The organism is Actinoallomurus sp. NPDC052274, from assembly GCF_040679475.1.
GTDB classification, from domain to species: Bacteria; Actinomycetota; Actinomycetes; order Streptosporangiales; family Streptosporangiaceae; genus Actinoallomurus; species Actinoallomurus liliacearum.
This window is the reverse complement of the sequence record NZ_JBFAUT010000037.1, coordinates 1-85,338: the sequence shown is the minus strand read 5'-3', so window position 1 is coordinate 85,338 and position 85,338 is coordinate 1. Positions and strand designations below refer to the sequence as shown.

General features: G+C 71.2%; 87 protein-coding genes and 3 pseudogenes. 39 read left to right on the top strand and 51 right to left on the bottom strand.

Annotation, left to right across the window (positions count from 1 at the left end):
- On the bottom strand, positions 1–190 hold a 190-nt coding region (locus tag AB0K82_RS27975), incomplete at its 3' end, for a hypothetical protein (RefSeq protein WP_364402448.1).
- Here AB0K82_RS27975 and AB0K82_RS27970 point away from each other — a divergent pair.
- A complete protein-coding gene (locus tag AB0K82_RS27970; RefSeq protein ID WP_364402445.1) occupies positions 189–962 on the top strand; it encodes an ABC transporter ATP-binding protein in 774 nt (257 codons plus the stop codon). The two genes, AB0K82_RS27975 and AB0K82_RS27970, sit on opposite strands and share 2 nt — an antisense overlap.
- Positions 962–3,493: an ABC transporter permease gene (locus tag AB0K82_RS27965; RefSeq protein WP_364402442.1), complete on the top strand. Its 2,532-nt coding sequence runs from the start codon at positions 962–964 to the stop codon at positions 3,491–3,493. Before AB0K82_RS27970 ends, AB0K82_RS27965 begins: the two co-directional genes overlap by 1 nt.
- Before the next feature lie 29 nt (positions 3,494–3,522).
- On the opposite strand, the gene AB0K82_RS27960 is transcribed toward AB0K82_RS27965, so the two are convergent.
- From AB0K82_RS27960 to AB0K82_RS27930, 7 genes are all read right to left on the bottom strand, one after another.
- Positions 3,523–3,969, bottom strand: coding sequence for a hypothetical protein (locus tag AB0K82_RS27960; RefSeq protein WP_364402439.1), 447 nt, complete (start codon positions 3,967–3,969; stop codon positions 3,523–3,525).
- On the bottom strand, positions 3,954–4,385 hold the full coding sequence (locus AB0K82_RS27955; RefSeq protein WP_364402436.1) for an aldo/keto reductase: 432 nt from the start codon (positions 4,383–4,385) through the stop codon (positions 3,954–3,956). Before AB0K82_RS27955 ends, AB0K82_RS27960 begins: the two co-directional genes overlap by 16 nt.
- 117 nt (positions 4,386–4,502) lie before the next feature.
- The gene (locus tag AB0K82_RS27950; protein WP_364402433.1) at positions 4,503–6,281 is read right to left on the bottom strand and encodes a discoidin domain-containing protein; all 1,779 of its coding nucleotides are present in this window, start codon (positions 6,279–6,281) and stop codon (positions 4,503–4,505) included.
- A gap of 138 nt (positions 6,282–6,419) precedes the next feature.
- A complete protein-coding gene (locus AB0K82_RS27945) occupies positions 6,420–7,034 on the bottom strand; it encodes a glycosyltransferase family 2 protein (protein WP_364402431.1) in 615 nt (204 codons plus the stop codon).
- Entirely contained in the window at positions 7,031–7,621 is a 591-nt protein-coding gene (locus AB0K82_RS27940; protein ID WP_364402428.1) for an SAM-dependent methyltransferase, read from the bottom strand. Before AB0K82_RS27940 ends, AB0K82_RS27945 begins: the two co-directional genes overlap by 4 nt.
- Positions 7,618–8,310: a PIG-L family deacetylase gene (locus AB0K82_RS27935; RefSeq protein WP_364402425.1), complete on the bottom strand. Its 693-nt coding sequence runs from the start codon at positions 8,308–8,310 to the stop codon at positions 7,618–7,620. Before AB0K82_RS27935 ends, AB0K82_RS27940 begins: the two co-directional genes overlap by 4 nt.
- Positions 8,307–9,179 (bottom strand): acyl-CoA dehydrogenase, encoded by an 873-nt coding sequence (locus AB0K82_RS27930; protein ID WP_364402422.1) that lies wholly within the window; start codon positions 9,177–9,179, stop codon positions 8,307–8,309. The genes AB0K82_RS27935 and AB0K82_RS27930 overlap by 4 nt, the downstream gene beginning before the upstream one ends.
- A 132-nt stretch (positions 9,180–9,311) precedes the next feature.
- Between AB0K82_RS27930 and AB0K82_RS27925 the strand changes: the two genes are divergently transcribed.
- A complete protein-coding gene (locus tag AB0K82_RS27925; RefSeq protein ID WP_364402420.1) occupies positions 9,312–9,953 on the top strand; it encodes a class I SAM-dependent methyltransferase in 642 nt (213 codons plus the stop codon).
- Positions 9,954–10,016: 63 nt separating this feature from the next.
- Here the strand turns inward: AB0K82_RS27925 and AB0K82_RS27920 are convergent, their stop codons facing one another.
- The 3 genes from AB0K82_RS27920 to AB0K82_RS27910 form a co-directional block, all read right to left on the bottom strand.
- Positions 10,017–11,024: an acetamidase/formamidase family protein gene (locus AB0K82_RS27920; RefSeq protein ID WP_364402417.1), complete on the bottom strand. Its 1,008-nt coding sequence runs from the start codon at positions 11,022–11,024 to the stop codon at positions 10,017–10,019.
- Positions 11,021–12,412 (bottom strand): APC family permease, encoded by a 1,392-nt coding sequence (locus AB0K82_RS27915; RefSeq protein ID WP_364402415.1) that lies wholly within the window; start codon positions 12,410–12,412, stop codon positions 11,021–11,023. The genes AB0K82_RS27920 and AB0K82_RS27915 overlap by 4 nt, the downstream gene beginning before the upstream one ends.
- A 74-nt stretch (positions 12,413–12,486) precedes the next feature.
- Positions 12,487–13,593, bottom strand: coding sequence for an ABC transporter substrate-binding protein (locus AB0K82_RS27910; protein WP_364402412.1), 1,107 nt, complete (start codon positions 13,591–13,593; stop codon positions 12,487–12,489).
- A gap of 46 nt (positions 13,594–13,639) precedes the next feature.
- Between AB0K82_RS27910 and AB0K82_RS27905 the strand changes: the two genes are divergently transcribed.
- Positions 13,640–14,095, top strand: coding sequence for a MarR family winged helix-turn-helix transcriptional regulator (locus AB0K82_RS27905; protein ID WP_364402410.1), 456 nt, complete (start codon positions 13,640–13,642; stop codon positions 14,093–14,095).
- A 280-nt stretch (positions 14,096–14,375) separates the two neighbouring features.
- Positions 14,376–17,798 carry a glycoside hydrolase family 3 C-terminal domain-containing protein gene (locus AB0K82_RS27900; RefSeq protein ID WP_364402407.1) on the top strand — a complete coding sequence of 1,141 codons (3,423 nt, stop codon included), beginning with the start codon at positions 14,376–14,378 and terminating at the stop codon, positions 17,796–17,798.
- A gap of 254 nt (positions 17,799–18,052) precedes the next feature.
- Here the strand turns inward: AB0K82_RS27900 and AB0K82_RS27895 are convergent.
- A pseudogene (locus AB0K82_RS27895) lies at positions 18,053–18,370 on the bottom strand (CoA-transferase); the annotation flags it as partial.
- 289 nt (positions 18,371–18,659) lie between these two features.
- The gene (locus AB0K82_RS27890; RefSeq protein WP_364402404.1) at positions 18,660–19,871 is read right to left on the bottom strand and encodes an aminotransferase class I/II-fold pyridoxal phosphate-dependent enzyme; all 1,212 of its coding nucleotides are present in this window, start codon (positions 19,869–19,871) and stop codon (positions 18,660–18,662) included.
- 98 nt (positions 19,872–19,969) lie between these two features.
- Here AB0K82_RS27890 and AB0K82_RS27885 point away from each other — a divergent pair, with 98 nt between their 5' ends.
- The 3 genes from AB0K82_RS27885 (at position 19,970) to hemE (ending at position 24,067) form a co-directional block, all read left to right on the top strand.
- Positions 19,970–20,467, top strand: coding sequence for an Lrp/AsnC family transcriptional regulator (locus AB0K82_RS27885; RefSeq protein WP_364402401.1), 498 nt, complete (start codon positions 19,970–19,972; stop codon positions 20,465–20,467).
- Positions 20,468–20,561: 94 nt separating this feature from the next.
- Positions 20,562–22,622 (top strand): NAD-dependent DNA ligase LigA, encoded by a 2,061-nt coding sequence (ligA, locus tag AB0K82_RS27880; protein WP_364402398.1) that lies wholly within the window; start codon positions 20,562–20,564, stop codon positions 22,620–22,622.
- Positions 22,623–22,945: 323 nt separating this feature from the next.
- Positions 22,946–24,067 carry a uroporphyrinogen decarboxylase gene (hemE, locus tag AB0K82_RS27875; protein ID WP_364402396.1) on the top strand — a complete coding sequence of 374 codons (1,122 nt, stop codon included), beginning with the start codon at positions 22,946–22,948 and terminating at the stop codon, positions 24,065–24,067.
- 123 nt (positions 24,068–24,190) lie between these two features.
- On the opposite strand, the gene AB0K82_RS27870 is transcribed toward hemE, so the two are convergent.
- Complete coding sequence (locus AB0K82_RS27870; RefSeq protein WP_364402394.1) at positions 24,191–25,198, bottom strand: Rv2578c family radical SAM protein; 1,008 nt, start codon at positions 25,196–25,198, stop codon at positions 24,191–24,193.
- Positions 25,199–25,333: 135 nt separating this feature from the next.
- A complete protein-coding gene (locus AB0K82_RS27865) occupies positions 25,334–26,200 on the bottom strand; it encodes a LysR family transcriptional regulator (protein WP_364402391.1) in 867 nt (288 codons plus the stop codon).
- 105 nt (positions 26,201–26,305) lie between these two features.
- On the opposite strand from AB0K82_RS27865, the gene AB0K82_RS27860 reads away from it, so the two are divergent.
- Positions 26,306–27,265 (top strand): DMT family transporter, encoded by a 960-nt coding sequence (locus AB0K82_RS27860; RefSeq protein WP_364402388.1) that lies wholly within the window; start codon positions 26,306–26,308, stop codon positions 27,263–27,265.
- On the opposite strand, the gene AB0K82_RS27855 is transcribed toward AB0K82_RS27860, so the two are convergent.
- Positions 27,210–28,313, bottom strand: coding sequence for a site-2 protease family protein (locus tag AB0K82_RS27855; RefSeq protein WP_364402385.1), 1,104 nt, complete (start codon positions 28,311–28,313; stop codon positions 27,210–27,212). The genes AB0K82_RS27860 and AB0K82_RS27855 overlap by 56 nt on opposite strands.
- Before the next feature lie 301 nt (positions 28,314–28,614).
- Here AB0K82_RS27855 and AB0K82_RS27850 point away from each other — a divergent pair, with 301 nt between their 5' ends.
- Together AB0K82_RS27850 and AB0K82_RS27845 are read left to right on the top strand one after the other, a co-directional pair.
- Entirely contained in the window at positions 28,615–30,180 is a 1,566-nt protein-coding gene (locus AB0K82_RS27850) for a family 10 glycosylhydrolase (protein ID WP_364402384.1), read from the top strand.
- A gap of 128 nt (positions 30,181–30,308) precedes the next feature.
- A complete protein-coding gene (locus AB0K82_RS27845; protein ID WP_364402381.1) occupies positions 30,309–30,512 on the top strand; it encodes a DUF3040 domain-containing protein in 204 nt (67 codons plus the stop codon).
- Between the two features lie 317 nt (positions 30,513–30,829).
- On the opposite strand, the gene AB0K82_RS27840 is transcribed toward AB0K82_RS27845, so the two are convergent.
- Positions 30,830–31,285 (bottom strand): ester cyclase, encoded by a 456-nt coding sequence (locus tag AB0K82_RS27840; RefSeq protein WP_364402380.1) that lies wholly within the window; start codon positions 31,283–31,285, stop codon positions 30,830–30,832.
- A gap of 179 nt (positions 31,286–31,464) precedes the next feature.
- On the opposite strand from AB0K82_RS27840, the gene AB0K82_RS27835 reads away from it, so the two are divergent.
- From AB0K82_RS27835 to AB0K82_RS27825, 3 genes are all read left to right on the top strand, one after another.
- Complete coding sequence (locus AB0K82_RS27835) at positions 31,465–32,040, top strand: RNA polymerase sigma factor (RefSeq protein ID WP_364402377.1); 576 nt, start codon at positions 31,465–31,467, stop codon at positions 32,038–32,040.
- Positions 32,027–32,815 carry a methylated-DNA--[protein]-cysteine S-methyltransferase gene (locus AB0K82_RS27830; protein WP_364402375.1) on the top strand — a complete coding sequence of 263 codons (789 nt, stop codon included), beginning with the start codon at positions 32,027–32,029 and terminating at the stop codon, positions 32,813–32,815. Before AB0K82_RS27835 ends, AB0K82_RS27830 begins: the two co-directional genes overlap by 14 nt.
- A gap of 109 nt (positions 32,816–32,924) precedes the next feature.
- Positions 32,925–34,289, top strand: coding sequence for an acyltransferase family protein (locus AB0K82_RS27825; RefSeq protein WP_364402372.1), 1,365 nt, complete (start codon positions 32,925–32,927; stop codon positions 34,287–34,289).
- Positions 34,290–34,355: 66 nt separating this feature from the next.
- Here AB0K82_RS27825 and AB0K82_RS27820 read toward each other — a convergent pair whose 3' ends face one another.
- The 3 genes from AB0K82_RS27820 to AB0K82_RS27810 all read right to left on the bottom strand — a co-directional run bounded on the left by AB0K82_RS27820 (position 34,356) and on the right by AB0K82_RS27810 (position 36,776).
- A complete protein-coding gene (locus tag AB0K82_RS27820) occupies positions 34,356–35,111 on the bottom strand; it encodes a nuclease-related domain-containing protein (RefSeq protein WP_364402369.1) in 756 nt (251 codons plus the stop codon).
- 349 nt (positions 35,112–35,460) lie between these two features.
- Complete coding sequence (locus tag AB0K82_RS27815) at positions 35,461–36,075, bottom strand: MarC family protein (protein WP_364402368.1); 615 nt, start codon at positions 36,073–36,075, stop codon at positions 35,461–35,463.
- 74 nt (positions 36,076–36,149) lie between these two features.
- On the bottom strand, positions 36,150–36,776 hold the full coding sequence (locus AB0K82_RS27810) for a CGNR zinc finger domain-containing protein (protein WP_364402366.1): 627 nt from the start codon (positions 36,774–36,776) through the stop codon (positions 36,150–36,152).
- A 92-nt stretch (positions 36,777–36,868) separates the two neighbouring features.
- Between AB0K82_RS27810 and AB0K82_RS27805 the strand changes: the two genes are divergently transcribed.
- Together AB0K82_RS27805 and AB0K82_RS27800 are read left to right on the top strand one after the other, a co-directional pair.
- On the top strand, positions 36,869–37,297 hold the full coding sequence (locus tag AB0K82_RS27805) for a carboxymuconolactone decarboxylase family protein (protein ID WP_364402364.1): 429 nt from the start codon (positions 36,869–36,871) through the stop codon (positions 37,295–37,297).
- Positions 37,294–38,199, top strand: coding sequence for a hypothetical protein (locus tag AB0K82_RS27800; RefSeq protein WP_364402362.1), 906 nt, complete (start codon positions 37,294–37,296; stop codon positions 38,197–38,199). The genes AB0K82_RS27805 and AB0K82_RS27800 overlap by 4 nt, the downstream gene beginning before the upstream one ends.
- Positions 38,200–38,591: 392 nt before the next feature.
- Here the strand turns inward: AB0K82_RS27800 and AB0K82_RS27795 are convergent, their stop codons facing one another.
- Together AB0K82_RS27795 and AB0K82_RS27790 are read right to left on the bottom strand one after the other, a co-directional pair.
- A complete protein-coding gene (locus tag AB0K82_RS27795; RefSeq protein ID WP_364402359.1) occupies positions 38,592–39,371 on the bottom strand; it encodes an alpha/beta fold hydrolase in 780 nt (259 codons plus the stop codon).
- 74 nt (positions 39,372–39,445) lie between these two features.
- Positions 39,446–39,823: an ArsR family transcriptional regulator gene (locus AB0K82_RS27790; protein WP_364402357.1), complete on the bottom strand. Its 378-nt coding sequence runs from the start codon at positions 39,821–39,823 to the stop codon at positions 39,446–39,448.
- A gap of 122 nt (positions 39,824–39,945) precedes the next feature.
- Between AB0K82_RS27790 and AB0K82_RS27785 the strand changes: the two genes are divergently transcribed.
- On the top strand, positions 39,946–41,190 hold the full coding sequence (locus tag AB0K82_RS27785; RefSeq protein ID WP_364402354.1) for an MFS transporter: 1,245 nt from the start codon (positions 39,946–39,948) through the stop codon (positions 41,188–41,190).
- A 3-nt stretch (positions 41,191–41,193) separates the two neighbouring features.
- Positions 41,194–41,502 (top strand): hypothetical protein, encoded by a 309-nt coding sequence (locus AB0K82_RS27780; RefSeq protein WP_364402351.1) that lies wholly within the window; start codon positions 41,194–41,196, stop codon positions 41,500–41,502.
- A gap of 205 nt (positions 41,503–41,707) precedes the next feature.
- Here the strand turns inward: AB0K82_RS27780 and AB0K82_RS27775 are convergent, their stop codons facing one another.
- Positions 41,708–42,064, bottom strand: coding sequence for a tetratricopeptide repeat protein (locus AB0K82_RS27775; RefSeq protein ID WP_364402348.1), 357 nt, complete (start codon positions 42,062–42,064; stop codon positions 41,708–41,710).
- Between the two features lie 164 nt (positions 42,065–42,228).
- On the opposite strand from AB0K82_RS27775, the gene AB0K82_RS27770 reads away from it, so the two are divergent.
- Positions 42,229–43,263 carry a pirin family protein gene (locus AB0K82_RS27770; RefSeq protein WP_364402346.1) on the top strand — a complete coding sequence of 345 codons (1,035 nt, stop codon included), beginning with the start codon at positions 42,229–42,231 and terminating at the stop codon, positions 43,261–43,263.
- Here AB0K82_RS27770 and AB0K82_RS27765 read toward each other — a convergent pair.
- Positions 43,260–45,863, bottom strand: a complete 2,604-nt coding sequence (locus AB0K82_RS27765) for a hypothetical protein (protein WP_364402343.1) — start codon at positions 45,861–45,863, stop codon at positions 43,260–43,262. The two genes, AB0K82_RS27770 and AB0K82_RS27765, sit on opposite strands and share 4 nt — an antisense overlap.
- Positions 45,864–45,954: 91 nt before the next feature.
- Here AB0K82_RS27765 and AB0K82_RS27760 point away from each other — a divergent pair, with 91 nt between their 5' ends.
- The gene (locus AB0K82_RS27760) at positions 45,955–46,932 is read left to right on the top strand and encodes a DMT family transporter (protein ID WP_364402340.1); all 978 of its coding nucleotides are present in this window, start codon (positions 45,955–45,957) and stop codon (positions 46,930–46,932) included.
- Here the strand turns inward: AB0K82_RS27760 and AB0K82_RS27755 are convergent.
- The 7 genes and pseudogenes from AB0K82_RS27755 to AB0K82_RS27725 all read right to left on the bottom strand — a co-directional run bounded on the left by AB0K82_RS27755 (position 46,913) and on the right by AB0K82_RS27725 (position 51,032).
- Positions 46,913–47,650, bottom strand: coding sequence for an ABC transporter permease (locus AB0K82_RS27755; RefSeq protein ID WP_364402337.1), 738 nt, complete (start codon positions 47,648–47,650; stop codon positions 46,913–46,915). The two genes, AB0K82_RS27760 and AB0K82_RS27755, sit on opposite strands and share 20 nt — an antisense overlap.
- Positions 47,640–47,864, bottom strand: a complete 225-nt coding sequence (locus tag AB0K82_RS27750; RefSeq protein WP_364402335.1) for a hypothetical protein — start codon at positions 47,862–47,864, stop codon at positions 47,640–47,642. Before AB0K82_RS27750 ends, AB0K82_RS27755 begins: the two co-directional genes overlap by 11 nt.
- Positions 47,865–48,147: 283 nt before the next feature.
- The gene (locus AB0K82_RS27745) at positions 48,148–48,708 is read right to left on the bottom strand and encodes a hypothetical protein (RefSeq protein WP_364402333.1); all 561 of its coding nucleotides are present in this window, start codon (positions 48,706–48,708) and stop codon (positions 48,148–48,150) included.
- Between the two features lie 486 nt (positions 48,709–49,194).
- Positions 49,195–49,500 (bottom strand): hypothetical protein, encoded by a 306-nt coding sequence (locus tag AB0K82_RS27740; protein ID WP_364402330.1) that lies wholly within the window; start codon positions 49,498–49,500, stop codon positions 49,195–49,197.
- Positions 49,501–49,590: 90 nt separating this feature from the next.
- Positions 49,591–50,259, bottom strand: a complete 669-nt coding sequence (locus AB0K82_RS27735; protein ID WP_364402457.1) for a hypothetical protein — start codon at positions 50,257–50,259, stop codon at positions 49,591–49,593.
- A 315-nt stretch (positions 50,260–50,574) separates the two neighbouring features.
- Positions 50,575–50,802 (bottom strand): annotated as a pseudogene (locus tag AB0K82_RS27730) (helix-turn-helix transcriptional regulator); the annotation flags it as partial.
- A gap of 83 nt (positions 50,803–50,885) precedes the next feature.
- Positions 50,886–51,032: a hypothetical protein gene (locus AB0K82_RS27725; RefSeq protein WP_364402328.1), complete on the bottom strand. Its 147-nt coding sequence runs from the start codon at positions 51,030–51,032 to the stop codon at positions 50,886–50,888.
- Between the two features lie 54 nt (positions 51,033–51,086).
- Between AB0K82_RS27725 and AB0K82_RS27720 the strand changes: the two genes are divergently transcribed.
- Positions 51,087–51,740 (top strand): TetR/AcrR family transcriptional regulator, encoded by a 654-nt coding sequence (locus AB0K82_RS27720; protein ID WP_364402326.1) that lies wholly within the window; start codon positions 51,087–51,089, stop codon positions 51,738–51,740.
- On the opposite strand, the gene AB0K82_RS27715 is transcribed toward AB0K82_RS27720, so the two are convergent.
- Positions 51,741–52,340 (bottom strand): TetR/AcrR family transcriptional regulator, encoded by a 600-nt coding sequence (locus AB0K82_RS27715; RefSeq protein ID WP_364402323.1) that lies wholly within the window; start codon positions 52,338–52,340, stop codon positions 51,741–51,743.
- Between the two features lie 132 nt (positions 52,341–52,472).
- Here AB0K82_RS27715 and abc-f point away from each other — a divergent pair, with 132 nt between their 5' ends.
- Together abc-f and AB0K82_RS27705 are read left to right on the top strand one after the other, a co-directional pair.
- Positions 52,473–54,107: a ribosomal protection-like ABC-F family protein gene (gene abc-f, locus AB0K82_RS27710; RefSeq protein ID WP_364402320.1), complete on the top strand. Its 1,635-nt coding sequence runs from the start codon at positions 52,473–52,475 to the stop codon at positions 54,105–54,107.
- A gap of 202 nt (positions 54,108–54,309) precedes the next feature.
- Positions 54,310–54,561: an MFS transporter gene (locus AB0K82_RS27705; RefSeq protein WP_364402318.1), complete on the top strand. Its 252-nt coding sequence runs from the start codon at positions 54,310–54,312 to the stop codon at positions 54,559–54,561.
- A 10-nt stretch (positions 54,562–54,571) separates the two neighbouring features.
- On the opposite strand, the gene AB0K82_RS27700 is transcribed toward AB0K82_RS27705, so the two are convergent.
- Positions 54,572–55,225, bottom strand: coding sequence for a PadR family transcriptional regulator (locus tag AB0K82_RS27700; protein WP_364402315.1), 654 nt, complete (start codon positions 55,223–55,225; stop codon positions 54,572–54,574).
- Positions 55,226–55,435: 210 nt separating this feature from the next.
- Between AB0K82_RS27700 and AB0K82_RS27695 the strand changes: the two genes are divergently transcribed.
- The 5 genes from AB0K82_RS27695 to crcB all read left to right on the top strand — a co-directional run bounded on the left by AB0K82_RS27695 (position 55,436) and on the right by crcB (position 60,416).
- A complete protein-coding gene (locus tag AB0K82_RS27695) occupies positions 55,436–56,338 on the top strand; it encodes an arylamine N-acetyltransferase (protein ID WP_364402312.1) in 903 nt (300 codons plus the stop codon).
- A 112-nt stretch (positions 56,339–56,450) separates the two neighbouring features.
- The gene (locus tag AB0K82_RS27690) at positions 56,451–57,587 is read left to right on the top strand and encodes an epoxide hydrolase family protein (protein WP_364402309.1); all 1,137 of its coding nucleotides are present in this window, start codon (positions 56,451–56,453) and stop codon (positions 57,585–57,587) included.
- A 90-nt stretch (positions 57,588–57,677) separates the two neighbouring features.
- Positions 57,678–58,904, top strand: a complete 1,227-nt coding sequence (locus tag AB0K82_RS27685; protein ID WP_364402307.1) for an FAD-dependent monooxygenase — start codon at positions 57,678–57,680, stop codon at positions 58,902–58,904.
- 613 nt (positions 58,905–59,517) lie between these two features.
- On the top strand, positions 59,518–60,042 hold the full coding sequence (locus tag AB0K82_RS27680; RefSeq protein WP_364402305.1) for a CrcB family protein: 525 nt from the start codon (positions 59,518–59,520) through the stop codon (positions 60,040–60,042).
- Positions 60,039–60,416: a fluoride efflux transporter CrcB gene (gene crcB / locus AB0K82_RS27675; RefSeq protein ID WP_364402303.1), complete on the top strand. Its 378-nt coding sequence runs from the start codon at positions 60,039–60,041 to the stop codon at positions 60,414–60,416. Before AB0K82_RS27680 ends, crcB begins: the two co-directional genes overlap by 4 nt.
- A gap of 19 nt (positions 60,417–60,435) precedes the next feature.
- Here crcB and AB0K82_RS27670 read toward each other — a convergent pair whose 3' ends face one another.
- The 3 genes from AB0K82_RS27670 to AB0K82_RS27660 all read right to left on the bottom strand — a co-directional run bounded on the left by AB0K82_RS27670 (position 60,436) and on the right by AB0K82_RS27660 (position 61,762).
- Complete coding sequence (locus AB0K82_RS27670; protein ID WP_364402300.1) at positions 60,436–60,903, bottom strand: SRPBCC domain-containing protein; 468 nt, start codon at positions 60,901–60,903, stop codon at positions 60,436–60,438.
- On the bottom strand, positions 60,900–61,220 hold the full coding sequence (locus AB0K82_RS27665) for a metalloregulator ArsR/SmtB family transcription factor (RefSeq protein ID WP_364402297.1): 321 nt from the start codon (positions 61,218–61,220) through the stop codon (positions 60,900–60,902). The genes AB0K82_RS27670 and AB0K82_RS27665 overlap by 4 nt, the downstream gene beginning before the upstream one ends.
- Positions 61,221–61,285: 65 nt before the next feature.
- A complete protein-coding gene (locus AB0K82_RS27660; protein WP_364402294.1) occupies positions 61,286–61,762 on the bottom strand; it encodes a MarR family winged helix-turn-helix transcriptional regulator in 477 nt (158 codons plus the stop codon).
- Positions 61,763–61,821: 59 nt separating this feature from the next.
- On the opposite strand from AB0K82_RS27660, the gene AB0K82_RS27655 reads away from it, so the two are divergent.
- Positions 61,822–62,376: a hypothetical protein gene (locus AB0K82_RS27655; RefSeq protein ID WP_364402291.1), complete on the top strand. Its 555-nt coding sequence runs from the start codon at positions 61,822–61,824 to the stop codon at positions 62,374–62,376.
- A gap of 127 nt (positions 62,377–62,503) precedes the next feature.
- Here the strand turns inward: AB0K82_RS27655 and AB0K82_RS27650 are convergent, their stop codons facing one another.
- From AB0K82_RS27650 to AB0K82_RS27630, 5 genes are all read right to left on the bottom strand, one after another.
- A complete protein-coding gene (locus tag AB0K82_RS27650; protein WP_364402288.1) occupies positions 62,504–62,701 on the bottom strand; it encodes a hypothetical protein in 198 nt (65 codons plus the stop codon).
- Positions 62,702–62,808: 107 nt separating this feature from the next.
- Positions 62,809–63,573 carry a MerR family transcriptional regulator gene (locus AB0K82_RS27645; protein WP_364402287.1) on the bottom strand — a complete coding sequence of 255 codons (765 nt, stop codon included), beginning with the start codon at positions 63,571–63,573 and terminating at the stop codon, positions 62,809–62,811.
- A 23-nt stretch (positions 63,574–63,596) separates the two neighbouring features.
- Positions 63,597–64,475: an alpha/beta hydrolase gene (locus AB0K82_RS27640; protein WP_364402284.1), complete on the bottom strand. Its 879-nt coding sequence runs from the start codon at positions 64,473–64,475 to the stop codon at positions 63,597–63,599.
- Positions 64,472–64,915, bottom strand: a complete 444-nt coding sequence (locus AB0K82_RS27635; RefSeq protein ID WP_364402281.1) for a carboxymuconolactone decarboxylase family protein — start codon at positions 64,913–64,915, stop codon at positions 64,472–64,474. Before AB0K82_RS27635 ends, AB0K82_RS27640 begins: the two co-directional genes overlap by 4 nt.
- Before the next feature lie 121 nt (positions 64,916–65,036).
- Complete coding sequence (locus tag AB0K82_RS27630; RefSeq protein WP_364402278.1) at positions 65,037–65,384, bottom strand: STAS domain-containing protein; 348 nt, start codon at positions 65,382–65,384, stop codon at positions 65,037–65,039.
- A 414-nt stretch (positions 65,385–65,798) separates the two neighbouring features.
- Here AB0K82_RS27630 and AB0K82_RS27625 point away from each other — a divergent pair, with 414 nt between their 5' ends.
- On the top strand, positions 65,799–70,022 hold the full coding sequence (locus tag AB0K82_RS27625) for a SpoIIE family protein phosphatase (RefSeq protein WP_364402275.1): 4,224 nt from the start codon (positions 65,799–65,801) through the stop codon (positions 70,020–70,022).
- Positions 70,019–70,339, top strand: a complete 321-nt coding sequence (locus AB0K82_RS27620) for an STAS domain-containing protein (RefSeq protein ID WP_364402272.1) — start codon at positions 70,019–70,021, stop codon at positions 70,337–70,339. The genes AB0K82_RS27625 and AB0K82_RS27620 overlap by 4 nt, the downstream gene beginning before the upstream one ends.
- A 74-nt stretch (positions 70,340–70,413) precedes the next feature.
- On the opposite strand, the gene AB0K82_RS27615 is transcribed toward AB0K82_RS27620, so the two are convergent.
- The gene (locus tag AB0K82_RS27615; protein ID WP_364402270.1) at positions 70,414–71,562 is read right to left on the bottom strand and encodes an epoxide hydrolase family protein; all 1,149 of its coding nucleotides are present in this window, start codon (positions 71,560–71,562) and stop codon (positions 70,414–70,416) included.
- Positions 71,563–71,625: 63 nt separating this feature from the next.
- Here AB0K82_RS27615 and AB0K82_RS27610 point away from each other — a divergent pair, with 63 nt between their 5' ends.
- A complete protein-coding gene (locus tag AB0K82_RS27610; RefSeq protein WP_364402267.1) occupies positions 71,626–72,582 on the top strand; it encodes a YafY family protein in 957 nt (318 codons plus the stop codon).
- 66 nt (positions 72,583–72,648) lie between these two features.
- Here AB0K82_RS27610 and AB0K82_RS27605 read toward each other — a convergent pair whose 3' ends face one another.
- Positions 72,649–73,770 carry a class I SAM-dependent methyltransferase gene (locus AB0K82_RS27605; RefSeq protein ID WP_364402265.1) on the bottom strand — a complete coding sequence of 374 codons (1,122 nt, stop codon included), beginning with the start codon at positions 73,768–73,770 and terminating at the stop codon, positions 72,649–72,651.
- A gap of 339 nt (positions 73,771–74,109) precedes the next feature.
- Here AB0K82_RS27605 and AB0K82_RS27600 point away from each other — a divergent pair, with 339 nt between their 5' ends.
- Positions 74,110–74,709 carry a GNAT family protein gene (locus AB0K82_RS27600; RefSeq protein WP_364402262.1) on the top strand — a complete coding sequence of 200 codons (600 nt, stop codon included), beginning with the start codon at positions 74,110–74,112 and terminating at the stop codon, positions 74,707–74,709.
- 103 nt (positions 74,710–74,812) lie between these two features.
- On the opposite strand, the gene AB0K82_RS27595 is transcribed toward AB0K82_RS27600, so the two are convergent.
- Both AB0K82_RS27595 and AB0K82_RS27590 read right to left on the bottom strand, forming a co-directional pair.
- On the bottom strand, positions 74,813–75,343 hold the full coding sequence (locus AB0K82_RS27595) for a hypothetical protein (protein ID WP_364402454.1): 531 nt from the start codon (positions 75,341–75,343) through the stop codon (positions 74,813–74,815).
- Positions 75,344–75,404: 61 nt separating this feature from the next.
- A pseudogene (locus AB0K82_RS27590) lies at positions 75,405–75,518 on the bottom strand (helix-turn-helix transcriptional regulator); the annotation flags it as partial.
- A gap of 237 nt (positions 75,519–75,755) precedes the next feature.
- On the opposite strand from AB0K82_RS27590, the gene AB0K82_RS27585 reads away from it, so the two are divergent.
- Positions 75,756–76,202: a hypothetical protein gene (locus AB0K82_RS27585; RefSeq protein ID WP_345348339.1), complete on the top strand. Its 447-nt coding sequence runs from the start codon at positions 75,756–75,758 to the stop codon at positions 76,200–76,202.
- A 178-nt stretch (positions 76,203–76,380) separates the two neighbouring features.
- On the opposite strand, the gene AB0K82_RS27580 is transcribed toward AB0K82_RS27585, so the two are convergent.
- Both AB0K82_RS27580 and AB0K82_RS27575 read right to left on the bottom strand, forming a co-directional pair.
- Complete coding sequence (locus AB0K82_RS27580) at positions 76,381–76,551, bottom strand: DUF397 domain-containing protein (protein ID WP_364402451.1); 171 nt, start codon at positions 76,549–76,551, stop codon at positions 76,381–76,383.
- Positions 76,552–76,565: 14 nt separating this feature from the next.
- Positions 76,566–77,420: a Scr1 family TA system antitoxin-like transcriptional regulator gene (locus tag AB0K82_RS27575; protein ID WP_364402258.1), complete on the bottom strand. Its 855-nt coding sequence runs from the start codon at positions 77,418–77,420 to the stop codon at positions 76,566–76,568.
- Positions 77,421–77,574: 154 nt separating this feature from the next.
- On the opposite strand from AB0K82_RS27575, the gene AB0K82_RS27570 reads away from it, so the two are divergent.
- From AB0K82_RS27570 to AB0K82_RS27555, 4 genes are all read left to right on the top strand, one after another.
- Positions 77,575–77,832: a hypothetical protein gene (locus AB0K82_RS27570; RefSeq protein ID WP_364402255.1), complete on the top strand. Its 258-nt coding sequence runs from the start codon at positions 77,575–77,577 to the stop codon at positions 77,830–77,832.
- Positions 77,829–78,245 (top strand): ATP-binding protein, encoded by a 417-nt coding sequence (locus AB0K82_RS27565; RefSeq protein WP_364402252.1) that lies wholly within the window; start codon positions 77,829–77,831, stop codon positions 78,243–78,245. The genes AB0K82_RS27570 and AB0K82_RS27565 overlap by 4 nt, the downstream gene beginning before the upstream one ends.
- 127 nt (positions 78,246–78,372) lie before the next feature.
- Positions 78,373–79,566, top strand: a complete 1,194-nt coding sequence (locus AB0K82_RS27560; protein ID WP_364402249.1) for a YncE family protein — start codon at positions 78,373–78,375, stop codon at positions 79,564–79,566.
- A 65-nt stretch (positions 79,567–79,631) separates the two neighbouring features.
- Positions 79,632–80,789, top strand: a complete 1,158-nt coding sequence (locus tag AB0K82_RS27555) for a helix-turn-helix domain-containing protein (protein ID WP_364402246.1) — start codon at positions 79,632–79,634, stop codon at positions 80,787–80,789.
- 25 nt (positions 80,790–80,814) lie between these two features.
- On the opposite strand, the gene AB0K82_RS27550 is transcribed toward AB0K82_RS27555, so the two are convergent.
- The 3 genes from AB0K82_RS27550 to AB0K82_RS27540 form a co-directional block, all read right to left on the bottom strand.
- Positions 80,815–81,429 (bottom strand): TetR/AcrR family transcriptional regulator, encoded by a 615-nt coding sequence (locus tag AB0K82_RS27550; protein WP_364402243.1) that lies wholly within the window; start codon positions 81,427–81,429, stop codon positions 80,815–80,817.
- Positions 81,429–82,277 carry an oxidoreductase gene (locus AB0K82_RS27545; RefSeq protein WP_364402240.1) on the bottom strand — a complete coding sequence of 283 codons (849 nt, stop codon included), beginning with the start codon at positions 82,275–82,277 and terminating at the stop codon, positions 81,429–81,431. Before AB0K82_RS27545 ends, AB0K82_RS27550 begins: the two co-directional genes overlap by 1 nt.
- Before the next feature lie 217 nt (positions 82,278–82,494).
- Positions 82,495–83,373: an SDR family NAD(P)-dependent oxidoreductase gene (locus tag AB0K82_RS27540; RefSeq protein ID WP_364402237.1), complete on the bottom strand. Its 879-nt coding sequence runs from the start codon at positions 83,371–83,373 to the stop codon at positions 82,495–82,497.
- Between the two features lie 97 nt (positions 83,374–83,470).
- Here AB0K82_RS27540 and AB0K82_RS27535 point away from each other — a divergent pair, with 97 nt between their 5' ends.
- The gene (locus AB0K82_RS27535; protein ID WP_364402234.1) at positions 83,471–84,037 is read left to right on the top strand and encodes a TetR family transcriptional regulator; all 567 of its coding nucleotides are present in this window, start codon (positions 83,471–83,473) and stop codon (positions 84,035–84,037) included.
- A gap of 85 nt (positions 84,038–84,122) precedes the next feature.
- On the opposite strand, the gene AB0K82_RS27530 is transcribed toward AB0K82_RS27535, so the two are convergent.
- On the bottom strand, positions 84,123–85,019 hold the full coding sequence (locus AB0K82_RS27530) for an RNA polymerase sigma-70 factor (protein ID WP_364402231.1): 897 nt from the start codon (positions 85,017–85,019) through the stop codon (positions 84,123–84,125).
- Positions 85,020–85,338: the final 319 nt, after the last annotated feature.

The following is an 85,338-nucleotide window of genomic DNA, read 5'->3' as shown; positions in this document are numbered from 1 at the left end:
GATCGACGGCGCGCCGGCCCGCGTCCACGGCGACACGGAGCCGCTGCATTTGGGCACCATCCACAAACGGGTGCCACGTGGTCCCGAGCCGCTCGCCGGCCGGAACCTCACGACAACCTCGCCGGTCGGCGGGCCGGTCGCGCATCGACCGGTCCGCGGGCCGAGCCATGCCGAAACCCAGGAGAACCATGCCCGTCTCCACGTCCTCATCGACCGCCACGACCACCGCCGCCATCAGCGCGATCGGGCTGACCCGCCGCTACGGGGAGGGGCCGACCGGCGTCGACGCGCTCCGGGAGGTGGACCTGACGGTCCCGGCGGGCTCCTTCACAGCCGTCATGGGCCCGTCGGGCTCCGGGAAGTCGACGCTGCTGCACTGCCTGTCCGGGCTGGACACCGCGACCGGCGGGCAGGTCTTCCTCGGCGACGTCGAGATCACCCGCATGGGCGAGCGCGAGCTGACCCGGCTCCGCCGCGAACGGGTCGGGTTCGTGTTCCAGGCCTTCAACCTGCTGCCCTCCCTGACCGCCCGGGAGAACATCCAGCTGCCGCTCCAACTCGCCGGGCGGCGCGCCGACCCGAGCCTGCTGGACACCATCGTGGGCCTGCTCGGGCTGGCCGAACGCCTCGACCACCGTCCGGCCGAGCTGTCCGGTGGGCAGGTCCAGCGGGTCGCCGTCGCCCGCGCGCTGATCACCGAGCCGCGAGTCGTCTTCGCCGATGAGCCGACCGGCAATCTGGACCGGCGGTCGGGAACGGAACTGCTGCGCCTGCTGCGCCGGTGCGTGGCCGAGCTCGGCCAGACCGTCGTGATGGTCACGCACGACCCGGCGGCCGCCGCGCACGCCGATCGGGTGCAGTTCCTCGCCGACGGCCGCGTCGCCGGGGACCTGGCCGGGCCGACGCTGCCGGCGATCCTCGACCGGCTGGACGCCCTGGAAGAGGACGGAGCGGAGCGGTGATGGGCGTCCGCACCGTGCTGCGCCGGGGCATCGCCGCGCGCCGGGTCCGTACCGCCACGACGGCGACGGCGATCGCCGCCGCGGTGGCGTTCCTGTCCGGGACGTACGTGCTCACCGACACCATCGAGGTGGGGGTGCACCGCTCGGCCGCCCAGACCGCCGGGAACGTCTCCGCGATCGTCACCGACGCCGGCGGGCTCGGCGGGTCGGTCCTCGCGGGCACGCCGACCATCCGCCCCGACCTGGTCTCGAAGGTGCGTGGCGTGTCCGGGGTGAGCGCCGCGGAAGGCATCGCCGCCGGGTACGCCATGCCGCTCGATCGCCGCGGCCACGCCGTCTCCTCTTCCGCCGCCGCCGTCGGCGTCTCCGTGCCCGCCGACCCGAGGCTGCGTCAGTTCACCCTGCGCGACGGGCATTGGCCGCGCGACGCGGACGAGGTCGCCGTCGACGCCACCACCGCGGGCAGCCTCCACCTGGCCCCGGGCCGTACGCTGCGGGTCGCGCTGGCAGGCGGGGCCCGGATCTTCACCGTCAGCGGCGTCGTCGGATTCGGCGCCGCCGGAACCGTCGCCGGCCTCAGCGTCGTCGGGTTCGCGCCGGGGAGCGCGCCCGGGCTGCTCGGGACCGGCGGGCGCTACGCCGCCGTCGAGGCCGCGGGCCAGGCGGGAGTTCCGGCCGCAACCCTCGCGCACCGCATCAAGGCGGCGGTGGGCGCCGCCTACACCGTACGGACCGGTGCCCAGCAGGCCGACCGGCTGGCCGGCGACATCTCCCGAGCGGCCTCGTTGGTCGGCGCCATCCTGAGCGCCTTCGCCGTGATCGCGCTCATCGTCGCGACCCTGCTGATCGCCAACACGTTCACGATCACCGTCGCCCAACGCACGCGGGAACTCGCCCTGCTGCGCTGCGTCGGGGCGAGCCGAGGCCAGACGGCACGGCTCGTGCTCGCGGAGGCCGCCGTGATCGGGCTAGCCGGTGGCGTCGCCGGCCTGTTCGGCGGAATCGGGCTGGCCGCCGGCCTGCGCGCCGCCCTCGGCGCTCTGGGGCTGCCGCTGCCCGCCACGGCACCGGTCCTGCGGACGCACACCGTCGTGGCCTCGCTGGTCGTCGGCGTCGGCGTGACCGTGGTCGCGGCGGGCGCCGCCGCGCTGCGGGCGTCCCGTTCACGGCCGCTGGCCGCGCTGTCCGCCGATCTGACGGCCACCGGCACCCGTCCGCCCGGATGGACGCGCCGGATCGTCGCGACGTGCGTCCTCCTCGCGGGGGCCCTCCTGCTCGTCGCCACCTCGGGGAGAGGATCCGTCGCGATCGGCGCGCTGGTGCTCCTCCTGGGTGCGGGTCTGGCCGGACCCATGCTGGTGCGCCCGCTCACCGCTCCGGCACGTCGCCTGCTGTCGGCCGTCACAGGCGTCTGCGGACATCTGGCCGACCGGCAGATGCTGCGTAACCCGCGCCGGGTCGCCGGCACCGGCGGCACCCTGGTCGTCGCGGTCGCCACCGTCTCCCTCGTCGCCGCACTCGCGGCGACCACCACCTCCAGCCGGGCGCTCGACGCGCGGCGTTCGCTGCGCGCCGACTACGTCCTCAGCACCAAACCGGGGACGGGCGCCGGACTGGACCCGGCGCTGACCGATCGGATCGCGCGGTCGCCCGGTGTCGCCGCGGCCTCCGGGATCCCGTGTGGCATCTTCCAGACGCCCGGTATGTCCGACAAGCTGTGCGGCATCGACCCGGCGGCCTTTCCACGGCTCGTCGACCCGCACGCGCGGGCCGGCAGCATGGCCGACCTGAAACCAGGGACCATGGCGGTCAGCGCCACGGTGGCCACACGCGTCGGCTGGCACCTCGGCCAGACGATCCCCGTCACCTACCCGACGGGCGGCACCCAGCGGGTGCGCGTCGTCGCGCTGTACGACTACGAACAGGTCGCCGGCGCCTACCTCATCCCCCTCACCGACTACAGGAGTCACTATCCGCCCGCGCAGCAGGCCGACAAGACGATCCTCGTCCGGGCCACCGAGGGCGCCCGGCCACAGGTGCGCGCGGAACTCGTCGCGCTGCGCGGCGACTACCCGCAGGCGATCCTCGACGACAGGGCCGGCTACGGCCGCCGGGTCGGCGCCGGGATCGACCTGGTCGCCACGATGATGACCGGTCTGCTGGCCCTGAGCCTCCTCATCGGCCTGATCGCCGTGGCCACCGCCCTGGCGCTCGGTGTTCTGGAGCGCACCCGCGAGATCGGGCTGCTGCGCGCCGTCGGGGCCGAGGCCCGCCAGGTCCGCGCGATCGTCCGGGCTGAGGCGCTCACGACCGTGGTCACCGGGTCGCTCACCGGCGTCGTGCTCGGCCTTTTGATCGGCTGGCCGCTCGCCCGTGCCCTGGAGGGGAACGCCTTCGGCCCGCCGGGCGTCCCCGTCCCGCTCCTGGCCGTCGTCCTGCCCGCCGCGGTGGTCGCGGGGCTCCTCGCCGCCGCCGTCCCCGCGCGCCGCGCCGCACGCCTGAACGTTCTCACCGCCCTGCACGCCGAATAGCCCTCGACGGGACCGGCCGGGCCGCCGGGTCAGACGAACAGCGGCTCGGCTTGGGCCCGCTCGACCAGCGCGTCCATCGCGGCGTCGTCGGGCGCCTCACCGAAGCGGGCGGCGGCGTCGAGGACGCGGGGGAGCAGGTCCACGTCGCCGACGCTGTTGACGAAGACGCCGGGCCGGCCGAGCGCCCACCAGACGGCGAGATCGATGTCGTCCTGCCGTTCGAGCGGTTCGTACCAGGTGGACCGGGTGTGCGGGCGGCCCATCCACGGGCGCAGCGCGATCGACTTGATCGTCTGCATCGCCACCCGCCGCTCCTGGCAGGTCTGGTACAGGGCCTCGAAGTTGTCGGCGTAGTAGGGATTGCGCATCGTGACGTAGTTGTAGGGCAGCAGCACCGAGTCGAAGTCGAACCTCTCCAGGCTGCGCCGGTGGGTGGCCGCGATCTGCGTGCCGTGGCCGGTCACACGCCGATCCACCGCACGAGTCCCTCGTCCCGGGCCGCGAGGGCCGCCTCGATCGCCCCGCCGGGACTGAGCGCGACGTCCCACTCGATCGGGTCGGCCAGGGCGTGCAGTTGCCACAGGTCGACGTGGTCCACGCCGAGGCGGTCCAGTGACCGGTGCAGCTCTTCGCGCGCGCCGGCCGCCGTGCGCTCGCCGGTCTTGGTCGCCAGGAAGAACCGGTCCGGCTCCCGTCGCAGGAGCGGGCGGAGGCGCACCTCGGCCTCGCCGTAGGACGCGGCCACGTCGATGTGGTTCACGCCGTACTCGAGGAGGACGTCGAGGGTCCGGTCCGCGACGCTCTGGGACACCGCGGCCAGTGCCGCCGCTCCGAAGATCACACGCGTGCTGGTGTGGCCGGTGCGCCCGAATTCCGCCGTCTCGATCGGCAACTGCGACCTCCCAGGCCAGGCGGGCGTCCTGCGCCGACGCCTCATCGGGGGAACGGCCTGCGCGGTGCCGTCCACGCTACCGCGCGGGCCACGTCCGTCCCACCGGTCACATTCCTTCTAGGACCCGTAGACCTGGAGCTCCCAGAGCGAGTAGCCGTACTGGGTCGCCCGCTTCGTGCCGTACACGCGGACGTAGCGGCCCGATCCGGTGAGGTCGACGGTCTGCGTTCCTCCGGTCCCGGTGGTGGTGGAGTAGACGGTCGTCCAGGTGTTCGCGTCGGCCGAGACCTGGATCTGGAACGCGGTGGCGTAGGCGGTCTCCCAGTTCAGGGTCGCCCGGCAGATCGATCGGGTGGCGCCGAGGTCGACCTGGAGCCACTGGGGATCGCTGAAGGCCGACGACCACCGGGTGCCCAGGTTCCCGTCGACCGCGTTGGGCGCCGGGAAGGCCACGGACTCGGCCGACGACGCGGTCGCGGTCCTGCCCTGGGCCAGGTTCGTCGTGGAGCACCCGCCGCCGGAACCGCCAGACGGCGTCGTCCACTGCTGCTGCGCGGAACCGGTGCAGGTCTCGATGTCGAGCCGGGCGCCCGTGTTGCCGCCGGGATCGGTCAGGCACAGGCCGGAGTTGGGGTTGACCAGTTCGCCGTTCTGGCGCTTCCAGACCTGGGCGTTCGTGCTGTTGCAGGGATACCAGTCGACGTTGGTGCCGCTCGCCGTCCCGGCGCTGACCACGTCGAGGCAGCCGCCCTGCACCCGCAGGGTGTCGTCGCTGTAGGTCGACCAGACCTGGCCGGCACCGCCGTCGCACGCGCTGACGCCGATCGGGTTGCCCTCGGTGTTCAGCGCGTTCTGGTTCGCCAGGCACAGGCCGTTGATCCCCTTGATCGCGCCGGTCGCGGTGGCGGTGGCGGTGGGGGTCGAGTTGCCGCCCTGTTCGTACACGGCCACGTAGGCGACGCTCATCGAGGCGCCGGACGTGGTGGCGGAGGTCGGCGTGGTGCAGCCGCAGATCCCGTCGGGGTAGTTGCCGCCCATCGCCAGGTCCCAGATGATGAAGAACCCGTGGTCGATGGCCTGCTGCCAGGCGGTGGTGCCGACCGATGCCTCGGTGATGGTGCTCTCCACCGTGCCGTCCATCAGGAACTGCAGGGTCTCGGCGGCGGTGTTGGTGCGGTCGATGACCACCGAATAGGTGTGGTAGCCGGTCTGGCAGGTCGAGGTGGTGTCCGGGCAGGGGATCAGCGCGTGCCCGGGGCTGTTGGCCGAGTCGTGCAGGGTCTGGGACGCCTCGTTGAGGCCGTTGACGTCCTCCATCATGTCGATCTCACCGGAGGTGGGCCAGCCGCCGCCGGCCCGCATCGGCGAGCCCAGCGCCCAGAACGCGGGCCAGTACCCCAGACCGGCGGCCGGGTTGGGCTGCTGGATCGACGCCGTCATCTCCAGCCTGCCGCCCGGCGGCGCCTGGAAGTCCTCGCGCGTGCTCTCCAGCCGTGCCGAGGTCCAGGTGCTGCCGTTCTTGATGGCCTTGAGCACCAGATGACCGTTCCCGTCCAGGTAGGAGTTGGCGGTGGAACTGGTCGTCTGCTCGATCTCGCCGGTGCCGTAGCCGGTGCCGATGTCGTAGAACCAGTTCGCCGAGGAGGGCGGTGATCCGGCGGCCCCGGCGAAGTCGTCGCTGAACACGGTCGTCCAGCCGGACGGGGGCGGCGGCACCGTACCGGCGTGCGCGGCGGGGACACCGGTGGTGATCACTCCGCTCAGGCAGGCGCCGAGCAGCGCCAGGATGACCAGGACCGACCGGTGCCCGAGCGACCGCGGGGAACGCCCGGCACGCCGTTTCCACGGCCGTGTGGCCCGAGCCCGGACCGGGGACGAGGCTGATGCGGGGGACATGGGATCTCCTGAGAGCGAGGCGGGGGAGCTCCTCAGGGAGCGCTGTACGAGCCGTACACTCACCTCGTTCTGACCTTATGTCAAGTCTAAGTTTAAGCATCAGTCGCATCAATCGCGTGCTGGGACGGAGACACCGTCTCAGAGCGTCGTCAGCAGGTGTCCGAAGCCGGACGGCGCGCGGTAGTGCCGGCGCGCCGAGGTGACGACGGGGAGCCGTCGTGTGCGCAGCACCCGCCGCCCGGCCCGCTCCAGCGCCGTGACGAGCGCACGGTCCTCTCCCGTGGCGAGCGGCGGGAAGCCGCCGGCCGCGCGGTACGCCGCCGCGCTGAAGCCGAGATTGGCGCCGTGGATGGGGGAGTCGGCCGCGTAGTGGCGAGCGTAGGCGGCGGGACGATGCGGAGGATGACCGGTCCAATCGGCGACCGTGACGGTGCCGGCGACGGCCTCCCACCCGTCCACGGCGTACCGGAGCTGCGCCGTGAGCCAGTTCGGCGGGACCAGCGTGTCGGCGTCGGTGGTGGCCACCCACGACACGCCTCGCCGCAGCAGTTCCCGCACCCCGGCGGCCCGCGCGATCCCGACGTTGCGCGCCCCGATCTCGACCACCATGGCACCGTGCCCGCGCGCCACCTCGGCCGTACGGTCGGTGCACGCGTCGGCGACGACGACCACCGTCGCGTCGCCGAGCGCCTGCAGGCAGGCGGAGAGCAGGCGTTCCTCGTTGTGGGCGGGGACGACGACGCCCGCGGTCACGTGAGTCCCTCGGCGGCGGCCACCGACACGGGATCACCGTCGACGTACACCTCGGCGAGGAAGTCGGCCTCCCGGTGCTCGGCGAGGAGCGACAGCCCGGTCGCCCGCAGGGCGGCGTGCGCCTCGTCACCGGTCAGCGGGTAGTCGGACACGGGGTGACGCCAGTGCACGGCCAGCAGGGTGCCGCCGGGCTTCAGCGACCCGGCGCCCAGGTCCACGACCCGCCGCAGGTCGTCCCGGTCCAGGTAGTAGAGCAGCTCGGAGAACACGATCAGGTCGAACCGGCCGGACGGCCACTCCTCGGGGAGCATCCGCTGTTCCACCCTCGTCCCGGGCGATCGCAGCCGCGCCTGCCGTACGGCTTCGGGGGCGACGTCGCAGGACAGCAGCCGGTCGCACCGGGGCGCCAGCAGCGCGGTGAGGACGCCGATCGAGCAGCCGGGTTCGAACGCGTCGGCGTAGCGCCGGTGGGGGAGCATCGCCAGGGTGAGCGCGTACTTGCGCTCCTCGTACCAGCGGGTGGTGAAGCCCCACGGGTCGCTGGACGCGGCGTAGACGGATTCGAAGTAGTCCGGTCCGAGGGTCACCGGAAGAACACCTCCCGGTGCCGCGTGAAGTGCGCGACGATGCCCGGCGGCAGGATCGGGTCCGGGCCTTCGAGCTGGCTGGTGAAGCACTCGATCGCCGCCCGCTTGCGCTCGGCGATCTCGGCCGGCAACGGCACCTGGACCGCGCGGTCCCAGGGCAGACGGGGGTCGGCGGGTCGTGCCCAGTGCCAGGTCCAGATGGGGAACCGGAGCACCTCGGCGCCGCACGCGAGGGCGGCGCGTCCCGTGGCCTCGTGGTCGGAGTGGACGTCCTTCTCCCACGGGGCGAGGCAGACGTCGAAGCCGTCGAGGAGGCCGGGCAGCAGTCGGGCGAGCTCGGTGTCCCGTACGCCGGTGTCGGGCATCCCCAGGCGCACGACCTCGCAGTCGCCGAGGTGCTTGAGCGCGTCCGCGGTCTCGGCGACCCGCCGGGGCGCGACGTCCTCGCCCGGGTGGGACCCCTCGCCGTCCGTGACGGCGACCAGCCGGAGCCGTACGCCGGCGTCGGCGAGCAGCGCCATCAGGCCGCCCGCGCCCAGCACCTCGTCATCGGGGTGCGCGGCGAGGACGACCACGCTCCGCCACCGCGACACGTCGAGGATGGGCAGCGCGTCCAGGCCGTCCCAGGCCCGCCAGGTCTCCTCGGCCGTGCCCGGCGCGTCGATCGGGTTCGGCTCGTCGGCGCTCACCACTCCTCCCCGGTGACCAGTTCGCCGAGGGCGGCCAGATCGCGGTCGGCGTGATGCTGGCGGATGTAGACGGTCAGGTCGGCGACCCGCCGGGCGTGCGCCTCGTCATGGCACAGCGGTCCCGCCCCGAGCGCCCGGCCCGTACGGTCGAGCACGTCGGCCGCCACTTCGGCGACCAGGGAACGCACCCGCAGAGCGCGCGCCGCCCCTTGACCCTTGCGGTCGAGCGGGTCCGCGTCGATGTCGGCGGCCGCGCGTTCCAGCGCGTCACGCGCGGCGGTCAGCGCGATGTCCACCGTCCCGAGGTGGGCCAGCGCGTGCGGCCCCTTCGCGCCGAGCAGAGCGCGGGCGACGGCGCGGGCCCCGCCGTACCAGACGGCCGCCACGCCGATCCCGCCGTGGTGGAAGCCCGGCCGGTCGATGTAGCCTCCGGCCGGCCCGACCTCCTCGGCCGGCACGTCGTCGAAGCGGACGCTGAGGCTATCGCTGGCCGCCATCCCGGTCGCCGGCCAACTGCCCTCGATCGGCTCACCTGGAGACACGGCGAACAGCCGGTCGCCCGCGGTGACCAGCGCCCGGGTGCAGACGCGCGCCCCCGAGCAGTACGGCTTCACCCCGCGCACGCGGCCGTCCCTTACCTCCAGGCCGGCCGGCTTGGCCGCCCAGACCCCCCAGCGTTCGCCGGACCCGGGCTCCGGGCCGTTCAGCTCGGCCAGGATCGCCAGCGCGTCGAAGTGGCCCTCGCTCAGCCGGGCCAGTGACAGATCCTCCTCCGCGAGCCTGGCCAGCGCGGCCCACCTCTCGCGCGTCGCACCGCCGCCGGGCAGGGGAAGCCGCGACTGGGTGACCTCGGTGAAACGCCGTTCCACATACCGACCCCATGAAGACATGCGGCGCTTCTACCCGGATATGTCACTTCTAGTTCTCCGCTCATCGAGCGGCGGATGAGACTGGCAGAGTGACGTCGTCGCCTCGCCGGGGAAGAGGGAGGGGTATTGAGGATGCGCACGAGCGGTTCGCGGGGACATCCGCTGTTCGCCCGCTGTTATGCCCGCTTCTGCCCACTGCTGGACCGCGGGCTCGTCGCCTCCCGCAGGGCGCTGCTCGCGGGCCTGTCCGGCGAGGTCATCGAGATCGGCGCGGGCACCGGGTCCAGCTTCGCCCACTATCCCCGTGAGGTCCGCCGCCTCGTGGCCGTCGAGCCCGAGAGCCACCTGCGGCGGGTCGCCCGAGCGGCCGCCGCGCGGGCCCCCGTCCCCGTCGAGGTCGTTCCCGGCGTGGCCGACCGTCTTCCCGCCACCGACGGATCCTTCGACGCGGTGGTGGTCTCCCTGGTCCTGTGCACGGTCCCCGACCAGGCCGCCGCGCTGGCCGAGATCGCCCGCGTGCTGCGGCCCGGGGGCCGGCTGCGGTTCTTCGAGCACGTGCGAGCCGACACCCCGGTCCGGCGAGGGGCGCAGCGGGCCGTCGACGCCACCGTGTGGCCGCTGCTCGCCGGCGGCTGTCACACCGGCCGCGACACGGTCGCCGCCGTCCGGGCGGCCGGGTTCGAGCTCGAGCGTCTCGATCGGTTCGGCCGCGCCGAGACCGGCATGCCCTTCCCCATCGCTCCGCAGGTCCTGGGCAGCGCGATTCGTCCGTGAGGCCGTGGCGTGGTGGTGCGGTCGGTCTCAGTCGACCGCACCACCCCCGGCCGGAGCGGCCTGTCAGCGCTGGGCGAGGTACTCGGCGGCGACGGCGCGCAGGCGGGCGTGCGTGCCGTCGTAGACGGAGGCGCCGGTCAGGACGCTCTTCGGCAGCTTGGCGAGCATCGTGTAGTTGGTGTCCACCACGTTGCCGGTCGGCGCGAGCCCGGCCTGGCTGACCAACTGGTACGCGTCGAGCCGGTCGAGCCCGAGCAGGTCGGAGGTCCAGATGACCAGATCGTGCTGGCTGATCCGGAAGGCGTCCTCCAGCGGACGGGCCGAGCCGATCGACATGACGTGGCCGTCGCTCTCCAGGCGCGGCCACGCCGGAGCGCCGCCCTTGATGAGATCCACGACGACCACCGTGTTCATCGCGGTCTCCACGGCGGTGCCGCACACCTCGCCCTCGCCCTGCCGGCAGTGCCCGTCGCCGATCGAGACCAGGCCGCCGGGCACGTTGACGCCGAAGTAGGCGGTCGTGCCGGCGCGTAGTTCCGGCGTGTCCATGTTCCCGCCGTGCGCACCCGGGGTGATGGACATGATGACCTCGCCGGCGGCCGGCGCCACGCCGACCGTGCCGTGCATCGGGTCGAGCGGGAGCTCCACCTCCAGCTCGGCGGAGCGCGCCCGGAACCGGCAGATCCCGCGCGCCGGGTCGACGTCGTACAGCCACACCCGCTCTTCGAGCGCCGGATGCAGCATCGCCGTCGTGTGGGTCGTGGTCAGCGCGCCGAAGTGCGGGAACGTGGACGAGACGGCCCAGCTCCTGGCCGGCCGGATCGCCGCGAAGTGCACCGCGACCGTGTCGCCCGGCTCGGCGCCGGCCACGGCGATGGGACCGGTGACCGGGTTGAGGTAGGGGAACTCACAGACCTCGCTCGGCAGGTCATCGACCGTGCGGACCGCGCCGCCGAAGCAGTCCTCGGTGAACAGTTCGACCACGGTGCCCGGTTCGACGGTCAGCGCCGGTGGCCGGCCGCCGAAGGCGAAGGCGGGCTCGGCGTCCAACGTCACGACCTCGATGCTCACTGTCCGGCCTCCTCACCGGTGATGCCCGCCAGGGTGGGCCGGCGACGGGCGATGAGGAGCCCCACCAGCACGATCACCCCGATGGCCAGCCAAACGAAACCCATCTTCTGCGCCGCGACCCTGGCGTTGATGACGACGTAGCCGAGGATCAGGAAGCCGAGCGCGGGAGCGATCAGATGGCGCCACCAGTCCCGGCTGCCGGAGCGGACCACGTAGTGCACCACGACGGCGACGTGCAGCACCAGGAACGCGGTCATGGCCCCGAAGTTGACCAGCGAGCTGAGCAGGGTGATCCCGTCGCTGCGGCTGTCCATGTACAGGCCGAGGCCGAGCGAGACCGCCGCGACCAGCAGGGTGGCGTTGACGGGGACACGCCGCCTCGGGTGCACCTTGGCCAGGAAGCCGGGCAGCTGCCGGTCCCGTGCCATCGCGTACAGCAGCCGCGACGTGGCGGCCTGGGCGACGAGCGAGTTCGCGAAGCCCCAGGAGATCGCGGTCGCCAGGGCCGTCAGCTTGGCCAGCCAGGCGCCGCCCGCGGCCCGGGCGGCGTCGTAGAAGGCGGTGCCGTCCGGATCCCCATGGGCGATCAGCCCGGCCTGGTCGGGCACCAGGAGCGAGGCCACCCAGGTCTGCACGATGAACAGCACGCCGGTCAGTACGAGGGCGGCCACCATCGACCTGCCGATGGCCCGTGCCGACTCGCGGTTCTCCTCGGCCAGCGTCGAGATGCCGTCGAAACCGAGGAAGCTGAGGACGGCGATGGAGACCGCGCCGAAGACCAGGCCCCAGGAGAAGGTGGCGTGGTTGTACAGCGGAGACAACGCCGAGCCGTGCCCCTTGCCCTGCGTGAGCGCCACGACGCCCACGACGAGGAAGATCGCGAGGATGATCAGCTCGGCGACGAGCATGATCCGGTTGATCCGCGCGGTCATCTCGATGCCCAGGTAGTTGACCACGGTGTTGAGGACGACGAAGGCGATCAGCCACAGCCACACCGGGACCGCGGGCACGAGCGAGTTCATCGCCACGCTCGCGATCAGGTACAGCAGGCTGGGCACCAGCACGTAGTCCAGGAGGATCATCCAGCCGGACAGGAATCCGACGGGTGCGCCGATGCCCCGGCCGGCGTAGGTGTAGACCGAGCCCGCCATGGGGAAGGCCCGCGACATCTGCGCGTACGAGCCGGCGGTGAACATCATGGCCAGCATCCCGATGGCGTACGCGAGGGCGACCATGCCGCCCGAGCCCTGGAACACGCTGCCGAAGATGCCGAACGGCGCGATCGGCACCATGAAGATCAGCCCGTACACGACCAGGTCCCGGAAGCTGAGCGAACGCCGCAGCTCCTGGGCGTATCCGTAACGTTCGATCCCTTCGACGTCACTCATGGATCCTCCTCGATGGAGCGGTGAGCGCAGCCTAGGGAATCTACTTCCAGATGAAAAGGTTTTGACTGGGAAAATCAGTAGCGGCTGACCACCGTCAGATCGAGTCCATCCGCCCTGGCCAGGTACCCGCCGGCGCGCGGCGGGCCGAGCGGGGCGGCCGCCCACGCCCTTCGCGCGTCCGGTGCGCCGGTCAGCAGACGGCCGGCCGCCGCGGTCACGCGCTCCGGGGCGAGCGCGCCGTACGCCGCGAGCGCCGCCGCCAGGTGCACGCCGTCGTACAGCCCCTCCGCGTAGACGTCCAGCGCCGGGCCATGATCGCCGAACTCGGCCCGGTGCCGCTCGGCGAGGGCGATCCGGCGCTCACTGTCCTGACCGGCGAACGATCGCATCGTGGAGTACAGCTCTCCGGTGTCGTCGCCGCCGATGGCCAGCAGCCCGTTCGTCTCCAGCGACCCGGACAGCCGCAGTACGCGCGAGCCGAGACCGGACGACGCGAACAACCGGTTGAACCGGACGAGGTCACGGCCGACGAGGCTGAGCAGGACGGCGTCCGCGCGCACCCGGAGTAGAGCGTCCACCGCCTCCTCGGCGCCCGTTCCCACGACCGGCTCGAACGGCAGGAGCCGGTCCAGCACCACCTCGGCACCGATCGATCGGATCAGCGGGGCGGCCACCCGGTGCACCGAACGCGGCCAGATGTAGTCGCTGCCCACCAGCGCCCACCGCCGCGGCCGCCGGTGTTCGGCCAGCCAGCGCAGCGCGGGCGCCAACTGGTCTGCCGGGGAGCCGCCCAGCAGGACGACGCCCTGCTCCCGCGTGCCCCCTTCCTGCGGCGGCGTGAAGAAGTAGGCCGATCGGCGGGCGACCGCGGCCTCCACGGCCCGGTGCACGTCACTCGTGTGGTAGCCGACGAACGCCTGGACGAGCCCCGCCTCGGCGAGTGAACCGGCGTCCCGTGCCACCTCCTGCGGCCGCCGGCCGGCGTCGACCAGGACGAGTTCGACGGGCCGACCGGCCGAGGTCGCCTCGCTCGCGGCCAGTCGCGCCGCGGCGAGTCCGGAGGGGCCGGTCAGGCCGAGCGGCCCGGACAGCGGAAGCAGCAGGCCGAGGCGCAGCACCGAGGCATCCGGTCCCGCGACCATGAGCTCCATGGCGTCCCGTACGACCGCCGCGCCGTTCATCCCGACAAGTATGCTCTGCGCAACGGCCCACGGCGGAAGGCGCATCTTGTCGACCTCGGCGACGAACCAGAGTGAAACGGTCCTGCCCGCCGCCACGGCCGACCTCGTCGACCTGCTCACCCGCATCCAACGTGCCATCGCCCGGGACCTGGGCGCCGTGCTGGAGGAGGAGGGCACGTCCGTGGACCAGTGGCGGGTGCTGCGCGCGCTGGACGGCGCGGAGGGCCGCTCGATGGGCGAGCTCGCGGCGGAGGTGGAGATCCCCCATCCCACCCTCACCCGCATCGTCGACACCCTGGTCGACTCGGCCTACCTCTACCGGTCCCAGTCGAGCCGGGACCGCCGACGGGTGACCGTGCACGTGTCCGAACTCGGCCGGAACAAGCTGCGGCGACTGGACGCGCTGGCCGCCGCGCACGAGCAGGGGATCGCCGCCCGCCTGGGCCCGGACACGGTGACGACCATGTCCGCGCTGCTCAGATCCGTGCGCGAGAGGCTCTGAACGACCGAGCGGGCCCACGCCGCCCTGAGTCACGGGTAACGAAATCTGAACGCGGTGCCCGGCTTCGGGAGTCGCGGGGAGCGGTTCCCTTCTCCTATATCCGCAGTTGACGGCCGCTGATCGGCGCTGTGGCGCGTTGTCCACTTCCGGCCTCATGATCGGTACTTGTGTTCAGACTATTGACGCTATTCGCCTCATCAACGGACACTACGCCGGGATCTTGATCACTTTTTGAACGCACGAGGATTCCGTCAATCCGTACGTCGAGTGGAGTCTCGGTATGCGCATGGCTCGTCTCGCGGTCGCAGCGGCGGCGATCGCCGCCTTGGCCGCGCCGTTCACCGCGGCCACCGGAGTGGCCCAGGCCGCTTCCGGGGAAGGGGCCAGACCCTGGCTGAACACCTCACTGCCGCTGGAGAAAAGGGTCGATCTGCTGCTGAGGCAGCTGACCAACGACGAGAAGGCCACCTTGATGACCGCGGTGGGGCGGCCCAGCGGTTCGCACGCCACCGGTTACATCCCGGGAATCGAGCGTCTGGGCGTCCCCGGCATGCAGTTCAGCGACGGCCCGAGCGGCGTCCGTGACGGCCGGCCCGAGACCGCGCTGCCCTCCCCGGTGTCGCTGGCCGCCTCCTTCAACACCGAGACGGCCAAGGCGTACGGCACGGTCATGGGCACCGAGGCAAGGTACCGCGGCTACCAGGCGATCTACGGGCCGATGGTCAACATCGTCCGCACCCCGCTCGGCGGCCGTGACTTCGAGACCCTCGGCGAGGACCCGGAGCTGGCCGGCGACCTCGCCTCCTCCGAGATCCGGGCCATCCAGGCCCAGGGTGTCGCGGCCCAGGTCAAGCACTACGCGGGCAACAACCAGGAGAACGCCCGCACGACCTCCAGCTCGAACATCGACGAGCGGACGCTGCACGAGATCTACCTCCCGGCCTTCGAGAAGGCGGTCGCGGACGGCAAGGTCTGGTCGGTGATGTGCGCCTACAACAAGGTCAACGGCGTCTACGCGTGCGAGAACGCGCAGATCCTGCGCGACATCCTCATCGACACCTGGAAGTTCGACGGAGTCATCGACACCGACTACCCGGCCAACCACTCGACGGTCGCCTCCGCGCTCGCCGGTCTGGACCAGGAGTTCAGCGGCACCACCTACTTCAAGCAGCTGCCCGCGGCGGTCGCGGCCGGCCAGGTGCCGCAGTCCGTGCTCGACGACGCGGCCCGCCGCATCCTGCGGCTGGAGTTCCGCACCGGCCTGTTCGATCCGAGCAAGCCCGTGACCGCGGACTTCGACAAGGACAGCGCCGTCGCGAAACAGGCCGCCGAGGACGGCAGCGTGCTGCTGAAGAACAGCAAGAACACGCTGCCCCTGGACACGAGGAGACTGCACTCGATCGCCGTGATCGGCCCCAACGCCGACACCGCGGTCACCGGAGGCGGCGGCAGCTCGGCCGTCACCCCGTACAAGAAGGTCGACCCGGTCTCCGGCCTCAAGGCGAGACTCGGCGACTCGGTGACCGTCGACCACGTCAAGGCGGGCACGGCCTCGGGCCAGCCCGCGATTCCGGCGTCCGCGCTGACCGGCCTCAAGGGCGAGTACTTCACCAACAAGACCCTCACCGGAACCCCCGCGGTCACCCGCGACGACGCCAACGTCGACTTCAACTGGGGAAGCGGTTCTCCGGCCGCCGGCATCCCCGCCGACGGCTTCTCCGCGCGCTGGACGGGCACGCTCACCGCGCCGGCGACCGGCGCGTACACCTTCTCCGCCACCAGCGACGACGGCAGCCGCGTCTACCTGGACGACAAGCTGATCGCCGACAACTGGAGCGACCACTCGGTACGGACCGTCAAGAGCACCCCCGTGCAGCTCACCGCCGGTGAGCGGCACAGCATCCGGATCGAGTACTACGAGAACACCGGTGACGCGTCCGTCACCATCGGCTGGTCGTCCCCGACCCTTCCCGACCCGCAGATCCAGGCCGCCGTCGCCGCCGCCAAGAGCGCCGACGCCGCCGTGGTCGTGGTCGGCGACTCGTCCACCGAGGGCTCGGACCGCACCACTCTGGCCCTGCCCGGCAACAACGACGCCCTGATCGAGGCGGTCGCCGCCGCGAACCCCAGCACCGTCGTGGTGCTGCGGGCCGGCGCCCCGGTGCTGATGCCGTGGCTGGACAAGGTCCCCGCGGTGCTCGACACGTGGTACCCCGGTCAGGAGGACGGCAACGCCCTCGCCGAGCTGCTCACCGGCGACGCCGAGCCCGGCGGCCGGCTCCCGGTCAGCTTCCCGACGACCGACACCCAGACCGCCGTCGCCGCCGCGCCCGGCCGCTACCCCGCGGTCAACGGCGTGTACGACTACAGCGAGAAGCTGGACGTCGGATACCGCTGGTACCAGGACGAGAACAAGACCCCGCTCTTCCCCTTCGGCTACGGCCTGTCCTACACCACCTTCAAGCTGTCCCACCTGCGTAGCGGCCCGGCCCACGTCATCGCCGGCGCGGGCACCAACGGCAAGGTGCGGCTGACCGTCGACGTCACCAACACCGGCGACCGCACCGGATCCGACGTCGTCCAGGCCTACCTCGGCCACCCCAAGAGCGCCGGCGAGCCGCCGAAGGAGCTCAAGGCGTTCGCCAAGGTCCGGCTGAAGGCCGGTCAGACCAAGAAGGTGACGCTCACCCTGGACTCGGGCGACCTGCGGATCTGGGACGACAAGGCCCACGCGTGGACCGTCCTGGACGGCGAGTACCCCGTCTACGTGGGCGAGTCCTCCGCGGACACCCCGCTCACCACCGCGGTGACCGTCCGCCGTACCCTCGGCACGCAGTACACGTCGGTCACCGCCGCCAAGGTCACCCGGCCCGGCACCACGCAGACGGTCGAGCAGACCTTCACCAACACCGGTGACTCCGGCGTGCGCGACCTGAAGCTCTCGCTCTCCGCGCCCCAGGGCTGGACGGTGGAGCCCGCGACCACCCGCAGGTCCGTCCCGACCGACGTTCCCCCCAACGGCAAGGTCAGTACCACCTGGAAGGTGACCGCACCGGCCGACGCGGCGGGCGGCCCGGCCACCCTCACCGGGAACGCCTCCTTCATCCTGGACGGGAGGCAGACCCGCCACGCCGACACGACGACGGTCGTGCCGTACGCCGACGTGGCGCACGCGTTCGACAACGTGGGGATCACCGCCGACGGCGACCCGTCCCCCGGCAACCTCGACCCGAAGGGCTACAGCTTCTCCGCCACGCAGCTCGCCGCGGTCGGCTACACCCCGGGAGCGACGGTGACCGCGAACGGTCTCTCCTACGCCTGGCCCAACACCCGGCCCGGGCAGCCGGACAACGTCGCCGCGGCCGGACAGGTCATCCAGGTCCACGGCAAGGGCGGCAGGCTCGGCCTCCTGGGAACCGGCACCGGCTCCTCGCACTCGGGCACGGTGACCGTCACCTACACCGACGGCACGACCGCCGACGTCGCGATCACCTTCCCCGACTGGTACGGCAACGCCGCCAGCGGCAACAGCCAGCTGGCGGTCACCACCGCCAACTGGAACCGCCCGCCCACCGACACCCTCGGCAACCACAAGGTGAGCCTCTACACGACCGGAGGCGCGCTCGACCCGGCCAAGACCGTCGCGACGGTCACCCTGCCGGGCGACAACGGAATCCACGTGTTCGCCATCACCGTCGGCTGACCCGCGGCTCGGCCCACCGGCCGAACTCACGGCACTCTCCCACCCTCCGCCGGAGGGTGGGAGAGTGCCTGCCCCTTGCCGCGCGACCGCGATCGGAGCACCGGTCGAGCAACCCGCCTGAAAGCCAGCACGACGTTTTTCTCGAGAACCGCGGAAGCGGGTGGTGCCGCCGACGGACGGGACGGCCGGCGGGCGTCGATCACGAGCGGGACTTCCAACCGGGCGCGAAGCTCCTCGATGGAGGTGCCGAACGACTCGAGCACGCGGACGCCGTCGGGGGTGCTCTCGAATACGGCGTGGTCGGTGTAGACACGGCTGACACAGCCGACACCGGTGAGGGGGTACGTGCAGGTGGGCACGAGTTTCGGGCTGCCGTCCCGCGCGAAGAGCGTCATCATCACGTAGACCCGCTTGGCGCCGATCGCCAGATCCATCGCGCCGCCGACGGCGGGGATCGAGCCGGGCGCGCCGGTGTCCCAGTTGGCGAGGTCACCACTCGCCGAGACCTGGAACGCGCCCATGACGCACACGTCGAGGTGGCCGCCGCGCATCATGGCGAAGGAGTCCGCGTGACGCCCCCTGACGTCGCGAAGGCCACATCCGTCTCCGAGACCGATGACGGATGCGGATAGCGGTAGGCGACTTCCGATCGGTACACGCCGGGGAGGATAGGACCGCCCTGCGACATTCCAGCGACGGACCCGAGCCGTCATCCGTCCCTGCCCGGCCCGGGCCTGTGCCACCGCCGCCGGCCACGACCATCGACCTGCGGCAACAACGGCTCGATCTCCGCCCACGCCGTGATACGGACCCGAGCGGAGGGCGTTGAGGACGGAGCCGGCTCCTCTCGATATGGGAGGTCTACGGGTGCGATGCGCCCGCGTGGGCCGCAGCCGGACGGCGCGTGGTGAGGGCCTGGTCGAGGTCGGCCATCAGGTCCTCGTGGTCCTCCAGCCCGATGGAGAGCCGGACCAGTCCTGCGGACGGGCGGGCCTCAGGGGAGACGGGCCGGTGCGTCAGCGCCGCGGGATGCTGGATCAGTGAGTCGACGCCGCCCAGGGACACCGCGTGGGTGAACAGGCGAACCGCCGATGTGAGGTGCCTGGCCTGCTCCAGACCTCCGTGGAGGTCGATCGAGATCATCGCCCCTGGGCCCCTCATCTGCCGGTGGAGAAGTTCCCGCGCATCCCCCGCCATCCCGGGGTAGTGCACACGGGAGACGCTCGGGTGGGTGCTCAGCCACGCGGCGACGCGCTGGGCGTTCGCCTGCTGCGCCCGGACCCGGATCGGGAGCGTGGCCAGCCCCCGGTGCAGAAGGTAGGCGCCAAGCGGGTGAAGAAGGGCACCCGTGATGGCGCGGACCCGGCGCAGCGCGGCCGCCTGCTCCTGGTCGCACGCGATGACGCCGGCGATGACGTCGCCGTGCCCCCCGAGATACTTGGTCGCGCTGTGCAGCACCATCGAGGCGCCGAAATGGACGGGGTTCTGCAGGATCGGCGTCGCGAACGTGTTGTCCACGAGAACGGGAACGCCGCGGGCCGCCTCGACGACGGCACGGATGTCGACCAGGTCGAGTGTCGGGTTGGCGGGTGTCTCCAGCATGATCAGTGCCGTGTCCGGCCGGAGCGCCGCGGCGACGCCCTCCGCCGTGCAGAACGTCACCTCGGCACCGAGCACGCCGGAGGCCAAGAGGTGATCGGTCCCGCCGTAAAGAGGCCGGACCGCCACGATGTGGCGGTGGCCGCTCTCTCGCGTCGTCGCGAGGATCGCCGCGGTGGTCGCCGCCATCCCCGATGAGAACGCCACGGCCGCCTCGGTGTGCTCCATCCGCGCCAACGCCGACTCGAATCGGGCCACGGTCGGGTTCCACAGCCGTCCGTAGACGGCTCCGCCCTCCGCGTACGGCGTGCCCCCGCCGGCCATGGCCTCGTACGAGAGGCCGCCTGCCTCGATGTCCGGCAGCGGGTTGGTCGAGGACAGATCGATGGGAAGCGCGTGGACACCGAGTTCGGCGAGGTCCTCGCGGCCGGCGTGGACGGCGATGGAGTCGAGCTGCAGCCGAGGCGAGATCATGCCGCAAGGATGAGCAGATCCACAGAGAATCTCAATGCTCATTGCGGAAATTCTCACCCTTCGCCAGGATCGATGCAGATTCGACAAGAGGAGGCCTCATGCCCGACCTGTCGTCGAAGAAACCGCAACCCGCTCCGGCGTCTCTCGACGGTACCGACCTGGCCATCCTCGCCGCGCTCGTGGAGGACGGCCGCATGACCAACGCCGCACTCGCCGCCCGCGTGGGAGTCGCCGAGTCCACATGCGCGTACCGGGTGCGCGCGTTGCGGCAGTCGGGCGTCATCGCGAGCGTCAACGCCCGGCTCAACCTCGGCGCGCTGGGCCACCCGATCCACGCGATCGTCAAGGTCCGGCTGGGCAGCCACAACAGAGAGCACGTCCGCAACCTCTACGACAAGCTGGTCGCGGTGCCGGGGGCGCTCACGGTTCTCCACGTGGGCGGCGACGACGACTTCCTCCTGCACGTCGCCGTGGAGAGCCCGGAGAAACTCCGGGATCTCATCCTGGAACACGTGACCATCTACCCGGTGGTGCAGCGGACGGAGACTCAACTGGTGTTCGAGGTACGCGAAGGTCGCGGCGTGCTGAGTCCGTGAACGTCTCCGTCGGTCACCGGTTGCTCGTCCGACCGGCCTGGCAGGAACGGACGATTCAGTGAAGGGACGCACAGAGAACCCCAGGCCACCGCCGGTGGCCGAGCTGTCGGCGCCAACACGCCGGGCGGCGAACAATGTCGGTGCCATCGCCTTTAATCGAGGAGTGGACGTTGAAGAGCGCATCGCCGAGCTGACCGCCGAGGTCAAGCGGCTGAACGACCTGTACTACGGCACCGGCGACAGCCCGCTGCCGGACGCCGACTACGACGCGCTGAAAGACGAGCTGGCGGCGCTCGTCGCCGAGCATCCCGAGCTCGAGCCGGCTGACAGCCCGCTCGGCAGGGTCAACGCGCCGGCGGCGTTGACCGGCCCGACCGTGCGCCACGCGCGCCCGATGCTCTCGCTGGCGAAGGCGACGAGCGAGGAGCAGATCCGCACGTTCTGCGAGCGCTTCAGCGGTCAGGTCTTCCGCGTGTCGGAAAAGCTCGACGGGCTCTCGCTCAGCGTCGTCTACACCGACGGAAGGCTCGACCATGTCGCCACGCGCGGCACCGGCGCGGTCGGCGAGCTGGTGACCGAGAAGGTGCGTCACGTGATTCCGGGCCTGCCGACCCGGATCGAGGCTCCGGGGCGCGTAGAGGTCCGCGGTGAGGCCGTGATGCTGCGGTCGGTGTGGGCGGCCTATAACGAGGCGCACCCGGACCGGACGCTGACCAACCCGCGGTCGGGCGCCGCCGGGACGCTGGTGCTGAAGGATCCCGAGGCGGCCGCGAAGGCCGCGCGGCTGCTGCGGTTCTTCGCCTTCGGCGCCGATCGCGATGGCGCCGCCGTGGAGGTCCCGGCGGGTTTCGAGCCGGTCGCCCAGTACGTGTGCGCGAGCGCCGAGCAGGTGATGGACGCGATCAACGAGATCGGCGGCCGCCGCGACGGGCTGGACTACGACATCGACGGCGCGGTCGTGCGCCTGCACGAGCCGGCGGCGTTCGAGGCGGCGGGTTTCAACAGCGCGGAGCCGCGTGGCGCGATCGCGTTCAAGTATCCGCCGGAGGAGAAGCTGACGACGCTGCTGTCGGTCGAGTGGCCGGTCGGCAAGATCGGCCGTGTCCCGCCGCGCGCGAAGGTCGCGCCGGTGTTCGTCGGCGGTGTGACGGTGGAGAACATCACCCTGCACAACCCGCGGCTGATCCGCGAACGCGACCTGCGGATCGGTGACACGGTAGCGGTCGTGCGGCGCGGCGATGTGATCCCGTTCGCGGGCCGCTCGCTGCCGGAGAGGCGCGACGGCAGCGAGGTCGAGATCGTCCCGCCGGCGCACTGCCCGTCGTGCGGTTCGGAGCTGGAGGTCCGCGGCACCGGCGAGGAGCGCTGGTGTGTGAACCTGCAGTGCCCGGCGCAGGCGACGCGCCGGCTGATGCACTGGGCATCGCGCCACGCGGCCGACATGGAGGGCGTCGGTGACGTCTGGATCGAGAAGCTCGCCGAGGACGGCGTGCTCAAACGCCGCAGCGACCTGTACGACCTGACGGTCGAGCAGCTGCTCGGTTACGAGCGGATGGGCGAGATCAGCGCCCGGAAAATGGTCGACTCGATCGTGTCGTCCAAGGGCATGGGGCTGCGGCGCGCGCTGATCGGGCTGGCGATCCCGATGGCTTCTGAGGGCACGGCCAAGCGCCTGTGCCTGGCCGGCTACGAGCGCATCGAGGACATCGCGGCGGCGACGGTCGAGGACCTGGTGGGCATCCGCGACATCGGGCCGAAGGCCGCCGAGAGCATCGTGGCCTTCTTCGCCCGCGCGGACGTGCAAGAGGAGATCGCGGCGCTGCGCGAGCGCGGCGTGAATCTCGATGTGCTGGCCGAGGACCGGCCGGTCGACGCGGCGGCCGCGGGCGACTCACCGCTCAAGGGCAGGTCGGTCGTGATCACCGGCGCTTTCACCGACCCGCGCTCCGGCGCGAAGATCAGCCGACCGGACGTCACGCGCCTGGTGGAGCAGGCGGCTGCGACGACCGCCTCATCGGTCTCGGCCAACACCGACTACCTGCTCGCCGGCGACAACGTCGGCGCCTCGAAGACCGGCAAGGCCGAAAAGCTGGGAGTCACGGTCATCCACCAGGAAGAACTATGGCGTTGGCTGGCCGAAGCCGGCGTCATCTGAACGACACCCGCCACGCCCTCGCTCCGCTCTCCCAGAGAACGATCGGAAGCGTGGCGCATTTCCCTGCGGCCTTATCGGCATCGGTGCTGCGCGGCGCGTTGGCGCGCGTGCCGCCAGGAGACCTCCCGCCGTCCTCCAGCCGGCGCCGCACGCCATGCCGCGCCGCGGCTCGACCCGCCGGGACCGCGGTCGGTAGGTTCTGACGCTCGCCGGGCCGCCCTCAACCGGGCGCCGCTACGATAACGACGACCCCTCACCGGGAGGTTAGCGGCCTGCTACCCGAATCCCCCGAAGCCCGGGGCAATTGAGCAGAATGGAACAGCGTGGACATCGGCACACGGGAAGAAGTCGGTCCGAAGCCGGTATCCGGCACCGTCCAGCCGAAGAAGCTGCTCCTGCGCGCGCTCGCGGGAGAGCGGACCGAGCGGCCGCCGGTATGGCTGATGCGGCAGGCCGGCCGGTACCTGCCCGAGTACCACCGGGTCCGTGAGGCCGCCGGGGGCATGGTCGGGCTCTGCAACTCGCCCGAGCACGCCGTCGAGGTCACCCTGCAGCCGATCCGCCGCTTCCCGCTCGACGCCGCCATCCTCTTCGCCGACCTTCCGCAGGTCGCCGCCGCGCTGGGCCAGACCCTCGACTACCGGGCCGGCGAGGGCCCGGTCCTGACGCCCCCCGTCCGCTCCGCGGCGGACATGGCCGGCTTCCTGAGCGCCTCGCGCCTCCACGAGGAACTGGCCCCGATCTACGAGACCGTCCGGCGGCTGACCCGCGCGCTGCCTGCCGAGGTGACCCTGATCGGCTACGCCGGTGCGCCGTGGACCATCGCCACCTACATGGTCGAAGGACGCGGCGGCGCCCCGTCAGAGCACTCCGTCGTCAAGCAGTGGGCCTTGAGCGACCCCGACGGGTTCCAGCCCCTGATCGACCTGCTCACCACCGCCGTCACCCAGTTCCTCGACCGCCAGATCGAGGCGGGCGCGGAAGCAGTCCAGCTGTTCGACACCTGGGCCGGGATACTCCCGGCCCATCTCTTCGAACGCTGGTGTACCGAGCCGGCCGCCGCGATCATCGCAGCGCTGAAGGACAAGCACCCGGAGGTTCCCGTCATCGCCTTCCCCCGGGGCGCCGGGCTCGGCTACGACGGCTTCGCCGAGGCCACCGGAGCGGACTGCATCGGCCTGGACACCACGGTCCCCCTCGAATGGGCCGCGCAAAGGCTGCAGCGCGACCTGGGCCGCTGCGTGCAGGGCAACCTCGATCCCCAGCTCCTGGCCGCCGGCGGCCCCACGCTCCAGGCCGAGACCGACCGCATCCTGCGCGCCCTGAGCGGAGGGCCGTTCGTGTTCAACCTGGGACACGGCATCGTCAAGACCACGCCCCCGGAGCATGTCGCCGCCCTGGTCGAGCAGGTACGCGCTTGGACCACACCCGCGCCACCGGACTAGGAACACCAAGCGCCGGCGATCTGTACGGCGGCCCCGTAGCGCACGCAGAGCTTGTCAAAGCGGGTTGCGACTGCCCGGCGCCAGCGGCGTGCTGGTGCGCTCACCGGAGGCTGCATGGGGCGGTCACAGGATGGTGAGTTGTTCGGGCTCGGGACGGCGCTGTGGTGGGGGCGGGGGTGTGCGGAGGCGGCGGACGTTGCGGCGTCCGCCGATGCCGTGCTCGTCGGCGAGGTCCTTGACGCGCTGGGCGATGCGGTGCTGGTAGTCCTTGGGCGCGTAGGCGCCGCGGCCGTACAGGCGCTCGTACGGTGCGACGAGTTCGGGGTGGTGTTCGCGGAGCCAGCGGGTGAACCACTCGCGGGCGCCGGGGCGCAGGTGCAGGACGATCGCCGAGACGGAGGTGGCGCCGGCCTCGGCGATCCGGCGTACGGCCGCCTCCAACTGGCGCGGGGTGTCGGTGAGGTAGGGGATGACCGGGCCCATCAGGACGCCGCAACCGATGCCGTGCTCGTTGAGCGTCGCGCAGACCTCGAGACGCTTGAGCGGGCTGGGCGTGCCTGGTTCGAGCAGCCGCCACAGCTCCTTGTCGACGAAGCCGACGGACACGGCCGTGCTCACCTCGGTGCGGTCGGCGGCCTCTTCCAGCAGCGGCAGGTCGCGCAGGATCAGCGAGCCCTTGGTCAGGATGGAGAAGGGGTTCGCCGCGTCCCGCAGCGCCTCGATGATGCCCGGCATCAGCCGGTAGCGGCCCTCCGCCCGCTGATAGCAGTCGACGTTGGTGCCCATCGCGATGTGCCCCCCGGCCCACTTCGGCGCGGCGAGCTCCCGGCGCACGAGTTCCGGAGCGTTCACCTTCACCACGATCTGCGAGTCGAAATCCCGACCCGTGTCGAAATCAAGATACTTATGGGTGTTTCTTGCGAAACAGTAGACGCATGCGTGGCTGCAGCCTCGGTAGGGGTTGATGGTCCACTGGAACGGGACCCGTGAGGCGGCGGGGACTCGATTGATGATCGACTTGGCTCTGATCTCGTGGAAGGTGATCCCGCGAAACTCCGGGGTGTCGACCGTCACCGGGCTCCCGAACAGCCCCGGGTCCTCGCCGTCCAGCGCCAACGCGTCCCAACGCATGTCCTTACCTTAGAACATGCGTTCGACGATCGCCTGCCGGGGCAGCGGCCGAAAGTTCAGTCGGGGTCCTCGTCGAAGGAGACCGAGAAGATTCTTCACGCGTTCCCGGCGCCCGGCGCCGCGGACGGCGGCCGCTCAGGGTGCGGGAGCCGCGGCGGCCGCGTCGACGAGGGCGGTGACGGCGGGGTGCCAGGGCCGGTCGACCGGTCCGGTGAGGACGAGCCGCCTGCTGATCGAGGGCCGTACGGGCACCATCACCAGGCCGGGGACGAGCATCGCGGCGGTCAGCGCGGGCACGATCGTGACGCCGATCCCCGCGCGGACCATGGCCAGCAGGGTGCCCATGTCGCGGATGCGGTGGGTGGGGGACAGCGGCGTGCCCGCTCGACGGTACAGCTCGCGGAGGTGCCGCTCGCACCCTCCGCAGGACAGCAGGAAGGCGTCGTCCTCGAGGTCGTCGGGGCCGATGCCCGGCTCTCCGGCGAGCGGGTGGTCCTCGCGGAGGAGGACGTGGAAGGCGTCCTCGGCCAGGGCCGTGCCCGGCCCCGGCGGCGGGTCGACGAGGACGGCCAGGTCGACCGTGCTGCGGGCCAGCCAGTCGGCGACCTCGTCGTCCTCGCCCTCGAACACGGCGACGTCGACGCGTGGCAGCTCGGTCTTCCACTGGGGGATCAGCCGGGGGAGCAGGCCCTGGCAGACCGTGGTGGGCGCGGCGAGCCGTACGGTGCCGGCCGGCAGCCCGTCGCGCTGGGCGGCCAGGTCGGCGATGGCGACCGCCGCCGCGAGCGCCGCGCGGGCGTGGCCGAGGATGAGGTCGCCGAACGCGGTGGGCCGGGGGCGGCCGTGCCGGGTCAGTACGGCCCCGCCGAGGGCGCGCTCCAGCGCGGCGACGGAGTGGGAGACCGCGGACTGGCTTACCCCGAGCTCGTCGGCGGCGGCGCCGAAGCCACCGTGGTCGAGCACGGCGACGAACGCCCGTAGCTGGCTGAGGTTGAGGCTCATGAGTCTTTCTCATCGAGGCGCTGCGGCCACTTGTTGGACTCATCTTCGCATTCCGCTGCAGGATCGCGTCGCATGACCGGTGTATCGCGGCGCGGAGGAGGACTGATGGAGCGGCCTGGCGGGTCGGCGGGCTGGGTGCCCGGGTTCGTGGTCCTGTCGATGATCTGGGGTTCGAGCTTCGCCCTGATCAAGGTGGCGGTCGACGCGGGTGTCGCGCCGCTGTGGATCGCGTCGTGGCGGTGCCTGTTCGGGCTGGCGGCGCTGGGCACGGTGTGCGCCGTACGGCGGGCGCCCGTGCCCCGTGGCCGGCGCGTGTGGGCGCACGCGTTCGTGGTGGCCGCGCTGTTGAACTCCGTGCCGTTCGCGCTGTTCTCGTACGCGGAGACGCGGGTGAGCTCGGTCGTGGCGGGCGTCTGGAACGCCACGACGCCGTTGACCACGCTGCTGTTCGCCGTCGCCCTGATCCGCGAGGAGCGGCCGACGCCCCGGCGGTCGATCGGACTGGCGACCGGGTTCTGCGGCGTGCTCCTGGTCCTGGGGGTCTGGCGGGGATTCGACGGCGGCACGCTGGGCGGCAGCCTGGCCTGCCTGGGAGCGACCGTCTGCTACGGCGCCGGTTTCACCTACACCCGGCGCTTCTTCGCCGGGCGCGAGGAGTCGGTCGTCGCGCTCTCGGCGGTACAGATCCTGTGCGCGACCGTCGAACTGGCCCTGGTCACCCCGGTCGTGGCGGGCTCGCCGGCCTGGCCCGGACCGGCGGCGGCAGCGGCGCTGGTCGGGCTCGGCGCCGTCGGCACCGGCCTGGCGTACATCATCAACCTGGGCGTGATCCGCGCGGCCGGGCCGACGGTCGCCTCGACGGTGACGTACCTGACTCCGCTGTGGTCCACGCTGCTGGGGGCGATGCTGCTGGCCGAACCGATCGGCTGGAACACCGTCACCGGCGGCCTGCTGATCGTCGCCGGGGTGATCGTGGCCCGGGCGCCCCGCCGGACGGAGCGCGCGGCCGTCAGCGTACCGGGAAGCCCGGGACCTCGCGGGCGAGGTGTTCGAGCTCGCGAGTGAGGTCGTGGGGGGTCACGATGCCGACGAGTCGGTCGCCGTCGAAGACGAGGAGGCGCTCGTGGGCCAGCCGGGCCAGCAGTTCGGTGAGGGGCGTCTCGGCCGCCGTACGCTCCGCGTCCTCCACGAGGGCGCCGATGGGGGTCTCGGGCGGCTCCCGGCGGATGCGCTCGGTGGTCACGATGCCGTGGACGACGCCTTCGTCGACGACCGGATAGGAGGAATGCCGGTGCCGGGGCAGCATCTCGCGCAGGAACTCGGCGACCGGCATGGAGCTCGGCACGGTGAACGGATCCGGGGTCATGATCCGGCGGATCGGGATGCCGTCGAGCCGCGCGCGGACCCGGGCCTGTCCGGCCTCCAGGCCGGCGGCCGTGATCAGGAACCAGCCGACGAGCGTGAGCCACAACCCGTCCGCGCTCCACATGGCGATGTAGAAGCCGCTCAGCATGGTCGCCCAGCCGAACGCGCGGCCGACCTGGGTGGTCTGCAGCGTCGCCTTCAGCCGGTCGCCGGACATCCGCCACAGCAGGGCGTGGACGAGTCGTCCGCCGTCCAGAGGCGCGGCGGGGATCACATTGAAGGCCGCGAGCAGCGCGTTGATCACGGCGAGCCAGGTGACGCAACCGCTCACCAGGCCGTCCACCCCTGTGAGGAGGAGGACGGCCGACGCGGTGCCGAACGCCGCCGCCAGCAGCACGCTGACGAGCGGCCCGGAACCGGCGATGCGCACCTCGGCGCCCGGGGTGGCCGGCTCGCCCTCGTACCGGGCGACGCCGCCGAGCAGCCACAGGGTGATCCCCGTGACCGTGAGCCCGTTCCGGCGCGCCACGATGGCGTGCGCCAGCTCGTGGGCCAGCAGGGAGGCCATGAACACGGTGGCGGTGAGCAGCCCGCCCAGCGCGTAGAACAGCGGGGGCAGGCCCTTGTACGTGTGGGGCAGTTGCTCGCCGGCCAGGCCGTACGTGATGAGCGCGAAGATCACCAGGACGGTCCAGTTGACGCCGACGCGCACGCCGCCGATCCGGCCGAGCCGGAGGGTGTCGTTCATCTCGTTCGCGGCGCGGAAACTGCGGCCTTGAGGCCGGAGCGGAAGCGCCGCTCCCTCCGTTCTGCTACGGTGTGTGATTCTGCGATAGCCAAGCGGATTCGCGGCCGGGCGGGCCGTGACAGCGCGGGGAGCCCTCCAGCCGTTGGGCGGGGCTGTGAACCGCGAACCACTGGCTTCTCCTTCGTGAGAGGCCGGAATCTCCCGCCTGCAGCCGGGAGAGGACGTCAAAGCCGCCGCCTTTTGTCCCTGAGAAAGGGATACCCGCCAAACCACTCGGGAGTCTCAGGCAGAATGCCCTTACGTGGGGTCATCCATCGTCAAGAAGAGCGTCGCGGTCGTCGCCGCCGCGGTCGTCGCGGCCGGATGCGGCGGCCCTGCGGACCGGGCCCGGCCCCCCGCGGCGCGGGCGGCCGAATGCGGTCAGGTGACGATGGCCCGCTCGGACGCCGGGCGGCAGACCCGGGCGATGTGGATCGTCTCGGTGGGCAACGGCGACTGGCCGAGCAAGCCGGGGCTGTCGGTGGCGAAGCAGCAGGCGGAGTACCGCGCCCTCCTGGATCTGGCCGTACGGCGGAACCTCAACACCGTCTACGTGCAGATCCGGCCGTCGGCGGACGCCTTCTACCCGTCCCCGTACGAGCCGTGGTCGCGCTACCTCACGGGGAAGCAGGGCAAGGCCCCGGGGTACGACCCGCTGCGGTTCCTGGTCGACGAGGCGCACCAGCGCGGGCTGGAGTTCCACGCCTGGTTCAACCCCTACCGGGTCAGCACCGGGCACAACCGCGAGAGCCTGGCGCCCGGCAACCCGGCCCGGCGGCATCCGGACTGGGTGTACCGCTACGGCGACGCCCTCTGGTACGACCCCGGCCTTCCCCAGGTCCGCGACCTGGTGGCGAAGGTGGTCCTCGACGTTGTGCGGAAGTACGACATCGACGGCGTCCACTTCGACGACTACTTCTATCCGTACCCCTTGCCGGGCAAGGAGTTCCCTGACAAGCCGACGTTCAAGAAGTACGGCGCGGGCTTCAAGAGCCGCGCCGACTGGCGCCGGCACAACGTGGACACGCTGGTGCAGACCCTGTCGGCCGGTATCCATCAGGCCAAACCGTGGGTCAGGTTCGGCATCAGCCCGTTCGGGGTCTGGCGCAACAGGTCCGATGACCCGAACGGTTCGGTGACCCACGCGCTGCAGAGCTACGACGACATCTACGCCGACACCCGTAAGTGGATCAAGAACGGCTGGATCGACTACGTCGTACCCCAGCTGTACTGGCCGATCGGGTTCGGCGCCGCGGACTACCGCACGCTCGTCGCGTGGTGGGCCGGGCAGGTGACGGGCACGCCCGTCCAGCTGATCATCGGGCAGGCCGCGTACCAGGTGGGGCACGGCGGCCCGTGGAACGCGCCGGCCGAACTCTCCCGCCACCTGACGATCGACGCGAAGTACCCCCAGGTGACCGGCGAGGCGATCTTCAGCGCCACCGACCTGAAACAGGACCGCCGTGGGTTCGCGTCCCGGCTGGCGCGCGATCACTTCGGCCGCCCGGTGCTCGCCCCGGTGAGCCCGCGTACGGCCGCCGCCGGGCCGTCGGCGCCGAGCCGCCTGCAGGCCGAGGACCGCCGGTTGACCTGGCAGGGCACCGGCGCGGCGGCGTACGCCGTCTACCGTTCGCCGGCGAAGGGCCCGGCGTGTGCCGCGCCGGATCCGCACGACCTCCTCATGGTGCTTCCGGGTACGACGCACCAGATCACCGACCACTCCGCCAAATCGGGTCAGGTCTACACGTATTACGTGACGGCGCTGGACTCACGCCACCGGCAGAGCCCTCCGACCCGAGGCGCCCACATGACCGCTCGAGGCGGCTGACCAGGGCCTACCCGGCGGCGATGCCACATCCGGCCGCGAATGCCGAGGCTCCTTGGGTTTTTGAGGTTTCCCATGCTTGGCAAACAGGGGATGATTCCTGGAAATCTGTGACCCCCTGGAGGTGCGGCATGGCGCTCTCGATGGAGGAGGAGCGAATCCTCACCGAGATCGCATCTCAACTCGGTCAGGAAGACCCTCGCCTGGCCGACCGGCTGTCCAACTTCGGGCGTCTGCGCAGGCGGCGGCGCATTCGCGCCGCCGTGGCGATCACGGTCGCCGTGCTCGTGATCGCTTCGTTGGTGGCCGCGGCCGTGGTCACCGTGCCGGTCTGAGAACGAGGTCGCCCCCGCGGGAGACTCTCCCGCGGGGGCGACGACACGCTGAGGCCGGTGTGGTGGTCGCCTCTCGGCGAAAGGCACAACGCGGCTCCTGCTCCGGCCATGCGGCCGGACGGTATTCCGCGAAGGCGGTAGGTGCGGCCCGGGGACACATGCCACACCGGCCTCACCAGCGTAACCGATTCCCACCGGTGACCGGCACCCCCCGGGCGGGTCGGCGCACGACGTGCGGTCGGGAACGCGGTCGGCCGGCCGGTGGGGCCGGCGCGAACGCCGCGCTCCAGGCGGCCCATGCCGCCACGACGAGGGGGCTAGGACCCGTCCGCGGCCATGCCCGGCATGACTCCGAGCTGGGCCGCGATGGTGGCGATGTCGAAGTAGATCCGCTCGCAGATGATCCGGTCGCCGTCCGGCCCGTCGAAGAAGAAGAACGCCACCATCGGGCACCGGAAGGTGCGGCCGGTCGGGGCGAACCCGTACGCCTCGCCGAGGTGCGTGCCGAGCAGGTCGAACTCCGCGATCACGGCGTCGTCCGCGTGCCAGAGGCGGACGTTGTCGTGCCGCTGGTCGGGAAAGGCGTCCCGGGACCTGCGGTAGTAGCCCATCACCTCCTCCGCCCCGTCGAACACCTCGCCGGTGGGGATGATCTCGTAGCGGGGGTGGTGGCTCATCGTCGTCAGTGTGACGTCGAAGTCCTGCGCGGTCTCGGACTCGAAGTGAGCGCGGATCAGGGCCTCGCGCGCCTCGCGCACGCTCGTGGTGGTCACGGTCTCTCCGTCCTGCGGCTCGGGCGAATGGTCGCGTGATGCGACTGGCGCTTTGTCGGCTCCACTTATGATCTACATCGTAAAGGTAGCGGGTCCTTAGAACCCGAAAGGCTCACGGAACACGGCAAGATGGTCATAATGCTCCGCAACCCGATCGCCTCGACCGGTGTTCTATGAAGGTGACCGAGACCGACATCCGCCGCCCGATCGTCACCGCGCTCACGGAGGACCTCGACACCGGGTTCGTCGCGCTGTTCGACGCGTACCGCGACGTCGTGTTCTCCGCCGCGCTGCGGCTGTGCGGGCGGTGGGCCGACGCGGAGGACCTGACGGCGGAGACGTTCCTTCGCGCCTACCGCGCACTGGCCGGTTACGCGCCGCAGCGCGTCGAGAGCCTGCAGCCGCGCCCGTGGCTCATGACGATCCTGGCGAACCTCTGGCGCAACACGGCGCGCTCGGCCGCCCGGCATCCGCCCCCGGCGCCGCTGGAGACAGCACCGGAGGCGGTCGATCCGACGGAGCCGACCGAGCAGGTCGCCGAGCGGTCCGAGACCGGCCGTGAGCTGGCCGCGCTGCTCGGCGAGCTGACCGAGGAGCAGCGCCTCGCCGTCGTGCTGCGGCACGTCGCGGATCTGCCGGTCGCAGAGATCGCGGCAGTCCTCGGTGCCCCCGAGGGCACCGTCAAGTCCCACATCTCGCGGGGTCTGAAGCGACTCCGCCTGCTCTACCCGGGGAGGAACGATGACCACCGTTGAGCCTTACGACCCGGAGCCCTTCGACCGGCACGATCCGCTGATCGCGGACCTCGGCGGGCTGGCCACCGGCGCACCGGCGGGCCTGCTCGACCGGGTGGCGGCCCGCTGGGTGCGCGTCGACGCGGCGATCGGCGGCGTCTACGTCGCGATGACCGACCAGGGCATCGCCTACCTGCGCGCCGGACAGGATCAGGACCAGTTCGTCGCGTCGTTCCGGAGCCGGTTCGCCCGGCCGCTGCTGCCGGGCGGCGGCGCGCCGCCGGCCCTCGAGCGGGCACTGCGGACCGGCCGTACGACCGGGATCCGGCTGGACCTGCGGGGACTGCGTCCCTTCGAGGAGGCGGTGCTGCGCGCGGCCGCGGCGATCCCGCGGGGGGAGATCCGGCCGTACGCCTGGATCGCCGAGCGGATCGGGCGGCCGAAGGCCGTCCGGGCGGTCGGCACCGCGCTGGGAAAGAACCCCGTGCCGCTGCTGATCCCCTGCCATCGGGTGACGCGTTCCGACGGCCAAATCGGGCAGTACGTCTTCGGCGCGCCGGCCAAGGAGCGGCTGCTGCGCATGGAGGACGTCAACCTCGAGGAGGTCGGGACGCTTGCGGCGAAGAACGTCTACTACGTGGGCAGCGACACGACGGGCATCGTGTGCTTCCCCAGCTGCCGCGACGCGCGGCGGATCACTCCGGCGCACTGGCACGGGTTTCGTAACCTGGCACAGGCCGAGAGCGCCGGATACCGGCCGTGCCGGCACTGCCGGCCGGGGGGCGGCGTGTCCTGAGCACCGGTGGCACCGGGCACGGGTGTTCAGGACCCCTTGCGCTCTCGTTCAAGAACGTCCTGTTGACTGATCCGGGTAAGCCGTTGTCTCCGACCGGGGTTCCGCCGCTTTGAGTTTCCGCACCGACCTCGTCCGCACCGACCTCGTCCGCTCCGATCCTGTCCCCGACACCCCTGTCCCCGATGACACCGTCAGTACCGACCCGGTCCGGAGCGGCCCCGTCCGGGCTGGTCGCACAGGCGACGCTCAGGAGGGCGGCGCCGATCCTGTCCGTCCGGGCCCTGACCACGCCGATTCCGGCGGTGCCGACGCCGCCGGCCACGTCCGCGGCGGCCGCCCCGACCCTGCCCGTCCCGATCGCGCCGGCCGTGGGCCGGCGGGTCACGGGCACGCCGATCGAGATCCCTACTTCGACAACGCGAAGTTCCTCGCCGTCGTCCTGGTGGTCATCGGCCACGCCTGGGAGCCCCTGCGGGGCGCGAACATCGGCGGTCGGCTGCTCGAGGCCGCGCAGACGTTCATCTACGCCTTCCACCTGCCGGCCTTCATCGTCATGTGCGGGTACTTCTCGCGCGGTTTCCCGACCACCCGCGGCCGGACCCGCAAGCTCGTCGCCGCCATCGTGGTGCCCTATGTGCTGTTCAGCGTCGCGTACCCACTGTGGGCCGGGCTGCTGTCCGGCGACCACGTCGGCTGGGATCCGCTGGAGCCGTACTACCTGACCTGGTTCCTGCCCGCCCTGCTGCTGTGGCGGCTGTCCACACCGCTGTGGCAGCAGATCCGTCTTCCGGTCGTCGTCGCGGTGCTGATCTCGATGCTCGCCGGGTTCGTCACCCTGCCGAGCATGCTCAACGCCGCGCAGGTGCTGTCGTTCCTGCCCTTCTTCGTCCTCGGGCTGGTGCTGCGGCCGCACCACTTCGCGATCCTGCACCGCCGCGCCGTGCGCGTCGCGGGCGCGGCGGTGCTCCTCCTCGGCGGGCTCACCGCCTACCTCCTCGCGCTGAGTGTCGATCCGGAGTGGGTGCACTGGCGGCGCAGCTTCGGGCAGCTCGGGGTGGGCGCCTCGGCGGGCGTCGGGTTCCGGATCGTCGCGATGGCCGCAGCGCTGGTCCTCACGGTCGCGTTCCTCGCGGTGGTGCCCGCACGGCGCACGTGGTTCACCCGGCTCGGCTCGGCCACGATGTACGCCTACCTGCTCCACGGATTCGTCACTCTCTACCTGTCCTACCAGGACTGGTACTACGGCATCTCCGGCGAGCAGGTCCTGCTGGTGACGGTGGGCTGCGCGCTCCTCGCCGTGGTCCTGTCCGGAGAGCCGGCGCGCCGGGCGTTCCGGTGGGCGGTGGAGCCCCGCCTGGACTGGCTCTTCCGCACCGATCCCGCCCGACGACCGCAGTCCCGCCGCCGATCGGGGCGGCGGGAAAACACGCGCGGGCGAAGAGACACGGCGGGCATGGTCACCGGGACCGAGTGAGGGGCGCGGGCGGCGCGGTCTCTTCTGCGGGCGCGCCGCCCGTACTTGAGCCCTCCCGCCCGGCGCTCAGCGAACGATGCTGGCGTGCCGACTGATCGGCAGTTGATGCGCCGCCTCGGTGATGGCCGCGACCTGCTCGGGGGAGAAGCGGTTGCGCTGGCGCCGGATCCAACGGGGCAGACGGTGCATCCGCAGGAGCGTGACGCCCTCGGCCTCCACGAGGCTCCGAGCGAGGTGACCGCCGTGGATGACGGCCACGGCCTCCACGGCGACCTCACCGCCGAGCCGCTCGGCGAGCAGCGCGGCGGTCGCATCGGCGCGGGCGCGCAGGGCGGAGGCCAATTTCGTGCCGGACCGCTCGTCGACGAACAGCGTTCCCTGATAGGCGGCGATGTCCGTGTCCGGAGCGGCGGCCTGATTGTCGATCATTAGGACGCCGGTCGGTCCGATCACCAGATGATCGATCTGGCCCTGTTCCGGCACGTTCCTTCCCTGGAGGACGCGGTATCCGCGCCAGGCGAGGGTCAGGCGCAGCAGAGCCGAGGTGCGCCGTTCGCCACGCTGGCCTTTGCGCCAGACGCTGGAGGCCATCCGCTGGCGCAGGTAGTAGAGGCTGTCCACCGCGGCGACCACGACCGCGGCCAGCAGCCCGAACCAGAAGTCGACGAGTACCGTGCCGATCACCAGGCCGAGGGCGGCGAGCGCACCGCGCACTTGAAGCCGACGGCGCTTTCCCTGCGCCCATAGCTGCTCGTGCACCGCCTGGGGGGACCCGCCGATCAGCGCCGGGTTGTCCGGAACATAGATCGACCGACCGAACATCACGCGACCCTTTCGCTCGTGGGAGTTTATTATCTCGTGACCACGGCGTTAAGGCCCACCCCCGGTAACGCGGTTAAACATAAAAGTAACAAATGGAATTCGCGTTGGCGGCTGCGCGTGGAATTGCTGTGCAACCTGCACTGCAGCTTGCATCGTGTGTCGGGAGGGAACGAGTCGCTGGACTCGGTGCGGTGACCGATGGCCGCGCCAGGCGATGGATACGTCAGCATAATCCGTTCGTCTCTGGCGAATGCGGTGGTATTGAGATCGGTCGCACGCCATCTATCGTGGCCTCGGGTCCGCGCCGGCCCCCGTCCGCGGCCGGCTGCTCAGGGCCGGCTTCCGACGGTCATGGGTGACCGGGGGATCCGATGACGCCCATCGTCCGCAGGCCGGCGATCACCAGGTCCACGCCGACGGCCGCCAGCAGCAGCCCCAGCAGCCGGCCGGCGACCTCGACCCACATGCGGGGAACCCGGTGCAGCACGTAGGTCAGCACCAGCATCGTGAGGAGGTTGCTCGCGGCGACGGCCACATAGGCCACGGCGACCAGTGGGGGCCAGACCCAGCCCGGCCGGGTCACCGTCAGGACGATGATCGACGTCATCGCGAGCGGACTGACGATGTACGGCAGCAGCAGCGCCATGAAGCCCTCGCCGGGAGAGCCGGCCGGAGTCTCGGCGTGGCCGTCGAGGACGAGGCGCAGGGCGTACACGAAGAAGATCGCCCCACCGGCGATCATCACGTCGGCGTGTCCGATATGGAAGACGTCCAACAGTGGATCGGCGGTCATCGCAAGGACGACGGCGCACAGCGTCGCCGCGCCGGTGGTCCGCCAGGCCAGTCGCCGCAGCGCGCGCGGGTCCCGTCCTTCGGCCAGCCGCGCGAAGCTCAGGACGACCTTCGGCGGCCCGGCCACCGCGATGAGGACGACGAACACGTCCCAGAGATCCAAACGCCCCACCCCGGCGTCCTGCCTACGCGGAGACCCGCGCAAACCCTCCTCCCTCGCGGCCGGCGCCGGTGGAGGGGTGCTCGTCACCGTGCCGACGTCGGCGTGTGATCGTCGTTGGACCCGGACCCGGACCCGGACCCGGACCCGGAGGTGGCGGCGTTGCGGCGGGCGCGGAGCGCGCGGACCCTGCCCCGGCTCGCGCACGCGGGGGACGGGCACCAGCGGCGGCGCCCGGGTGGGTCGATGAAGACGCCTCTGCAGTCATCTTCCGGGCAGCGTTTGAGGGCGAGCCGGTCGGAGCCGGTCATCTGGTCCACGGCCTGACGGGCGATCCGGGCGAGGGCGTGCGCCGTGGTCGCCGGAGGCTCACGTCGCAGGCGGTCGGCCGCGGTGAGCCGGACGGGATCGTCGTGCCCGGCCACGAACGCGGCCAGGGTCGCCACGGCCGTCGCAGGCGGCGGCTCCTCCTCGACCGTGGCCAGTGCGATGGCGCGCAGCGTCTCGCGCAGGGTCCACGCCTGGTGCAGGTCGTCTTGATCGGGTGGCTGAGCCGGGGACAGCTCGCAGCGCTCCAGCCACTCGGCGAGAAGCCCGGCGGTCGCCAGCCGCTCCACCGGGGCCGCGCTGAACGTACGGCCTTTGGTGGCCAGGAAGTTCAACCAGGTGGCGCCGCAGTCGAAGCGGAACGCGAGTTTGTCCTCTGTGGCCATGACCCGATGGTAACGCCTCAGCCGTTACGTCTGCTAGCGTTCTCGTAACGCCCAAGGCGTTACAAAGGTCGATCGAGAAGTGAGGAATGACCATGGCGGCGAGCCAGGCACTGTCGGAGCAACTGACGCGGGCGCGGTTGGACCGCGACGAGGGCTACCGGATGCTGGACCTTCTCCAGGACGAGGCGACCCAGCAGGCCCTCTTCCCGGATCTTGAGCGGCTCGTCCCCGGATACGCCGACTGGATCGTCACCGCGCTGTTCGGCGGCACCTACCTGCGCGAGGGGTTGTCGCCGCGCGACCGCCAACTCGTCAACCTGGCCGCCCTCACCGCGCTCGGCGGTGTGGACCCGCAACTGTCCGGCCACGTCAAGACCTCCTTGCGGGTCGGGATGACCCCTCGCGAGATCACGGAGGTCTTCGTGCACCTGGCGCCCTACATCGGCGTGCCCAGGGCATTGGCCGGATTGCGCGTCGCCGCCGCCGCGCTCGCCGACGTGGAGCAGGAGGCCGGACGATGAGCGGGATGATCCGGACCGTGCTCGGGGACATCGCACCCGAGGAACTGGGCGTCTGCGACGCTCACGACCATCTGTTCATCGGCTCGCCGGCGCTGCCGGGCCAGGAGCTGGACGACCCCGACGCCGCGCTCGCCGAACTGAAGGCCTTCGCCGCGCTCGGCGGCCGTGCCGTGGTCCAGTGGACGCCGTGGGGGATGGGGTCACGAACCGAACGACTGCCCGCCCTGTCCCGGCAGTCGGGCGTCCACATCGTCTCCGCCACCGGAATGCACCAGGCCAAGCACTATGACCCGGGTGAGCTGGAACGCCGCCATGACGGGCTGGCCGACCTGTTCATCCGCGAACTGACCGCCGCCCCGGTGAGGGCCGGCATGATCAAGGTCGCCGGCGCCTACCACCGCCTCGACGGCCACGCCCGGCATGTCATGGCGGCCGCCGCCGAGGCTCATCACGCCACCGACGCACCCATCGGCGTCCACCTGGAGGCCGGAACCGCCGCGTTGGACGTGCTCGACCTGCTGTGTGGGACGCACGGGGTCGCTCCGCACCGCGTGATCCTCGGACACCTGCATCGATTCCCTGACACGAGGATCCACCGGCAGGCCGCCGAGGCCGGCGCGTTCCTGGCGTTCGACGGCCCATCGCGGGTGCACCACGGCACCGACTGGCGCCTGCTGGACAGCCTTTCCGCCCTCGCGGACGCCGGCCACGCCCAGCAGATCCTCCTCGGCGCCGACACGGTGACCCCGTCGGCACGGTCCGACGCCGACGGTCCGGGCATGCCGTTCCTGCTCAGCGGCCTGCGCCCGCGGATCGAGCGGGAACTCGGCCGCGACCTCGCGTCCGCGATCTTCGCCGGGAACCCGGCCCGCGCCTTCGCGGTGCGATGGCGGCGGCCATGACCTGACATCTTCCGAGCGCGGGCGGCTTGCCGGACCGGAGGTCCCGGATCCGCCCGGCGACGGCCGGGGATCGGTGAAACCGTGCTCCGGGGGCGGGGACCGGCAGGCCGCTGCGGGCCATTACGGCGAAATCCGCTGGCCGGTCCGCGCGCCGACCGCCAGCCGTTCGGTGAGCGCTCGCGCCCACAGCGGTGCCGGGCCGCCCGTTCCCCGACGCGGCCGACGGGCCGCGCGAGAACGGGTCACCCCCTCATCGTGACTCGCGCACGTCGGGATGGGAAGACCTCGGGACGCCATGACGCCCGCACCGTCCGGCCGCACACGGCCACCGTGGGCGTCCGGCGGGGACCTGTCCCCGGGTGCGCCCGGATCGGCGAGGCGTCGGTCGCCTGTCAGTTGGAACTGCCCTCCAGGAGGACGCGGGCCACGAGCGCGGGGTCGTCGCCCATCGGGACGTGCCCGCAGCCCCGGAGCCAGACGAACCGAGCGTGCGGCAGCGCCTGCTGGGCGCGTACGGCCTGGCTCGACCGCAGGAGGCGGTCCCGGGTGCCCCACGCGATGGTCACCGGGACGTCCTCCACCTTGCCGCGGAACGTGGTCTCGCGGCCGGCCCGCAGGGTCGGTTCGAAGCCCACCGCGCCGCGCAGCGCGGCCGCGTCCGCCAGCAGGGTGTCGATGCCGATGAGATCCGGTCGCCCATAGATCATGCCGAACATGAGGCCGCGCATCCGTGGTGAGTTCGCCAGCCGGCGCATGGTCGGGGCGGGCAGTCCGGCGCCGAGCCGCGACGCGCGCAGCACGAGCGCGGCGTAGCGCAGTTCGAGCGGCGTGTAGAACCCGGCGGGGGAGAGTGCGGTCACCGAGCGGGCGAGCCCCCGGTCGGCGGCCTCGAGCGCGAACAGCCCGCCGAGGGAGTTGCCGGCGACGTGCGGGCGGTCGATGCCGAGCCGGTCGATGAACTCCCGCAGCAGGCCCACCACCGTGTTGAGGCCGTACGGGGTGCCGGCGGGCAGCGGCGGGGAGGCGCCGAATCCGGGCAGGTCCACCGCGATGACGTCGCGTTCCTTGGCGAGCAGGTCGATGACCGGCTCCCACGCCTGCCAACGGTGGCCGATGCCGTGCATGAGCAGCAGGGGCGGGCCGTCGCCCCGCCGTTCGAAGACGATGTCCACCCGCCGAGAGTAGACCTGAAGTTACCGCTTGGTCACTATGACGGCGCTCACTTGCGCCGACCGGTCGGAGGCGTTCAGCCGGACTCGGGGGTCCAGGCGGCGACGAGGTCGATCAGGCCGGGGAAGCGGGCCTCGAGGTCGTCGACGCGGACGTGGCTGCGGCGCTCCAGGCCGTACTGGCGCTGACGGATGACGCCCGCCTCGCGCAGTGCCTTGAAGTGATGGGTGAGGGAGGACTTCGGGCGGTCCAGGCCGAGCCAGCCGCATGGGTGATCGAACTCCTCACGCTCGAGGAGGAGCTTGCGCACGATGCGCAGCCGCAACGGGTCGCTCAATGCGCCCAGCACCGTCTCCAGCCGCAACCGATCGACGGCGGGCTCGGGCAGTGGGGAGGGTGCGCCGGGAGGCTCCGGCAGCACCCTGATGGTCGGCTTCGTCTGCGTCGCCGGCATCGGCGGTCCTTTCTCGTCGCGGGTTCGTCAGTACGACTTGAATCGTACTGCCTGTGCTAAGTTCGGCTCCACTCGTACAAGTACGACTTAACTCGTACATTGGTCGAACGGGAGGATCCTCCATGCCGGACACTCGATCGGCGCGGGTCGGCGACCCGCCGCGGCCGGGGCGCGAATCGACGGAAGCCGCCGCCCCCACCTGGTGGCTGTGGGCGGCGGCATGGCCGGTGACGGCGGTCTTCGTCCTGTCGAACGCCGCCACGCCGCTGTACGTCCTGTGGCAGCGCGACATCGGCTTCTCCAAGGGCACGCTGACCGTGATCTTCGCCTGCTACATCGCCGGGCTGCTCGGGTCGCTCCTGGTCTCGGGCGTGCTGTCCGACCGCGTCGGACGCCGGCCGGTCCTGCTGCCCGCGCTGGTCCTGGCCATGGCCGCGTGCGTCATCTTCGCCACCGCCTCGACGGTCGCCGCGCTGGTCGTGGCCCGGCTGTTCACCGGCATCGCCGTCGGCGCGGTCGTCTCGGCCGGCATGGCCGCGGTGACGGACGTGGCCGGACCGCGGCGGAAGCGGCTCGCGGCCCTGCTCGCGTCCTGCGCGATGGTCTTCGGCGCGGGGCTCGGGCCGTTCCTCGCCGGAGTGCTGTCCGAGACTCTGCCGGCGCCGACCGTCACCGTCTTCCTCGTCGAGGCGGTGCTGCTGGCGACGGCGGTGCTCACGACACTGCGCATGCCGCTCGGCCGCCCGGAGACGCCCGCGACGGCGGCCCGTTCCTGGATCCGCGTGCCGCGGGTCCCGCGCGGGAGCGGCATCCGGCTCGTCCTCGGCGTGGCGGTGTTCGCCCCCGGCATCACCGCGACGTCCTTCGTCCTGTCACTCGGCCCGTCACTGCTCGCCGGACTGCCCGGCACCACCGACCGGGTGGTGGCCGGGGCCATGGCGTTCGTGATGTTCCTCGCCGCGACCGGCGTGCAGTTCGCGGTGCAGCGCCTGCGCAGGTCCGTGATCCTGCTGATCGGCGCGGTCGGCACGACCGCGGCGATGGCGGCCCTCGTCACCGCGGTGCACACCGCGTCGGTCCCGCTGCTCATCGTCGCGGCGGTGCTCGCGGGCACGGGCCAGGGGACGGGTCAGCTCGGTGGCCTGTCCCTGCTCAACGCGAGCATCCCGCCGCAGCGTCTGGCCGAGGCGAACGCGGCGCTCAACGTGGGCGGGTACGTGCCCGCGGGTGTGCTCCCGGTGGCATCCGGGTACCTCAGCGACGCCAGCGGGCTGACGACCGGCGCCACGGTCTTCGGCGCCGTACTCGCGACCCTGGCGATCGCCGGAGGTCTCGTCGTCCTCGGCGCCCGCAGCCGGATCCGGTGACGCATGCCGGCTACGACGACCGCGGCGAGTCCAAGCCGCCGGCGCAGGCCGCCCGGCGACTCATCCCCGCACGGGACGGCCCAGCAGATGACCGCCGCCCGCGACGAACTCGCCCGCCAGGGACTGTGGGTGGAGTTGTCGGCGGCCGCCGGTCTGGCCGCACGCCGCACCCACCCGGCGGCCGTCGACGGGCCGACCGTGTGCATCGCCACCTCCAGCGGATTCAAGGACATCACCACCGGCACCCACGCGCCCGAACCCGCCGCCGACTGGAACACCATCTCCGCCCGGATCCGAGCCCTTCATGCCTGAATGTGCCGGCCATCGGCGGTGACCACGACCGGCTAGGTCGTGGGTGCCTGCGAGCGCGCGTCCTTCCAGCGGTCCGGGCGTCCCGCGTACGGTGCGCCGGCCGGCGACAGGTTCGGCGGGCGCGGCGCGGGTAGGGCGGCTCCCGCGGTCGCTCCCGGCGGTTCAGGTTCAGGAGGACGCGCGCTCATTCTCCGGGCGCGTGACGTCAGCCGGCGAGGTTCGCGGCGGAGACGGAGATCGCCGCCTCGTCGGCCGGAGCGGTGCCCATCGCGCGAGCCAGACTGCGGTACGGCGCGGCCTCGTCGGCGCGGCCACGCCGCTCGAGAGTCCGGGCCAGCGCCTCGTGCGCCCAGCCGTTCGCGGGGTCCAGCTCGATCAGCCGCCGGAAGGTCTGCTCCGCGCGGCCCAGTTGCGCGCTGTGGAAGTAGGCCCGCCCGAGCAGCTCGACGGCCGCCCGGTTGTCCGGCTCGCTCTCGACGATCGGCGCGAGGATGCGCCCCGCCCCGGCGTAGTCCCGGGCCTCGAAGAACATCCGTCCGCGCTGGTACTCCTCGTAGGTCATCGGCGTCCTTCCATCGATGGCGTCCGCGTCGTCGGACGCCGCACGCCACAACGTCCGCGCCGGTCGCCGTCTTCCCGACCGCCCGCCGGAGCCCGCGCGCCGGTCTGTCATCATGCAGTGATGGTTGAAAAGGAAACTACTTGTGGCGGCGACGGGGCCGTGGGATGAGCAACACCGACACGACCCCGACCGTGCTGGGCTGCGGCGGCCTCGCGGAGGCCGGAGCGCCCCTGGAGGAGCCCCGAGCGCAGGTCCTCACCGCGCGGGACGTCCCGCTGGGCGGTCCCCGGGCGATGACGGTACGGCGCACGCTGCCCCAGCGGGCCCGTACGCTGATCGGCGCGTGGTGCTTCGCCGACCACTACGGTCCCGACGACGTCGCCGACAGCGGCGGCATGGACGTCGCGCCGCATCCCCACACCGGCCTGCAGACGGTGAGCTGGCTGTTCAGCGGAGAGATCGAGCACCGCGACAGCATGGGCAACCACACACTCGTGCGGCCCGGCGAGCTGAACCTCATGACCGGCGGCCACGGCATCAGCCATTCCGAGGTCTCCACCGCCCGCACCACCATCTTGCACGGCGTCCAGCTGTGGGTGGCGCTGCCCGAGGAGCACCGGAGCACCGGCCGCGACTTCCAGCACTACGTCCCACCCACGATCTCGTTGGACGGGGGTGAGGCCAGGGTGTTCCTCGGCTCGCTGGCCGGCGGCACCTCCCCGGTGCGGACCTTCACGCCGCTGCTCGGCGCCGAGCTCACGATCGCGCCCCACGCGACGGTCACCTTGACGGTGGACGCCCGCTTCGAGCACGGCGTGCTCGTCGACAGCGGGGACGTCCGCGCGGCCGGAACCCCGCTCCGGCCCGCCGAACTCGGCTACCTCGGCACCGGCGCCGGCACGCTGACGCTGGCGAACGAGGCGGACACCGCGGCCCGCATGCTCCTGCTCGGCGGCCCGCCGTTCAACGAGCAGATCGTCATGTGGTGGAACTTCATCGGCCGCAGCCATGAGGAGATCGCCGAGGCGCGGGAAGCGTGGCAGAACGGCTCCGACCGTTTCGGCGCCGTCGCGGGTTACGCCGGGAACCGCCTGCCCGCCCCGGCCCTGCCGAAAGCCACCATCAGACCTCGCGGCAATCCCCAAGCCCCTGCGGAAGGAAGCCGACAGCACTCAGCGCCGGACGCTGAATCCGGCTAGGGCTCGAGTTCGGCGGCGACGCCCTGGAAGTCGTCCATGGAGAGGGTCAGGGTGTTCTGGCCCTGGAAGACCTGGGTCTCGCCGACCTGGCCGAGGTGGTGGTTGCAGGCGCGGTCGAGGTACGCCTCGACGAGCCGGGCGTTGGTGAGCCGGCCACGGCCCCGCAGCGCCGCCAAATCACGCCGGGCCACCTGCCAGGCCTCCGGCGCCAGCTTCAGGCGGCGTTCACCGGCCAGGAGCGCCGCGAGGTGGACCCGCAGCTCCGGGTCGGACAGGTCGGGCAGTCGTACGGTGCGGAAGTCGGTGATCAGCTCCGGAATGGCGTCGGTGAGCTCCCGCAGCCGATCCGGCGCGCAGGTCGCCGCGAGAACGGTCTCGCTGACGCCCTCGACCCGCGCCCGGTACAGCGCCGAGGCGTAGGCCGACCCGCGGTCGTCGTCGAGGACGACCGTGTCGAGCCCTTCGATCAGGAGCGTGTGGCCGTTGTGCTCGGCGATGCGTTCGCGCAGCCGCCGTGGGTCGATCTCGGCCAGTTCGTCGGCCAGCAGCGTGTGCACCTCGCCGCTGCCCAGGCCCACCTCGGCCAGCGCGCGGGCGATCATGCGGGTGAGGCGGCGCTGGCCGCAGGACAGCTCGCCGACGAGCAGCACCGCCGGCGCGGACGCGCTGGACACCTCCTGCCCACGCAGGCTGAGCGCCCAGGTGCCGCGCCGGCGCAGCTCCGTCAGCAGCCGCTCGATGTCGTCGGGGCCCGGCAGGAACGTGATGCCGTACGCCTCCACCGGCCGCGGTCCGGCATCGGACCGGTGTCCCGCCGGCTCCGGGAAGGGCGGCGGAGTGCCCGCCCCGGTCGCCGGGGCCCCGAACGGTGGCGGGGCGCCCGCTCCGGCCGCCGGATCGGGCCACGGTGGCGGAGTGCCCGTTCCGGCCGCCGGGCCTGGGAACGGCGGTGGGGCGCCGGCGCCGGCCGGTGGCTCACCGGAGGCGACCGAGGTGGGCGGTGGGCCGGCGTCCGGCGTGGGCGCGGCGGGGCCGGGCCACGCGGTGGTGCCCGCCGGGAAGCCGGGGCTGGATGTGGGCGCGGCGGGGCCGTCGTCGGCGGAGCCTCCCGGGTCGGACGCCGGTCCGGAACCGGGGTCGGAGGAGGGAGCGGAGGGCAGCGGCTCGGAGGCCGGCCAGGCCGTGGTCGCCGGCTGGGGAGGGGGAGGAGTGTCGGCCTTGCGCTGCTCGGCGAGGTGCGCGCGGGCGGCCTCGATGATCTCCCACGGAGTGAGGCCCTCACCGGGACCCGGCTCGGGCCCGGCGTCGATCGTCTTCATCAGCGCCGCCGGGACGGTGAACCCGGGCCGTGGCGGCGCCATGTTCGCCAACCGGCACCAGGCCAGCGCGGTCGCGTACGAGGCGGCCAGCAGACTGCGCAGGATCTGTGGGTCCGCGCCGGCCACCGCGCTGGGCAGCGTGCCGTCGACCGGCCACAGCTCCCGGAGCGGGTGACCGGGCTGCCCGAGCGCCTGCAGGGTGCGGACGGCTTCGGGGTCCAGCCAGGGAAGCACCGCGGCCGCCACGCCGGGTACGCCCTCGAGGTCGGCGGCCAGCAGCGCGAACGCGACCCTCCGGGCCTCGGCCGGCCCGGCCGCGGCGGCGGGCAGCGCGGCCGCCATCGCGGCGAGGTCGTAGCAGGCGAGCCGGAAGTGGTCGCCCGCGGCAGTCTCCCGCAGCAGCGCCACCCGGAGTTCCGCAGGGCAGCGGCGCAGCCATTCCTGGACGATGGCCTGGTCGCCGTAGCGCATTCCGGCGTGGTCGCTCGGGACCATGCGCAGGGTCGTGCCGGCGATCGCGGCGAGCGCGTCGGCGCGTGGCCGGAAGGCGGGGTCACCGCGCAGGGCCTCGGCCGTCTCCCACAGGGCGCGGGCGATGTACGAGGCGCCCATCGGGTCGCCGGCCCGCAGGCGCTCGGTGTAGGCGCCGACGATCAGCGGGAGGGTGGGCGGCAGGAACCACCGTGGACCTGGCGCGGCAGGGGTCAGATGGCGGCCGTACAGGCCGAGGAGCGGATGGTCGTCCAGGGCGACCGGAGCGCCCGTGCACCACAGCATGGCGAAGAAGGACACCGCGACCGGGCTCGGCGTGCCCGGCAGGAAGAGGGGATCCTGCATCGGGAACTGGGCGGGGTTCGCACTCGCCGCCGCGGTCACGGTCTGCTGAAGCCGGCCGAGCACCACGGGGGCGGGCGGCGCGCCGAACAGGCCGTCTGCGGCCAGGGGGCCGGGGGTCAGGTCCGGCCCGGTCGTCAGGATGGAAGGAGGTACCGGCGGTCGGCCCGCGCCGGGCGGCGCGGGCATCACCGCCTGGCGCGCGGCGGGATCGAACGGGGGCGGGCACAGGTGCCAGTTGCCGTCCAGACCGCAGCGGTACCAGCGGCCCCATGCGCCGAAGAGCCACCATTCGCCGGCCCCGGCGAGCATCCGCGACGTGATCGCCTCGGCGCGCGCGTGCGGCGGCGCGCCCATCCACCATGGGGAGGAGGTGATGCCGCGCACGTCTGTCTCGATGGCCGCGAACGGATCGCTCGGGGGTGCGGCCGAGGCCTGCCAAGTCACGATGCGCATCGTAGTGGGTCGATTTGGACGACATTGCGGCGCGTAATGACCGTCCTGTAGCTTTGCTCCTTAATTGCGAGGGGGTGGGCATGTGAACGCCGCGCGGCTCAAGGCGTCCGGGCTGGTTTTCGGAATCGTGTCATCGGTCGCCTTCGGCACGTCGGGGCCGTTCGGAAAGGCGCTGATCAACGCGGGCTATTCGCCGTTGCAGGCGTCATGGACGCGAATCGCCGGCACCACCCTGGTCCTCGTGCCGATCGCCCTCCTGCTGCGCGGGCGTGCCGCCGGGCGCGCGGTGCGCGGGCGGTGGCCGCTCCTCCTGCTGTACGGCGTGATGGGCGTGGCGGGCTGTCAGTCGCTCTACTTCTTCGCCGCGTCCCGTCTGCCGGTCGGCGTGGCGATCCTTCTGGAGTTCACCGGTCCGGTGCTGGTCGTGGCGTGGATGCGGGTCGTGCAGAAACGGCGGGTGCCCCGGAGCGCGGCGATCGGCGTGATGATCGCGCTGGTCGGCCTCGCCTGCGTCGTCGAGGTCTGGTCCGGCCTCAGCCTGGACCCTCTCGGACTCCTCGCCGGGCTCGGCGCGGCCGCCTGCCAGGCCGCCTACTTCCTGATCATCGATCGGGTCGGGGAGGACGTGGACCCGCTGGTCATGACCGCCGCCGGGTCCACGGTCGGCGTGGTCGTGCTGGCCGTGGCCGCGCCGCCGTGGGGCATCCCGTGGCACCTGCTGACCACCGGCGTACGGTTCGGCGACCGGTCGGCCCCGGGGTGGTCGCTCGTCGTCTGGATCGTCCTGGTCAGCACGGTCACGGCGTACCTCACCGGCGTCGCCGCGGTGCACCGCCTGTCCGCTCCCGTGGCAGGTGCCGTCGCGTACATCGAGACGGTCTCGGCGGCCCTGTTCGCCTGGATCACGCTCGGCGAGCGGCTGGGCGCGGCGCAACTCGCCGGAGGGGCGATCGTGCTGGTCGGCGCGTTCGTCGCCCAGCGGTCGGTCGCGCCCGACGAACCCGCCCTGGAACCGGTGCCCCTCCTGGAGGGCGTCGGCGTCAGGAGTGCTGACGGGTGAAGGCCCGGGTGCCGATCGCCAGCGCGGCCGCCGCGAACGCCGCCGAGACGGCCAGCCCGACCGTCAGGGTGCCCGACGCGTGGCGGCCGGCGAACGCCGCGCGCAGCGCCTCCACGCCGTACCGGAACGGCGTCGCGCGGGACACGGCGTCGAGCCAGCCCGGCGCGGCCGACATCGGCAGGAGCGCTCCGGACAGCAGCAGCATCGGCATCACGACCGTGCTGGACAGCGGCGCGAACAGCTCCTGCCGCCGAAGCGTCAGCGCGAACGCGTAGGACAGCGCGGCCAGGCCGGCCGCCAGCGGGACGAGCAGCGCCAGGCCGATCAGCAGTCCCGCGACGGGCACGCGGAACCCGAACGCCGCACCGACCGCGATGACGAGCGCCGCCTGGCCGAGGAGGACGACGGTGTTGGTGAGCACCCGGCCCAGCAGTAGGGCCAGGCGGGAGGCGGGGGTGACGCGCAGCCGTTCGAGCACGCCGAACCTGGCGTCGAAGACGATGCCGAACCCCGCCAGGCCCGGGCTGAGCAGCGAGAGCTGGATCAGCACGCCCGGCACGAAGATCTGCCAGCTGTCGCGCCCGAGGTAGGTCCCCAGCAGCGGGCCGAACAGGACGAGGTTGAGGACGGGCTGCAGCACGCCGAAGATGAGTCCCACCCAGCCTCCCAGCGTGAGCCGGAGCTGGTGGCGGAAGATCAACCAGGTGTCACGCGGCATGGGCGGCCGCCTCTCGCGCGGTGCGGGCCAGGAAGACGTCGTCGAGGGTCGGCCGGGTGTGCTGGATCGACAGCGGCTCGACACCGGCGGCGTCCAGGGCACGGGTGAGCTCGATGAGGACGCGGTCGCCGGGTTCGACGGTCAGGCGCAGCGTGCGCCCGGTGACGCGGACTTCAAGCGGAAGAAGATCAAGCTTCCCAAAGGGAATTATCAATTGCGGACGGTACGGCCGAAGTTCCGCAAGGCGCTTGATCTGCTCAGTAGCAACGGCCTAACAGAAACGGCCTCCGCATCATGCGGAGGCCGTTTCTCTTGTGGGGGTGGTACTACTAACGCCAGGGCAAACCTCGCCGACGTAGACGGGAGCGGTACCTATCCGCGAATACCTTGCCCGCGAACGTCACACCCGCTGTCAGGATCGCACCGACCAGGACACTCCCCGGATCGATTGAATGCATACTTGGTCACCTCCCTTCTACCCCTTCGCTCTTGGTCTCTCATCGATAGATCAGTCGTTTTCTCCTGTAGACCGGATGCGCGCGGTCCCAGTTACGCCAGATGAGTTCTAGCGTCCAGGCGTGGACGGAGTTCTTAACCTTCGGTTCCAGCGCTTCGAGCGCCAGCCTATGTAGCGTGTCCTCCTCTTCGCTGTCGCTACGGAAGAACACCACTTGCGTCCTGCTCGCGTGTGAGAATTCAGCGGTGTATTCCTCAACGTTGGTTTCCGGGGGATCGGTATGAGCCAGGTGCGCTTTCGTGCTCCCTCCCTGGATTGCGTCGGGATCGTGAGAGTGCGCGGGCTCGGATTTGTGCTGGTGAGATATTGCGTGCCTATGCGGCACCGGAAAACCGGCTCGACGAAGGCTCTCCTCTATCCACTCGATACTTCCCTGACCGATGTTGCGGATTTCGCCGAGACGGTTTGCCTCTGCGAGTTTGAGCAAGTCGCCGACCGTTTCTGTAGGGTCGTCAGTGTGACGTTCTAGCGACGCGCGAATGCTCGTCGGCAGAACAAGACACTTGATCGGGCAATCAAGCTGCACCGGCGACGATTCCACTTTTCCTCACTCCCCTCGTCATGCTTAACGTATTCGTTAAAGGGGCCGTTGAGGCGCAGGCCCCTCAACCCGCACCCCAACGGCCCCGTGCCCCGGTCCACCGATCCGGGGCACCTGAGCCGCGTCGGCAACGCTCCCCGCGCCGACGCGACCCCGTCCTTAACCCACGCGACCATGCAGCAGACGGGAACGGTCACACGGGATTCGTAGGTGGACGCGCAAAGGCTGAAATGAAGCTTGCGAGAGTCCATCCCGTCTTGCGCGCCCACATGCCTTTTTGAGTCGCCTCAAGCTAGCGAAGTCTCGTTTTCCGGACCCCGCCGAGTCGTTCCCGCAGTTCTAAGGCGCTATCGGCCACGAGGAAACCGCCGCGACCGTAGACGGCGTACCAGCGCCCATTGCAGGGATTGTGTATGAAGCAGACGAGCGGGAAGAGTTGCCGCAGATTCGCGAGCGCAGCTTTAGTCGTCGCGTCATCCACAGCGATCACCTAACCGACCTAAGTACGTGTTTGACGTATAGGACGGCGAGCGCTATATGCGCGACATGCGATATGGGATGACCCCACGAGAAGAAGAACCACAGGTCGCCGTTCTCTTTTGCGTATGGAGTGCACGAAATTTCGTCGTCCATATGCGGTAGCTTCGGATTGCGAACATGCAGGGTTGGCGGCCTGGCACGATGCTTAATGATCTGAGTGGTGAACCCGCTTATCTTGAGTTCGCGTTCGAGGCTTTCGAGGCCGTCGAGGATCTTGCCCGGTGGTGTTTCCGCTTGGTGACGTTGTGTCATGCAAGCGACGGTAGACCGCTATATGGTACGCGTCACTGGCACTTGCAAGGGCGTCGTAGCGGAAGTGCCAACGAGCGTTACTCTGCCAGATCAGTAGGCGAGTTGGAGCGCGTCGGCAAGATCGCGCATCTCTCCCGTCAGAGTCCTGCGCCGGTCGATGATCTTCTTGAGGACGTCGCGCGCAAGCCGCTGGTTTACGATCCACTCGGGAGATTCCCGGCGTATGCCTTGCAGAGTGTCGAAAGCGTCGGCATAGCGCCGAAGTTGAACGTTCGCATTCGCGACATCCAACAGGTGCCGATTGCGGTTGTTTGAGGTTGGTCGCAACTCTCCTGCGTTGGGGATCGTGCTGGCCAGTGACAAAACACGGTCCGGTCGATCTTCGATCATGGCATTTTCGGCACGCTTCATTGCCACTGTGATGGGGCCGAAGGTGCGGAGGAAGTCGGCAGGTGGGGCGTACTCCCGGCCCATCCCAACGGCCGCTGCGCGGGCTAGCCTAATCGCGTCTTCTGCCTCGCCAGGTTGGTTGTTGCGTATGGCGGATGTTGAGATGCGGATAAGCAGCCATCCCCACGCGGAAAGCTCGTTCATCGTCGCGCGCGACATTCGCGGCTCGACGTCGTCTGCCCACCGGGTAGCTAGCTTCAAAGTCGGCTCTAGCTTGCCCTGACGTATTAGCAGCCAACAGAGCGTATTGACCGTTGCCGCAGCGTCGAGACGGTCCGCAGCGTCATCTAGTGAGCGCTCCAACGCCATCTCGGCGTGATCGAATTGGCGAGTCTGGGTAAGTAGCCATCCGGTAAGGTGTAGGAGACGTGTGCGCACGGCGCGGCCTTCGCCATTGAGTGCGTCAGCGTCCCGCAATAGATGCGGGAGAAGAGTACTTAGGTCCGAGTACCGATCTCCTGCGAAGAGAGGCATGGCAGCCTTAACGGCGTCGTCTACCCCGCGCACCGTGGGGGCGTCCTCTACATCTCCATCGTATTTGCCTGCCAGGGCGTCCCGTACGGGCTTCCACCGGTCTACGGTTTCTGGAGACGCATCGTCGGCATCGTCTCGTGCAATCAATTGAGTAGTAGGTACCCTCAGCGCAGACGCGAGTCTGCGCAGCGTTTCTAGGCGAGTGTCTGGCCTTTCCCCCTGTTCAAGCTTTCGGATGAGGGATAGAGAGACGCCCGAGAACTGCGCTAGTTCTCTCTGCGAGAGTCCTCGACGCTTCCGTACCGACTGGAGACGTTCGCCGAGATCCTGTGTGCTCACTGTCCGCTCCCTGGGGGTTGGGTCGCTCGCACCACTCATACTAGCTCTGACCTGGTCGCTTGCCGGGAGTGTTGCCGCAGGTCACGCGTGCCGGTGCCGGTTCGGTCACCGTGGCGAGAGTGTCACAATCCTGTGTCGGGCTTGCCCGCGCCGTGCGGCCCGAGGAATCCGACGATCTCCCCGGCCCGCACGGTCAGGTCGACGCCGCGGACGGCGTCGGCGCCGGCGAAGGACTTGGCGAGGCCGCGTGCCTCGATGACGTGATCCATGCGAGCAGACTAACCACAAATTTGGAGTTGCCCCAAATCTAGAGTGATTCAAGCATGAGTAGCATGAGCGGCATGGCGGAAGAGCTCGGGCTCCGGGAGCGCAAGAAGCGCGAGACACGGCAGCGCATCGCCGACGTCGCCATGGGGCTGTTCATGCTGCGCGGCTTCGACCGCACCACGGTCGCCGACGTGGCCGAGGCCGCCGACGTGTCCGTCAACACGGTCTTCAACTACTTCAAGACGAAAGAGGACCTGTTCTTCGACCGGCAGGACCTCGCCGTCCAGAGCCTCGGCGGGGTCGTCGCGTCCCGGCGGGCGGGGGAGTCGGTCGTCGAGGCGCTGCGCCGCGACTTCCACGACGCCCTCGACGAGGGGGATTGGCGCTACGGCACCGCGAGCGGCGTGGAGGACTTCTCCCGCATGGTGTTCGAGAGCCCGTCGCTGCGGGCGCGGATGCGTGAGATGTCCGACCAGCGCAGGGACCACCTCGCGCGGGTCCTGGCGGAGGAGACCGACGCCGACCCGGACGACCCCACCCCGCGGATCGTCGCCGCGCAGGTCGTCGCGCTCACCCAGGCCATCTCGCTGGAGTACCTCCGCCGCCGTCGCGCCGGCGAGAGCGACGCGGCGGTCCTCCCCGCCGTGCGGGCCGCCGTCGACCAGGGCTTCGACCTGCTGAAGTCCGGTATCGGGGACTATCCCCGCTAACTAGAGCGCGCTCGCGCGGGCGGCGGCCAGGGCGGCGCCGGCGGCCCGGTCGGCGACCGCGGCGTCGACCGGCTCCCGGCTGACGAACAGCCGGTAGTAGATCGGCGCGACCGTCGCCCGTACGACCTCGACCGGATCGGTCCCGTGTGGAAGCTCGCCCCGGGCGACGGCGCGCGTCACGATCGGGGCGGCCTGGTCGTGCCGGGAGGCGAAGAAGCGCCGCAGCGCCACCGCGGCGGCGGAGTTCTGCACGGCGGCGGCGATGAACGCGGTCGACACCGGTCCCTCGTCCGGATCGGTGAAGCCGGTCACCACCAGCCGCGCCAGCACGCGCAGGTCATCCTCGACCGAGCCGGTGTCGGGGACCGGCCAGGGCTCCTCGCTCGCCATCTCCAAGGCGTCGGCGATCAGGCCTTCGACGCCGCCCCAGCGCCGGTAGACGGTGGTCTTGTGCACTCCGGAGCGGGCGGCGATGCCCTCGACCGTCAGCGCGGTGTACCCCTTGTCGGCGAGCTCGCTCAGAGTCGCCGCCCGGACGGCGGCACGGACGCGGGCGCTGCGGCCGCCCGGCCGCCGCTCGGGGCCCTCGGCGATCGTCATCGGTAATCCCGTTGCGCTAAGGAACGCTGGTCTGCCATCATCCTAACGCAACCGGAGTTGCGATAAGCCGAGAGTAGGGGAGAGCAGTCGCCATGGACCTGGTCCCGAACACCGTGATGTCCCACCCACGCCGTGTATCGGAGGCCCGCTCTGTCCACTCAGCTCACTCTGCGAGGCGTCGCCAAGTCCTACGGTGACCACCCCGTCCTCGACGACGTCTCGTTCTCCGTACGACCCGGGGAGCGCGCCGGCCTCGTCGGCGAGAACGGCTCCGGCAAGTCGACGCTGCTGCGGCTGATCGCCCGCGTCGAGGCGCCAGACGACGGCGACGTCACCGTCATGGCCGACGGCGGCGTCGGCCATCTCGGTCAGACGAGAGACCTGCCACCCGGTGACACCGTCCAGCAGGCCATCGACGCGGCCCTCGCCGACCTGCGGGCGATGGAGCACCGGATGCGCGAACTGGAGACCGACCTCACCGAAGACCGGTTCGCCGAGTACGCCGCACTGCGCGCCGCGTACGAGGCCCGGGGCGGCTATGAGGCCGATGCCCGCCTTGACAAGGCGGTCCACGGACTCGGCCTGGCGCACCTCGGACGCGACCGCGCGCTCGACACGCTGTCGGGGGGAGAGGAAGCCCGGCTGGCGCTGGCCTGCGTCCTCGCGGCGGCGCCGGAGATCCTGCTGCTCGACGAGCCCACCAACCATCTCGACGAGCCGGCGCTGAGCTGGCTGGAGGACCGGCTCCGTACCCACCAGGGCACCGTCCTCGTGGTCTCCCACGACCGCCTCTTCCTCGACCGGGTCGCCACCGTGATCTACGAGGTCGAGGACGGGGCCGTGACCCGTTTCGGGGGCGGATACTCCGGGTTCCTCGCGGCGAAGGCGGCCGCCCGCGTCCGCTGGGAGCAGGCGTACGCGGCCTGGTGCGAGGAGGTCGAGCGCGTCGAGACCCACGCGGCGACCACCGCGCGCCGGGTCGCTCCGGGCCGGCCCATGAAGGACCGCAACAAACCCGCCTACGACCGGGACGCCGGGCGCGTGCAGAGCTCGGTCGCGAGCCGAGTGCGCCAGGCGCAGGAACGGCTCCGGCAACTGCGGGCGAACCCGGTGCCCCGGCCGCCCGAGCCGCTGCGTTTCGACGGGCTGTTCGGCGGGGGAGACGAGGAGGGCGCGCTCGCCGAACTGCACGAGGTGACCGTCGGCGACCGGCTGCGCGCGGTCTCCCTCACCGTGACCGCGCGCGACCACCTGCTGGTCCACGGCCCGAACGGCGCCGGGAAGACCACCCTGCTGCGGGTCCTCGCCGGCGAGACGCCCGACTCCGGGACCGTGCGCAGGCGCGGCCGCATCGGGTACCTCCCGCAGGAGGTCGGCTTCCCCGAGCCGCGCCGATCCGTGCTGTCGGTGTTCGCCGACGGCCGGCCCGGTCACCCGGAGGAGCATCGTGCGCGGCTGCTGTCGTACGGCCTGTTCCACCCCGACGCCCTGGACACCCCGGTCGGCGGCCTGTCGGTGGGCCAGCGACGGCGCCTGGCCCTGGCCCGGCTGCTGACGGCAGAGCACGACCTGCTCCTGCTCGACGAGCCGACCAACCATCTGTCGCTCGTCCTGGTCGAGGAGCTGGAGGAGGCGCTCGCCGACTACCGGGGCGCGCTGGTCGTCGTCTCGCACGACCGGACGCTGCGGAACCGCTTCCCGGGACTGCGGCTGGAGATGCGCGCCGGGCGGCTCGCCGATGGTCAGGAGGGAGACAAGGGGGAGTAGACCTTGTCTACGCCTCTGCTGTCGGCGATCGCCCGGCGCGGCTTCGACGACCTCGCGGGACGGTTCGCGGAGGCGGCCGACGAGGCGGCGTCGCCACGAGCGCAGTTGCGGGCGCTGGCCTGCGCGTACGTGCGGTTCGCCCAAGAGTGTCGCGGCATGTTCGAGCTGATGTTCCGGCACGACCTGCTGCGCGGACCGGCACGTGCGGCGGGCGAATCGCGGCTGCGCGATGCCGGTCGCGCTGGACGGCACGGTGCTGATCGTGGCCCAGCCCAGCCTGCGGCGCGACCTCGGCGCGAGCGTGGCGCGGACGCAGTGGGCCAATACCGGTTACCTGCTCGCGGTGGCCGCGCTGCTGGTCATCGCCGGGCGCCTCGGCGACCGGTACGGCCATCGGCGGCGGCTGCTGTACGGCCTGTGCGGCCTGTGCGGCTTCGTGCGCCGGGAACCGTAGAACTCCAAGATCACGGCGAGGCGTGGTCGGCACTCATGCCAGAGTGATCGAGCGTTCCGGACTCGGCCTCGGGGACGTCCCGGCGTGCCGAGGCCACCGTGCGCAGCTCTTCGTCGGTCCAGGTCAGCGTGCCCGACCGTAGCCCGTCGACGACCTCGGTCACCCAGCGCAGCTCGGCGGCCGCGACGGCGTGCAGGTACTCGGTCTCGAGCATCGAGACGCGGGGGAGCGGGTCGGGGCCCGACTCGGTCGTGGCGTCGAGCGTCGCCCGCAGCCGGGCCAGCCGGCCGGACAGGAGCGCCTTCCGCTCCTCGAGGAACCGCAGCGTCTCCTCCGGGGTGAGGAGGGGAAGGAAGGACAGCGCCGCGGGCAGCTCGGGGAACTCGTTGCGCGGCGTGGAGAGCATCTCGCCCATCCACTGCCGAAGGACGGCGCGTCCCCGGTCGGTGAGCTCGTAGATCGTGCGTTCGGGATACTGCTGATCGCGCTCGGTCTGGCGGGCGGCGACCAGACCGGCCTCGTGCAGTCGATTGATCGTCTTGTACAGGCCGGCCCGCTGCCCGATGTTGACCACCTCGTCCTTGCCCCACCGCTTGAGCAGGGCCTGGATGCCGTACGGGTGGAGGGGACGGTACGCGAGAACGCCGAGCACGGCGAGCGCCAACGGGGATCGGCGTGGAGATGACGACATAGTCGCGAGTTAACTAGTTCCTGTGGGAGTGGTCAAGCGCCGGGCGGTACACGCGGTTCCGGAGGGGTGATGGCGTTCACGCTGACGGGAACTTACTTTGTAAAGGCGATCGCTTTCTTCATTTTTTCAAATCCCTCGGCCCACGCTTCAGCCATGAAAATAAGATCGCGGCGGAGGTGCACGATGGACGGTCTCGACGTATCCGCTTATCTCCGGAGGCTGGGTCTCTCCGACCCCGGCCCTCCGAGCGTCGCGGCCCTGCGCGCCCTGCACGCCGCTCAGGTCGAGCGCATCGCCTATGAGGCGCTCGACATCCAGCTCGGCCGGCTGACCTCGATCGATCCGTACGACTCCGCCGCACGGATCACGGCGGGCCGTGGCGGCTACTGCTATCACCTGAACGGCGCGTTCGCGCTTGTGCTGGGCGCCCTGGGCTATGAGGTGACCTGGCACCGGGCGGGCGTGCAGGGCCTGCGGGCCGCGGAGCCGCCGGGTCCCGCGCCGGCCAACCATCTGGCATTGACCGTACGCGGGTTGCCGGCGGAGGACTGCCCGTCGGGAGTGTGGCTCGTCGACGCCGGCCTGGGCGATGGACTGCACGAGCCGCTGCCCCTGAGCGAGGGCGAGTACGTCCAGGGGCCGTTCCGGTTCCGCCTGCGGCGTTCAGCGGCCGCGCCCGGTGGGTGGCGGCTCGATCACGACCCTCGCGGCGCTTTCACCGGCATGGACTTCGGCATGCGGCCCGCGGTGGTGGGGGAGTTCCTCGACCGTCATCGGCACCTGTCCACGTCGCCCGATTCCGGATACGTACGGACCTGCACGGTGATGCGCCGGGACGCCGGCGGCGCCGACGTGCTCACCGGGTGCGTGCTACGACGCGTCGATGCCGGCGCGGATCGGCGGGAGGTCCTGGAGACCAGGACCGAGTGGTACGGCGTTCTCGCCGACCTGTTCGGACTGACGCTCACCGACCTCGACGACGCCGACCGGGAAACCCTGTGGGCGCGCGTCCGAGGTGCCCACGAGGCATGGTCCGCCGCCCGCGAGGCGTCCGGGGTATCGGAGGGCGAGGACTCGGGTCCTTGACGGGAGACCGATGCGGTCAACGGTCGAAATCTGACCTGAACGGTTCTTAACGTGATCCCCTGGCGGGCCGGACGGCTCGCCTTCCGGCAACGACGGACCTTGGGGGACAGGTATGGAGATCGCCCCGTTCAGCGTCGACATCCCGCAGACGGACCTCGACGACCTGCGCGACCGGTTGACCCGGACTCGCTGGCCCGACGAACTCCCCGGGGTGGGATGGGACTACGGCGTCGCCCGGTCCCACCTACGGGACCTGGTGGCGTACTGGATCGACGGATACGACTGGCGGTTCCACGAGGCCCGGCTGAACGGGGTGCCGCAGTTCACCACGACCATCGACGGGCAGACCGTGCACTTCCTGCACGCCCGCTCACCCGAGCCGGACGCCCTCCCGTTGATCATCACGCACGGCTGGCCGAGCACGGTCTGCGACTTCCTGGACATCATCGGACCGCTCACCGATCCGCGCTCACACGGCGCGGACCCCGCCGACGCCTTTCACGTCGTGGCGCCCTCCGTGCCCGGATTCGCCTTCTCCGGGCCGACCCGGGAGAAGGGCTGGGGGAGCAACCGCGTCGCGCGGGCCTGGGCCGAGCTGATGCGACGTCTCGGCTACGCCCGCTACGGCGCCCAGGGCGGCGACTTCGGATCGATCGTCTCGCCCGAACTCGGCCGCGTCGCCCCGGACGCCGTCATCGGTGTCCACGTCAACGCGCTGGTCAACGCCTCGGCGCCCGCCGGGCCCGACGAACTGGACCTGCTCTCGGACGCCGAGCGGGAGCAGGCGCGGGCCAACCAGGCATGGTGGCAGGCCCACTCGGGCTACGCCACGCAGATGGCGACGCGTCCGCAGACCGTGGCGTACGCGCTCAATGACTCACCGGCGGGGCAACTGGCCTGGAACCTCGAATGGTTCGTCGACCACGATCCGACGCGGACGCGGCAGCCGCTCGCCGACCGGGACGCCGTGCTGACCGACGTGACCGCGCTGTGGCTCACCTCGACCGCCGGCTCCGCCGCGCGGATGTACCGCGAGCTGACGGCGGACGGCTGGGGCCGCCCCGCTCCCTCGGGGGTGCCGACCGGAGTCGCCAAGTTCCTCGGCGACCGCGCGATCCGCCGACTGGCCGAGCTGTCGAACACCGTCACGCACTGGTCGGAGTTCGATACCGGCGGCCACTTCGCGTCCCTGCAGGCTCCCGACCTGCTCGTCGCCGACATCCGCGCCTTCTTCCGCGTCCTGCGCTGATCACGGCCGCCTGATGCCCTCATCGTATCTAGTTGACGTGAAACTAGTATCCATGCGACTATCCCGTCGTCCTGAGATGAGGGAGTGGGCATGAGCAAGGTGAGTACCGCATTGGTCATCGGAGGCGGCATCGCCGGGCCGGTCATGGGGCTGGCCCTGGCGAAGGCCGGGATTCGGGGGACCGTCTATGAGACGCATCCGATGGTCGCCGACGGCGCGGGTGCGATGTTGAGCCTGGCGCCGAACGGTCTGGACGCGCTGCGCGTCATCGACGCGGACACCGCCGTGACCGCCGTCGGGCACGCGGTCCCAGGGGTGGTGATGGCCGACGGCGGCGGGACCCGGCTCGCCGAGTTCGGTGGCTTCCCCGGTCTCCCGGCGACGCTGGCGATGGCCCGCGCCGACCTGTTCCGCGCGCTGGCCGACCGGGCGGTCGCCGGGGGTGTGCCGATCGAGTACGGCAAGCGGCTCGTCTCGGTTCAGGAGTCCCCTGAGGGCGTCACCGCCGTCTTCTCCGACGGCACGACGGCCGGCGCTGACATCCTGATCGGCGCGGACGGCATCCACTCGACCGTCCGTACCCTCATCGACCCGGCGGCGCCCGGCCCGGAGTACGGCGGGGTGCTCAGTTTCGGCGGGTACGCGACCGGCGTCGACGTGCCCGCCGAGCCGGGCGTCATGTACTTCGCCTTCGGCCGGGTCTTCATCGGTTACTGGCGCCTGCCCGACGGGCGCATCTGCTGGTTCGCGGGCCTTCCGCACGCCACCCCGATGACCTCGGCCGAGGTCCGCCAGGTGCCCGCCGCGGATTGGCTGGCACGGCTACGGGAGCTGTACACGGGTCACGTGCCGGGTCAGGTCCTGCTGGAGCACACCCAGCCCGGCGACCTGATGGCGGTGGGGGCGATGGAGCGGATGCCGTCGCTGCCGCACTGGCACCGGGGCAGGATGGTGCTGGTCGGCGACTCGGCGCACGCTCCGTCCTCGAGTTCGGGGCAGGGGGCGTCCCTGGCCATCGAGAGCGCCGTGGAACTCGCCCGCTGCCTGCGCGACCTGCCCGATCCCGCAGCCGCGTTCAGCGTGTACGAGCGGCTGCGCCGCGACCGAGTCGAAATGATCGGCGGCGACGCGGCCGCGAAGAACAAGGCCAAGGCCGGACAGACGGGGGCGCGGCCCGCGCTGCCCGACCCCGAGCAGATGTTCGGCCCCGTCCACCGTCACCACATCGACTGGGACGAGCCCGCGACCGCCCCGAGCGCCCTCGCCACCGTCGAGAGCGGTCACACCTCGGGCAAAGTCGTCATCAAGGTGGCATGAGAGGTGTCCGGCCGACCGACGCCAAGAGCGGGCCGCACCCAGGACCGCGGGTCGGGTGACAGCCATGCCGCCCGGTTGGGCCTCGAAGCCTCGCCGAGCCGAGGGGAGAGGGCTGGCGCAGCCGCACGGGAGTCCACTGCGCTCGGGGTCGAAACGCCGGCGATGTCGTCCGCCGCGGCGTCTGGGGGAGGGGCGCTGCGGTACCGGACGTAGGGCTCACATCCATGGATGATCCTCTGATGGGTGACGGGTCATCCTGGTCTTAACCGGAGGCCGACACCCCCTTCGCGCCGCGAGACGCGCACGGAACCAGGGCGAGGCCGAGCGGCGCCGGTCCTCCGTGCACCGCAAACTTACTATGTAAAGGCCGTTGGTTAATAGAAAATCATAAAACCAACCTCTAAAAAACCGGATAACAATGCCTCAACGGGGCGCCTCGTCGGTGTGGATCGCGGGCTACCCTGGAGTTCCATTGGCGGCGGCCTCGGTCGTCGCGCGGCGGAGGGGCCCGCCGTATCCCAACCGCGGCATCAGATGCCGCCAACGGTCCCTGCTTGTGACGGCACACGCCCGCACCCTGTGCGAGCGTCACCACGAGTAGGGAGACCGGCGTATGACGGCGCGTGAGCACCGCGTGGACGAGCCCACTGATCCCGACACCGACCTGACCCTGCCCGCGCAACGCTGGGAGTCGGCCCGCGGGCAGGCTCCCGTAATCGCGGTCATCGCGGCCGGCGGCGCGGTCGGGACCACCGCCCGCTACGGCGCCGGGCTGATCTGGCCCACCGCCTCGGGCGGGTTCCCCTGGACGACACTGGTCATCAACGCGGCGGGATGCGCGATCATCGGTGTGTTCATGGTGTTGATCAGCGAGGTCTGGGCGACGCACCGGCTGTTGCGCTTCTTCATCGGCACCGGAGTCCTGGGCGGCTTCACCACCTTTTCCACCTATGCGATCGAGGCCACCCGTCTCCTCCAGGGCGGCCGAGCCCGTACGGGGCTGGTCTACCTGGTGCTGACCGTGCTGGTGGCGCTGGGCGCGGTCTGGGCGGCGGCGGTCACCACGCGCCGCTTGATCACAAGGAGGGGACTGCGACGCGGCGTCGGTCGTGCACAGCCGCGGGGTGACGAAGGATGAACTGGTTGCTGGTCATCGCCGGCGCCGTCATCGGCGCGCCGCTGCGGTATCTGACCGACCGGGCGATCCAGGCCCGTCATGACACCGTCTTCCCCTGGGGCACCTTCACCGTGAACGTCACCGGCTGCCTGATCCTGGGTCTGCTCACCGGTGCGGTCACCTACCACGCCGCTCCCGTCGGCGTGCAGTTGGTGCTCGGTACCGGCCTGTGCGGGGCCCTGACCACCTACTCCACCTTCTCCTACGAGACACTCCGGCTGGCCGAGACCGGTGCGAGGTTCTTCGCGGCCGTCAACGTCATCGCCAGTGTCGTCGCCGGATTGGGAGCCGCCCTGAGCGGAACCGCCGTCGTCCATGCCCTGTGGGCCCACTGATCGCGATCGGCGGCGGTGCTCAGGCGGAGCCTTCGCCGATCACTTCGCCGATACGGGCCGCGACGCCGGGCCAGCCGCCGCCCATGAAGCGGCGTGCCATGACCTGATAGGGGTCGTCGGGGTCGAAGCCGTCGTGGACGAGGAAGAGCCGGGTTCCGGTGCCTTCGGGCTGCAGGGTGAAGGTGACGGTGGACTCCAGCCGGCTGGGGTCTTCGGGTGCGGCGCACCAGCTGATGCGGAGCATCTTCTCGGCGGTGAAGTCCAGGACCGTGCCGTGGCCGGTGCCGCCGAAGCCGGCTTGAGGGATAGGGGTCCCTTGGAAGGTGAAGGCGTGGCCGATGACGAGCTTGAAGTCGTTCGGCATGAGCCAGCGGGCCATCAGGTCGGAGTCGGTCAGGGCTCGCCAGACGGCGGCGGGCGGGTGCGGTAGGAATTCGTCGACGCGGATGGTTCTTGGGTCGTTCGGGTCGTGGGCGGTCGGGTTCATGATTTCTCCTCATCCAGGACGTGGCGCAGGGCCTTCAGGCGGTCGCGCCAGAACCGCTCGTACGGGTGGAGCCAGTCCTGCAGCTCCATGAGCGGGCCGGCCTCGAGCCGGTAGTGGCGTTCGCGTCCGCTCTTGCGCTCGCTGACCAGCCCGGCGCCCCGGAGCACTTTGAGGTGTTCGGAGACGCTGGGCCGGCGCATGTCGAAGTGCGAGGCGAGGTCGTTGACCGTCCTGGGCCCGTCGAGGAGCAGCCGGAGCAACTCGCGGCGGGCGGGGTTCGCCAGGGCGGCGAAGACGTCGTTGGTCAGAGCAGTCACGACACGTAGGATATCTCCTACGCTTCATGGGTAGGAAGTCCCCTACCTTTCGATCGGGCGGGACGTCAGGGTGAGAGCCAGCTGACGGTGTCGACGCTGAGTCCGGCGGGGCCGGCCACCATGCGCAGGGCGTCCTCCAGGTCGGCGAGGCGGCCGGCGCCGAGGGTGGCCGCCCACCGGGCTCGCAGCCCGTCGAAGATCATCGCGGAACGGGTGAGCGCGTCGATGCCGCGCGGGGTCAGGCGCACGATCTTGCGCCGCGCGTCCGCCGGGTCGTTCACGCGCTCGGCGTAGCCGAGTTCCTCGAGCCGGTCGATGGTCTTGCCCACTGCCTGTTTGGAGACGCCGAGCCGGCGGCCGACGACGCTGGCCGAGGTTCCGTGGGGGCCGATCGCCTGCATCGCGAAGCCGTGCGCCGGGCGCATGTGCGGATGGCCCTGGCGGGCCAGCTCGGCGTGCAGCTCGTCGATGAGCGTCCGGAACCCCGCGAGTAGCAGAAAGGCCAGCTCGTAGCCCGGCCGGTCCTCAGGCGTTGCGGGCATGGTCAACCAGGTTTACTATTTCGACAACCACGTTGCCGATTTTAGGGGATGGAACCCTCATGACGTTCGTCGACCACACGATCGAGTCCGCGCCGCCGGCCGCCCGCCGTTCCATGGAGGCCGTCGCGAAGAACTTCGGATACCTGCCCGCGGCCGTCGGCCGGCTCGCCACCTCACCGCAGTTGCTGGACGGCTTCCTGCGAGCGAACGGCCTGTTCGAGAGCACCACCCTGGAGCCGCTCGCCCGGGAGGTGCTCATCATGACGATGGCCACCCGGAACGGCTGCCACCTCTGCGTCGCGTTGCACTCGGCCAAACTGACCTCGCTCGGCGCGGACCCCGGCCTGATCGCCGCGCTGCGGGAGAGCCGTCCGCTGGAGGAGGCGTCGCTGGAGGCGATGCGGCGGTTCACCCTGGCGGTGCTGGCCACCTCCGGCGCGGTCTCCGCCGAGGACCTGCGGGACTTCCTCGACCACGGCTACACGCGGCAGAATGCCCTGGAGGTGGTGCTCGGCATCGGCGCCTACACCATGTCGACCCTGGCCAACCGCATGACGGACGCGCCCTTGGACGATGCGCTACTGCCATTCGCCTGGACCGAGCACGCGCCCTGAGCCCGCGCGGGCGGTCGGATCGCCCGCGGGCGACCAAAGGGACGGGGCCCGGCGTAGCCGGGCCCCGCAGTTGTGGTCGTTGTAGGTGTTCTCGCCGCTGCCCCGGCCGTTGGGCGGCGGCGTTGGTTCAGATCAGCGCGGTGATGACCGCGGCGATCAGGATCCAGAACTTGTGGTAGCTCTGGTCCAGCGCGTAGGCGCCCGTCCCGAGGGACTCGTTGTCGTCGTAGGGCACTCCGTTCTTGTCCAGCTTGGGTTCACCGTCCTCGTTCACGCCCCGGCGAGGCGCGCCGAGGCGGAGGCGTTCGAGGTCGCCGAGGGGCACCGGATCGCCGCCCGGGCCGAGGACGACCTCGCCCGGCGGTGCCGCTAGCGCCGGGAACGTCGTATCCCGGGGTCCTCCTGCCGGGTTTCGGTCGTACGCGGTGCGAGCTAGACGCGCTTGAGTTTGGTCCAGCCCGTCCAGCCGCGCTTTTTCAGCAGCTCGATCAGTCGACGGGCCGGCGGCAGGGCGTCGAACGCCAGTGTGTCCATCAGTGCGACCAGCGGCGGCTCGATGTCGGTGTCGTCGACGTAGTCCTCGCCCTGCTCGTCGGCCATCCGCGTGATGTAGGCGGCAAGGTCGTCGGCCAGTTCGACCAGCCTCGGGTCGTCGGCGGTCCAGTCGAGCGCCTGGCCCAGGGTGAGGTAGAAGTCGATGAGCCGGGGGTCGGCGAGCTGTTCCCGTTTGCGTGCCGTCCATTCCGGGACTCGCTCGGGTGAGTGCGCGGCGAGCGGGATCCAGCCGTCGCGTTCGACTTCGATGATCCGCTCGTCGACTCCGAGCGCCCGGAGGTGGTCGAGGAACTCGACCACCTCCGGGGGCAGTACCAGGTTGTCGCCGGCGGCGAGCCGGGCGATCCGCTCCCGGCTGCGCTGCCGTTGCCGGATCTCCGCCCGCAGCCGCTCGTCGATGTCCGCGACCGCCGCGGTGAACTCCTCCTGGTCGGCCTGCAGCAGCTCCCGTACCCGCGCCAGTGGGACTCCGGCATCGGCGAGGGTCCGGATCTTGATCAGCTCGACCACGGCGCCGGCGTCGTACCTTCGGTAGCCGGAGTGGTCCCGCTCCGGTTCCGGCAGCAGCCCCTTGGCGTGATAGTGCCGCACCGCGCGCACCGTCACTCCGGCGTACGACGCCAGCTCGCCGATGGTCAGCATCGCACCAGTCTCCTATGGGGCGTTCAAGGAGTGGCCGGGCCGGCCGGCCGTTGTGCGCTCCGGATGATCTGGGCGATCTCCGGGGCATGGGTGAAGATCAGTCCGTGATCGGCGTGGAGCCAGGAGGTGGAGATCCGCGGTTGGTCGCGGACGAGCCGCTCGACGCCGGCACGCCAGTTCCGGTTGTAGCGCGCCGCGCGCGCGTCGCCGTCGTCGCCGGCCATCGAGGTCGACATGATCATGCTGATGGGTCGGTCGATCTTCCGGTACCGGTCGAGGATCCCGGACCGCACCGCGTCGATCTCGACATTCAGGTCGAGGATCTCCTGGGCGGTGAGCAGAACCTGGCGCGCGGTGCCCCGCCGGGCCTGCTGCCGCGTCGCCAGGTCCTCCCACATCGCGCGGAACTCCGGCAGGTCGGCTTCGGTGATGAAGGGTTCGGGTACGGGGTTCGCCCCGTCGATGAGGACGAGCCCGGCGACGGTGCCGGGATGTTCGGAGGCATGGTGCACGGCCAGGTCCGCGCCCAGCGAGTAGCCCACGAGCACGGGCGCCGCGGGCAGGCCGAGGCGTTCCGGCTCCGCCAGTACGGCGGTGAGATCGCTGAGGAACGCCTCGAAGGAGTACCGGTCGGCGGCCGAGGTGAGGCCATGGCCTCTGAGGTCGAAGGTCACGACGTCGTGGTCACGTCGCAGCAGTTCGGTCAGTTCGCGCAGGTCGGCCTGTGTCGAGTTCAGCTCGGGGCACAGGACCAGGGGTCGTCCCCGGCCGCCGCGGGACACCGGGATCGTGACGCCGTCGTTGTGGATCGTGAAGTGCCGCATCGTCTGGTCGCCTCTCCAAGCCCGTTCGCCGTGGTCGCCGTACGAGGCGACCTGTGTCGCACCGGTATTCGTGGTCACGTCGCCATGCTGAGAGGTTGACCCTGCGGCAGGGTCAACCTGCCCTCGGGTCCCTCGGTGGCGGCGGGCAGGCGGTTGAGGAAGGCGGTCGCGGCGGTCATGAGGATGATGGCGGCGAACTGCCGCTCGTCGAAGCGGTCCGCGGCCTCGTCCCAGATCTCGTCCGGCGCCGCCCGGCCTGGCCGGTCGGGGACCTGGACGACGGCTTCGGTGAGCGCCGGCGCGGCGCGTTCGGAGCCGGTGTAGAAGGGCGCGCCGTGCCAGGCGCCGACGTGCTGCCGCCGCTCGTCGGTCTGGCCGGCCTTTCCGGCGCTGCAGGTCCCCGTGGGCGCGTGGGCGCCGCTGCCGTTTCGCTGGCTCGTGCGCAGATGAACCAGGTCCAGGATCCGGTGCGAGGCGCCGCTGGTCTCTGCGCCAGAGCCGGAGCGGCCGAGGTTCAAGGCGGGCCCGGACCAGCGGTCCGGTGCTGCGCCACCGGATCGGCTGGAACGCCCGCGTGGAGCCCGCGAACGTGGACCGCGACCGGCTCGACGGACCCCCGCCCGGCCACCGGGCGGGGGGCTAGAGCGCGGCGACGGCCTCTTCGACCGTGGGGTAGGAGGCGAAGACGTCGTGGAGACCGACGATGCCGAAGACGCGGTCCAGGTCGGGGTTGAGGCCGGCCAGCGCGAGCGGGGTGTCGCTGGCGCGGGCGCGGTGGTAGGCGGTGACCAGCACGGTGATGCCGGTGGAGTCGCAGTAGGCCAGGTCGGTCAGATCGATGATGACGCCGTCGGCGGTGAAGGTCGTCTCCTCAAGGGCCTTCCGCAGGTGCGCGGCGGTGTAGTAGTCGAGTTCGCCGGCCACGGTGATCAGGGTCGGGCCGGCGGGGTGGGGGTGGCTGGTGGCGGTCAGGACGCGGTCGGTCACCGGTGCTCCTGTGCGGGGACGGTGGTGGGACGGGTGGGTGCGGACGGGGCCGGCAGGGTGGTGTCGGCGGTGACGCCCCTACCCAGATCCTCGGGAAGCTTGCGTACTGCCGTGAGGACATCGTCGGCGTCCTGCGGCCAGCGCGGTGACGCGGTCGAACACCTCGTCGGGCGGGGTGTCCAGGGCCCGGCGGCAGCCGTTCATCGGGGGCATGGACACCACGCTGGTGGCGTCTGCGGCGTCCACGGACGTTTCTCTCCTACCTGTGTGCGCCCTTCCCGGGCAGAAGATACGGATGTAACGCCGCGGGGTCGGTTGGCCTATCCTACGAAAGCCGCCGGTGCGTCCCCCACTTCAGGCCCCGGCGGGGGCGGTCGGGCCCATCGGCACGGGGCTGTGGCGAGGGAGAAGGCGATGAGCGGTGCTGGGCCCACCGGGCCGGTGGACGACGCCGAGCGCGGTCTTTCGGCGGCGACCGGGGCCAGGGTGTTCTTCGTCGACGGTGAGGTCGGCCGGGACCTCGCCGTCGTGGACTGGGCGGCGACGCGGCTCGGGCCGCCCGACCACTGGCCGCAGAGCCTGCAGACCGCCGTCAGCATCCTGCTGTCGTCCCGTTTTTCGATGTGGATGGCGTGGGGACCGAATCTGACGTTCTTCTGCAACGCCGCCTATCGGCGGGACACGCTGGGCCGCAAATACCCGTGGGCGCTGGGCCGGCCCGCCAGTGAGGTGTGGGCGGAGATCTGGGACGACATCGGCCCGCGGATCGACACGGTGCTCAGCACGGGCGAGGCGACCTGGGACGAGGCGCTGCTGCTGTTCCTGGAGCGCTCGGGATACCCGGAGGAGACCTACCACACGTTCTCCTACAGCCCGCTGCGGGACGATTCGGGCGCGGTCGTCGGCATGCTGTGCGTGGTCAGTGAGGAGACCGAGCGGGTCATCGGCGAGCGCCGGATGGCGACGCTGCGGGATCTGGGGTCGGATCCCAGTGTGGTCCGCACCGAGCAGGAGATGCTGGCCTTCGCGGGCCGCCAGCTCGGCGGCAACCTGCAGGACCTGCCGTTCACGCAGGTCTACCTGTTCGACGAGGATCACCACGCGCGGCTGGCGGCGACGACGGGGATCGAGGCGGGGCACCCGGCCGCCCCGGCGATGATCGCGGTCGATGACCCGGGCGGGGTGTGGCCCGCGGCGGAACTCGCGCGGGGAGAGTCCGCGCTGGTGACGCTCGACGGCGCCCCGTTCACCGGGCTGCCGGCCGGCGACTGGCCGGAGCCGCCCACGCACGCGCTGGTGGTGCCGCTGCTGCAGCAGGGCAGCGCGCCGTACGGCTTCCTGGTCGCCGCGTTGAACCGGTACCGCGCCCTGGATGCGGGCTACCGCGGGTTCATCGAGCTGGCCGCCGGGCATGTGGCGGCGGGGATCGCCAGCGCCCGCAGCTACCAGGCTCAGCAGCGGCGGGCGGAGGAACTGGCCGAGCTGGATCGCGCCAAGACCGCGTTCTTCTCCAACATCAGCCATGAGTTCCGCACCCCGCTCACGCTGATCATGGGCCCGGTGGACGAGCTTCGTACCAGGCTGGGCGACAGCGACCCGAGGGCTCGCGAGGAACTCGACGTCATCCGCCGCAACGGGCTGCGGCTGGGCAAGCTGGTCAACACGCTGCTGGACTTCTCCCGCATCGAGGCGGGCCGGATGCAGGCCCGCTACGAGCCGGTCGACCTGTCGGCGGTGACCGCCGAGCTGGCCAGTGTGTTCCGCTCCGCGATCGAGAAGGCCGGGCTGGCCTTCGAGGTGGACTGCGTCCCGCTTCCTGAAGCGGTGTACCTCGACCGCGGCATGTGGGAGAAGGTGATCTTCAATTTGCTGAGCAACGCGTTGAAGTTCACCTTCGACGGCTCGGTCTGTGTGACCGTCCGCGTGGAGCAGAACCACGCGGTCGTCACCGTGGCCGACACCGGGATCGGCGTCGCCGAGCAGGAGATACCGCGGCTGTTCGAGCGGTTTCACCGCATCGAGAAGGCCCGTTCGCGCTCGAACGAGGGCAGCGGCATCGGGCTCGCGCTGGTCAAGGAGCTGGTCGGCCTGCACGGCGGCACGATCAGCGCCGCCTCCACCGAGAACGAGGGCACCACGTTCACCGTGCGGCTGCCCTTCGGGCACGCTCACCTGCCACCCGAGGCCATCGCCGCGGGAGACGGCGCGGAGGGCGGCGCGGCCACGGTCCCGGCCACCGCCGAACCGTACCTCCAGGAGGCCCAGCGCTGGCTGCCCTCGGATCCGCAGCCCGTCGGCGACGCGGCAGGGTCCGCGCCGGAGGAGGTCACGCCCGGCACCGGTGAGGCCGCGACCCGCCCGGGCCGCGGTCGGCCCGGGCGGGTCCTCATCGCCGACGACAACGCCGACATGCGCGAATACCTCACCCGTCTGCTGCGCGGCGCCGGGCACGTGGTCAGCGCGGTCACCGACGGGCAGGCCGCGCTGGAGGCCGCGCGGGCCGACGCGCCCGATCTGGTCGTGAGCGACGTGATGATGCCGCGCCTGGACGGCCTGCAGATGGTGGCCGCGCTGCGCGAGGACACGCGGACGGCGAGCGTCCCGGTGCTGCTGCTGTCGGCCCGGGCCGGTCAGGAGGCCTCCATCGAGGGCCTGGAGGCGGGCGCCGACGACTACCTGGTCAAGCCGTTCTCCGCGGCCGAACTACTGGCTCGGGTGCAGGCGAACGTCGAGCTGGCCCGGCTGCGCAGCCACCATGTCCGCTGGCGTACGGCGCTGGTCGACTCCCTGCAGGAGGCGTTCTTCGTCTGCGACGAACAGGGCGCCGTCGTGGAGATCAACGCCGCGTTCGCCGACATCCTGGGTTTCGGCCCTGAGGGCCTGCCCTACACCCCCATCCACCCGTGGTGGCCCGACGCCGACCGCGACCCTGAGGCTCATCGGCTGGTGGCCGAGGCCTTCGCGGGCGTGCTGGACGAGGAACGCGGCGTCTTCACCGTGCCCGTCACCCATCGTGACGGGCACCGGTTGTGGATCAGTGCCGCGTTCAACCAGGTCCAGGACCTGGAGACCGGGAGCCGCGTGGTCGTGGGCACCTTCCGCGACGTCACCGCCGAGCACTACGCCATCCAGCGCGAGACCGCGGTGGCGGCGCTGAGCCTGTGCCTGTCCCAGGCGGCCAGCCTCGAAGAGGCCCTGACCGGTGCGCTGGAGGAGCTGAAGGCCCTGTGGCGCGCCGAACGCGCCCTGGCCACCGTCTTCGACGGTGGCGGCGCGCCGACCGTGACCGGCACGGAGGCGGGCCTCACCTGGGAGGCGCTGTCCGAACAGCACCGTACCGCGCTGACCGGCCTGCGTGAGGGTCCCTCGCTGGCCCCCGCCACCAGTGCCGACGGCACCGCCGCGGGCGTCGGCCTCGAACACCCGCACGGGCCGATGGTGCTCTGGCTCGACCTGGCCGGTCACCGGCCCTTCACCGACCAGGACCAGACCCTGCTGTCCCTGCTGGCGGGCCACCTCGCCCAGGGCCTGACCCGCGCCCACCAGATCGACCAGCAGCGTGAGACCGCCATCACCCTGCAGCGCGCCATCCTCGGCCCGGCCGACCTGCCGGAGGGTTTCGCCGTTCGCTACGAACCCGCCGCCCGCCCCCTGGAGGTCGGCGGTGACTGGTATGACACGGTTCCGCTGCCCGACGGCCGCATCGGCATCGTCGTCGGCGACTGCGTCGGCCGGGGCCTGCAGGCGGCGACCGTGATGGGGCAGTTGCGCAGCGCCTGCCGGGCCCTGCTCCTGCAGGACCCGCGGCCCGACCAGGTCCTGGTCGCGCTGGATCATTTCGCCGCCGGTATCCCCGGTGCGATGTGCACCACCGTCTTCTGCGGGATCCTCGACCCGCAGACCGGCCACCTGACCTACTCCAGCGCCGGCCACCCGCCCGGCATCCTCGTCCAGCCGGACGGCGCCCGGCACCTGCTCGAGGGCGGGCGATCCGCCCCGCTCGCCGTCCGCCCCGGAGCCCCGCGCCCGTACGCGGAGCACACCCTGTCCGCCCGCGCCACCCTGTTGCTGTACACCGATGGTCTGGTCGAACGCCGCCGCAGGCCGTTGACCGAGGGCATCGACCAGGCCGGCGAAACCGTCCAGGACGGCAGGGAGACCGGCATCGATGTGCTGGCCAGTCAGGTCATGACCCGGATGGCCCCTGCGGGCGGCTATGACGACGACGTCGCCCTGTTGTTGTACCGGCACCCCGCTCCGCTGGAGATGACCTTCCCCGCGGAGGCCACCCAGCTCGCCCCCGTCCGCAAAGCCCTGCGCAGTTGGCTCACCAAGTGCGACCTGCCGCCGCAGATGGTGCAGAACGTCCTCGTCGCCGCCGGTGAGGCGTGCGCCAACGCCATCGAGCACGGCCACCGCCACGCCCCGGGCGAGATCGTCCGGATGCGCGCCGAGGCCCTGGTCGATCGGATGCGTTTGACGATCATCGATACCGGACGCTGGAAGACTCCGCAGCCCGAGGCCAACGCGCACCGCGGCCGCGGGCTGACGTTGATGCGCGCCATGATGCAGCAGGTCACCGTCACTCCCGGCCCCGGCGGCACCACCGTCGACATGCAAACCAGGATCGCCCAATGACCACGCCTCTGACCCTGACGCCGGACCGCCGTCCGGACGGCACGCCCGTCCTGACCGCGGTCGGTGAGATCGACATGAGCAACAGCGCCGATCTCGCCGCCGCGGTCGCGGACGGCCTGGAGGGGGCCGCCGGTCCTCTCATCGTCGATCTCACCGACGTCGAGTACCTCGACAGCGCGGGACTGAGCATCCTGCTCACGCACGCGGACCGTATCGAGGTCGTCGCCACGCCGCTGCTCGCCCCAGTCCTGACCTTCTGCGGCCTTACCGACCTGACCACCATCCACGGCCTGGGCCCGGCCGACCCCGCCTCCTGACCGGGCCCGGTACGCCGCGGGCCCGGGCGATGTGAGTGGGGCCTTTCACCGGGCCTCGGTGTCCCGCCGGGGCGTCAGCGGAACCGGCGGAAGAAGCCGCGCAGGTCGTCGATGAGCAGGTCCGCGGCGTCGTGGGCGGCCCAGTGGCTGCCGCGGTCGTACTCGTTCCAGGACACGATGTTCTTGTGGTCGCGTTCGGCGAAGCGTCGCAGCGGCCGGAAGTCGTAGGCGAAGGAGGCCAGGCCGATGGGGAAGGTGGTCGGCTCGGTCGCCCGCTCGGCGTGGTGGTTCTCGTAGTAGAACCGCGCCGAGGACGCCGCGGTGTTGGTGAACCAGTAGATCGTCGCGTTCGTCAGGATGACGTCGGGGTCGGGAACCCCGGCCAGGAGCTGGCCGATCCACGCGAGCTGCCCGGCGGGGGAGTCGGCCAGGGCGTGCGCGAGGGTCTGCGGTTGCGCCTGCTGGGCCCGGTCGTGGATCGCGTGCTCGACGAAACCACCGAGGAACTCCAGGTAGCCCTGCTCCTCCGGGGTGAGCCCGGCCAGTTCGGCGGGGTCGCCGGAGGGGAAGGAGAAGATCTGGTTGACGTGCACGCCCAGGACGTGGTCCGCGTGCCGGCGGCCGAGCTCGGGGCTGACGATGGCGCCCGCGTCGTTGCCGTGCGCGCCGAACCGCTCGTAGCCGAGGCGCCGCATCAGCTCGGCCCACGCGTCGGCGACGCGGGCCGCGTCCCAGCCCCTCGTACGGGTGGGACCGGAGAAGCCGAACCCGGGCAGGGACGGGATCACCACGTCGAAGGCGTCGGCCGGGTCCCCACCGTATGCGGCCGGGTCGGTCAGCGGGCCGACCAGGTCCAGGTACTCGACGAACGTGTTCGGCCAGCCGTGGGTGAGGACGAGCGGCGTGGCACCCGGTTCGGCGGAGCGTACGTGCACGAAGTGGATCGTCTGGCCGTCGATCTCGGTGGTGAACTGCGGGTAGGAGTTGAGCCGGGCCTCGGCGGCCCGCCAGTCGAAGCCGTCCCGCCACCGCGCCACCAGGTCGCGGACGAAGGAGCCCGGCACGCCGTACTCCCAGCCGGGCTGGACCGGGCCGCGCCGGACGCCGTCCGTGACCTGCTCGGGCGGCAGTTCCTCGGCGAAGCGGGTACGGGCCAGCCGGCCGGCCAGGTCGTCGAGGTCTGCCTGGGGGACGTCGATGCGGAAGTCGCGGATCTCGCTCATGGGGACCACCCTGTCAGGCCATTAGGCGCGATTCGTTCCTAATGGTCGGGCATTCTTGGACGCATGCTGGAAACCTCCGCACGGCTGCTGCGCCTGCTCGCCCTCCTGCAGACACCCCGCGACTGGGCCGGCTCCGAACTGGCCGAACGCCTCGGCGTGAGCGGCCGTACGGTCCGCGCCGACGTCGAGCGGCTGCGCGCGCTGGGCTATCCCGTCCTGGCCACGCGCGGCTCGGCGGGCGGTTACCGGCTCGGCGCGGGCGCCTCGCTGCCGCCGCTGCTGCTGGAGGACGAGGAGGCCGTCGCGATCGCGGTCGGACTGCGCACCGCCGCCGGCGGCGTCATCGGGGACGCCGAGGCGTCGCTGCGCGCGCTCGCCAAGCTGGAACAGGTCATGCCGTCGCGGCTGCGGCACCGGGTCAACACCCTGCAGACCCACACCGTGCCGGTGCCGAGCGACCGGCCGGGGCCGGCGGTCGACCCCGAGGTCCTCACCACGCTCGCCGCCGCGTGCCGCGCGCATGAGCGGCTCCGGTTCGACTACACCACCCACACGGGCGAGGCCGTCCGCCGCGAGGTGGAGCCGTACCGGCTGGTCACCTGGGGACGCCGCTGGTACCTGCTCGCCTACGACCCGGACCGTGCCGGCTGGCGAACCTTCCGCGTGGACCGCCTCACCCCCCATGTCCCGACCGGACCCCGCTTCACGCCCCGCGACCTGCCCGACGGCGACGTGGCCGGCTATGTCTCGGGCCGGGTGTCGGCCGCCGCCTGGCGCCACCGGGCGCGTGTCACGGTGCACGCGCCCGCCGAGGTCGTCGCGGCCCGGATCAGCGCGGCCGTCGGCACGGTCGAGGCCGTCGACGCCGGCACGTGCGTTCTGCACACCGGCGCCGACACCGTCGAGACCCTGGCCGTCCATCTGGGCCTGCTGAACGCCGACTTCGAGGTCACCGACCCGCCCGAGCTGGTCGCCCACCTGCGTACCCTCGCCGCCCGCTACGGCCGGGCCACGCCCTGAGCCTCAGGCGTGACCCGGCGGTCGCCGGCCCGCTCGTCCCCGAAGACCGGTCGCGGCGCCGTACGGTCACGGGCCGGCCAGCCGCCACAGCGAGATGACCTCCGCGCTGCGAGCGGTGTGGAGGGGATCGGCGGTATCGGTCGCCCGTGGGTGGCGGGGCAGGGTGTCGGCCTTGTCCACGACGCGCAGGCCCGCCGCCTCGATCCGGGTCAGCAACTGCCGGCGGGTCCTGAGCCCGAGGCGTTCGGCGAGGTCGGACAGGACGAGCCAGCCTTCGCCGCCCGGTGTGAGGTGGGCGGCGAGCCCGTGCAGGAAGTCATGGAGCATGCCGCCGCCCGGGTCGTAGACCCCGTGCTCGAGCTGTGAGGTCGGCCGGGCCGGGATCCAGGGCGGGTTGCAGACGATGAGGTCGGCGCGGCCCTCCGGGAACAGGCGCGGACCCGCGACCTCGACGCGGGCGGCGAGACCGAGCCGGCCGACGTTGTCACGGGCGCAGGCCAGGGCCCGCGGGCTGATGTCGGTGGCCGTGACGCGTTCGAACCCCCGGCGGGCCAGCACGGCGGCGAGCACCCCGGTCCCCGTTCCGAGGTCGAACGCGGTGCGGCGCGCCGCCGGCGCGGGGAGCGGCGCCTCGGCGACCAGGTCGACGTACTCGCCCCGGACGGGGGAGAAGACGCCGTAGTGCGGGTGGATGCGAGCGCCCAGCGCAGGGACCCGGACTCCTTTGAGACGCCACTGGTGCGCCCCGAGCACGCCCAGGAGCTCGGTCAGCGAGATCGCCGTCGGCTCACGCGGCGGCCCGTACGCCTCGACGCACGCCTGACGCACGTCCGGGGCCCGGCGCAGGTTCAGGGCGTAGCCGTCCTCCAGCAGCACGAGCAGCCTGCCCAGCACCCGGGCGCGGTGACTTCGGGCCCTGCGGTGAAGATGGAAGGACTCGAGAGGATCGTTCCCCGGCCGGGGGGACTTCCTCTCGACGCGGCGGCGCATCGCCTGCAGCAGCTGACGCGCGTTGTGGTAGTCGCCCTGCCACAGCAGCGCGGTGCCCTCGCAGGCGAGGCGGTAGGCCGTGTCGGCCTTGATACGGTCGTCGGCGACGATGACCCGTCCGGGCGGTGGGGTCGCGCTCTCGGAGTGCCAGCGGGCGGATCGGGTGGTGCGGGCTTCGGTCCAGTGGATCGTGGACACCACGTACTCCTCGTGGTCGAACGTGCGGATGACACGAAGAGCACTTCGACGAGGAGCAGCGAAAACACGCCCGTACCGCGTACGGGCGTGCGCGGCAGTGCGGGAAGGGCCTACCGCTCCCGCGTCGAAGCGCGCGAGAGCACGTCGCCGAGAACCATGCCGAGTGTCATGATCAGCCCTTTCCGAACGTCGGCCTCAAGGGTCGCACACGCCGAGCCGACGGGGAACCCGACGCGCGGGCCGTCCCGTCACGCACCTCCTCAGGAGGGAAGTGGTCTTCGCCGAGTCGCGCCGACTGGCTCTTTCGGGCCGGACATGACCCTCCCTAAGGTGCCGGCCATGAGTAGGAGTGCGTGGTTCGACCGTCCCGTCCTGTCCGGGGAACACGTCCGCCTGGAGCCGCTCCGGCTCGAGCACGCGGAGGGGCTGTACGAGGCGGGCAAGGACCCCGAGGTCTGGCGGTGGCTCAACGTCCGTCAGCCGGCCGACCTCGCGGAGACGCGCCGCATGGTCGAGGACGACCTCCGCGCGATCGACGCCGGGCGGCTGCCCTGGGTGCAGATCGACGCCGCCACCGGCGAGGTGGCCGGCACGACCTCGTACTACGACATCGAGCCGGCGCACCGCGGCCTTTGCATCGGGCACACCTGGATCGGCGCCCGCTGGCAGCGGACCGCCCTGAACACCGAGGCCAAGCTCCTGCTGCTGGAGCGGGCGTTCGACGTGCTGGGCGCCATCCGGGTGGGCTGGCACACCCACCACCGCAACGAACGCTCCCAGCGCGCCATCGAACGCCTCGGCGCACACCGCGAAGGAGTCCTGCGCAGCCACCGCATCCGGCACGATGGCTCCGTCCGCGACACCGTCTGCTACTCGATGCTCGCCACCGAATGGCCCGCCGCCCGCGACCGCCTGTGCGCCCACCTGGCCGCCGCCTGAACTCCCGTTCGTCCGTCCGCCGCCTATCAGATCCTCGCCGTGGCCTACGGCCACTGGACCCTCACCCGCGCCGGCGCGAGATCAAGCATGGGGCCAGGGGGCGTCAGCAACCGTATCGCCGGCCTACCTGGCGTTGGAACTCGGTCCGGTCCACGTAGGGGAGCGTGTTCTCTCCGCTGCTCGTGTACCCGATCTGGATCGTGCCGCGTGGAATGTTCTCCAGGGCCGCCGTGGTGAAGGAGACGCTGGAGGTACTTGATGAGTTGGTCTGGGTCGCCCCGTATATGACGTAGGTTTCTTGAGGATTGAGGATCTGAAGAGGCGTGTGAGCCCTCCACCCCGGCGGAGGCCGATCCAGGGTCAACTCCGCGTATCTGCCCGCAGGCCGCTGCGACGAATGCCAGTCACCGAGCGTCAATTCCTCCTTCGGATCATCAGCACGCTTGTAAAGAATCAGGGCATCGGGCGCATGGCCCGGACACCATCCGAGCACAGCGGTGAGCTGCCCCGACGGAGAGAGCATCACACCGGTGAGTCCATGTACGGGAACGGTGCACGCGGTGAGGGTGACCGCGCCGGTCGTCAACGCGGCGCCGACGACAATGATTCGCACCAGCGATAACCAGTAACGCATGGGATGAAACTAACCTGGCGCCGTACGTATCGAAACCGATCTCCCGCCGGACTCGTGCCGAGCCGAGCACCTGGCCGCCCAGGTAGCGGCTCCACGCCGACTTGCCGCAGGAGGTCTTGCGCGCCAGGGCGGCCAGGCTCAGCCCGCTCCGGTCCTTGAGAGCACGCAACCGCACCGTCGGGTGCGGCACCTCGGGTTCGAGGGTGTCCGGCAGTGGCGACCATGCCCCAAGAAGGGTCCCTCCGTCCCGCACCGTCCCGCCGGGATATCCCGTCTCCGCAGCTCAGTGGCTGGGACGTCCCCGCGCGGCCCTGCCCGGTTCGCCACCGTATCGGGACGTGTGTCCGGCACCTGAGGATTCGATCGAGCGGCGGCCACCGGGGCCACCGCGGACGATCAATGAGGAGCGAAGGTGCGAATCACCAACGCGGCCAAGACCGGCCTCATCGGACTGGCCACCGCCGGGACGGCGCTCACCCTGGGCGCCACCATCCCCTCCGCCCAGGCCGCCACCCCCACCACCGCCCACACGGTGACCGCGGCCGCCAGCAGTAAGTGCATGTGGTTCAACGCGCCCAAGGTCCACGGCTACACGGCGAAGATCAAGCTCTGCTGGAACTGGGCGTACGACGGGCACGGCGCCTACAACGGTGTCATCCACGCGACCTACTACGACTCGTCCAGGACCAACGGCACGCTCTACGTCAAGGCCCGGATCTCGAACCGCTGGGTGGCCACCCTCGGCGCCGGCCACGAGGTCTCCTACGGCACCCACAAGTACCTGCCCTACAGCCACGGCAAGAACCTGGCGTTCCGCGCCTGCCTCTCCCACCACGGCTGTGGCCCCAACGGCCACTGACCCGGTGCCGCCCCTCGGACAACCGGGCGAATAGCACGGAGCAGCCGAACACGACGCGGCCCCCACCCTCGCTGGCGGCGAACCGAGCCGGGGTGGGGGCCGGCGGCGTACGCAACGCTCGGCGAAGGGCACCCAGGCTGGGGGAGATGTCCGAGAACGTCCGAGACGGAAGGCGCGTTTACCGAGCCTTCCGTTCGCCTCGCCCCGTCGATACGCTCGCGACCGTCACTTCGACGCACTCGCCTTCGTCTCCACCGCTGCGACTGCTCTTCCGCCAGACGCCGGCGACCTCGACACAGTTGCCCTCGTCGCCGCCGCTATAAGGGCTCTTGCGCCAGCTGGCGCCCATCAGCTCAGGAGTGCTCATAGTCCGGACGCTAGCCGTTCGATGAGTTTTCGAGAAGCGTCTTGATCCATCGACGCGTGCAGCAGGAGAGAGAAAATCTCTTCGTGCAGGGCGATCTCCTTCTCATCCTCGACGAACAGACTCTTGGTGAACTGCTCTACGACCGACACCGTGAGGCGTCCCGGCGGCCGCAATGACAGCAGGTGGAACGGCCCCGCCAGCCACAGATAGGCGGAGGTGGATTTCGGCAGCACGTGAAGAGCCACATGGTCCGCTTGTCCCGCCTCGTAAAGACGGCGCAGCTGGGCACGCATCAGGTCCGGTCCTCCGACTGGATGGTGGAGCACCGACTCGCTGATGACGGTTAAGTAGCGCGGTGGATCCGGGCGCGCCAGGACCTTTTGCCGCGCCATCCGGAAGGCTACGAGTGCGCCGGTGTTGCGTAGGGGCCGCGCCGGCCCCACTGCCATAAGCGCCCGGGAGTAGTCGGGGGTCTGCAGCAGGCCCGGTACTACGGACGGCTCGAAGTTACGGATCAGCTCCGCGTCCTCTTCAAGGCTGGCGAGGTCGAGAGCGGCGGCCGAGATTCGGCCCTGTCGTATTCGCTCCCAGTTTCTGCTGGGGTCGTGGGTGGCGAGGTGAAGAAGGGACTCGCGGAGAGGGCCTTCGGGGATCTCGTAGAAGTTCAGGAGGTCGGCGAGTTCCTGGGGGTCGATGGGGTGGAGGCCGTTCTCCAGGGTGCTGAGCCAGCTCTTGGAGCGGCCGTAGCGGCGGCAGGCGGTGTCGATGGTCAGCCCGCTGTCCTCGCGGGCCTTGCGGAGCGCCGAGCCGATGCGGCGCAGGCGTACGGACGGGATGTTCCGGGAGGGCATCCGCTCACGATGTCACGCACAGTGTTCATCTGTATACGGAAAGCCGCGAGGAGAATGTTCGCCCGGCGAAAGTTCCGCGCAGGTCAGCGAGTGTTGCGGCGTGCCGCGGTCGGTGGTGACCGTAAGTCTCCGACACGCGGAAGGGAGCCGTCGAGTGCAGGTGTCGAAGACGCGGTACGCGCTGCTGGTCCGGTTGGCGTGGGAGTTGCGGGGCGCGCCCGTGACCTCGCTGCTCGTCGTGCCCGGCCACGGCGAGGCGGTGCTGTGGGTGCTGGGGCGGGGCGGCCGCAAGGAGGCCGTGCTGGCGGTGCCGCGGCCGGACCGGTGGCGGATCCTCTGGCGTGGCACCGAGCTGGACGCGGCGTCGGTGCCGGAGGCGGCCCGGCGGATCGCGGCGGCGGTCGCGGCGTGACCGAGGTGGGGGAGGCGACCGGAGAACCGGTCGTGCTCGGGCAGATCACGCTGCCGGGGCTGCGGCGCTCCGTCGCGCACGCGCGTGCGTTCCTGCGGGACCTGCTGCCCTGCGGTCATCCGGTGCTGGACGACCTGGTCATGGTGGGGAGCGAGACGGTGTGCAACGCCGTGACGCACACCGCGTCGGGCCGCCCCGGAGGGCGGGTGACGGTCGTGCTCATCGCCGACCGCGGCGCGTACCGGCTGGAGGTCACCGACGACGGCGCCGGTGGCGCGCGGCCGCGCCTTCGGGACGAGGAGGGCGGGGAGAGCGGGCGCGGGATGCGGATCGTCGACGCGCTGGCCCGGCGCTGGGGTTACCGGGAGGACGGCGACCGTACGGTCGTGTGGGCCGAGTTCGCCGGCGGGTGAGCCGGTTGTCGGTGGGCGACATCGGGGGCTCGTGACGTTGGCGGCGGCGATCTGTGCGGCGGCGCGTCCCGTACTCAGACTTAGGCGCGATCCCGTTTCGGGCGACGGCGGTTCGTGAGGAGACGAGATGTCCGGCAGGAGACTCAAAACCCTGATGGTCTGCGCGGCGACGGCCGCGGTGCTATCTGTTCCGATGAGGCCGGCCGGTGCGGCCGGGCTGCGCGACGTGTTGTTGGTCGGCAACAGTCAGTCCGGCAGCGTCAGCTTCATCGACGGGCACACGTACCAGAATCTCGGGTCGTTCAACGTGATCGGGGACCTGCAGCAGCGGCTGAACGAGATGGACCCGATCCAGCGGGCCGGGTACGAGACGGTCAAGCAGATCGAGGGCGGGGACCGGTTCGTCGACGACGTGCAGCTGTCCCCGGACGGCAGGACGCTGTACGTCTCGCGCGGCAACCTCGACGACGCCGCCGCCTTCGACCTGGTGTCGGGGCGGCAGCTGTGGCACACCCGGCTGGACGGCTTCCACGCCGACCACGCGGCGCTGTCCCCGGACGGCAAGAGGTACGTCATCTCCGCGACGACGGCGCAGGTGGCCGAGGTGCTGGACACCGCGACCGGGGCGGTGGCCGGCAAGTTCGCCACCGGGACGTACCCGCATCAGAACGACTGGACGGCCGACGGGAAGTACATCTACAACTCCAGCATCGGGGTGACGTCGCTGCCGCAGTCGCTGGAGCTGCTCAAGGGCAGCTTCCGGCTGACGAAGGTCGACGCGGCGACGCTTCAGGTCGTCAAGACCTGGAACCTCCCGCACGGGATCCGGCCCAACCTCATCGCGTCGGACGGCAACACCTTCTACGCCCAGCAGTCCTACCTCAACGGCTTCATCAAGTACGACCTGGCCCAGTCGAAGACCGTCGCGACGGTCACGATGCCGTACAGCGCGCACGGCCAGGCGCTGAAGCCGGACGACTACCCGCAGAACTCCGCGCACCACGGCCTGGCGCTGTCCGGGGACGCTTCCAAACTGTGCGACGTCGGGACGATTGACGACTACACCGCGATCGTGAACACCGCGGACCTGTCCACGAAGGGCTTCGTGAACTACCCGACGGACAGCCTGCCGTACTGGGGGACCACCAGCGTCGACGGTACGCGCTGCTTCGTGTCGCTGAGCAAGGCGAACGCCGTGTCGGTGGTCGACTACGCGACGGCGACGGAGGTCGCCCGGGTGCCCGTCGGGGTGTTCCCGCAGCGGGAGAGGATCGGGCAGGCGGCCCCGGAGGCGATCGCGGCCCTCACGCCGGCGGGCTGAGCGGTCCACACTGGGCGTCACGGGAGATCCGCACCGTGACGCCCAGCGCCGTACCGGGAGACGAGATGACCGAACGTGCCGTGCTGCGCCGCCTCATGGAGAAGATGCGCGCGGACCCGCGGACGCTCGCGGCGGTCGTCGCGGCGGCCCGCGCGCAGTCCCCGCCTATCGCGGCGCTGCCGGTGCAGGAGGTCCGGCGGCACATCGCGGCGCTGCTGGCGGTGGTGTCCGCGGCGTTCATCGACGAGTCGGGGCTGAACGAGGACGACGCGCGGGTCGCGGACCGGCTGGCCACCGACCGGGCGTTGCAGGGTGTGCCGCTGGCGGCGCTGCTGGACGGGTTTCAGGCGGCGCGCTCGCACGTGATGACGCGGCTGCTGAACGAGGCCCGGTCGGCGGGGGTATCGCTCGACGGGCTGATCGAGGAGTTGATGGAGCTCGACGCGTACGCGAACGGGCTGCAGAACCGGCTGGTCCACGCGTTCCGGGAGACGGAGCTGAGCCTGGCGAACTCCGCGCACGCGGCCCGCGTGCAGGCGCTGCGGGACCTGCTGGGCGGTGGCCCGGTGTCGTGCGCCGCCGAGGCGGGTCTGGACGCGCGGCGGCGCTATCACTGTCTGGTGACCGACGGCGGCGATCCGCGGGAGGCGCGGCGCGTCGAGGCGGCCCTGGGCCTGGTCGACGGGGTGTCGGGGCTGGTGGACGGGCGGCTGTGCGCGGTGACGACGCGGCTGCCGGTGGGTGCCGCGGTGCTCGTGGTGGCCGGCCCGGCGGTACGGCCCGAGGAACTGGCCGAGGCGTACCGGTTGAGCCGGACCGCGCTGGCCTCGGCGCGCCGGCGGGGACTGGCGGGGCTGTGGGAGTTGACGGCGCTGGCCGTTCCGGTGGCGCTGGACGCCCATCCCGCGTTGGGTGAACTGCTGGCCCGGGAGCGTCTGGCCGGCCTGGACGCCGAGGATGAGTTCCATCGGCTGCTGGCCGAGACGGCCGTGGTCTACCTGGATCACGGTGGCCGCGCCGATCAGACCGCCGCCGCGCTGCATGTGCACCCGAACACGGTCAAGCACCGGCTGCGCCGCCTGACGGCGCTGACGGGCTTCGCCGATCCGGTCCCGCCCGGGGAGGCTCTGGCGAGCGCGTTGCGGTGGCGGTGGGCGCTGCAGGCCTGGCTCGGCGGGCACGGGCCGGCCCATCAGGAGCAACGGAACGGCTCTTGGCGTTAGTCGGGGGCCGAGGCGGGTAGACGCATCAGGCGGTCAGGCCGGCGCTGATCAGCCAGATGTGTTCGCAGGTCGAGGACGCCTTTTGCAACTCCTCGCGGGACTCTTGCGAGGCGTGGTAGAAGGTCCGCTCGATCATCCAGCACAGGGCGCGTGCCATCACTGAGGCTTGTTCTGGTTCGGTGCCGGCCTGAACGCCGGCTCGTTCCAGGACGGCGGTGATGGCCGTGATGAACAAATCGGCCGTATGGCTCCACAGCTCGCCGATCTCCGGCACGGTCAACGACAGGTCGATCGCCGTGCGCATGACCAGGCCGTGCTCGTTCCACAGCTCGACCGTGCGCTGCATGGCCGCTGCGATGGCCTGGCGCGGCTCGTCGGTCTGCGCAGTGGCCCGGGACCGCTCCCACAGGTGCGCAACGGTCCGGGCCACGAGTGCCGTGACCACTTCTTGCTTGGACCCGAAGTAGAAGTACAGGGCGCCGCGTGTGATGCCGACGCCCTGGGCGATGTCGCCGACGGTCATGGCGTCGTAGCCCTTTTGCGCTAGCAGAGCTTCGCAGGTGTCCAGAATGGCCCGCTCCCGGACATCGCCCTTGCGTTCGGCGGTGCGTCGGCTCCGCGCGGGGTGGTGGCCGGGCATCAGAGCTGAGCGCCCTCGGCGAAGTCGGTCGTACGGGAGAGCGTCTCCCATGCGCGGATGTCCTCGTCCACGGCCGCGCGCGCGGTGGTGACCAGTCGCAGCGCGTCCGAGCCCAGGACGAGGTGGGCCGGCGGCTGGTCGACCGACGTGATGTGCACGACGGCGTCCCCGGCCTTGGCCGGATCGCCCAGTTGGTTCCCGCTTGCCTTCTGCCGCGCTTCGCGAATGGGGGTGAACAACTCGTCGTAGTCGTCGATGGACCGCGCGGCGCGTGTCATGGACCGTCCGGCCCAGTCGGTGCGGAAGGAGCCGGGCTCGATCGCCGTCACGTGGATCCCGAACTGTGCGACCTCCTTGCCCAGTGCCTCGAGGATGCCTTCCAGAGCGAACTTGCTGCCGCAGTAGGCGGACATCCCGGGCACGGCCATGAGCCCGCCCATGGAGGTGACGGCCATCAGGTGTCCGCGTCGGCGTCGGCGCATGTGGGGCAGTGCCGCCTGCAGGGTGGCCACTGTCCCGAACACGTTGACCTCGAACTGCCGCCGCACCTCGGCCAGCGGGGTCTCCTCGAAGGTGCCCTCCAGGCCGTAGCCGGCGTTGGCGACGACGACATCCAAGGGACCGACGCTCTGCTCCACCTCCGCGACCACGCTCGAGACGGCGTCGTCGTCGGTCACGTCCAGGATGCGGCCGTGAGCGTACCCGGGTTTGAGCCCTTCGAAGGCCCGCAGGTCCTCCTCGGACCGGACCGTGCCGGCGACGGTGTGCCCGGCGGCCAGGGCGGCTTGGGCGAAGGCACGTCCAAGGCCCGTACTGACGCCGGTGATGAGCCAGTTCTGCTCCTGCACTACCCCTCCAGAGAGGACTCGAAAGGAGCTGGACTGCTCCCTTACCCACCTCGAACTCTACACGACGTCGATTTTTATCGTCATCATGTAGATTCTGGCGACGCCTTACGGCTCGCGGCCCGTGGGGAGCAACGGAACCGGGGCCTGGCCACGGACGAGGGGCCCGGGGCGCCTCGCGGAGCTCACGGGGAGGTACGGCCCTTCGTCGCGGCGCCGCCTAGTGGTGGCCGAGCGGGTCCAGGTGCTGTGCCGTGGCGTCGTCGGCCGCCGTCGACTCGCTGAGGTGCCGCCGGCGCTCGTCCTCGGCCAGCAGGGCCCGGCCGGCCTGGGTGGCGTAGGTGTAGGCGTCCGGGCCGACGAGCAGGCGCAGCGGCGGCTCCTCCATCGCGACGACCTCGAGCACGAGCCGGGCCACCTTGGCGGGGTCGCTGGCCATGGTGACCTGTCCGTCGCGGTGCCTGGCGGCCATGCGGCCCACGGTCTCGGCGTACTCGGGACGGACCGGGTCGATCCGCATCGACGATCCGGCCCAGTCGGTGCGCATGCCGCCCGGTTCCAGGACCGTGACCTTGATGCCGAGCGGTGCGACCTCGCCGGCGAGCACCGACGAGAAGCCGCCGACGGCCCACTTTGCGGTCTGGTAGGCGCCCAGGCCGGGGGTGGCGAGCCGGCCGCCGACCGAGGAGACCTGGATGATCCGTCCGGCCCGCTGCGCGCGCATCACCGGCAGCGCGGCGCGGGTCAGCCGGACGACGCCGAACAGGTTGGTGTCGACCTGTGCGCGGAAGTCGTCGAAGTCGGCGTCCTCGATCGAGGCGACGTTGGCGTAGCCGGCGTTGTTGACCAGGACGTCGAGCCGGCCGTACCGGTCGACCGCGGCGGCCACCGCCGCCTCGGTGGCCTGGTCGCCGGTGACGTCGAGGGGGACGACGGTGAGGTGCTCGCCGTGCTCGGCGGCGAGGTCGTCCAGGGCGGACGCCTGCCGGGCTCCGGCGACGACCCGGTGTCCGGCGGTGAGGGCGGCGCGTACGATCTCGCGGCCGAGGCCACGGGAGGCCCCGCTGACGAGGAAGACCAGGGAAGAGGATGAGGACATGAGAACTCCAGAGACAAACTAACTAACCGGTTGATTAGTTACAGTTACACTCGTCGCGGCTCGCATGTCAACTAAACGTTCAGTTAGGATGGCGCTCGTGGGAAGCAGAGACGCGGAGGCCACCCGCAGACGGCTGCTGGAGGCGGCGCGGGAGGAGTTCGCCGCCTACGGCATCGCGGGCGGACGGGTCGAGCGGATCGCGGCCGCCGCCCGGAGCAACAAGGCGCAGATCTACCACTACTTCGGCAGCAAGGACGGGCTCTTCGACGCCGTCTTCGACGCCATGTGCCGGGAGACGGTCGACGCGGTCCCGATCGACGCGGAGAACCTCCCCGAGTACGCGGGCAGGCTGTTCGACTCCTACGAGCGGCGCCCATGGGTGCAGCGGATCGCCGCCTGGTACCGGCTGGAGCGGGCCGGCACCGGCGACCTGCTCCCCGTCGTGGTGGCGAGCAACGAGGCCAAGCTGAAGGCCGTCGCCGACGCGCAGGCCAGGGGAGTGCTGCCGACGCGCTTCCCGGCGGACGTGCTGCTCGGGCTGGTCATCCACCTGTCCGGCTTCTGGAGCGCCAACGTGCCCGAGTTCGACGCGGTCGTCGCCGGCCACTCGTCCGCGACCCGGCGGCAGATGGTCGTCGACGCGGTCGCCGCGCTCCTGGCCTGACCTCGTCCCGTCCGGCGGGTGCGGCGTCCAGGTCCGCCGCACCCGCCGGACGCCTACGTCCGCACCCCGTGAGGGCACCGGTGTCTCATCGCAGGGTGAGCGGCGTCTCGGAATCGAGGTGGGTCAGCTTCTGCGGGTTGCGGACGTAGTACAGGCCGGTGATGCGGGCGTCCTCGACGCGGACCGCCATGACGCCGTCGAGCTCACCGTCCACGCGGAGGAGGAGCGCCGGGCCGCCGTTGACCACGGTGGGGTCGACGGTGAGCGTGACTTCGGCCTTGCCGATGCCGCCGAGCATGTAGCGGACGATCTTCTCGGCGCCGGTGATCGGCCGCAGCGCGGCCTGCTTGACGCCGCCGCCGTCGCTCACGAGGACGACCTCAGGGGCGAGCACGTCGAGGAGGCCCTGCGGGTCCCCGGTCTCGAGCGCGCGCTGGAACGACTCCAGAGCCGCCTCGGCCTGACCCGGAGAGACCGCCTCGCGAGGACGGCGGGCGTCGACGTGCCCGCGGGCGCGGTGGGCGATCTGGCGGACGGCCGCGGGGCTCTTGCCGACGGCGGCCGCGATCTCGTCGTAGCCGAAGTCGAAGGCCTCACGCAGCACGAAGACCGCGCGCTCGGTCGGCGACAGCGTCTCGAGGACCAGCATCAGCGCCATCGACATGCTCTCGGCGAGCTCGACGTCCTCGGCCACGTCCGGGGCGGTGAGCAGGGGCTCGGGCAGCCAGGGGCCGACATACGCCTCCTTGCGGCGCTTCATGGTGCGCAGCCGGTTGAGCGACTGCCGGGTCGTGATCCGGACCAGGTAGGCGCGCTCGTCGTGCACCTGCGCCAGGTCGACCTTGACCCACCGCAGCCAGACCTCCTGAAGGACGTCCTCGGCGTCGGCCGCCGAGCCGAGCATCTCGTACGCGACGGTGAAGAGCAGGTTGCGGTGGGCGACGAAGGTCTCGGTCGCCGCGTTGGTGGCCTGGTCGTTCAAAGCTCGTTCCTCTCCTTCACGGCCGAGCCCGGCCGCCGACGATATTCAAGCGTGCGTCCACGGCGAGGCCGGCACCCGTACGGCAGGCGGTCCGGATCCGTCCATGGGCGGCCGGGCCGGCCACCGATGTGCGGCCTAGTACTACATGCCTAGATCGCTTCTGGTGATCGGTCGATTCCTCTGCGTGAGATGGGTGGGGTGTGTGACGGTGTCTGCATGCCTCGGCCCCTCCAATACGCCGGTGCGGTGACAGCCGCGGATCTGGATGCGTGGAAGTCGGAGTTCGAACGAGTGTGTGCGCGGTTTGAGGGCCGGTGGG

What these genes read in the sequence shown, in the direction of transcription:
- AB0K82_RS27670 (WP_364402300.1), bottom strand. Translation starts at nt 60,903, where the DNA reads ATGAACCCGACCGCCCACGACCCGAACGACCCAAGAACCATCCGCGTC.
- AB0K82_RS27855 (WP_364402385.1), bottom strand. Translation starts at nt 28,313, where the DNA reads ATGAACGACACCCTCCGGCTCGGCCGGATCGGCGGCGTGCGCGTCGGC.
- AB0K82_RS27830 (WP_364402375.1), top strand. Translation starts at nt 32,027, where the DNA reads ATGACCACCGTTGAGCCTTACGACCCGGAGCCCTTCGACCGGCACGAT.
- AB0K82_RS27580 (WP_364402451.1), bottom strand. Translation starts at nt 76,551, where the DNA reads ATGGGCGCCAGCTGGCGCAAGAGCCCTTATAGCGGCGGCGACGAGGGC.
- AB0K82_RS27885 (WP_364402401.1), top strand. Translation starts at nt 19,970, where the DNA reads ATGCCCGACCTGTCGTCGAAGAAACCGCAACCCGCTCCGGCGTCTCTC.
- AB0K82_RS27660 (WP_364402294.1), bottom strand. Translation starts at nt 61,762, where the DNA reads ATGCCCGCAACGCCTGAGGACCGGCCGGGCTACGAGCTGGCCTTTCTG.
- AB0K82_RS27725 (WP_364402328.1), bottom strand. Translation starts at nt 51,032, where the DNA reads ATGGATCACGTCATCGAGGCACGCGGCCTCGCCAAGTCCTTCGCCGGC.
- AB0K82_RS27695 (WP_364402312.1), top strand. Translation starts at nt 55,436, where the DNA reads ATGGACGGTCTCGACGTATCCGCTTATCTCCGGAGGCTGGGTCTCTCC.
- AB0K82_RS27600 (WP_364402262.1), top strand. Translation starts at nt 74,110, where the DNA reads ATGAGTAGGAGTGCGTGGTTCGACCGTCCCGTCCTGTCCGGGGAACAC.
- AB0K82_RS27770 (WP_364402346.1), top strand. Translation starts at nt 42,229, where the DNA reads ATGAGCAACACCGACACGACCCCGACCGTGCTGGGCTGCGGCGGCCTC.
- AB0K82_RS27925 (WP_364402420.1), top strand. Translation starts at nt 9,312, where the DNA reads ATGCGCACGAGCGGTTCGCGGGGACATCCGCTGTTCGCCCGCTGTTAT.
- AB0K82_RS27620 (WP_364402272.1), top strand. Translation starts at nt 70,019, where the DNA reads ATGACCACGCCTCTGACCCTGACGCCGGACCGCCGTCCGGACGGCACG.
- AB0K82_RS27890 (WP_364402404.1), bottom strand. Translation starts at nt 19,871, where the DNA reads ATGATCTCGCCTCGGCTGCAGCTCGACTCCATCGCCGTCCACGCCGGC.
- AB0K82_RS27820 (WP_364402369.1), bottom strand. Translation starts at nt 35,111, where the DNA reads ATGTTCGGTCGGTCGATCTATGTTCCGGACAACCCGGCGCTGATCGGC.
- AB0K82_RS27800 (WP_364402362.1), top strand. Translation starts at nt 37,294, where the DNA reads ATGAGCGGGATGATCCGGACCGTGCTCGGGGACATCGCACCCGAGGAA.
- AB0K82_RS27680 (WP_364402305.1), top strand. Translation starts at nt 59,518, where the DNA reads ATGACGGCGCGTGAGCACCGCGTGGACGAGCCCACTGATCCCGACACC.
- AB0K82_RS27720 (WP_364402326.1), top strand. Translation starts at nt 51,087, where the DNA reads ATGAGTAGCATGAGCGGCATGGCGGAAGAGCTCGGGCTCCGGGAGCGC.
- AB0K82_RS27595 (WP_364402454.1), bottom strand. Translation starts at nt 75,343, where the DNA reads ATGCGTTACTGGTTATCGCTGGTGCGAATCATTGTCGTCGGCGCCGCG.
- AB0K82_RS27715 (WP_364402323.1), bottom strand. Translation starts at nt 52,340, where the DNA reads ATGACGATCGCCGAGGGCCCCGAGCGGCGGCCGGGCGGCCGCAGCGCC.
- AB0K82_RS27775 (WP_364402348.1), bottom strand. Translation starts at nt 42,064, where the DNA reads ATGACCTACGAGGAGTACCAGCGCGGACGGATGTTCTTCGAGGCCCGG.
- AB0K82_RS27845 (WP_364402381.1), top strand. Translation starts at nt 30,309, where the DNA reads ATGGCGCTCTCGATGGAGGAGGAGCGAATCCTCACCGAGATCGCATCT.
- AB0K82_RS27575 (WP_364402258.1), bottom strand. Translation starts at nt 77,420, where the DNA reads ATGCCCTCCCGGAACATCCCGTCCGTACGCCTGCGCCGCATCGGCTCG.
- AB0K82_RS27645 (WP_364402287.1), bottom strand. Translation starts at nt 63,573, where the DNA reads ATGCTGACCATCGGCGAGCTGGCGTCGTACGCCGGAGTGACGGTGCGC.
- AB0K82_RS27550 (WP_364402243.1), bottom strand. Translation starts at nt 81,429, where the DNA reads ATGCCCGGCCACCACCCCGCGCGGAGCCGACGCACCGCCGAACGCAAG.
- AB0K82_RS27780 (WP_364402351.1), top strand. Translation starts at nt 41,194, where the DNA reads ATGCCGGCTACGACGACCGCGGCGAGTCCAAGCCGCCGGCGCAGGCCG.
- AB0K82_RS27615 (WP_364402270.1), bottom strand. Translation starts at nt 71,562, where the DNA reads ATGAGCGAGATCCGCGACTTCCGCATCGACGTCCCCCAGGCAGACCTC.
- AB0K82_RS27655 (WP_364402291.1), top strand. Translation starts at nt 61,822, where the DNA reads ATGACGTTCGTCGACCACACGATCGAGTCCGCGCCGCCGGCCGCCCGC.
- crcB (WP_364402303.1), top strand. Translation starts at nt 60,039, where the DNA reads ATGAACTGGTTGCTGGTCATCGCCGGCGCCGTCATCGGCGCGCCGCTG.
- AB0K82_RS27560 (WP_364402249.1), top strand. Translation starts at nt 78,373, where the DNA reads ATGTCCGGCAGGAGACTCAAAACCCTGATGGTCTGCGCGGCGACGGCC.
- AB0K82_RS27910 (WP_364402412.1), bottom strand. Translation starts at nt 13,593, where the DNA reads ATGAACGGCGCGGCGGTCGTACGGGACGCCATGGAGCTCATGGTCGCG.
- AB0K82_RS27610 (WP_364402267.1), top strand. Translation starts at nt 71,626, where the DNA reads ATGCTGGAAACCTCCGCACGGCTGCTGCGCCTGCTCGCCCTCCTGCAG.
- AB0K82_RS27755 (WP_364402337.1), bottom strand. Translation starts at nt 47,650, where the DNA reads ATGCCGCGTGACACCTGGTTGATCTTCCGCCACCAGCTCCGGCTCACG.
- AB0K82_RS27810 (WP_364402366.1), bottom strand. Translation starts at nt 36,776, where the DNA reads ATGGCCACAGAGGACAAACTCGCGTTCCGCTTCGACTGCGGCGCCACC.
- AB0K82_RS27735 (WP_364402457.1), bottom strand. Translation starts at nt 50,259, where the DNA reads ATGGCGTTGGAGCGCTCACTAGATGACGCTGCGGACCGTCTCGACGCT.
- AB0K82_RS27865 (WP_364402391.1), bottom strand. Translation starts at nt 26,200, where the DNA reads ATGAGCCTCAACCTCAGCCAGCTACGGGCGTTCGTCGCCGTGCTCGAC.
- AB0K82_RS27805 (WP_364402364.1), top strand. Translation starts at nt 36,869, where the DNA reads ATGGCGGCGAGCCAGGCACTGTCGGAGCAACTGACGCGGGCGCGGTTG.
- AB0K82_RS27915 (WP_364402415.1), bottom strand. Translation starts at nt 12,412, where the DNA reads ATGAGTGACGTCGAAGGGATCGAACGTTACGGATACGCCCAGGAGCTG.
- AB0K82_RS27970 (WP_364402445.1), top strand. Translation starts at nt 189, where the DNA reads ATGCCCGTCTCCACGTCCTCATCGACCGCCACGACCACCGCCGCCATC.
- AB0K82_RS27685 (WP_364402307.1), top strand. Translation starts at nt 57,678, where the DNA reads ATGAGCAAGGTGAGTACCGCATTGGTCATCGGAGGCGGCATCGCCGGG.
- AB0K82_RS27965 (WP_364402442.1), top strand. Translation starts at nt 962, where the DNA reads ATGGGCGTCCGCACCGTGCTGCGCCGGGGCATCGCCGCGCGCCGGGTC.
- AB0K82_RS27740 (WP_364402330.1), bottom strand. Translation starts at nt 49,500, where the DNA reads ATGACACAACGTCACCAAGCGGAAACACCACCGGGCAAGATCCTCGAC.
- AB0K82_RS27625 (WP_364402275.1), top strand. Translation starts at nt 65,799, where the DNA reads ATGAGCGGTGCTGGGCCCACCGGGCCGGTGGACGACGCCGAGCGCGGT.
- AB0K82_RS27785 (WP_364402354.1), top strand. Translation starts at nt 39,946, where the DNA reads ATGCCGGACACTCGATCGGCGCGGGTCGGCGACCCGCCGCGGCCGGGG.
- AB0K82_RS27540 (WP_364402237.1), bottom strand. Translation starts at nt 83,373, where the DNA reads ATGTCCTCATCCTCTTCCCTGGTCTTCCTCGTCAGCGGGGCCTCCCGT.
- AB0K82_RS27555 (WP_364402246.1), top strand. Translation starts at nt 79,632, where the DNA reads ATGACCGAACGTGCCGTGCTGCGCCGCCTCATGGAGAAGATGCGCGCG.
- AB0K82_RS27900 (WP_364402407.1), top strand. Translation starts at nt 14,376, where the DNA reads ATGCGCATGGCTCGTCTCGCGGTCGCAGCGGCGGCGATCGCCGCCTTG.
- AB0K82_RS27790 (WP_364402357.1), bottom strand. Translation starts at nt 39,823, where the DNA reads ATGCCGGCGACGCAGACGAAGCCGACCATCAGGGTGCTGCCGGAGCCT.
- AB0K82_RS27870 (WP_364402394.1), bottom strand. Translation starts at nt 25,198, where the DNA reads ATGCGTTGGGACGCGTTGGCGCTGGACGGCGAGGACCCGGGGCTGTTC.
- AB0K82_RS27860 (WP_364402388.1), top strand. Translation starts at nt 26,306, where the DNA reads ATGGAGCGGCCTGGCGGGTCGGCGGGCTGGGTGCCCGGGTTCGTGGTC.
- AB0K82_RS27690 (WP_364402309.1), top strand. Translation starts at nt 56,451, where the DNA reads ATGGAGATCGCCCCGTTCAGCGTCGACATCCCGCAGACGGACCTCGAC.
- AB0K82_RS27950 (WP_364402433.1), bottom strand. Translation starts at nt 6,281, where the DNA reads ATGTCCCCCGCATCAGCCTCGTCCCCGGTCCGGGCTCGGGCCACACGG.